Origin of the sequence: Pseudomonas agarici, assembly GCF_001543125.1 — a bacterium.
Classification (GTDB): domain Bacteria; phylum Pseudomonadota; class Gammaproteobacteria; order Pseudomonadales; family Pseudomonadaceae; genus Aquipseudomonas; species Aquipseudomonas agarici.
This window is the reverse complement of record NZ_CP014135.1, coordinates 3512497-3623817: the sequence shown is the minus strand read 5'-3', so window position 1 is coordinate 3623817 and position 111321 is coordinate 3512497. Positions and strand designations below refer to the sequence as shown.

Sequence of the window (111321 nt, the reverse complement as noted above, 5' to 3'; positions counted from 1 at the left end):
ATCATCCTCACGTCGGTGGAGGGCGACAGGCCCAATACGCTCTGTAGCAGTTGTGGCACCACCAGGAAAAACCACAGCAGCACCATCACCAGTGGCACCGAGCGGAACAGGTTGATATACAACGTGGCGAAACCAGAGATCAGGCGCGAGCTCGACAGGCGCATCAGCGCCAGTACGGTGCCCCAGACCAAACCAGCCAGTAAGGCTACTATGGTGATCTGCAACGACACCCAGAGGCCTTGTGCCAGGTAGTTCAGGTTGTTGCCGACAAGAAACGAAAAATCGAACTGATAGCTCATCAGCTGCGCTCCTGCGAGCGAACGTGGGAGGGAATACGCGTGCGCTTCTCGACCGCGCGCATCACCAGCATCGCCGAGCCGCTGACCATGATGTAAAGCACGGTGACCATGGTGAAGGTCTCATAGGGCTGGGAGGTGTAATCCACCAACTGCCGGCCCTGGGCGGTGAGGTCCAGCAGGCCGATCATCGAGGCCACGGCCGAGTTCTTGAACACCGTCATACACTCGGAGGTCAGCGGCGGCACAATCACCCGCAACGACACCGGCAACAGCACATAGCGATAGGTTTGTGGCAGCGTCATGCCCAGGGCCAGGCCGGCATTACGCTGGCCGGGAGGCAGGGACTCGATGCCGGCGCGCACCTGCTCACAGATACGCGCCGAGGTGTACATACCCAGGCACAATACCGCAGCAAAAAACTGCTGCAGGAAGGGGTCGATGCTCTTGATCTGCGTTCCCCAACTCAGGGGCAACAGCTCCGGCACCACGAAGTACCAGATAAACAGCTGCACCAGCAGTGGAATGTTGCGAAACAGCTCCACATAGGCAGCCGCTACGGCAGATACCCAGCGATTGGGCACGGTGCGTAACACACCCATTACAATCCCCAGCAGCAGGCCGATGCACCAGGCTAGCAAGCCTACGGATACGGTCACCGCCAGACCGGAAAGCACCCAATCGAGATAGGTTTGGCCGGGCCAGGCCTCATTGAAAAAAACGCCCCAGTGCCAGTTATAATTCATCGCTGTTCTCTGCGCGCCCGGGTACTACACAGGACTCGGACGTATCTGTCGCTAATGAGCTTTGGGCGGGATCAACACAGGCCCAAGTGGATATCAGGCGAAGCGGCTCTGCCCCTCAATATATAAGTCGCGAACAAGCCTTCTCCAAGCGATCGCAGCCTTCGCGCAGGGCCTCCATGGAGGTGGCGAAGGAGATGCGAAAGTGCTCGTCAACACCATAGGCCGAGCCCTGCAACACCGCCAACCCAACTTCTTCGAGCAGGTAGATAACGAAGTCATCGCTATTGTTAATGACCTTGCCCGCTGGGGTTTTAGAGCCGAACAAGGCGCTGCAACGAGGGAACACATAGAAGGCCCCTTCCGGACTGTGGCAACGGATGCCGGGGATCGCATTGAGCCGCGCGACCACATAGTCACGCCGCGCCTGGAACTCAATACGCGATGCGCGGGGGAAGTCCTGTGGGCCTGTCAGGGCTTCGAGGGCGCCGGCTTGGGCGCCGGTGGACGGGTTGGAGGTGCTCTGCGACTGCAGCTTGACCATGGCCTTGATCAGGGCCGCGGGGCCGCCGGCATAGCCGATTCGCCAACCGGTCATGGCATAGGCCTTGGAAACCCCGTTGATGGTCAGGGTGCGATCCTTGAGCCGGGGTTCGACCTGGGCCGGGGTAACGAAGCGGCGCTGGTCATAGACGAGATGCTCGTATATATCGTCAGTCATCACCCATACGTGGGGATGACGCAGCAACACATCGGTCAGTTCACGCATCTCCTCTTCGGTGTACAGGGCGCCACTGGGGTTGTTCGGTGCATTGAGGATCAACCACCGGGTACGCTCCGTGATGCTTGCCTCCAGGTCTTTGGCGCGCAGCTTGAAGGCATTCTCCGCGTGGCAGGCAACGAACTTCGGCGTGCCCTCTGCCAATAGCGTCATATCCGGGTAGGACACCCAATAAGGCGACGGGATCAGTACTTCATCACCAGCCTGCACCGTGCACATCAGCGCGTTGAAAATGACCTGCTTGCCGCCGGTGCTGACGATGATTTCGTTGGCAGTGTACTCAAGCTGGTTCTCGCGCTTGAACTTGCTGGCGATGGCCGCACGCAGCTCGGGGGTGCCAGCCACGTCGGTGTACTTGGTCTTGCCCTCGGCCAGGGCGCGGGAGGCAGCTTGCTTGATATTGTCCGGGGTGTCGAAGTCCGGCTCGCCGGAAAGCAGCCCGAGAATGTCCCTACCGGCAGCCTTCAGCTCGCGGGCGTACTGGCCAGCCATGGAGCTGGGCGAGGGTTTGATTCGATTAATGCGGTCGGCAATTTTCAACATAATGCATGCTCCAGGGACAGCCCATTGGCTTTTACAGACCGAGCGAAGCCATGGCGCGCGACAAAGGCAGGGCGCCGGGCAAGGCTCGGATGGAATCGATGGCTAACGCGGTCGCTAGCCAGGGCAAAGCGTGGTGTTACTCGTCTTCGAAGGTCTTGTCGCTGGGGTGAGCGAACAGCGCTTTCATCGCGTCGCTCTCCGGCGTGTTGAGCACTATGCCGTCCGGCGCGATGGGTTCGAGGAACCATTTGTGGTACAGGCGCTGCGTCTCGCCACTGAGGTGCAATTGCGTGATGGTGGCATCGACCAGCGCCTTAAACTGCGGATCGTCCTTGCGCATCATGCAGGCCAGGGTTTCCTTGGTCGGCATCTCACCTGTCAGGGCGTATTGATCGGAGTCCTTGGCCTTGCTCAACAGCGCCGCGAGCACGTCACGGTCCATAAAGAAGGCCGCTGCACGGTTGGTTTGCAGCATGACGAACGACTGCGAATGGTCCCGGGCGCTGATCACGTTGGTCTTCATGTTGTGCTCTTGCACATAGAGGCGCATGAAACGCTCCGAGGTGCTGCCCGCAGTAACCACCACGGACTTGCCATCGAGGTCTTTAAGGGATTTGATCCCCGAGTCCTTGCGCGTCAGCAACTGGGTTTCGGTGATTGCAATGGTGGTGGAGAACGCTACCTGGCGGCGTCGCTCGGCATTGTTGGTGGTGGCGTTACACTCCAAGTCCAGAGTGCCATTCTGCATCAAGGAAATACGATTTTGCGCGTTAATCGGGATCGAGCGTAATTGCAACTCCGGCAAGTTGAGCTTCTTCTTGATTGCCTCCACCACCTGCAGGCTGATGTCTCGGGCGTAGCCCACTACCTGATTGCTGTTACTGTCGATATAGGACCAGGGTACCGACGATTCACGATAGCCCAACACCATCACGCCATCGGTCTTGATCTTGCTCAGGGTACTGCCAATTTCCTCGGCCGCGACGCCGAAGCTACAGAGCATGGCGAGGGAAACGGCTATTGCATTGCGCATCATCTTGATCACCTTTGTTTTAATTATTGGTCATGCACCACAATCTATCCCTTTACGAAGCTAGCAAACTCCCTTGGTCTTTCAGGTAGGCCACCAGCCCACCGGCCTGGAGCATGCTCAGCACGAAGGCGGGCAACGGCTCACAAACAATCGGTTCAGCCTGGCCATGCTCCAGCAGCAAACGGCCCTGCTCATCCAGTCTTAAACTCAGCGGCGCACCTTCGACAATCGTCCGGGTGTCAGCCACTACCGGCATCAGTCCATTGTTCAGGGCATTACGCAGATAGGTACGGGAAAAGCTCTGGGCCACCACTGCGCGAATACCCGCCGCCAGCACCACCGTGACCGCCACCTCCATGGCCGAGCCACAACCGAAGTTCTTGCCTGCCACCAAAATGTCGCTTTTACCCAGGGTCCGGGCGAAACCTGGCTGGGCGTCCTCAAGCAGGTACTGTTTAAGCACCTGAGGATCGATGGTCTCCTTCTTACGATGGGAGGAGATGATGTAGTCGGTGTTGATGTCGTCGGCGAAGACTCGGGCTCGGCCATTGATGGGTAACAAACTCATACAGGGACTCCCTCGGCATTCAGCTCACCCGTGGCCGCAGCGATGGCACAGACCCGTGGTGACGCCAGATAGATAGCGGCCTCGGCGTTGCCCATGCGGCCCTTGAAATTACGGTTGGCGGTGGACAGCACCGTGCTTTGCGAGGCCGGAATGACCCCGCAGGTACCGCAACAGGAACCACAACCGGGCGGCTGTATGGTCGCGCCCATTTGCTCGAAGGCCGCCAACAGGCCCTCGCTGGCCAATTGCGCACGCACCGCCTCGGAGGCCGGGGTGACCACCAGTTGCACACCTTTAGCGATACCACCCCTGGCCTGCAATTCGACCAGCGCCTCGCGGTAGTCCTTCACCCGGCCACCGGTGCAGGTGCCCAGGTAGACCATATCCACCTTGGTGGCGCTGACATCGCGCACATCGATTACATTATCGACCCTATGCGGCAGCGCGACCTGTGCTCGCACCTGGCCCAGATCGACCTCCAGACTGCTCAGGTAGCGAGCATCGGCGTCGGCCTCGACGGGTTGGTAATCGGTCACACCCAGGGCAGCCAGCCACTGGTGAGTCAACTGATCACAGGGGAACAGGCCGACCTTGGCGCCCATCTCCACCGCCATGTTGGCGAGCACAATGCGGTCGTCCATATCCAGGCTGCCGACCCCGACCCCGGCAAACTCCAGAGCACAATAGTTGGCGCCGTCGGCGCGCAAGTGACGAGCAAGATGCAGAGCCAGATCCTTGGCCGCAACCCCTGGTGTGAGCCGCCCGTGCAGCACCACACGAATGCTCGCCGGCACTTTGAACCAAACCTGGCCACAGAGCAGGATGCCCGCCAGGTCGGAGGAGCCTATGCCGGTGGCGAAGGCGTTAAAGGCACCATAGGAAGTACTGTGAGAGTCGGCACCGACCATTATCCGCCCTGGCCGGGCGTGGCCCAACTCCATGACCAGTTGATGCCCAATGCCCTGTCCAACATCGGCCACCGCCACACAATGGGCCTTGGCATAGTCCCGGGCCAGCTCCTGCAAGCCCAAAGCCTTGGTGCCCGAGGCTGCGCCGTAATGATCCAGGGCAAACAGCAGGCGCTCGGGGTAACGGGGCTTGCGCAGTAGCCCGCCAGTCATTTGCTTGAGGTAATCCAGGGCCATGGGAATCGACCCATCGGTGCCCATGGCAAAGTCGGGCTGGCAGATCACTAATTCGCCCGCCTCGACCGTTCGGCCCAGAGAGCGTGAGAGAATTTTTTCGGCGATAGTCAATCCGTTCAAGGACCAGCCCCTTCAAGCGATAGCAGTAATACAAGGAGCGCCTAAGGCCACTCACTGACTCAATACACCCTTGGCCGAGACCAAACGGTGAGTACGAGGTGGAGTATGGATTTTACTGGCAAAGAGTAAAAGTGATTAAATATCAGCATGAATGACTACTTTTATTCATGTTAGAGTCATCCCTTCTCATGCTTCAGGACGCTCTGCCATGCTCAGTTTCAAACAACTGGAAGCGGTATTCTGGGGCGCGCGCCTGGGGACCTTCGCCGCCGCGGCAGAGCGCCTGCACACCAGCGAGTCGGCCATTTCCAAACGGGTTTCGGAGCTGGAAATCTTCCTCGGCAAGGCCTTGTTCGACCGCTCCAAACGACGGGTGAAGCTGACCCACGACGGCCTCGAATTCGTCGAGCAAGCAGAGGAAATGTTGCGCAACCGCGACCGCCTGCTCGCGCGCATGGGCAAGGAATCGGCCCAGGTCAAACGCTTCCGAGTCGGCGTCACCGAGCTGATCGCACTGACCTGGCTACCACAACTGGTACAGGCGTTTCGTGAGCGCTACCCGGATATCTCTTTCGAACCGGAGATCGACCTGAGCATCAACCTGGTCGAAAAACTCCAGGCTGGCCAAGTCGACCTGGTGATAGTGCCCAAGGTGTTCTCGGCAGATCGAGTGGTGGCGGTGCCGCTTCAGGAAATGCGGTTGTCGTGGATGTGCCGTCCCGACCTGATCGACAACCAGGGCGAGCGCCTGAGTTTCGATGAGTTGGCGCAGTACCCGATCCTGACGCAGACCGGTCGTTCCGGTGTGGACGTGGTCTACGACGCCTGGTTTAAGGAGAAAACCGCCCGAATTCGCAAGGTGTACGCCGGTAACAGCCTGATCTCCCTGGCGACCCTGACCATACTCGGCTTCGGTGTCAGCTACTTGCCATCGCTGTATTTCAGCGATTTAGCGCGCAAGAACCTACTGCGTGAGATCACCCTGGACGAACCCAGCCCACTGATTCAGTACAACGCGGTGTACCTGGGCGAAGACAGCATTGCCGGCTTTAGCGCGCAGATCGCCCAACTCTGCATCCTGCACTGCGACTTTTCCAAGCCCAGCTTCGACCCCATGGGGCTCAGCCAGTGAAGCCGGGATCCAACGACAATATCGATGGGTGTATCAAGTCACTGGCCAAGTACGTTCCTTTCTTCGCAGCTCAAATTTCAGGCATTGTTGTGTGTATTGGAGGCTTGCAGGAGAGGTATGTTGTTGTGCCATAGACACGAAAGGCACAGGGGAGGTCGGGTTGTTGCAGCCTTTGTACGCTTCACGCGTTAGTAACATCTGTTTTAGAGGCAATAGCCTATGAAATTTCCAGTCGTAATACATAAAGACAGCGATTCCGATCATAGCGTGACTGTGCCAGACGTCGCAGGTTGCCTCTCTGCCGGCAGCATCTTTTCAGAAGCGCTGGAGAATGTGCATGAGGCATTGGCACTGCATTTGGAAGGAATGGTTGCAGATGGCGATGCCTTGCCTCAGGCGAAAGAAGTAGACGTGCATATGGGCAACCCAGATTACGAGGGTGGTGTATGGGTAATGGTTGATTTTGATCTGACGCCTTATCTCGGAAAGTCCGTGCGGTTTAACGCTTCGTTATTGTCGGTATCCGGACTCTGCTGTGTTTGCGGCACTATACAAATAGCGTCTTCATACCTTAAAGGGAATATTTCGCATAGTGACCAGAGCGGTGGCGCAGAGGGTTTCCTTGCCTTGTTTCACGGCAAACAAATCGGCAGCCGCAACCGTGGTAGTGTTTGATGCACTGATGACTCTCCCCCTGGCTAGTAGCTTTTCACCATCCGCCGGGGCAACGAGTTTGACAGTGAAATCCGTAGTCATATTTATCCAGCCTGGAGGCAATAGGGTTCCGGCGGCCGAACCTCCGGCAAAATCTGCTAATGTTCCCACGATACCCCCTTGAAAGTAGCCATTATGCTGAGTGAGTTCTTTGCGCGCTGGCTGCTCGATTTCACAATGACCCGGTTTCAGGTAGTTGTAATGAAATCCCAGCAATTTTGCCGCTGGCATACTGAGCACTGCGTCTTGGACGTGCTTGTCAAAGTCGGGATTGCTTGCTGCGAAATCTTCCATATGCATCCTTAGAACCTGTATTTGTGAGCGGTATCAACCAAGCCATCGCTCGAGTTTATTTTCGATGTATTGAGTGCGTATTGCATTGCGCATGACCTTGCCACTACTGGTTTTCAGTAGTTTTCCAGGCATTAATAAAACGATATCGTGGGGAGTAATCTCATTATTTAAAACCACTGCCTGCCGAATGCTCGAGATAATTTCGTCTCGCTTGATTTTCTTTCTCCACTCTCTGCGCACTTCTTGAACGACAATCAGTTTATCTTCAGCATCTGAGACTGAAAACACCGCACATGCTGATTCTTCGAGACTATGATGAGCGGCCGAAACATTGTGCTCGATATCGTGTGGATAATAATTTCTACCGCGAATAATGACCATGTCTTTTATTCTGCCCGTTACGTATAACTCTCCCTGGTGAACAAATCCGAGGTCTCCGGTACGTAAGTAAGGCGGCTGCAGGTTCCCCGATAAACGGTTTGCGAAGGTGCTAGCTGTAAGAAGTTTCTGGTTCCAGTAACCCTGTGCAATGTGGGGGCCCGCTATCCAGATCTCGCCAATTTCCAATGGCGCATTGGCTTTCCGAGTGACTGGATCAACAATTTCTATACGTGTTCCCGGCAACGCCTTACCCGAACCCACTAGCGTTTTGCAGGATGTTGCATCCGTCGGCAGAATCTTTCCATCACGCAACGCCTGGCCGTCAACGTTTAGTGTAATCGGACCTGTTCCCTTGACGCCTCCTGAGGCTTGTAACGTGCATTCGGCCAAACCATAACAGGGATAAACAGCCTTCGCGCTGAACCCGAATCGCTGGAAAGCGGCCTGAAATTCACTCAGTGTATCGTTACGAATTGGCTCAGCACCATTGAATGCGATTTGCCAAGTGCTCAGATCCAATTCGATATCCGGTTTTCGCTCGAGGGCTTTAACACAGCTACCAAAAGCAAAGTTTGGTCCGCCGCTTGTATGTGCTCGATAAATAGATATTGCTTGAAGCCAGCGTAATGGCCAGCGCATAAATGTCACAGGCGACATCAGAACACTGGTTGCGCCGACAAACATCGGTTGAAAAATATTACCGATCAGACCCTGGTCGTGATAATGCGGAACCCACCCTATAACGGTAGAAAATTCATCATGGCTGAACGCATCGCGAATCATTGTTTGATTCTCAACAATATTTGCATGCGTCACCATGACGCCTTTAGGGGCGGAGGTGGAACCTGACGTATATTGGATAAACGCCAAGTCCTCAGCATCGACTGTCGAGTAGTCAAGGGGGAACACGGACTGTTGGCGCTCCCCCAAATCGTCCATCTCAAGCCATGGCAACGACTCCTGATCGTCCTGGTCCCGAAGAGAGCTACCTAGGGCTTTGAGTGTAATAACCAGACGTGGAGAGCAGTCGTCGATGATGCCTTGTAGCGTGCGTTGTGAGCGTTTTTTATTGGGTGGGCAGAGCGGTACAGCGACCACTCCCGCGTACAGGCAGCCAAAAAAAGCGATGATGAAATCCAATCCAGCCGGGAATATTAATAACGCTCTATCGCCACGTTGGGTTGTCTCCAACAGACGACCAGAAAACTGCCGCGCTGCAATTCTCAACTGTACAAAGGTCAGCTCTCTCTCCACCAATAATTTTTCAGAAAGAAAAATATAGGCCGATTTTTCCGGGTAACGTTCGCTATGGCTATCCAGGCAGTCGGTCATCAAACGGAATTTTTGCATTCAACCCTCCTGGTGCTTTGTGCGCTCAATGAGTGATGAATTATGTCGATCAACTCTTGTTGCCGTGAGGAATGAAAAAAGTGGTCACCGCTCAACTCATGGAAACCGAAGGCCCCGGTTGTTCTCTCCTGCCACGCCATTAGCTCCTCAGTTTCAACCACAGGGTCATCAGTGGCATAGATGGCACTAATGGGGCATTTCAATGTGTGCATGGGGTGGAATTGATAAGTTTCTACCAAAGCCAAATCACTGCGGATGATCGGTATCAATGTATTCAACAGTCGGCGGTGAGTACTGATGGCGTCCGGAACACCGCCATAAGCCATCAATTCGTCCAGAAATTTTTGCTCCGATAGGTCGTGGATTGGCGCCAGTCGTGCGGCCAACTGTGGTGCGCGTCTACCCGAAACGAATAAATGCTCCACCTGAACACTATTGCGAATTGAAAGCTTGCGGGCGACTTCATAAGCCAATATCGCACCCAAGCTATGACCATACAGAGCGAGTGGCTGGCTCTCATGCTCGAGCTGTTCAGCGATATGAGTAGACAGGCTGTCGATATCGATAAACATGGCCCTTTGGGCAGGTCCGTCGAAACATCGTGGTTTGATTCTTCGAATGGTTTCCGGGAGACGCGATCCCCAACCGTTATAAGTCGCATTGCTGCCACCTGCGTGAGGAAAGCAGATCAGGGAGAGGTTTTGTGTGTGCATTTCACCTTGTCCCGAGAGAGTCAGACAAACTGGACATCGAGAGAAGACAAACCTCGAACGATGAAGCTGCCCGACTGCCAAGTCGGTTTGTCATGACGGCGTATCAGGCCAGGGCCCTCCAACAATCTGGAAAGTACCGCCTGCATCTGACGCTCGGCCAGCAAGCCGCCTAAGCAACCATGCATACCGTAGCCGAATGCTAAATGTCCCTTTGTCTTGCGTTCGATATCAAAGCGGTCGGCGGCAGAAAAAACGCCCTCATCCCTATTGGCCGAACCCAGACACAGCAAAATCTGATCCCCTGCCGGAATAACATGCCCATCCAGGACCAGCTCTTTTGTGGTGAAGCGTTTGGTATGTTGAAGAGGGGTCTCGAAACGCAAAACCTCTTGTACACAGCAGGGGATTAGCTGTGGTTGCTCCTGGAGTAAGCGGTATTGCTCAGGATGTTCCAGCAAGGCATTTATGCCGTTACCAATCAGGCTCTTGGTGGTCTCGTTTCCGGCAACAAAGCACATGATGCAGACGAAGATCAGCTCTTCATGAGTCAAGCGATCACCATCGATTTGCAGATCAAGCAACTGACTGATCAAGTCCTGCCTCGGATTACTCTTACGCTCGGCAATGACACTGAGGAGATATTCCATATAGTCATCAAGCACAGTACTAACTTTTTCAAAATCGTCCTTGACCATCAATCCTGGCTCTAGCAGAAAGCGGATGGCATGGGTCCAGGCATCGATGGTCGAGTGCATTTCGGTGGGTAGCCCGATCCATTCGCACATGAGTCGTAGCGGCAAGGGTTGGGCCAGGCCAGATATGATGTCCATACCTCCTTGCCGATAGGCGTCCCGCAGCAAGCCTTGGATCAGATCTTCTATAGAGCGCTGCAACTGATCTATCGCCGATTGCGAAAACGCGATATTCATCAGCTTTCTCAAACGATGATGGTCGGGATTCTCAGTGAAGACGATTGACTTGTAGGCAAGCCGCTGAAACGGTGCGTTATTGCGACCAAACTTAGCGGCTTGATTATCAACCAGTTTCGGAATAATGCTGGCGTTGCAACTGCGCTCACGCAGAACACCCATAACATCGGCATGTCGGGTGACGACCCACATACCCAACACTTTGTGCAGAGGGTTCAGCTCACGCAGTTGGCGGTAAACACTGTATGGCGTGTCACGAAATTCAGCAGAAAAAGGGTTGAAACGAGGCAAATTCATTAATTTACCGGGTGCCAACAGGTGGCTCTGAGCACCATCAGACATCGTGAGGTTCCTTCCATCAGATTGCTTATCGGATAGCTTGAAGTTGGAGTCTGAATAATTGGATTTTTCCGAACTGAAAACCGTAAGCCGACATTTTCAAGTAGCGTAGATAACGGCTAACAACTGCATCACCAACACGTTCCGCAGCAACGGCCTTATTGGCAGACAACCGGCGATACCACTCTTCACAGGTTTTCGCATAATCCAGTCGACCATTGTCGACACGTTGAATCTCGAAGATCCCATCCGCCGCCTGAGCTATTTCCACCAATGTAGGCAGGTCCGCGTTGGGAAATATTTCCTCGTTGAAAAAAGTGCTTGCTTGTTCTCTTGACATAGAGCCATAAGCAATTGTTTGCAACGAAAGTCGCCCTCCGGGCTTCAACCAGTCTCGGCAGGAAATGAAGAACCTCCGGTAGATTGCTATTTTCTCTTCAACACTATCCGAAGGAGAGGCGAAATGTTCAAAGGCTCCAATGGAAATGATTCCATCAAATGGTGTGGTGGGGGCGAACTCCTGCCAGTTCTTTACTGCTATGGTAACCTTCGAATATAGCTGTTTTTGTATATAATCCGCTTGTTGATCACTCAGCGTCAGACCCACGGCCCGTTTGATGTTAGGCATATTCTCCAACGCATCAAGGACGCCGCCCCAACCGCAGCCGATATCAAGCACCGATTGTAGGTTTTGCGCATCAACGGCTTGAAGGTGCTGGGCTATTTTGTTTGTTTGCGCACTCTCCAAGGTGTCGTTGTCGGCCCATACAGCGCAAGAATAGGAAAGTGTCGGGTCCAGCCACAACTCATAAAAATCGTTACCCACATCATAATGCCGGCGGATCGCTTTTGACTCTTCTGCCAATCGATGCTCGGTTGTTAGATCGTTCATTTTTTCGCCTTCCTGTCCCCATCTATAATCAAACCAGTCACGGCGGCGATGTTGGGGTTGTCAAACAATTCTTCCGCTGATATCTCGATGCCAAATTTTTGCTCGATTTCAATTAACAAAGATACTGCCAAGGAAGAATCCAATCCCAATTCACTGAAATCTTTATTTTCATCGATGTTGATTCCGGGAGCATTGAGAAGCTCACCTATCTGGTTCTTGCACCATTGGACGATAGTGTCTTTTTCTATCGAGATAGATTCATATACGGCCATGCTTAAAATTTCCTTATTGGTGAGGTTGTACGTTTCTTTTTTTGCGACTGGTTCTTCGTTGCAAGGTGGGAACTCGTAAATCCGATGCCACTCCTATCAGGCTCAAGCTACGAATAAACCAATAACCGGGATCGAATACTGACCATTGCAATCCGAATGAAGGCGACTCTGGAAAGGCATGGTGATTATTGTGCCATGACTCCCCGAAGGTGATTAAGCCAAATAAACCACCATTACAACTGTAATCTTTTGATTGGTACGGTCGGGTGCCGAACCGGTGAAGTATAGAGTTGATAGACCAAATGATGTGACCCACGACAAACATGCGGATAGCCCCGCCCCACAGAAAGCCGCTCAACGCGCCCCATAAAGATTGACTAAGCAGCCCGCCCAACACTGTCGGAGCTAGCAGGCCAAGAACGACCCACGTGTAGTAATGACGCGCCGTTTTGGCGATGAGTGGATCTCGAACCAAATCTGCGGCGTAATAGGTAACGTCAGGGTAATCGTGCTCCTTCATCCACATGAAATGTGAGTGCACTAACCCCTTTATGAGACCTGTTAATCGAGGGCCATGCAGATTGGGCGAATGCGGGTCGCCTGGCTGATCGCTCAACTCGTGGTGACGCCGATGCATGGCCACCCAGGATACTAGGGCTCCCTGCCCGGCCATGGAGCCCAGTATTGTCAAGACAACACCAACTGCCGGCTTGGCCTTGAACGCGCGGTGAGTAAAGTATCGATGATACCCCACACTGACGCCGATCCCCGTCAGAGCCCAAAAGGTGATGAATAAGCCAATATCCAGCGCGCTCACGGGCCTGTAAACTGCCAACAATCCCGCAAGCACAACGCCAAACACAGGAAGAATATCGAACAGCAAGAAATGCTTACGTTGAAGCCGATGAAAGTATGGACTACTTATTGCTTTGCGTTTTACATTTTTACATTCGATTTTATCTTGGGAAGCGTGATCTGCAGCAGTACCATTCATGGTCAATCACTCCGTGATATATTGCTAATTTGGCTTAGTATAGTGATTACTATGTTTCATAATAATTACTGCCCGCGTTTCAACTCGCCACAAGGAAAGAAGCGCTGGCGCGGACCACCCGCTCATCTCCAACGCTGATATAACTGTTGGCAAAAACCAATCGGCTTCCGGATTTTTGAACGTCCACCACAGCCTCCAACCAATCGCCGATCTTAGCGGAACCGGCAAAATCAGTTGTCAGTGCAGTTGTCACGAGTTTGAGAGGTGGGTCTTTCGAGAAGGCTGCACTGTAGCCTAGGGCGACATCAGCCAGTGCCATGAATAAGCCTCCATGGGCGAGCCCACGCGCGTTGGTATGTTTTTCCTCTACACGAATCCCAATAGTAAAGTTTTCAGTGTTTTCTCGATAATAGAAAGGGCCTAGGAGATCAAGAAAGGGGCTGCTTCTAAATAACGGCTTGAAATCTCGCGGAACATCCATTTTACGTTCCTTTTTAACCCTAATGAATACATAAAAACCTATAGTTCAATGAAAAAATGATTCACGGCAGCGCTTCAGTTAAAAGCGCCTGGATTTTCGTATCAACTATATTTTCCTGAAGCATGTTGGCCGAATGTATGGCACCCGAGACTTCCATAAATGGGCTATGAACATTTTTTGTCTCGGGCTGCCTGGCCTGTTCAATAGTGATTGCGCTGTCTTCATCGCGCCATACGACCAGTGCCAGTATATTAGGATTACTCAATGCAGGAGCAAGATCATCGCGATTTGCCAATGCCATCAGATTAGAACTTGGTGCGCGGGTATCAATGGCTTGTCTTTTTTTGATCCAAAGCCCAGCCAGCTCTTGATCAGCATCCAAGATAAACCCATGCAGATTTTGTAAAATTTCGTTAGTCAGTGAGCTTTCAAACCATTCACTAAGATGCCGTAAGTATACGGTTTCCTGGTTTTGTTCCTCCACGCCAGCGTGTGTAGCGATCAACACTATTTTGGGGGAACACCGTGCGGTTCGCAGACTAACGTAGCCACCTTGCGACATACCTGATGAAATTGCTTTATCCAATAGACTGAAAGGCTCAGTAACCGAGACATCCAGTCCATGCCCTCGTTGGTCTGTGGTGGTAATTTGATAGTGCTCACGTAATACGCAAACCTGAGCATCGAACATGCGTTGGTCCATGACTAGTGGCCTGTGTGGTTAGTTCTATTAGCCAATTTCGGCGCCACAAGTCCCTGACCGGCGTTGCTGTTGCTCGCCATAGCCCGGCTATGACTCGTCACAGCGCCTTGGTCATGGATGTGTGGCATCCGAACTTGAGCTAACGAACTAACCGTACAGGCCACTAGGCCGTGAAAAGGTACTAGTGCTACATCGCCATCCTGGGTTTCTATAAAGCTAATTGGCCTTCCGTTGATCAACGAGACGGTCATCTTATCTTCCATGATATAGGCGGTCGACTGAAGATAGCCTAGAAATAGCCCCTGTCAAATTTTCTGACATTTTTTTTCTTGACATGGCTAATGATGATTTTTTGCCTCCACAACGGGGCTGCGGTGAAGCGGTTCGAGAGCGTGAGGTGTCGGTCAAAACGTTTGGCTGAAGATTGAGTGCTTGTGGCAATCGTCCCGTGCGTTGGCCAGAGCACCAGCCAAGTGTTCACCTCTCTACCTATCGGGTGCAGCGATCAATCACAGAAAAATCAGGGGACGAGAAGTGAGGTCCCGTAAGCGCGACTGCATGGCCTTCCCCGCAGGCAGGTTCGCGCAATTGGCAAGATGAGTGTCTAACTCACCACACCAGGGTCTCGCATGCGTGATGCGTGCCAATACGATTAAAGCGATTTTCAAAATCTCGGAGCGAACCGCCTCTCATGCCATCAAGATGAAAATCATAGCCGCAATACATGAGAGGGCCGCTTCAGCATAGAGATAAGTTACATGAATCGTTGGCAGGCATCGGAAAACGCCGGCGGGATGCGGCATGTCTTTCTGTCTTTATTTTTAAATACAACTACTTGCCAGCCGCTGGCATGAATTTCATCTCGACCTTTAAGAAAAAATTGGAAATTCAGTTTTACAGACAATCTTCGTAGCTCCGAAAAATGCAAACGAACGATTATGTCGTCATATAGAAAAAATGGAATGGAGAAGTCACAATGGGCGGACTTAGTACTGAAAATATAGTTTGCCCCGTGATTTACTAAGAAGTCATTAGCCTGTACTTTCAACCAAAGCTCACGTGCGACCCCTTGAAGTTTGAAATAATTCAAAAAATAGAAATTCCCCATCGCATTGGTGTCACCCATAGTAATAGTGTACTCATAATCAAAATAATTCATAGTTGCTCCTCTGTTAGCGGCCGAAGCCCCTGGCATACAATATCTTCATTCTCGCTAACCCTGGAAAGAATAGCATCTACATCAATCGAGGACATTGCTCTGCGGTAAGAGTGAGTGCCAATGATAGGGTACGGTTTTACTTTTATCGATGTTCTCAGCATAGACTCAATAGTTCCCAACTGCTTTCTAACGTCGCTATACAAGGCAAACCATCCCTTTCTAAATTCGCTAAATTCCATATCGTTGACTTGCGGGATAAATTCTTTTAAAACTCGCCGACAATGCTCAATAGATAGAACCTTTCGCTTTGTTCTTAAAGTAATATCCTCAGCGGACATTGTGTTAAAAGTTTCTGGGTTGTCTGGATCTTTTAAATGGGTCACATCCAACGCCAGACTAAAGAAGCAGTGTTCAAAATCTATAACTCTTAAGCTCTGAATGCCCGCCTTCTCCTCTATAATTATATTCCTTGGTCGAAAGTCGGCATTGGCAAAAATATAAGCCATGGCAAAATGCCAGCCAAGCTCGGGCAGAAATTTTCTGGCATGCTGTTTTTCCCACTTGGCGCCAGATACTGCAGACGTTATCAGTAGCGGTTCGCGCTCTTTTATTATGTGGGCCTTGCAGCTCGACAATCCGACTAAGCCATGTATGTCATACGCGAGCTTTTCAGTACTTGCCGATCCTTTTTGTGAAAATCGCTTCACATAATGAACGGTTAAATCACCGGTAGGGCTGGAACTTCTCAGCTCTAGCTTTCCGACGATGTTATATCGACCAAGGCAGTTGTCCTGAAGCGTAAAAAGGCTTTGAATATAGTGATGGGTGTTATCTAGGGTTAATCGCTTGCCTTTGTGTAGCAGAAGACGCCCGCTGTCGATATCAAGCCAGGCCAAGTCCGATATATTCGAAATACTTGGATGCGTAGATGAATTATTTCCATCGATTAACAATGCTTTCATTCCAACGCTGATAGGGGCAAGACAGTCATTTACTGCTGAATCGCCAATAAAAGTACATTTTTCTGGTTTGACTTTTAGTGCCTTGCAAGTCATCTCGTAGATTGCAGGGTTTGGTTTTGCAATAGCGCAGTCACATGAGAACATCATGACGTCAAAAAACTTATTTAAGGAGAATTTATAGACAGGCTCCTTAAAGGGACTGGCCAAGTTTGACACTAATCCTAAACGATATCCACGAGCTTTTAAAAATGATAATATTCCGAGGGCACTATCAAAAACACTAATTGACTCCAAATGCTTGTCAAGTATGTGCGCGCAGGCTAGCTGATAGTTGTTTTTCTTTTGTATAGGGATGTTCAGTAAATTTAGAAGATCGTAAAAAATTTCTTTTTTGTCAACACTCAAGCAATAGAGCTCGCGCCGAAGAATGTTTGCAGCAACGATTCCTCTTGGTGCTTCCAGTAATTCACTTACCTCTCTTACTAAAGATGAACTGCTGAATTTTAATAAAGTCCCATACAGATCAAACAGCAACACCTTTGCTTTCTTCATATACCAACCTCCATGTTGTCGTGAAAGCTTGCCGGCCTGTTTTTGCACGATAGTTCAGATAGCAAATTTGCAAATATTGTTTCGCGATAAACTCAGAGGTGGCTATATCGGAAATGCTCTTAACACTCACGGGTGTGTTCAAAACACCCTGAAGTATCAATGTACTATCTGGCGATTAGGTCTGTGTGACACGGTCCGGGTGTTTGAGTAATCACTCTGAGCAGTGCAGTGATATTTTCGCAAATCCACGTTGAGGTGTTGTGGTCAACTGATTCCGGACACCTCGATCGGTAATTTTGCTGCCATCGTCTGTTCGTAAACGGTCGGTGGCAGACGGCGAGCGTGCCTTCCTTGCCGCTGAGCTTGGTGTACTTCAAGCGGCCAGGTCTTTACGCCATTGGATTTGACGAAAAGGTACTTGCCGCTGCCGTCGAATAGTTTTTAGGCGCGCTCGCGGGTTTTGGTTGTGCGGCATTGCAGGCCGCTGAGGGGGATCGCAAGACGTGGCTTTGGGGGACGCGCTCCTGACCGGGAAAATACCTTCGGAGAAGAGGAATTTTGTTGGATCTCGACGGAGGGGTCTGGAATGAAAAGGCCAGAAGGCGGATTTTTCGGGGGACCAGAGATTTTGCAAGCCTTCTCTGGAGCCTTGTATGGTGCGGCACCAAGAGTCGAATCAAATCTTAAGATATTGATAATATTGAAATTTCCAAAAATAAAAATAAGTTCTATCCCTAAGGCTACCCTTTATCCGCTTAAGCTTATGTTATGAAGCTTTTTCCTTGCGCGATCCTGATAAAAAAAGAGAGTTTAGCAAAGTCTTATTTTTATGTTGTATTTGCAGAAACGCTGCTGATCGTTAGGTTTAAATTTTTGCCTATGTTCATGTTGGTTGATGTGCGCCAGATGTACTAAATTTAGAAGGGTGTTATTGTTCGGTAATTAGTATTTGTTCGAGTTGGCGTATTAAACGCTCTGATAAACTTCCGCTAGCCTTGCAAAGACCAGTTACGCTTATAGAGATTTTTCCTTTGTGAGATCCTTGAAAAATTTCATAACTGGCGGAGTCAACAGTGTATTTAATTCCTTTTAATACTTCTAGGTAGTCTAAAGAAATTCCTTCTTTCGACATGAACTCCATACGTGTCAGGAGCTTAAGCTCCGGCATGGATCCAGAAATTTTCGAGTTGGTTAGCCTATGGGAGTCTACAGAATCAAGAATCCTATCAATATGACGTGGCGTTAGCGAAATAAGTTCGCAAGTGAAACCATAGCCCATAATCTTCTCTAACGCGTTAAAAAGTGGCCTTGTACTCCTCAGTGGCTCTTTGAGGCGCAGGATTGTTCTATGTCCCCTAAGTATTGCCACATCCTGACGATTAATAGTTCGTACAACCTGAGAGTTTAACTCTCCATTTTCATCGATGAATGGAACCGCGATCGACGACTGCCACAAGAAGCTAAATTCGCTTGCTTGTCTATCTATCTGCTGAAAACCTGAGTCCATCCCGTCTGAATAATAGCTTTCCGACATCTTTGTATAAAGCTGATCCAAATTTATGGGTAAGGTTATGGCGTACCATTTGTATCGTTCTATCACGCTAGATGCTCCCGTTGATAAAGTCATTTTTTAGTGAAGCGCTTAATTCCCGGGCTCTTTCCTCAATGACTACTGAGATTTCTTCTAGTTCTTTCATGACGGGAGGACGCCTTTTTCCAAGACGACCATTCTGATATGGATACACACCCTTTAATAGAAAGGAAAATCCAGTACAATCTCGTGGGTCAGAAAAAACTGCCTCGATATCGTACACATCACCGTTACCTACTGTTTTTGTCGCGGTCCAACCTGCTTTTATTATGTAGTATTCATTTTCATCTGTGAGGGAAAGAAGAAATTTTGATCTTGTGACGCCATTACCTCTTAAGAAAACACGTTCAACATGTGTTTCGTCGGCATCGCTAGATAGCTCTTCCTCAGAATCTGACTTGTTTGGTTTTGGTTTGAAAGCATAGATGTCAGATACGTCTCTCCGGGAAAAGCCTTGAAGCCCATTTATAAGTTCATAAAAGAATTTTGTTCGAAGTCCAGGCGTTAAAACGTCAAAAAGTGAAATATTAACTTTTTCTATGCCTCCTTCGACTGTAGAATCCAATTTGTGTACGAGTTTCTCACGAAGATTATTCATGAACTCGCTATCAGTATTCCGAATTCGGTATCCAGTAGCGGTTTTCAGTAGTTCGATTTCTCCCGTTCTATGTTGTAGTTGAGAGAACTCGGATTTTTTATAATCTATTGTAGTGTAGGAAGCATGAATTATAAAATTTTGCTCATTTCGGGTAGCGGAAATCGTGTCGCTTCCTAGGCGTGCAGCATGTTTGATTTCATCTAAAATGCTTTGGACATCATCAGTTTTTATGTCGCCGCAGACGTCCATGGAGGCGGTTCTTTCCCTCCACGCTCTTACTCCTAAACGCTGTGCGATTGTTCTATGATCGTAATAGTCATGAGGAAGTCTGGAGAAGTACTCTGCGAGCTTCTCTCGCGAAGTCTTTCGCGACACAATAGTGTTACGTTTTTCAAAAAGTGCTGAAAGAGTAGTGTTGTCGACCTTGTGTTGGATAAGGGCTTCGAAAATATTTTTGTCTGATGCGAATTGTAACGATGGACCGTGACGCATATTTATTCTCTCCAACCCATGTCGCCTGGATTATATGTGTCTGTCACCGTTGTAATGGTGTCGATTGATATTTCATCTAGGATGGCCTCACGTATGGGATCAAATCCCCAAGCCTGTACGTAGCGTTTTTTAGCCAATTCGAAATTGCTTTTCATGAGCTTGTTGGGTGAGAGCGTAGTGGTTCGTACTCTAATTGAATTATCGGCATCCAGGATTTGATATCTAGATAGTGTATCTAGTAAATAGGTGAATTCCTCAACGCTATCACCTTGGCGATTGTAATAAATTACGTAGCCAGCTTTGGTTTTTTGCGTTTCTCTGTGGCGGATTATTAGGTATGGGCTTGTCAGCGCTTCGATAGTAGCCGGCTGACCCCATACGTCTCCAATTCGGTGAGACATTACTAAATCTGGATAATAGAACGTATAGTCATCGGATATGAGCTTTGACATGCGCTGTCGAATAATATCATTTCCAATGCTATATAACCTTTGGATGTCGTCAGGCCCAAGGTAATGCATGTATACGTTTGCGGCGATTGGCATGCTCTCGAAATTAATGATGTCAATGACTTCGGAGAATTTTTTCTGATAGCCGTGATCGTGGTTGTGTATAAATAGTAGACCGCGCACCTCATAAGAGGAGCTGGTGTCGACGGAGAAAATACTTCTCCATACATCCGAATTTCTAGCGCAGTCAGTAGCCATTGCCAGTGACTTAAAGGCTTCTCTAAGCTTACTTTGGTTTATAGCGTCTTTCGAATAGCTTTTAAGGTCTGTGTGTAAATAAATAGTGTTTCCCAGATATGGATCGTCGTATGAAAAAACGACATCACCTGGGTGTGTTAGTTTTGGCTTTCCTCCGCTCCCTACATGTTCGCTATTATGGCAATCAAAGTTTTCGTCACGCTTTGGGTGCCATTCCCAAAAAAAATGTTCAAAAATATCTTCGGAAAGTTTTTGCGAAATCTCTCCTATGTTTACAGTTTCAGCCATAATCATCTCCAAGATGAAAATATTCACCACGAGTGGCGCTACAACGATATAGCGCTTGTTGCGTCACAAAGGAAAATCAGTTTGTTAGCAGTTATAGTGTGTGCTGTCTGTGCTTCATGACATTTCACAGTCCGAAAAATTAGTCACTTTTCTAGCTTTTTTCCTCTTTTTTGAAATAGCTCAGAAATCACAAGTATTCCATATTTTCCTCTCATTCTAGAAACAAAAAGAGGCTCAGCATCTTCTGCAAAGCCAAGCAGGCCTTGAAGTCGCATAGTTTCTTCGTCGGATAAGCGTCCGCAGGAGTAATGATGAATCATTGTGCTGATTAATCGCTTTCGATCACGCCCCAATGACACTCTTCCGTCATTGTCCAATACGAGACCGGTAATCCGGCGCTGGTTTTTTTTGGAGACGTGAATGGTTTTTTTGGAATTAAGAGAAAGTACGGGATAAGGTAGCTTTTTTAATACTTGAGATAGAAATGGTTCGATTTCAGAAAAAAGTCCCTTGGTATTGCTAGAAAAGGTTAAATCATCTGCGTATCTGGTAAAGGTTATACCTCGCTCCACGGACCATTCATGTACGATCTGATCAAATAGATACATTATAGTATTTGATAGCACTGGAGAACTGGGCGCGCCAATACTTAAACAAAGACCTGGCAAGTCTTTATGCTTTATGCAGCTAATTCTGGATATGTCTTTAATCGTCTCATCAGATAGCTCATCGCCGAATACGCTTGCGAGATGAGCAGAAATATCTGGTTCTTTAATTGAGCCGAAAAAATTTGTAAAATCGAATTTTGATATGTACTGATTGTTTTTGTGAAGTTCGGCATTCTTTTTGATGCTGGCGCCATCTTTATAGGCGACGGCGCAAGAATGCACTGGTAGCCGGGAGAAAAGCTGAGTCATCAATAAGCGTTGAATATATTTTGTTTCTTTTGCTGGCTGTGCAATTGATCTCTTTCCTCCGTTTTTTTTGTCGATTTCGTATGTCTTGTATGTGTGGGGCGCGCGAATAATAAGCCTGGAGACATCGTTACTTGACACCACCAAAGCGTTAGAAATATTTCCCCTGAAATCATAGACGCTCATTTGTCAGCCCCTAGTTTTGCTTGTTGGATAGCTCGCATACGATTCCTTTCGGTTTTCGTAGAGCTATAATACGCAATGGACTCAGCTCTTATTCGGAGGTGATCTAGTGCGCCATCTGGCTTTAGGGCAAATCTAATTTTATGAAAAGAATCATCCCTAGAAGAAAAGTAGGTTGCGTCGCTGTACCCTATAACTTCTACAAGCCTGAAATGCTTGAGCAAGAATATTTTTCTTCTTAAAGCATCGCGATGAATCACGCGACCGAAGCCGGAAATAGCCTCGATTAACTCACTTTCTTTTAGAGCTACAAACATTTTAATTAGTTCGTAGATTAAAACAACCAAGTGGATTTCGCTGTTAATGTTGAATTTTTGTGTTTTGTTTAGATTAGTCAGTTCGATGTTGATGTCATCAACGACGTCTTCTACCATTTGCTCAGAAATATCGAAGGGTCTAGTTATTTCCCATGGATAACGCTTTACGCCTTTTTCATGATCCCTGGCTATGAATTTCAAAATTCCGAGATTAATGAAGGAATTTTCATCGGCGAATTTTTCAGCAACAATAACGACTAATTTTTTGCTAGAGTCAGGCAGTTGAGAAAAGGCTCCGAGTTCTGCTATAGCGCCGGCGCTCTCAAGAATTATTACTATTAGAGAGCAGATACTCGCTAGATCAGATTCATAGTCCATTAAATTTTTAAATACACCGTCCTCCTGCCAAGATTTGATTTCTTCAGGCCGAAAAATTTCGTAAGGAGGGTATCTGCGAGTAACCGCATGCCGGAGGGATGCAAGCTCAGGATCAGGCGCTTCGGCATGCGCCTTCTCAGGGACAGATCCACCGCAGAGGAGGACAATTGGATTTTTTGAGAACAAAATCTTGCTTTCGACCAAATCGATGTCAGCAAGAATTTTTTGTCGCGGATCCATGCGAAATAGGACTCTTTACCAAGAATCAGCCGCAGAGAAAATTCGCGGACTGGAGGGAGCTTGCGACTGTAGGTCCGCGGATTTTCTCTGCGGAATAAATCCAAGCAATGCATATGAGTCTGGCGAAACGCCCGACTAAGCCTCAGACAAAACGGTCTTTCGACTTTGTTCGCGTAAAGAGGAGCTTTTTTAACCTACCGTGAGCACGTCGTCAAGCGATGAAAGCCCGATGCTTCAGCTGCGAGCATGCTAGAGGCTGAAATCTACGTCACGTCGTTATCTGGCTATCGAAATGGCAACGTTCGAAGCACCTGCCATCTTTTTACGGAAGCGCCGCCAATGAACTTCTCCACCCGTACCGTCGGCTATGGGGTGTTTCTGCCTGGCGCATAGTCAACCCTATGTTTAATGTGGACGCTTGCCTTCGCCTGGACTTTGAGCAGCCAGGATTTACCTAGTCGAAGGGTGAGCAGCTCCATGGTCAGCAGATAATAATAGCGTGTCGACCTAGAGTGCTTGTTCAAGTGTTGATTAACAAACCAGATGAAATGCTTTTGCTGCCAGGTCCATGGATTGTCTCGATGCCAGCGTTCAGAAATCGCCACTTGAATGGCTTGTGCCTGGCGTACATGACGAGCGCGAGTGGTCTTTGACCCGCTCAGAATCCCAGCTAGAAATAGGTCCATATCGAATGGCTTGGTCATGTCCGCCCCCCGATATAGGCGGATACCACGTCGGTACGGCCGTGTCCCAACTCATAACTGATTTGCACGCGCACCTTCTGATCGAGGTGTCGGTCAATCTGGTAGTACTTGCCTCCGTTGATTGGCGCTTGGTGATGAGTGATTTGCTCATATCGTTCACAAGCATAGGCCGCCCGTAATTCGTGGAGACCTTTGAGATTGTGCGTATGGAGGATGTCCCGTACAGGGCGAACGATTCGCTTTTGGAAATCGAGGTAGCTTTCGTAAGGAGCAAGCAAGTTGCGGCTACCCGGTGGGAGAGACCTGCTCAGCGAACCTGAGCGCCTCGCGAATATGTTCATCCACGCTGATCCAGCGAGGCGCTGTTGCACCGCTTCGGCCACCTTTGGTGCCGTCCTGGATGTTGATCTTGTCGTAACGTTTCGCTTCGCGCTGGAGACGTGGCAGATCGGCCAAGATGGCCTCGCGCAAACGCATGCCGGTGGCGCGTGCCAACTGCACGATGGCGGCGGCACGGGGATACTGTTCGCGGAGTGCATCGACGATGCGCATCACGTGTTCGCGATCCTGGCCTTGTGGAACTGTCATGCGGATGGTGGTGCGCTGCATTTCCAACGCCTTGCTCGGACTCGGCACTTTCACGTACTGATCACCGCGAAGCGCCGCCATGGTTCGGTTGACGCTGGACAATCGATTTTGTGCGGTGGCGATGGAGAGGTCGCCGCGATCGACCAAGTGACGCAGATGCGCCGCGTAATCCGCCAAGATCTGGCGATCTACCTGTCGTGCATCGTTGAGTCCTGGTCCATCGTCTGAGCGGCACCAGCGCACGAATGCCTGCCAGCGATCACTGTGCGCTTTAACGGTCCCGTAGTGCCCGCCGCCGAACATGTCTTTCAGTGCTTGCGGCCCGGCATAGCTCAGTTGCCGACCATAGCCAAAATTCCGCCCGTCCCGTTTACCGACCAGCGCCATGATCAAACTCCTCTCGAAGCCAAACCTTTGAAACTTTCCCCACGTCATCCCGCCAAGGATGTTGAGTGTTATCAGGGATCAAGGCCCCTGCGACCTGTGAGGGCTGTCCACTAACGCGGGACTTGCGGCTCCTTACGACCGGGAGCTTGGGCATCTCATGATCTGACCTCCTGAGCACTTCCGAAGAAGTGGGCGGGTGGAGGCTGCACTGGCTGACGAGACCGGCGCCGCGAGATCCTGAGTCGGGTGAAGGCAGTGATGCGATGACCGGGGCATACCTGACTGTCAGTCAGGTGCAGTCCATTCCGTGGGCTGCGGCACCATCATCTGCATTGCTGTTGCTAGTGGCTTCGGTGTTTGTCACGCCGATTGTCACGAGGGGGAATGCCGCAAAGCCTTTTACGAGTTGAGCTGTAGCAGCGTTAGGAGCGCCCGTCTCTTTCCGGGAGAAAGAGACGGGCGCAGGTTGGCGCAAGGAAATGGCCAAGCGGATAGGTTGCTGCAGGGCAGCTATGACAGGGGATAAGTTGCCGCAGTGGGCAAACTGGTAAAAGTAGGCATCCATCACATCGCTGTGACCGTGCGAGCCGCCGGACGCTAATCGCACTTTGGGAGAACCACCACGGTGTGGCGTAGCCTTAAAGGTTCTAGCTACCTGGGTTGCTGTCAACGACAGCGCTTTGCCCGATCTTTTCTACGCCTGTGGATAATTCGGGTCAAGGCTCGAATTATCCGGAGTTCTGCGGCTGTGGATGAAATTATCCACCGGTGGAAATCTGTGGTTTTCCACAGACAGTTGCATAGGCTTTAGATTTTTTAAGTGAGGTCCATCCAAGCAGGGCGGCTTTGCAGCCCTGCTTGGATGGACCCGCGTGGACAAGCGGATCACTGAGATGTGAAGACCGAGCGCTTACTCGGTCTCGCCACGTTTTGCTTTTAGGCGAGTGATGTTCGCTCCGGTCTGGTTCGCGAATTCGTGTGGAGTGACATGCTCCTGCCGGTTGGCCTCCAGATACCGGCTCCACCAGTTCATGATCAGCCTGCGCTCCTCAATGAACTCGGCCTTGTGGATGTAAGCGGCGCGGACGTTGTTGCGCTCCTTGTGGCTCATCTGCCGTTCAATGGCTGTCTCCGACCACAATCCTGACTCGATCAGTGCGCTGCAGGCCATCGAACGAAATCCATGCCCGCAGATATCGGTTTTGGTGTCGTATCCCATCGTCCGTAGTGCGTTGTTCACGGTATTTTCGGACATGGGTTTCCAGGGCTTGGCATCGCCTGCAAACACCAGGTCGAATTTGCCGGTGAGGGAGTAGATCTGTTCAAGCAGGGTCACGGCTTGCGGCGATAAGGGTACAAGGTGGATGTCCCCTGCCATCTTCGTACCCCTTGTGGAAAAGGGTACTCCCTCCAACGCTGGCCGAGTGTCTGGGATTTCCCAGGCGCCGCGCTTGAGGTCGAACTCATTCCAGCGTGCGAAACGCAGCTCGCTGGATCGTACAAACACATGCAGCGACAGCATCACCGTCAGACGGGTAAGTGCCCGGCCTTTATAGGTGTCGATCCGCTCCTGCAGTTCCGGCAGTCGCGATAAGGGTAGAGCAGGGCGATGTACCACCCGCGGAGCTTTGATTGAGCCTTCGAGGTCGTAAGCAGGGTTTACGGTGATAAGCCGGAGGCGTTTTGCCTCGCGCATGATGCTCTGCAGGTAGTTTTGTACCCTTAAAGCTACGTCTATCGTTCCGCGCTTCTTGATCGCTTCCAAGGGCTGCATAAGGTCATGAGTGTCGAGATCAACAATGGCGCTTGCGCCGATCAGCGGGAATACGTGGGTTTTGAGGCGGCTCATCACTGTCTTGGAATGGCCTGGTGCCCACTTGGCCGACATTTCCGTATGCCAGTCGAGCGCAACGCTTTCAAAGGTTCTGCCTTTGATTACGGCTTTCGCCTTGGCTTGGTGCTTGGTCTCTATAGGGTCAACGCCATCCGCCAGCATTCGCTTAACTTCCAAGCGCTTGCGGCGCGCATCGGCGAGGCCAATGACGGGGTAGTTGCCGAACGAGGTCAGTCCTTCGCGTCCGTCAGGTTTGACGTAACGGAGCCGCCAGCCTTTGCGGCCATTGGGCTGGACTAGGAGGTAGAGGCCATCGCCGTCGAAAAGCTTGTAGGCGCGGTCTGTAGGTTTTGCCAAGCGGCAAGCTGCGTCGGAGAGCGGAGCTGTGGTGCGCGACATAAGGGTACTCCCTTTTATCGAAGTGACCTGTATCCCAAACTCTACCCTTAAAACGGTTGGAATCCACCAGTTTCTGACGGAAACCGATGGAACGCCAAAACGAAAAAACCCGCCAGAAGGCGGGTTTTTTCGGGGGTTCCAGAGATTTTGAAAGCCTTCTCTGGAACCTTGTATGGTGCCGGCACCAGGAGTCGAACCCGGGACCTACTGATTACAAGTCAGTTGCTCTACCAACTGAGCTATACCGGCGTGTTAGGGCGACGATTATAGCGATTGGCAAGGTTCTGTAAACCCCTGATATCTGACTATTTTTGCGAGACTGACATTCTCCCGTCCGCTCCTTGTCGACAACCCTGGGCTGGGTTCTCCTGGGTCGAGCGCACCGCGTCGATCACCGTCAGCAAGCGCCGCGCCATTTGAGTCGCCTGTTCCGCCGACACTACGTTGGTAAAACCCATCAACAATCCACCTTCTTTCCCGGCGCTCAATTGCCAGCGCGACAGGGGTTCGACGGCCAGGCCCTGCGCCCGCGCCTGCTCGGCTATGCGGGTGTCGGACACGTCGATCAGGACTCGCACCACCAAGTTGATGCCACCGGCCTGTGGATCAACCCTCAGGATGCCGCCGCAGATTTCTTCCAGCGCCTTGACCAGTAACGGCCGGCGCACGCTGTACAGTTGTCGCATTTTCTTTAAATGGCGGGTGAAGTGGCCCTGGCTCAGGAAGTCGCTGACCGTCGCCTGCAACAACTCCGGACAGCGGTTGCGCAGCCCTCGGCACACGTGTTCAACATGCTCGACCTGTCCTCGGGGAACTACCAGGTACGCCAGTCGCAATCCGGGAAACAGCATCTTGCTGAAGGTCCCGGCGTACAGCACGCGGTCGTGCCGGTCCTGGCTCTTCAATGCTGGCAGGGGGCAACCGCGATAGCGGAACTCGCTGTCGTAGTCGTCTTCGAGGATCCAACTGGAGTGTTGTTGCGCCCAGGCGAGTAGCGTTTGTCGCCGCTCCGGGCTCAGGGCCACGCCCAGCGGGCTCTGGTGGGCCGGGGTGACCACCGCCAGGCGGGCCAGCGGGTTCTGCTGGATGGCCCGTTCGACCTGCAAGCCATCGCCATCCACCGGTACCGGGGTCAGGCTTACGCCGCGATTGAGCAGCATCTTGCGCGCATGCAGGTAGCCGGGGTCCTCGAACCAGCAGTCCTGGCCAGTCATGTCCAGGCTTTCGCAGACGAGTTCGAGCACGGCGTTGTAGCCGGCACAGATAAACACCTGGTCCGGTGTGCACTGTAGGCCCCGGTACAACCCCAGGTACGTGGCGATAGCCGAGCGCAGGGGCGCATAGCCGCGTGGATCGCTGAAGCTCAGGCTGGCGGTATCGGTTTGTCGGGCGCGCTGGGTAATGAGTCGGGCCCAGAGTTTGCGCGGAAAGGCATCCAGTGCCGGCATACCCAGTTGCAGGGGCAGCAATGGGTCTTGTGCGCTCGGCGTGGGGGTGGAGTTGCCACGAGCCGCAGTGGTTGCCAGGTCAAGGGCGATGATGGTCCCGGCCTGTCCGCGTGCGGTCAGGTAGCCTTCGCTGATGAGCATTTCATAGGCCGCTTCGACGGTGCCTCGGGCCAGGTTCAGCTCGGTTGCCAGGGCGCGCAGCGAGGGCACGCGGTCGCCCGGCTTCAGTTGGCCGTCGTCGATAGCACCGCGAATGCGTCGATAGACCAGCAGGTACTTGGGCAGGCCCGGTGCGGCGGTGGGGTGGGCAATGGGCATAGCGTTTCCCGTGGTCATGCGCGGCGCTCGAGTTTAAGCTGATGGGGTGGTGGATTCAGCAGGGGTCATGTCCCAAGCGGCTTGCTCGATCTTGGCCCTGTCGTGCGGTTTCAGCGCAAAGCACACTGCGGGCCGTTACTTTACCCACTTCATAGGGGAGCCGACCATGACTCAACGTCTCAATTATTTCGACGCCGCGCCTCGGGGCTACATAGCGCTGGGCGGGGTAAAGACCTACGTGCAGGGCTGCGGCCTGCCGCCGGGTGCGCGCGGGCATGAGGAGGCGTCCAATGGACAATAATCTCGAGTATGCCTTGATCGAAAGCGAAGCCAGTTGCCGTGAGTGTTTTGCGGTCATGCGCGAGTTACGCCCACATCTGACGGATGAACGGTCCTTTGTCGAACAGGTCCTTCGTCAGGCCGCGCAGGGGTATCGATTGCTGGCGGTGCGCGAGCACGGCCAGGTCATCGGCCTGGCGGGCTTTCGGGTGACGGAGAACTTTCTCTATGGACGCTTCGTCTATGTCGATGATCTGGTAGTGATGGCCTCGCAGCAACGTCGCAAGTTAGGGGCTGAATTGCTGGGGTGGGTCCGCCAGTACACCCGAGAACTGGGATATCGCCATCTGGTGCTCGACACCGGCCTGCATATGCAATTGGCGCAGCGCTTCTATTTCCGTCAAGGGATGTTGGCCAAGGGCATGCATTTCTTCCAGGATTTGGGTACGGGGCCGACGGAGTGAATGGCACCCTGGTGCTGAACCTCGAGCCGAATGGCAAGGCTTCTAGGGTTATCAGTTAGCTGTCGAGGCGCTACCGGCCCCCACGCGCAGGAAAAGCAGCGCATTATGCCTATTGGCTAGAATGCTTATGCACAAGTGGTTGGTCGTGGGTGGACGGAGGGCGCCAATTTGCGGACTCATTCTCATCACTGTGTAACTACATGTTTCTTCGGTGTTTTATTTTATGAACAAAAAATGACCAGGTAGGCTTTTGCACTGTAGCCTTTGTTTTTAGCGGTTGTCTATTAAAAATATCAACAGAGTTATCCACAGATTGCGCGATGTGATGTGACAGTTAGTCGCGCTCTGCCAACAGCATCAGGTTGCGGGGTGTCAGCGGGCTTTCGCAGAACTGGCCGAGACGAACGCGGTAGCCCTGTTCTTCGAGGAACAGCGCGTGGTCGAGCACCAGCCAGAGTTCCAATGGACGGCGGAACAGGTTGCGCGGCAGTTCCAGGTTGCGAACCTCAGCCAGACGTTGCCAGCCTGCTGCTTCCAGCTCAGCCCAGTCCTGTTCCCCCACGGCGGGAAGCTCCTTGAGCGCGGCCAGGTCTCGGCAATAGTCGGCGAAGGGTTTGTCGAGCCAGGCGCTGGGCAGCGACGGGCTGGGCAGGTAGTGGTCACTCTGGAGGAGCTGGCGTTGCAATAGATCGAAGGCCAGACGCCGAGCCATGGAGGTGTCGCGCTGACGCCGTATCCGGGCGCCGGCGGTCACGGTTTCGCTCAGCGGCAGGGCGAGGTCGGCCAGTGACAGGCGCAGCTCGGAAGCCCGTGCAGCGGCGGACAAGGGGCGGTAGTGGTCGCCGCCGGTACGATTGTAGCAGCACGGCGCGATTGCCAGTTGCTGGCAGCCAGCCTCGCTCGCGAGTTGCAGCAGGCGCACGTGCAGGTCGCCGCAGGCGTGGAGGGCGACCGGTGTATGGTCGGCGTTCAGGCGTGAACCGGTATCAGCCGCCATGACGTCTAGCAGAACGTGGTGGGCGGGCAGGTGATGGTGGCGGCTCAGTTGTTCGCCGCTGGCAACCAGGGCCGGATCGTACTCCAGGCAGGTCAGTCGCTGGCCGGGTTGCATCAGGCGGCGGCCAAGATGACCCTTGCCTGAGCACCAGTCGAGCCAGTGGGTGGGTGAGCGGGCAAAGTCCAGGCAACTGGCGAAGGCTTCGATCTGCTGCCATTTGCGTCCGGGGACCTCGACGTTCAGGCGCTGATTGGCGGGCGCCAGCGGGGTTTTGCCGAGGGTTCCGATGGCGACCAGTGTCCCGGATGCGCTCGCCAGGGTGGGAAATGGCCCCGGCGCCGCGAGCTGTTGCGGGTGGTTATGGCTGGTTTCGGCGTCGTCGAGATTGCGTTGGCGTAGCCAGGCGGCGAGTTCCGGGTGTTGGGTTTCCCACGGTAGCTGCAGGTGGGTGAAGGGGCGTGGACGCCAGAGATACTGGTGGGCAGTCAGGAACGCATCCAGGGCCTTGAAGCGGGTTTGGAGTGCGGGGCCTTGAAGGATGGCGGGCATGCTGGGTTCCGGGATGGCGGGCGCAAGGGAGTTTAAGTCGCCTGCGCCCACCAAGTCACCGTCCCTGGCAGGCGTCGACCCGCATCAGGCGTTCTAACTGCTTGAACGCCTGCACCAGCAGGAATGAGATCACCAGGTAGAACAGCCCGGCGGTGAAGAACATATCCACCGTCAGGTAGTTGCGTGCAATGATGGTTCGGGTCATGCCGGTCAGCTCCAGCAGGGTCACGGTACTCGCCAGCGAACTGGCCTTGAGCATCAGGATCACTTCATTACTGTAGGCCGGTAAACCGATCCGCGCCGCGCGCGGCAGGATGATGTAGAACAATGCCTTGGGCCGCGACATGCCCAGCGCCCGAGCGGCTTCGATTTCGCCCGGCGGGATGGCCTGGATGGCTCCACGGAGGATTTCGGCGATGTACGCGGTAGTGTGCAGGGTCATGGTCGCTGTGGCGCACCAGAACGGATCGCGCAGGTAGGGCCACATGAAACTCTCGCGAATCGAGTCGAACTGCGCCAGGCCGTAATACACCAGGAACAACTGGACCAGCAGCGGGGTGCCGCGAAAGAAGAAAATGTAGCCGTAGGGCAACGCCCGCACGAACCACAGCTTGGAGGCCCGGGCGATACCCAGCGGCACGGCCAGGATCAGCCCCAGCACGACGGCGATGCCTACCAGCTCCAGGGTCAACAGCGCACCCTGGAGGAACTTCGGCAGCCACTTGATGATGACTTCCCATTCCATTATGTGGTCCTCACAAAACCGCGCGCGGCGCGTTTTTCCAGGAAGTGCATACCGATCATGGCCAAGATGGTCAGGCCCAGGTACATGAAGGCTGCTGTCAGGTAGAAGGTGAAGGGCAATCGAGTAAACTGCACGGCGTTTTGCGCCTGACGCATGATTTCTTCCAGGCTGATGACCGAGACCAGCGCAGTGTCCTTCATCAAGATCATGAACAGGTTGCCCAGTCCCGGCAGGGCGATGCGCCACATCTGCGGCAGGATCAGCCGGCTGAAGATCCGCGCTTTGGACATGCCCAGCGCGACGCCGGCTTCGCGGTGGCCCTTGGGGATCGCCAGGATCGCGCCACGAAATACCTCCGTGGCGTAGGCGCCGAAGCACAGCCCCAGGGCGATGACCCCGGCGGCGAATGGGCCCAAGGCCAGTTCGGGATAACCGAAGGTGTCGCCCAGGGCGCTCATCAGGTTGACGGTGCCGTAGTACATCAGCAGCACCCAGAGCAGTTCCGGCACGCCACGGACCAGGGTCGAATAGGTGCCTCCCAGCCATTGCAGGGGTTTGTACGGTGAAGTTTTGGCCAATGCACCGAGCAGCCCGAGCGCCAATCCCAGGCACAGGGCCGAGAGCGCAAGCTTGACGGTCATCAGCGCGCCGGCGGCAAGTGCCGGGCCGAATCCGAAGAGATCAATATTCATGGGCAAGGCGGGCTTGGCTTGGGGACGACCGGCACCTTGCGTCGAGGGCCGGTCGTCGGGTAGGTCAGAGGATGCTGAACGGGAAGTACTTGTCGTTGATCTTCTTGTAAGTACCGTCGGCGATGATTTCCTTCAACGCCTGGTTCAGCCGTTGGCGCAGTGGGTCTTTCTTGCGCACGGCAATCCCGATCTTGTCGCTTTCTTCCACCGGATCGCCCTTGAATTCGTAGTTTTTGCCGGCGGCGCTTTTCAGCCATTCATAGTTGACGTATTTGTCGGCGAGGATGCCGTCCAGGCGACCGGCTTGCAGGTCGAGGTAGGCATTTTCCTGAGTGTCGTACAGTTTGATGGTGATGTCGTCACCGAAGTGGTCCTCCAAGAAGGAGCCGGCCAGGGTCGCGCGCTGGGCGCCGATCACTTTGCCCTTCAGCGAAGCCTTGTCGGTTTTGAAGTCGACGCTTTTCGGCGCGATGAATTGCAGTTTGTTGGAGTAGTACGGATCGGTGAAGTCCACTGCTTGTTTGCGTTCGGCAGTGATCGACATTGAAGAAATCAGGAAGTCGAACTTCTTGGTGTTCAGGGCCGGAATGATGCCGTCCCAGTCGGAGGTCACGACCGTGCATTCGACCTTCATCTTGGCGCACAGGGCCTCGCCGATATCCTTGTCGAAGCCAACGACCTGGCCGCTGGCATCTTTGTTGTTGAACGGCGGGTAGGCGGCCTCGATGCCCATTTTCAGGGGCTCGGCGAAGGCACTGGCGCTGAAGGCCATGGAGACGGCAGCGGCCAGGAGGATTTTCTTGTAGGTCTGCATGCGTATTGCTCCGTTAGCGGTTGCTGGACATGAATTGTTTGCAGCGTGCCGAAAGCGGGTTCTCGAAAACCTGCTGTGGCGTTCCTTGCTCTTCGACCAGGCCCTGGTGCAGGAACACCACTTCGCTGGAAACCTGGCGGGCGAAGCCCATTTCGTGGGTGACCAGCAGCATGGTGCGGCCTTCTTCGGCCAGGGCGCGGATCACATTGAGAACTTCCTGGACCATTTCGGGGTCGAGGGCCGAGGTCGGCTCGTCGAACAGGATGACCTTGGGCTGCATGGCCAGTGTGCGGGCGATGGCCGCGCGCTGTTGCTGGCCGCCGGAAAGCTGGGCGGGGTAGGCATGGCGTTTATCGGCGATACCGACCTTGGCCAACAGGGCCTCGGCGACCTCGATAGCCTCGCGCTTGCTCTGGCCGAGTACCCGGCGCGGCGCTTCGATAATGTTGTCGAGGATGCTCATGTGCGGCCAGAGGTTGAAGTTCTGGAACACAAAGCCGATTTCGCTGCGCAGGCGATTGATCTGCCGACCGTCGGCGGCTATCAGTTCGCCATTTTTTGCGGCTTTGAGCTTGAGTTCTTCACCGTTGATCAGAATCTGGCCCTGGTGTGGGTTTTCCAGCAGGTTAATGCAACGAAGGAACGTGGACTTGCCGGAACCGGAGGAACCGAGGATCGAGATCACATCACCGTCGCGCGCGGTCAGCGAGATCCCTTTGAGGACTTCCAGCTCACCGTAGCGTTTGTGCAAGTTGCGGATTTCAAGGGCGGGCGCGGCCTCAGCCATGTGCGTTCCTCATTGTTCTGTTGCGCTCCTGCTGTTGGCGGCCTTCCTGGTGAGCGCCGGGCTAGTGGCCTGTGTGGTGAGTTCTATGAGTCAATTTCGGCGCCACAAACCCCTGACCGGTGTTGCTGTTCCTCGCCATAGCCCGGCTAGACGGGTCACAGCGCCTTGACCATGGGGGTGTGACATCCGAACTTGAGCTAACGAACTCACCGTACAGGCCACTAGGGTTGGAGGACGGTACCGTGGCAGGTTATCGCATCGACACGGTTGATTGTCGCTCTTATCAACCCCCCAATTCCCGCTTGATCCGTCTTCAGCGCGGCAGTCGCGTCAAAAAAGGCGCGATGTTGCCAGCTTTGGCCGAGTGTTGGAAGGGTAAACCGACTGAGCGGGCATTGGCTCGCCCTAAAATGGGGCGTGACGATGTTTTTTTGCCTGTTTCCGGTGCGGACCGACGAGTCTAAATATGAGTGGCTCGGTAACGTTCTGGCGAATTGCCATTAATCTCAACAACTTGCGGTTTTCCTTCGGCGGGATGTGTAGGCCCCGTGAACCGGGAGCTTGTAACATTTTGGCGCAAATTTTGCGTAAAAAATAAAATACGCCCCCGTTGAGTGCCTTCTACAAGGTTGCCAGTGACGAGGGGTGGAATAAATAGCTCTTCATTGCATAGGTATTCCTCAATGAGCGGTACGCATACTTCCAACGAGCTGGAGCAAGGGCTCAAGCCCCGGCATGTGACGATGTTGTCGATTGCCGGGGTGATCGGTGCTGGGTTGTTCGTCGGCTCCGGACGCGCTATTGCCGAGGCCGGTCCCGCCGTACTGCTGGCATACGCCGCAGCCGGTATGCTGGTGGTACTGGTGATGCGCATGCTGGCCGAAATGGCCGTGGCGTCGCCGGACACCGGTTCCTTCTCGACTTACGCCGACCGCGCCATCGGGCACTGGGCCGGTTTCACCATCGGCTGGCTGTACTGGTGGTTCTGGGTTCTGGTGATCCCGCTGGAGGCCAATGCCGCCGCGACGATTCTGCATGCCTGGTTCCCCAGTGTGGCGATCTGGGCTTTTACCCTGATCATCACCTTGCTGTTGACCGCGACCAATCTGTTCAGCGTGAAGAACTACGGCGAGTTCGAGTTCTGGTTCGCGCTGATCAAGGTGATCGCAATTATCGGCTTCGTGGTGCTCGGTCTGCTGGCGATCTTCGGTCTGTTGCCGACCAGCCAAGTCAGCGGCGTGTCGCATCTGGTGGACACCGTGGGCTTTATGCCCAATGGCCTGGGCGCGGTGCTGGCGGCGATGTTGACCACCATGTTCTCGTTCATGGGTACCGAGATCGTGACTATCGCCGCCGCCGAGTCGAAAGACCCCGGTAAGCAGATCTCCAAGGCCACCAACTCGGTGATCTGGCGGATCGGCCTGTTCTACCTGGTATCGATCTTTATTGTGGTATCGCTGGTGCCGTGGAATGACCCGGCCCTGGCGGCGGTCGGCTCCTACCAGACCGTGCTGGACCGCCTGGGCATTCCCAATGCCAAGCTGATCGTTGACCTGGTGGTGCTGGTGGCGGTGACCAGTTGCCTGAACTCGGCGCTATACACCGCCTCGCGGATGCTCTTCTCTCTGGGACGGCGCGGTGATGCCCCGGCCGTATCCAAGCGCACCAATGCCAGCGGCACACCTTACTGGGCGGTGTTACTGTCAACGGCGGCGGCGTTCCTGGCGGTATTCGCCAACTACGTCGCGCCGGCGGCGGTGTTCGACTTCCTGCTGGCCAGCTCTGGCGCGATTGCCTTGCTGGTGTACTTGGTAATTGCGGTGTCGCAACTGCGCATGCGCCGTCAGCGCATGGCCAAAGGCGAGAAAATCGACTTCAAGATGTGGCTGTTCCCAGGCCTGACCTGGGTGGTGATTGTGTTTATCGTCGCGGTGCTGACGGTGATGCTGGTCCAGCAAGCCCATCGCCTCGAGGTTCTCGCCACCGGTTTGCTCAGTGTACTGGTCGTCGTGGCTGGTCTGCTGGTGGCGCGTCGCCGGCGAATCGAGAACGCCGGGAAGGTGGTATTGAACTAACGGTTGATCGACGGCTTGTGTTTGGCTGAAAAAAGACGGCCGCTGTCAGTGATGATAGTGGCCGTTTTTTTTCAGGACTTCTGCAGGGCGTGCGAAGCGGCGACATAGTCGGCCTGGAATGCCGGGCTCTCGATCCAGGCGAGCGCGGCTTCTTCGCTGGCCTCGGTGGCCCATTGGCGGTATTCGATCAGGGCGGACAGGATAAAGTCCGTCGCCTCCTCCTCGCCCTCCTGCTCCAGTACCAGTTCCAGCAACGGGTCTTCCAGGAAGACAGCGCACATGGCTTGTTGGCTGATAGCTTCGGCGCTGCGCATTCTCTTGAAGAGGTCGGTCAAATCGACCGATGCGAAATCGATCCGATCGTCATCCACTGGCAGCGACTCGGCTGGCTCGCTGGCGCGTCGGGTACGGTTCTGCTTGGCCTTGGCTTTCGCCCGTTGCGCGCGTTTGTGTTGTTTGTCTGGGGATGCCATGGGCTCTGGTGCTTTCGGGAAGAAGTAAGTGGCGGGAATTATCCCTGTGAACTGGCGCAATGCCAAAGCGCATTTTGCTGGACCGCGCAGCTGGCTGGGCCGGTATCAATGGGGAATGCAGTAGCTCATGCCTCAACGTTGGATGATCTGCCCCGGCGTCTGTGCCTTCAGTTCCCCTTTTCTTAGCCAGTGCAACGCAATCGGCCAAAGCTTTTCCTGATACTGGCTACGGAAGAATGCGAAATGCCCCACTTCGGTTTCGGCGATATCTTCAGGGGCGATGCGCAGATGGGTGCGTTCGCTGCCTGTGAAGTAACCCAGGAGCCGCTCTATGGCCGTCACCGTGCCGAAAGGATCGTCTGTCAGGCTGATAGCGAGGATTTTGGCCTGTACCAGAGAAAACGGCAGGGCGGCGACCTTTCGTGCGCTGGGGCGCTTCTCGTAACCTGCTGTCGAGGTGCTCCAGTCCATCACCACGCCAACGGGAGTGTCTTCCAGCCAGCCCAGTCGCTTACCTGGGAAATAGCCGTAGAAGCGGGTCAGCAGCGGCATTAGCAGATGCCATTTGAGGAACATCTTCCAGCGGGAGGCGGGCGCATAATCGCGCCAGTAGGCGAATTGCGCGCCGACGGTCACCAGACGGCGGATCAGGTGCCCCGACGCCGCCAGCCCCACGCCGCAGCCGCCAAAGCTGTGGGCGACGACATCGATTGGCTGGCTGGGGAATTCGCGACTGGCCCGCCGCAGCATGGCTTCGAAATCCAGCGCGCCCCAATCGGTCCACGACGCCTCAAACCCGCGTATCGACGCTGGCCGCGATTCGCCGATGCCGCGATAGTCATAGGTGATCACGTCGAAGTCGTGGGCGAACAGATAGTCGGCAAAACGCGAGTAATAGCGACAGCGCAGCGACGTGGCGGCGCTGATGATGACCACCGGGCGCCCGACTTTGACCTCGCCGTGACGCCAGTTGAAGCCACCCAGTACAAAGCCATCGAGCGCGGACTCGACGAAGGGCACGGCAATACAGTCGGCGGGCGAAAGGACGAGCGGGGACTCGGAGGTGGTCATTGAGCAGGCTCCTTGCGTTTGCAGCGAGACTTGCGAGAGCGCCCCGCTGCCGCTTTTTGTCAGAACCTGACGCTAGCAAATTCCGGACAATAAAGCCCTGTGCCGGGTGGGTTTTTCAGGTTCAGATGACTTTGAGGCCGTGTATTAGTACAAATATTCTGATCGACATAGCATGCGCATCCACGGCCAAACACATCTTGCGTTTTATCGTCGTGAGTTGCGGCTATAGGGATAGGCAAGCAGACCTCTCTTCAGGCACGACAAAATGGCTTAAGATCATCGAAGACTGTAATGGAACACTTCGACTAAAAGGACGCGACATCTTATGGAAATCCCCCTTGCTCAAATCAGGGAGCGTTTGAACAATCGCCGATTTACGGTAGCGGGTAACGCCCACGGGCTATCCGGTGCCGGCACAGTATTTCACTACCATGTCGAAGAAGATTCCGTTTGGGGTACTTACCAAGGTGGCCGGATCCGCCTAGGTCATCAAGTCGGACGCGTGACTGGTCCCGATACTCTTGAGCTTCTTTATCATTGCTTAACTACGGATGGTGAGATTCTTGCTGGCTGGTCTCGTGGCACGGTAGGCGTTGATCACGCAGGACGTACCACTCTGATGTTCATATGGGGTTGGTTGTCGGGCGCGACTGGAGGTGGGGAGTCTAGCTACGTTGAGCTTGCCGCATAGCGGTTAAGCTTTTTGATTACACTCGCGTCCATCTGTGCGGTAGCAACTCGGAGCGATCAATGGGTTGGTGAAAGGCGGTGCGTTCAGCCTCGACGCGAGAGACAAAAATGCCTCGGTCGATTTCGCTTTCGATCATGCGTGCCCAGGCTTGGGCATCGGCTTCGGTTTCGAAGGTTTTTCTTTGAGCTGGATAGCTCTTACGACGGATTTGCGCTTCCCACTGTCCTTTATTAACGGCTGGGCCGCGATTCCTGATTGTTGCCATTTCGACCATTCCCGCCACGTTCAAGTGTGGCAAATTTGTGGCAAAAACGACTTTCAGGACTAGGACAGGTTTCTATTAGGAACGCTATCCCTTGTGTACAAGGGAAAGAAGACCAGGCGGGATTCGAACCCACGACCCCTGCCTTCGGAGGGCAAAATCAAATCCAGCGGGTACTGCCTTTCTCCGCCGCACATGGGCTTTTCCGTCCGGTTGTGTACGATGAATCATGCCCGTATAGTTGTTTTTGCTGTCACCTTGCTGTCACGGGCCGAACATGAAGACCAAAATCACTGGCAAAACGATAACCCGCATTGTCCCAGCGGCGAAGTCCTATCGCATCCACGATACACTGCAGCCCGGACTATCGATCCGTGTTTTGCCCAGTGGTCACGCCAGTTATATGGTCACCTGGGCACGTAACAAGGCGGCTACTCTCGGCCGAGTCGGCGTCATTACGCTCGAGCAAGCCAGGACGGAGGCCTCAAAGTATCTGGCGGACGCCCACGCTACTGGCGAGCCTTTGGCTATCACAGAAAAGCGGGCCGGCGCCGCTATGCCTACGCTCGACCAGTTCCTCACCGATACCTTCGAACCCTGGGCCGTCGAGCATCACCGGGATGCCAAGAATGGTAATCGGGCTATCCGGCACAGCTTTGATGAGCTGCTGGGCCTTCCCCTTGCCAGCATCGATACCCGGCGCGTGGAACAGATCAGAACAGCCTGGCTGCGCGCCGGTCGATCCCCTGCAACGGCAAACCGTAACGTCACTCGACTAAGGGGCGTGCTCAGCCGCGCCGTTGAGTGGGGAGTACTGCAAGATAATCCACTGAAAGTGCGGAAACTCAAGGTCGACGATCGCAGCCGGGTGCGCTACCTCAGTACGGAGGAAGAGACGGCCCTGCGTGAGGCCCTGGAGGCCCGCAGCGGCGTAATCCGCGATGCCCGAGACAGTGCGAATAGGTGGCGGATAGAGCGCCAGAAAGAGCCCCTGGCAGACCTTCGGGCCGTTCACTTCGCTGATCACCTTGAACCGCTGGTGATGTTGTCGATCAACACTGGCGTGCGGCGCGGGGAGGCCTTCAATTTGACCTGGACGGATGTCGACCTCAAGAACAAGCTGATCACCGTAGAGGGTGATACGTCGAAGTCGGGACAGACTCGGCATATCCCGCTCAATCGTGAAGCGCTGGAAACGCTGACCAAGTGGAAAGAGCAGGGCGGCGGTAAAGGTTTCGTCTTTCCAGGCCAAAGCGGGAGCCGTCTTGATAACGTCAAGAAGTCTTGGTCTGGCCTGCTCACGCTAGCCAAGGTGGAGCGGTTCCGGTGGCACGATCTGCGCCACACGTTCGCATCCAAACTGGTGATGGCCGGCGTACCGCTCAACACGGTACGGGATCTGCTGGGTCACGCTGATATCAAAATGACGCTGCGTTACGCGCACTTGGCGCCTGGGACCAAGGCGGCGGCGGTGGAGTTGATTTAGAACGGAGGCTCGAAAGGCACGACCGTCCTGCTTTCTCGGTTTTCCACAACGTGCTCCGCAAGCTGGCTCCAGAAGTTTCGAATCATCCACTTATCCAGGCGACCAACCCCTTCAACCTCCCAATCCGTCAGCAAAGTGGCGGATGGCTTTTCTCGAAATGCCGGGGACGCCTTGATGGTCTCCCAAAGGCGCTGCTCTTCGTAGGTCATTAGCGATGGCAGCCGAAAGCACATATTGATGAACAATTCGCTTTCATCAGTTGACCATATCTCGGAAAAGATCGATCCCAACGCTGAGTTCTGGACGGCTCCATCGTCGACAAACGGAACATCTAAATCAAAGGCAATGTCTTCGATAGCCGCCTCCACGACGCCCGTAATCGACTGCCTGCGCACTCGCGAAATCAACTCAATCAAAAGCCGCACCTTTGGGTCAAGCCTCAGCGTGAGCGTTTCCGTTTTCCGCGCGCCCTGATTGGGCTTGTTCTTGGCCATCGGTTCAGTTCCTAAGGATTTGCAAGATGGCGGATCGTATCTCGTATGTCCGGTATTGTCCACGCACTCACACAAAGTCAATGATTGCAGTTGACGTGCAGTACATACTGCAAATAGGATTGCAGCATCTGGCCCCCGCTAACCCATAACCTGGCCAGGGAGAAATCATATGAATCAGGCACAACAGATCGCCCCGCTCTCTGTGAGCGTTGAGGATGCTGCAAAAATCGTTGGGTACTCGCGCTCCGGTGTTTATGAGCTGATTGCATCGGGTGATTTGAAGGCTTTCAAGCTTGGGCGCCGCCGTTTGATTCTGATGGCCGAGCTGAAGGCTTGGATCGAACGCGCGGCGCAGGCCGGTGCACGATGACTCCTGCGCAAATCATTTCCAGCCTCACCGCCAAAATTGCCACAGCAGGGAACGTGGCGATGATTGACTGCGCCCATGACTTTGCGCGCGGTGCGATCTACACGTTGCACAACCTTGGATTGATCACCATAGATACTTGGAGGCTTGCCACAGACGAGTGCGAGCTATTGGCAGAGCGCCAGTTAACCGAAGTGGGCGGTAGCGCATGAGCAGAATAGAGAGCGCTAAGGCGGTGTTCGAGCACCGCCTTGGCGAAAACACACTGGATAGCACCAACGTGAGGGGCAAACTATGACACGCCATTCTTCAACTGAGCAAGACCGCAAGATGATGGAGGCTCTGCGAAACGGGCCTGTATCGACCATCGAAGCCGCCAAGGAACTGGATATAGTCCAGCCACCCAACACCATCCGACGACTGAGGAAAAAGGGGCACGAAATCCGCACCTTATGGACGTACCAGTCCACCGAGCCAGGCCGCCCGCCTCACCGCGTCGCCAAGTACATCCTTATGCGTGAAGCGTCGTAAACCAGAGAAGCGGGGTGTGTCCTCAAAACTGAGGACACACCCCCCCGCGCCTGCCTGTGAGCTGCCGGTGGGCTTCGCCCCGCTGGTTATCCAGCCGAATTACGCTGAGGTCGATTCAGTGGAATGCCTAGCCACAAAACTACTTAGCCGTGGCGACGCGGTGAGCATTGAGCGTGGGCAGCTCGTCATTCAACCGGCGAGCGGCAAGCCCGTGCCGCCTGAATGGCTGGATCAAAAAGCACTGGAGATTTGCCGATCGGTACTGGTGGCAATTGGAGTCGATGCATTCAGGTATGAAGGCTACAGCGCTGGAAGGTACGGACAGCACAAATCGGCCGGCGTGACTCTGCGCTTCACATCGGTACTGACTGGCGAAACCGCCTACGCCATTTTCAATGTGGAGCTGACCCGCAAACGCACAACGATAGGTGGCAAAGCTGGCGCACCTCTTCCGGCCGGTGAGTTCCGTGTCGGCGAGCGAAGCCAGTTCTACAAGTTCTGGCGGGGCACTGGTCTACCACTTCCTGAGCGGATGCAGAGGTTCCACAAGTGCATGGGAAAGCTGTCCAGCATCTTGTTGGCCGGGGAGGTGAGGAAGGATCGGATTAATGTGCAGTCGCTCCACCCTGTGACCATCACCGAAGACCAGGCGCGTCTCGCAGTTCTAGGGCACAACTTGGGCACAACTGAGGCACAACTAGGGCACAAGGAAGACACAAGGCCAGGGCACAAGGAAACAGCTACAGACCAGGCAGTACGTGGGCTACAGCCGATTCCAACTACGTGCGCTTCAAACCACGAAAACAAGTTAACAAGAAAGGACGATAACAAGGTAATCCCTTACTCCCCTATACACACCACTAAGCCACCACAGGACCAGAGCGTGGATGAGTGGTTGGAGGCATACGTATCCACCTGATCCACTCTGCCGAGATGGCGCCACACGCCCACCAATGAAAAAGGCACCACCCCGTTGCAGGGTAGTGCCTTGGTTACTACGATGCTTTCGTAGTTTGTCAGTCAGCGTCTGTAGGAGCGAACGGCTCGGCGCCTTCACGTAGAGCGCGAAGCCCAATCACCGCCGCCTTGGTCACGCGATCAATGAATCCGATCTCCAGCATTGTCGATCGACCACCCATCCCCATGAGTGCAAATTGAATCGCGTAGAACGCTTCGGTTTCATCGTGCGCAGCCAGCGTTGCGACCTCCACGTCAAAGAAACCGATTCCCTTCTGCCAGTCCGCCTCGACACCTGGATTGTTCCGAGGCCAGTTGATCCGTCTGCCTTCTGGGTCGCACTGCGTGAAACTCAGATCGTCGCGTGTCTCGATAGAGGTTTTCATTTGGCGCCCCTCGCTTCAATCGCCGCCATGAGCGCCGCGTCAGTCCTGGCAGGGTGTTCGTTTGCGTCCTTGACGAAAGAACGCTCAGGAATAGCATCCAGATACGATCCGCGTTTGAGAACGGCATCCTCAAGCCAGCGATATACCTCGGACATGAACCCCACTCGCTGCCCACTGAGCGATGCCTTTTCCTCCTCTGTAACTGGGACTTTGGCGTCCAGCGAGGTCAGCAGCAGTTGAAGATGAAGCGCGCCAAGCTTGAGTGGGTTGGATTCCTCGTCGCGGAGGTACTTGAAGTACATTCGGGCTACGATCTTGCCGACTTCGATCCCACCGAAGTAGCCGCCGGTCATCGGGACATCCCAGCTTGAGAAATGGCGGCTATGGTCTTTCCCGGCGAAAGGCAGACGGTCCCAGGCGGATTTCGCCTGTGGCTTTGAGCGCAGGCCGACTTGCTTACCCTTGCGCGCTGAGCCTTTGGGTTTGGAGGGCGCTTTGATTGGCGGTTTTTCAGCTACGGGGCTCATTGGTCACCCCCAACACTTACAGCATCGTGCGCAGCGCCAGAGTAACGATGTGGATAGAGGAAGTTACGGCTGGCGAGAGCGATAACTTCAAGACGGCACTCGATCTCAGTGGCGACCGGGTTATCGAAACCGCCAAGTGCCGGGATCACATGACCCATGAGTATTGCGCGCAGCTCTTTGAAAGTGGCGCGAGCCTCATTCATGCGCGCCATTTCTTCGGAGCTGATGAACACGTCGCGCACGACCTCGCCTTCAAGCACCAAAACAGCCGGGAGGTTGCTCATACGACACCCCCTAAGCAGATCCCGCGTGATGGGGCGGCGCCCGGCAGAACCTTGAAGCTGATGTCGCCCAGGATCTTCAACGGGGCCAGCTCAGTGAGCTTGATGTTGGCCGGCAGCTCCATGGTGGCGATGATCTGGCCGCGCGCATCCAGAATTTGGATGGTATTCTGTTTAAATTGCATGACGTGTACCTCTAAGTTTCGTCGTGTGATAGCCGGCCCGGTGGTTGCACACCGGGTTGGCACCTCTTCTGAGATGATCCAAATCTGGACCATCGATCCAATCGGCTAAGGTTTAAGCTGATTGAACGGGCGGAAACTTCCGCCGATCTAAATACCCTGAATCCGGGGTATTTACTGCTTACCCTTCTCTGCGATCCAGCCTGACGCCCAACTCAAGGGGTCTTTCGACTCCATCGGCTTGAGCGGCTTCCCGTCGCGTGCCGCCTGCTTTCCTGCCTCCTCCGTCTCCGTGTGAATCCACAGCGTGTGCTGCTTGAAACCTGCCTCGCGCTGACGTTCCTTGAATGCACGCTGGCGCAGGGTGTTTGGGTGCTCGGCCTTCTCTGCCATCTGAATTCCTCATTACTGGTAACGTGAAATCATACTGACATAGCATTACCAGTAACGCAATGGATGGATGCAAAATAATTGCAGGCCCCAAATTTGGGGGGAGTGATGCGCGCAAATCCGCTCACATCTGGAAGGGTGAACGATTCGTTCAGGTGAGTTGAACTGCCAAAGCAGGGGATAGGTTCACTCCGCCGGAGGAAACCTCCGAGCCCCAGGTGGTTTCACGAGAAGGTCGTAAAAGGGGTGTCGTTGCTGGAAACGACTCCCCCCACTGGGGGAAGTTACAACCGCATCTGCCGAATGACCTGGCGCGGATCAGCACCGGCGGATATTGCTGAGATAGCGTCCTTGGTCAGTTGGTCCAGGGCCTGCTGTTCGAACGCCTCGGCCATGGATGCAGCCTTGCGCACGATCAGCAGCGCAAGTTCGGGCGGGAATGTGGTCTTGGATGGGTCGGGCAGGTAATCGCAATCGATGACTGACATAGGGGCTCCTGAGATGTCCTGACTTCTCAGGGTATCTCGACGCAGTGCCAGGTGAAAACTCTACATACACGCGAAAAGGCAGTGAATTATCGCGCTGTGTGCCGATTTGGTCTCACTGAGACGGTTTGGTCTATCTGGCAGATCAGGAGTGGTTCCGATTTTCTCGGTACTCAGCCGGAGCGTTGCGAGACAGACCATACGAGCCGAATCGGACCGTATCGCCTGACTGGCCGGTAACGGTCTCAGCGTTACCTGATCGTTACCATGTGCTGGTGGTGCGTACGTGGGGCATTGCCATTGCGCGCCACCTGGGCAACCATGAGGATTCTTGACAGACCCTAGACAGATTCCAGCCCATGGCCGCGCTCAGCAACGAAATCAAAGCCTTTATCGTCCAGTCTCTGGCGTGCTTCGACTCACCCTCACAGGTCGCTACCGCCGTTAAGGATGGCTTCGGCGTGGCGGTGTCGCGCCAGCAGGTCGAGACCCACGACCCGACACGCAAGAGCAGTAAGGGCCTGGCAAAGCGCTGGGTGACGCTGTTCGAAGACACCAGGGCCGGATTCCGGTCTGAGGTGGTCAAGGAGCCGATCGCCAACCGATCCATGAGGCTGCGCGCGCTTGGGCGGATGCTTGAAGAGGCCGAGGCGCGCGGACATATCGTGATGGCGATGAAACTGATGGAGCAGGCTGCCAAGGAGTGTGGCGACATCTACACTAGTCGCAGGGCCAGGACTGACGCGGAAAAATCCGAGCCAGCCGGCCGCGTTGAGGTTGAATTCGTCCTGGCTCCGCACAAGGACGCCTGACAGCAGGTCGGAGCAGGTAATCCCCCGTTGGGGAAACACCCCATGAAAGCCCGCCCCCCCCCGCTGTGGACTGAACACAAATCGACGACCATTCGGCGACTGCTCGACGACCGATCAGCGAATACCGAGATGCGTCCAAAGCTGGACACATCAAATCCGCGCCACGTTTTCAAATCTCGCAAAACGTGGCGCGTAAACCTGACATCCCAAAACGGTAGGTCAGTCCTCCCCGCTCCATCCTCAATCTGAGGTCGGACTGAGCCGAAATCCCGGCCCTGTATCATTTTGGCTAACGTCTACTTACTGCAACAAAAAGACCCTCTCCAGAACGGCCAAAACCAACTATTTCAGTCCGGTTACGTCCACTTACGTGTAACACCTGAGGTGCACCCTAAAAACACTGTACGAATACACAAAAAAGCGTAAATCTGTCCCTCGGAGACACACTTTCAACGCTTGAGAGGGCGAACCAATGACTTTTTCTGCAACAGCACAACCAGCAAAGGGACGCGGCCCGAGCCGTAGTCCGACCAAGGCCGAACTAAAGCTTGCATGGGATCGACTCCGTTCGGCAGCCGCTGGAGGCGATCTTCAGGCCAGTGCGCTACTGATTGCCCTGGCCGAGCAGCGCCCAATCATCGCGCCCACCGCAATCCTTTACGCATAAAGGGCTCGACTCGATGAAAAGCAGTGTCGAGGAAATCCGCCAAATCGTGCGCCAACGTGCCGATTCTCTCGGCGTCAGCATTGATCCACTCCCCACTGGCGGTTACCGCATCCACGGACGTAACGGCTACGTCGACTTTCGTGTGATGGACCTGGCAGACGTGGACGTTAAAGACCTTGCGCCGAAGCGCTGGGACTGACCTTACAAAATTGGAGAAACGAACTCAGATGAAAACACTACGCGCTGAATCTGGTGGTAAAAGCCGCCTGGTGGGGATGTGGAAATTCCCCGAAACCGGCCCATTTGCAGACCTCTACGCCGTCGCTCGCGAGGCTCGGAATCACGTCGAGGGCCTGCAGATCGCGGCAACAGGCATCATCAATGACGCCCGCCGCTCGGATAGCGCGAAGCAGGAAGACATCCGCGCAACCGCGAAAGATCGGCTGTACTTCCTGGGTCAACTGCAGCGTGATTTTGAAAGGTACAAAGAGAAGGTGAAGGAGCGCGCCGAGAAGCTAACCGCTGTGAAGCCTTATCGGGACAATGACCCGATTGCAGTTCAGATCGACCTTGCGCTTGCCGCTCAGTTGCGCGGTATGGAGCCGGCCAAGCGCAACGCTACGCTGTTGGCGGGAGTCGACAAGGCATATCTGGACGCTGCACTTCGCCTCCCTCGCGAACTGAGCGGTGTCAGTAGCGAGTGGTACGCCCGAATCACCAAAGAGGCCCTGGTGCGCGCCAATCCCCGCGAAGCGCAAGAGATCGCAGAACTGACCGAAGCAGCAGACGCCGCACAGGACACGCTCCGAAGAGCCTTTGGCCTGATCAGCGCTGACGCCGGCATCAGTCTCGACGACCGAGTTGGTGCGGCTGGCGAGGCTGCAAAAGAGCTTGTGAAAGGCCCAGCAGAATCGACCATTGAGCGCATCCAAGACCGCCTGGAACGGGTCAAGCAAGAAGAGGAAGCGGCCGACGAGGCGCTCAAGAAGAAAATCCAAGGCGAAGAGGCTTAAGCATTGGCCAATCCGTTGCCACCAGCAGAGGCGGCGCCGGGCCGAGTTGCCGGGGGGAGATTCGCTCCCGGCCATTCCGGCAACCCTGGGGGGCGCTCAGGCCAAACCCAGGCCATCCGGGAGAAGCTCGCGGCAGGCGCTGACGCGGTAACGCGCAAGATCCTGGCCGCCGCCAAGAAGGGCGATATGCAGGCGTGCCGCCTGATCCTTGAGCGACTGGTGCCACCAGTTAAGGCCACCGCCGAGGTGGTCAGCTTCGACTTTGACGACACCGACCTGCCCAGCGCCGCCAAGTCGATATTGCGTGCAGTGGCGGCCGGCAACCTTCCTCCCGATCAAGGCCGCTCTCTCATTGATGGCCTAGGGGCCGTCGCGCGAGTGATCGAGGTAGCAGAGCTACAGAAGGCCGTCGAAGAGCTACGCCAGCAGATGGAGGGTATGCAGCGATGAGCGTCAAGACATTGCGAGCAGAGATCAAACGCATCGCCGAGAAGGTAGGCGCCAATGAGGAAATGATCCTGCTGATCGTCCTTGTCGTGGCGAATTGCAGCAAGACCCCGATGAATTTGCCAGAGAAGGTCGGGCACGTCGTCGACTACCGCATAGCAGGGGTGAGCGTGCCGCTGTACTTCCCGTTCTGTGAAATGAATAGCGCCGAGGCCGAGGAGATGGCCAAGGCGATGATCGCCCACGTTATCAACGCAGAGCGCACCGGGTATCGGCCACAGGTCGGAGTCATGGATATGCGCACATTCGCTCCCCCTGGGGCTTGGGTGCTTCGGAAGCCAGCGGACGGAATGAGTCTCCCTGCCTACGTTGCTGAGCAGTACCTGATGATCCTGGGGAGCCGCGAATGAACATCCGCAACGAGCTTGCGAAGCTGCGCCAGCGCGCCAATGCGGCCGCGTCTGAAGACGTTGTAAGGGAAATCAGCGACATCATGGACGAGTTGAGCGCCAACGCGGAACCCGGCGGGGCAACCCGTCAGCAACTATCGCTCGAAGAGATTTTTGACGAATTCACAGACCACCAGGAGCCGTAAATGAAAACCTATCAGGAGCGCTTCGCCGAGGCGTGCAGAGTCACTGAGCTTGAGCGCCATGAGTCTCCAGCAAGGCATTCAGCCTACGAGGTCAGGATCACGAACAACGGGCAAAAGCATTACGTCGACGGCCCGTTCTTCACTTACGAAGAGGCCGCCATCTCGGCAGAGATCCTGCGCAAATCCTGCAGAAATGCCAGGACGGACAGCAAATTCTGCCAGGACCACCCGGCCATCACCCCGCATCTGATCAGGGATTGCCGCTCAGCTCGGGCAAAGCTCGCCGATCTGCTAAAAAACCACCCCTAGGAGGCGCCCATGGCAACCACTACTCAGAAAAAACAGACGGTTGTTGTATCCGGATCACTTGTCCGAATCACAGGAAGACGGGAGCATCCGATCTATACCGAATCAGGCTCCTCATTCCGCAGCTTGATGGGATATTTCAGGCAATTTCCTGGTTTCGAAAAACACATGGCCGAAGGTGCTTCACGGGGCATTAGGTACGCGGTATTCGTTGGAAAACAGAACATCAAGGAGGATGACCTCGACAAGCCAACGGGCCGTGAAGTAATCCGAATAGTCCCGATACTCGCTGGCTCAAAGCGCGCAGGCCTGATCCAAACAGTTATTGGGATTGTGCTGATTGCCGCATCACCATTCACGAATGGCGCAACGCTCGCGCCCGGCATCGCATTGGCTGCCGGTGGCGCAATTCAAATGCTCAGCCCTCAACCCAAGGGGCTTGGGACGCAGGACGGCCCCAACAACCGGGCAAGCTATTCGTTCAATGGTGCAGTGAACACTAGCGTTCAAGGAAATCCGGTGCCGTTGCTATACGGACGCATGATCGTCGGTAGCGCAGTAATCAGCGCCGGCATCTACTCAGAAGACCAGATGTAGCCGACCTGGTGTAAAGTCCTCGCATCCAATACTGAGGACGCATCATGCACAGGAATTTGCTAACGGCCGCCATTGTCTTGCTCGCTGGCTGCTCCAGCACTCCGGTGGAGACAAGCTCCGCAAAACAGGTGCCCGCAGAGCGTATTTACGCCTACCAAGCAGAAGTGCCTGGTGGCGCGATTCTCGTAATCAGTCGCGACAAAGGGTTTTGGGCTTCGGGTGGCTGCTTCGCAACCCTGCTCATCGACGGGAAAAAGGCTGCCCGCATCAACACTGGCGAAGTGGTGAAATTCCAGGTCAAGCCGGGCCGTCATATTGTCGGCATCGCTGGAGATGATGAGGGCAGCGGCCTTTGCGCGATGCAGATCGGCCAGCCAGTCAAGGAGACGGCCTCAGAGGTGGCTGCGGGCGAGGTTCAGAAGTACCGAATCTCTGGCACCCAGAACGGCACGGACATCCGCCCAAGCTCCCTTTGACCTGCCACCGTGTCGAAAGCAACACAGTGTGTTGAAACCTACACACTGTGGCGTTTTCACCACTCGCCCGGCGATGGCTCGGATTTGAGCCATCCGAGATGCGCTCAGTTTTGAACACATATAATGCGCGCAAAGCTGCTCACATCTACCCCGTCTTTTTGAGTATGCCCGAGCTGATACGCGCATATTTACGTATATCCTCGCTTTTCGCTTGATAAGTAACACCCAAAGTGCAACAGTATTAGTAGAACGCCCTAACTGATACAGGCACCCATCATGTTCATCCGCGCATACCTCCGAGCCTCCACCGAAGAGCAAGACGCCGGCCGCGCCCGCGCCTCGCTCGAGCAGTTCGCCAGCGACCATAACAAGGTCATCGCCAGCGTGTACTTGGAGAACGCCAGCGGCGCCACCGCCGACCGGCCTGAGCTGCTGCGCCTGCTGAAAGATGCGCGCAAGGGTGACGTGCTGCTGGTGGAATCCATCGACCGGCTATCCCGTCTCCCGGTGGAGGATTGGCAAAAGCTCAAGACCGCTATCGACTCCAAGGGCCTGCGTGTCGTCGCGCTCGATCTGCCGACCAGCCACCAGGGAATGCAGGACACGAAGGGGGATGAGTTCACCGGGCGGATGCTTGGGGCCATCAACTCCATGCTGGTGGAAATGATGGCGGCGATCGCGCGCAAGGATTACGAGCAGCGCCGCGACCGGCAGGCCCAGGGCATCGAAAAGGCCAAGGCCGAAGGCAAGTACCAGGGGCGCCCGGTGGACGCCGATCTGCACAAGCGCGTGACTGAGCTGCTCGGCGCCGGCCTGGGCATTCGCGCGACGGCCCGGCACGCCAACTGCTCCACCACCACCGTGCTGAGAATCAGAGACCTGGCCGCCGCCTGACCTGCAGAACCCAGCCGGTTACTTCTGGGTTATCGAATCGAACCCAGCCGCAAACAAAAAAGCCCCGCCAGAGCATCGCCCGGCGGGGCTTTTTATTCGCCCGCTGCTGTCACCCTGCTGTCACGGGGTTTTCTGCTGCTGGTCGTAATAGGCTGTAAGCCTTGAATTTAGTGGTGCACCAGGCGGGATTCGAACCCACGACCCCTGCCTTCGGAGGGCAGTACTCTATCCAGCTGAGCTACTGGTGCTTATGCGGGCGACATCATACCTATGTCGGCTCGGGGCGTCCATTCGGGTTTTGTCGGGAAATTCTCTTTGTGGGGCTCCACTTGCGCATACCCCGGCCCACCTTGCCCCTGCGCAGTCCGTCCGGGAAGCTGGAACGTTTCTCTGACCCCAGGATCATCCTCGGGCACCGCTGGGTGCCCCTGCCGGTTCGTTGGTTTTACGTTGAACCCGGCAGCTATTCGTGCTGACAAAGGAAGTTAATGCAGGCCCGCGTCAATCAGTCAAGCACCAGTCGGTCGACGGTATTGAAGGCATTCAAGTCCTGAGCCACGCTGTCTACTGCGCAATGTCGAACGGCTTCGCCGAGTCTCCGGGTTTACGTTGATCAGAAAAATCTCTCAAATTCGGTATTTTCGTTCTTTTTTTTGAACAGACTATTGTCCTTTACCCCCATTGATCCTAGGATTCGTTTGAGATTTCAAACGCTCCTGTCTGGGCGCTGAACCGCACATTCATCTCATGTGCGCTATTTAGGTGCTTCGGCCCGGTGAATGAATTTCCTGACGGCAGCCCCCAAGGCGCCTTTCTACACTCAATAAAACGCTGCGCGCGAGCGCGGTGCTGTTAAGGAAAGCCTACATGCAGCTCAAAGACAGTCAGTTGTTCCGCCAACAAGCTTTTATCGATGGTGCCTGGGTCGATGCGGACAGCGGTCAGACGATCAAGGTCAACAATCCGGCCACGGGCGAAATTCTCGGCACCGTGCCTAAAATGGGCGCCGCCGAAACCCGCCGCGCGATCGAAGCCGCTGACAAGGCCCTACCCGCCTGGCGTGCACTGACCGCCAAGGAGCGGGCCAATAAGCTGCGCCGCTGGTTCGAGCTGATCATCGAGAACCAGGACGATCTGGCCCGCCTGATGACCCTGGAACAAGGCAAGCCACTGGCCGAGGCCAAGGGCGAAATCGTCTATGCCGCCTCCTTTATCGAGTGGTTCGCCGAAGAAGCCAAGCGCATCTATGGCGATGTGATTCCGGGTCACCAGCCGGACAAGCGTCTGATCGTGATCAAGCAACCCATCGGCGTGACAGCCGCCATCACGCCGTGGAACTTTCCGGCCGCAATGATCACCCGTAAAGCCGGCCCGGCCCTGGCCGCCGGTTGCACCATGGTGCTCAAGCCCGCTTCGCAGACCCCGTTCTCGGCCTTCGCCCTGGCGGAACTGGCCCAGCGCGCCGGTATTCCGAAAGGTGTGTTCAGCGTGGTATCCGGCAGCGCCGGCGATATCGGCGCCGAGCTGACCGGTAACCCGATTGTGCGCAAGCTGTCCTTCACTGGTTCGACCGAGATTGGTCGCCAATTGATGGCCGAGTGTGCCAAGGACATCAAGAAGGTTTCCCTGGAACTGGGCGGCAACGCTCCGTTTATCGTGTTCGACGACGCGGACCTGGACAAGGCCGTCGAAGGCGCGATCATCTCCAAATACCGCAACAACGGCCAGACCTGCGTCTGTGCCAATCGCCTGTACATCCAGGACGGGGTCTACGATGCCTTCGCCGAGAAACTGAAGACGGCAGTCGCCAAACTCAAGATCGGCAACGGTCTGGACGAGGGCACTACCACCGGCCCGCTGATCGACGAGAAAGCAGTGGTCAAGATCAAGGAGCACATCGCCGACGCCCTGGGCAAAGGGGCGACCCTGTTGGCCGGCGGCAAGTCCATCGAAGGCAATTTCTTCGAACCGACTATCCTGGTCAACGTCTCCAAGGACGCCGCCGTGGCCAAGGAAGAAACCTTCGGTCCCTTGGCGCCGCTGTTCCGCTTCAAGGACGAAGCCGAGGTCATCGCGATGGCCAACGACACCGAATTCGGCCTGGCCTCGTACTTCTACGCCCGTGACCTGAGCCGTGTGTTCCGTGTGGCCGAGGCTCTGGAGTACGGTATGGTCGGTGTCAACACCGGGCTGATCTCCAACGAAGTCGCGCCGTTCGGCGGTATCAAGGCTTCGGGGCTGGGCCGCGAAGGTTCCAAGTACGGCATCGAAGATTATGTGGAAATCAAATACCTCTGCCTGGGCATCTGAGTCCGGTTGGAGATTGCTGCAAACACAAGGGGCACGAGAGCGCTGTCCCTTGCTGTGCTTCGAACGCAATTTTCTCTGTGGCCGGGAAAGCTGTGACAGTCGATCATCGTATGCTGCCGCAGTTGCTTCCCCGCCATGCATTCCTTGAGTCGTGCCGCCCGATGAGCGGTGAATGAGGACACCATGAGCAAGACCAACGAATCCTTGATGCAACGCCGCCAGGCCGCTGTCCCTCGCGGTGTCGGCCAGATCCACCCGATCTTCGCCGACCACGCGAAAAATGCCACCGTGACCGACGTCGAAGGTCGTGAGTTCATCGACTTCGCCGGCGGTATCGCTGTTCTGAACACCGGCCACGTGCATCCGAAAATCATCGCTGCCGTGACTGAGCAGTTGAACAAGCTGACCCACACCTGCTTCCAGGTCCTGGCCTACGAACCCTACGTAGAGCTGTGCGAGAAAGTGAACGCCAAGGTTCCAGGTGATTTCGCGAAAAAAACCTTGCTGGTCACCACCGGTTCCGAAGCGGTCGAGAACGCCGTGAAGATCGCCCGTGCCGCCACGGGGCGCGCCGGCGTGATTGCTTTCACCGGCGCCTATCACGGTCGTACCATGATGACCCTGGGCCTGACCGGCAAAGTCGCGCCTTACTCGGCTGGCATGGGCCTGATGCCGGGCGGCATCTTCCGTGCGCTGTATCCAAACGAGCTGCATGGCGTGAGCATCGACGACGCCATTGCCAGCATCGAGCGCATCTTCAAGAACGACGCCGAGCCCCGTGATATCGCCGCGATCATCATCGAGCCGGTACAGGGCGAAGGCGGCTTCTATGTCGCGCCCAAAGCGTTTATGCAGCGCTTGCGCGCCTTGTGCGACCAGCACGGTATCCTGCTGATTGCCGACGAGGTGCAGACGGGTGCCGGTCGTACCGGGACTTTCTTTGCCATGGAACAGATGGGCGTCGCCGCCGACCTGACCACCTTCGCCAAGTCCATTGCTGGCGGTTTCCCGCTGGCGGGTGTCTGCGGCAAAGCCGAGTACATGGACGCCATTGCTCCCGGTGGCTTGGGTGGCACCTACGCCGGCAGCCCGATCGCTTGCGCCGCGGCCCTGGCGGTGATGGACGTGTTCGAGGAAGAGCACCTGCTGGAACGTTGCAAGGCGGTCGGCGAGCGCTTGGTGACCGGTTTGAAAGCGATTCAGGCCAAGTACCCGGTGATCGGTGAAGTGCGCGCCCTGGGTGCGATGATCGCAATCGAGCTATTCGAAGGTGGCGACAGCCACAAGCCGAACGCAGCCGCCGTGGCCCAGGTAGTGGCCAAGGCCCGTGACAAAGGTTTGATCCTGTTGTCCTGCGGCACCTACGGCAACGTCCTGCGCGTGTTGGTCCCATTGACCTCGCCGGACGAGCAACTGGACAAAGGCCTGGCGATCATCGAGGAGTGCTTCGCCGAACTCGCTTGAGTTGCGATGCGTGAGAAAAAAGACCCGCTTCGGCGGGTAATCAGACCATCACCCCAACACCCTGCGAGCGCTACGCTTTCGCAGGGTGTTTTGTTTTCGCAGGCCTCTTCAGGCCAGGACGATCTGATTCTTGCCCAAGCGCTTGGCTTGGTACATCGCGCTATCTGCTCGGGCGAAGAGCCCGTCGAACAGCTCATCCTCGGGAGTCAGGCTGGTCAGGCCCTGGCTAATGGTGATGCCGAAGTATTCGCCGTCATGGCTGAACGCCAGGCGTTGGATCTCTCGTTGCAGGCGTTCGGCAATCTGCTGCGCCATGTCCGGTGCGCAGCCAGGCAGCAGCGCGGCGAACTCCTCTCCGCCGATACGTCCGAACAGATCGCCGCTGCGCAACGCCGAACGCCCTGTCTCGGCAATTTTCTGGAGGACCGTGTCACCTTCCGGATGCCCGTAGGTGTCATTGATCCGCTTGAAGTCATCGATATCCAGCAAGAGGAAAGCCAGCGGCGAGTCTTGCAGGCGGGCTTGCTCGAACTCACGGTGGGCGCATTCGAAGAAGTGCCGACGATTGCTGCTGCTGGTCAGCACATCGGTGGTCGCCAGGCGTTGCAGCTCATCTTCCAGGACTTTCTTTTCGGTGATGTCCTCGGCGATACCGACCACGATCACCCGCTGCCCCGGTTCGGCATGACGACCGATGAAGCACTTGTCGCTGAGCCAGCGGATCTCGCTGTTGGCACCGATAATGCGGTATTCGCGGTCTTCCACCGCGCCCTTTTCCAGCACTTGGGCGAGGCTGCGCTCGGCGTAGTCGAGGTCATCGGGGTAGATGCTGTCGCGCCATTCGTTGTAATCGGCCAGCAGCAGGCCCGCGGAACGACCGAAGATGCGTTCGTAGGCGGGGCTGACATAGAGCATCTGTCGGGCCTCCCAGTCGAAAGCCCATAACACGGCGTTGACGCTCACCAGCAAGGAACTGAAAAGTTGTTCGCGTTCGCTCAAGCGCGCGACTTCACCTTGTGCGTGCATCAGGGCAAGTAGGGTTTCAGCAGCTTCAGGCCACTGTTGGAGGGAAGGCGGTCTCGGCTTTTTATTGACCATCGGCGCATCTCACAGGGTGTGCCACGTTCGTATCAGCCGTGGCGACACCGAAAACCCGCCGGGATGGCGAAGTGCATTTGAGATAAGAGAATGGTCGCTAAGTTCCGAACGGCGCGTCTCGAAGCCAAGCGCGCCGATCAACGGTGTCAGGCGAGGGACGGACGCAACGAGTAAGTCTTCAATTGGTTGGCGAAGTCACGCAGCGACTGGATACCGCTGGCCTCGGCTTCGTGGACCCAATCTTTGATCGCCGCCAGCATGTCGTGGCCATTCGAGCTGGTCTTGACCCAGATTTGTTGCAGGGCCAGGCGCTTCTCGTAAATGACCTTGAGTGCCTGGCTGTGTGCCAGCATGGTTTCGATGCGTACCTGGTGGTTATCGCTGAGCAGGCTGGTTTCCCGCGACAGCAGACGTTTGGCCCGATGGAATTGGTGGCGGACCGAGTGATCGACTTTGGTCAGCTCCTGTTTTACCAGCGGCGCGATCACCAGCTTGCGGTATTGGGCCATGATCTGGAAGCGGTTGTTGAGGATCGCCATGGCGGTGTCCATGTCCAGGTGCCCTTTGCCCTCGACTCGGTGGGCGATGGGCGCGGTCCGTTGCACCTTGGCCAGACGCAGGAAGCTGAAGAGCTTGATCCATGCCCAACCCAGGTCGAACTCCCATTTTTTGACCGAGAGCTTGGCCGAGTTGGGGTAGGTGTGGTGGTTGTTGTGCAGCTCTTCGCCGCCGATCAGGATGCCCCAAGGCATCAAGTTGGTGGCCGCGTCACGGCATTCGAAGTTGCGATAGCCGACCGCGTGGCCCAGGCCGTTGATCACGCCGGCGGCCCAGAACGGGATCCACATCATCTGGATCGCCCAGATGGTGATGCCGATGGCGCCGAACAGTAGCAGGTCGATTACCGCCATCAGGCTGATACCGAGCAGCTTGTAGCGCGAGTAGAGGTTGCGCTCGATCCAGTCTTGCGGGCAGTTCTTGCCGTAGATGCGCAGGGTCTCGGCGTTGTCGGCTTCGGCCCGGTACAGCTCGGCGCCGGTGCGCAGGACGGTGGAGAGGCCGAGGATCACCGGGCTGTGGGGATCATCGACGGTTTCGCATTTTGCATGATGCTTACGGTGGATGGCGGTCCACTCGCGGGTGTTCTGAGCCGTGGTCAGCCACAGCCAGAAACGAAAGAAGTGCTTGAGACCGGCATTGAGCTCCAGGGAGCGATGGGCCGAATAGCGGTGCAGATAGACCGTGACACCGACAATGGTCACGTGGGTCATCAACAGAGTGACCGCCACCAGTTGCCAGGCTGACAAGTCAAGAAAACCGTTGTACCACATAGGCTGTATTGCCCTCGATAAAGTAAAGAACAGCCCGCGCATTATCACCGAGCCACCAGAGAAAACCAGTCGCTGTTGCAGATAAGAGTGCCTGGATATTTCCTACTTTATGATTTCAGCCGATTTGTAAGGCCATCAGGCATTTCTAGAGTTAGCGCTTGGCGCAACAGCCGAAGCTATTTAACGGCGACCGATACTGGCGAAGCTGCGGGATGGGTGGCGAGTACTGGCCGACAGTTGTGAAGATTTGGTTATATTAAAATTCTTAAATAGTATTTTTAAGAATAACTTCGCCTGTCTAAAATTGCCTCAACACCATGAGCAGTTCCGCCACTGCCGGGGTAACTCATATTTCAGGAGCACGACCATGAGCGCATCTCTGCGTAGCGTTGACGGCCAGGACGAAGCAACCGTTCTGCGTGAGATCCAGAACGCCTTGCGCGACCTGCGTTTTGGCGCGGTGGAAATCACCGTCCACAACGCTCAGGTGGTACAGATTGAGCGCAAGGAAAAGTTTCGTCTGCAACCCCCCGGCAACAAACCTAGCTGAACCCCGCATCACCCTCTGAAGTTGTCAGAGGCCCGACTGGTCAACCGGAGGGCGTCATTCATGCCCCCCCAGAAAAATTGCAGCGGCCAAGCACGAGTCCGGGCTTGAAGCGCCATGAGAACAAAGCCAACACACCAAAAATTTTCGGGAGCTTCACCATGTCGTCGATTCGCCGTTATGCCCTGGCCGCACTTACTAGTGCCGTATTTGCCGGCGCTGCTGTTGCCAAGGATTATGAACTGCTCAACGTTTCCTACGACCCGACTCGTGAGCTGTACCAGGATTACAACGCCGAATTCAGCAGCTTCTGGAAACAGGCTCACCCAGGCGACACTGTGAAGATCCAGCAATCCCACGGCGGTTCCGGCAAGCAAGGTCGCGCTGTGATCGACGGCCTGCGTGCCGACGTGGTGACCCTGGCGCTGGCCGGCGATATCGACGAAATCGCCAAGCTCGGCAAGAGCTTGCCCGAGGATTGGCAGAAACGCCTACCGGACGCCAGCACACCTTACACCTCGACCATCGTGTTCCTGGTGCGCAAGGGTAATCCCAAGGGCATCAAGGACTGGAACGACCTGATCAAGAAAGATGTCTCGGTCATCACCCCGAATCCGAAAACTTCCGGCGGCGCGCGCTGGAATTTCCTCGCGGCCTGGGCCTACGGCCTGAAAGCCGGCGGCAGCGAAGCCAAAGCCCAGGAGTACGTGAAAGAGCTGTTCAAGCACGTGCCGATCCTTGACACCGGCGCTCGCGGCTCGACCATCACTTTCGTTAACAATGGGCAGGGCGATGTGTTGCTGGCCTGGGAAAACGAAGCGTTCCTGGCCCTCAAGGAAGACGGTGGCGCCGACAAGTTCGATATCGTCGTGCCTTCCCTGTCGATCCTTGCCGAGCCACCGGTGGCGGTAATCGACAAGAATGCCGAGAAAAAGGGCAACAGCGAGATCGCCGAGGCCTACCTCAAGCACCTGTACAGCCCCGCCGGCCAGGAAATCGCCGCGAAGAACTTCTACCGGCCACGTGACGAGAAAGTCGCCGCCAAGTACGAGCAGCAGTTCCCGAAACTGGACCTGGCGACTATCGACAAGGACTTCGGCGGCTGGAAATCGGCGCAACCGAAATTCTTCAATGACGGTGGTGTGTTCGACCAGATCTACCAGGCCCAGTAACTGAAACGTCACCTACCGTCAGCCGAGCTCGGAGCCCCGGATTTCATTCGGGGCTTTTGTGCGTCACAACCAAGGACTTCTATGTCACGTCGTATCTCCCCCGTCATACCCGGCTTCGGGCTGACGCTGGGCTACACCTTGGTGTACCTCAGCCTGATTGTGCTTATACCGCTGGCGGCGATGTTCGTGCATGCCGCCCAACTCACTTGGGAGCAGTTTTGGGCGATCATTTCGGCGCCTCGGGTGCTCGCGGCGCTGAAACTGAGCTTCGGCACGGCGCTGTATGCGGCGATTATCAATGGCATGATCGGTACACTGCTGGCCTGGGTGCTGGTGCGCTACACCTTCCCGGGGCGCAAGATCATCGATGCGATGATCGACCTGCCGTTCGCCCTGCCCACCGCCGTCGCCGGTATCGCCCTGACCGCGCTGTACACGCCGACTGGCCTGGTCGGGCAGTTCGCCGCCGACCTGGGCTTCAAGATCGCCTACACGCCGCTGGGCATTACCCTGGCGCTGACCTTCGTGACCCTGCCGTTCGTGGTCCGCACGGTGCAACCGGTGCTCGCCGATATTCCTCGGGAAGTCGAGGAAGCGGCGGCCTGCCTGGGCGCCAGGCCCTTGCAGGTGTTCCGGCATATCCTCGTGCCCGCGCTGCTGCCCGCCTGGCTGACTGGCTTCGCCCTGGCCTTTGCCCGTGGCGTCGGTGAGTACGGTTCGGTGATCTTCATTGCCGGCAACATGCCGATGAAGACCGAAATCCTGCCGCTGCTGATCATGGTCAAACTCGACCAGTACGACTACACCGGCGCGACGTCCATCGGCGTGATGATGCTGGTGGTTTCCTTTGTCCTGTTGCTGCTGATCAACTTGCTGCAGCGGCGTATCGAAACCCCATAAGGAGGCGCGAACATGTCCCAATCGTCCATAAGCGCCGCCTCCGCGGCCAACGCCGCCCGGCGTGGCAGTGCCGTTTCGCGGCGGATTCTGATCGGTCTCGGCTGGCTGGTCTTTGCGCTGTTTCTGCTGTTGCCGCTGTTTATCGTGGTGTCTCAGGGCTTGAAGCTTGGGCTCGGTGCGTTCTTCACGGCGATCTTCGAGCCGGACGCGCTGTCGGCGCTGAAACTGACGGTGATCGCCGTGCTGATCTCAGTGCCGCTCAACCTGGTGTTCGGCGTCAGCGCCGCCTGGTGTGTGAGCAAGTACAGCTTTCGCGGCAAGAGCATGCTGGTCACGCTGATCGACCTGCCGTTCTCGGTCTCGCCGGTGATCGCCGGTCTCGTCTATGTGCTGATGTTCGGCGCCCAGGGCTTCTTCGGTTCGTGGCTGGCGAATCACGATATCCAGATCGTTTTTGCCTTGCCGGGCATCATCCTGGCGACCGTCTTTGTCACCGTGCCCTTCGTCGCCCGTGAACTGATCCCGCTGATGCAGGAGCAGGGCACCCAGGAAGAAGAAGCGGCGCGGCTGTTGGGCGCCAACGGTTGGCAGATGTTCTGGCATGTCACCGTGCCAAATATCAAGTGGGGCCTGATCTATGGCGTGGTGCTGTGTACGGCGCGGGCAATGGGCGAGTTTGGCGCGGTGTCGGTGGTTTCCGGGCATATTCGCGGGGTGACCAACACCCTGCCGCTGCACGTCGAGATCCTCTACAACGAATACAACCACGTGGCCGCGTTCGCCGTGGCGAGCCTGTTGCTGATCCTGGCGCTCTTCATCCTGCTGCTCAAGCAGTGGAGCGAAAACCGAATCAACCGCCTGCGCGCCAGCGCCGCGGAGGAATAAGTCATGTCGATTGAAGTCCGTAATGTCAGCAAGAACTTCAATGCCTTCAAGGCACTGAACAGCATCAACCTGGACATCCAGAGCGGCGAGCTGGTGGCCTTGCTTGGCCCGTCCGGCTGCGGCAAGACCACTTTGCTGCGGATCATTGCCGGGCTGGAAACCCCGGATGACGGCAGCATCGTGTTCCACGGCGAAGACGTTTCCGGTCACGATGTGCGTGATCGCAACGTCGGGTTCGTGTTCCAGCATTACGCGTTGTTCCGTCATATGACCGTGTTCGATAACGTCGCCTTTGGCCTGCGCATGAAGCCGAAGAGCCTGCGCCCGAACGAAAGCCAGATCGCCACCAAGGTCCATGAACTGCTGAACATGGTGCAGTTGGACTGGCTGTCCGACCGTTACCCGGAACAGTTGTCCGGCGGCCAGCGCCAGCGGATCGCCCTGGCCCGGGCCCTGGCGGTGGAGCCCAAGGTACTGCTGCTGGACGAGCCGTTCGGTGCGCTGGATGCCAAGGTGCGCAAGGAGCTGCGCCGCTGGCTGGCGCGCCTGCATGAAGATATCAATCTGACTTCGGTGTTCGTCACCCACGACCAGGAAGAAGCGATGGAAGTCGCCGATCGTATTGTGGTGATGAACAAAGGCGTGATCGAGCAGATCGGCTCACCCGGCGAGGTGTACGAGAACCCCGCCAGTGATTTCGTCTACCACTTCCTCGGCGACTCCAATCGCTTGCACCTGGGGGAGAACAACCCGGTGTTGTTCCGCCCCCACGAGGTGTCGTTGTCGCGTCACGAACTGGAAGATCACCACGCGGCCGAAGTTCGCGATATCCGGCCGTTGGGCGCGACCACCCGGGTGACGCTGAAGGTCGAGGGCCAGAGTGAACTGATCGAGGCTGAAGTGGTGAAGGACCACGACAGCCTGATCGGCCTGGCGCGGGGCGAGACGCTATTCTTCAAGCCCAAGGTCTGAGAGAAACGGGTCAGTATCCGGTTGTTCTGAAGGGGCGTTGCGACAAGCCGGATTGCCCAACTGAGCACAAACAGGCCGACGCCATTGCTCAATCAGACCATCGTGCTCGATGGCCGATATTTGTCCTAGCCAAACGGATAGGTCGAGCGGCCCGTTATCGGCAGTCCCAAGGTCACTTCGGGACGCAGATAGAGCCCGCCAACGCCGCCGCCAAAAAAGCCAAAGGGATCAGCCGGGGCCCGGCCACTGGCCATCCTGGCCCTGACGGCAGCACCGCGACGGCGCCCACGACCTGCGCGGTATCGACGAAGTGACTGGTGATAGTGCGCCAATCGCGGCGGTACGCCGCGTATTGACTGAGAGGCTCCAGGAGGTTTCTCATTACTATTCCTCCTGTAGGGTGATGGGATCATCCCCGGCCGGAAATTTTGCGCTGTCGGCTAAACGACAATCGTTTTGGAGTTCTCATGGACGTATCTGCCTGGCGCTCGCGCCTGCTGACGGGGCACTGGTTCAGCAACCTGCCTGCTTACCTGCAGGATAGCTTGTTGGTCACGGCCAAGGGGCGGCGCCTGACGCCGGGGCAGTGTCTGTTCAAGCGCGGTGACCCGCCGTGCGGCCTGTATGCGGTCCTCGAAGGCTCGGTACGAGTCGGTGCCGTCAGCGCAAAAAACAAGGTGGCGCCGCCGAGCCGGATCGAATTGCCGTACTGGTTCGGCGAGATTTCCCTGTTCGATGGGTTGCCGCGCACCCATGATGCCTACGCGGTAGGCCACACCATCCTGCTACACGTGCGCCAGAGTGTCTTGTTGGAGCTGCTCCAGGAGCACCCGGAATATTGGCGGCATTTTGCTTTGCTGATGAGCCAGAAGCTGTGCCTGACCTTTATCGGCCTGGAACAGTTGAGCCGGTTGCCGGCTACCGTGCGCCTGGCGCATTGGTTGCTGCTGATCGCCGAAGGTTATGGTGAGCTCAATCAGTCGCGGCAACTGATCCCGCTGGCCCAGGACCAACTGGCGGCGATGCTGTCGCTGTCGCGCCAGAGCAGCCGGCAGATTTTCCAGGGCCTGCAGGACGAGGGCATCATCGAGCTGAACCGGGGTGAAATCGAGATTCTCGACCTGGAGCGCCTGCGGGCGGCGGCGAGTGCCTGAAAGGCGTCGACATTGAACTGATCGTACAGGCCGCTAGAGCGCGGCATAATCTTCCTGACGGTCCAGCGCCACTAACGTCTGGATCATCGCCTGCGCTGCTGGCGACAGCCGGAACCCGGTGCGGCTGACAATCGCGCAACGGGCCTGCAGGCTCTCGATGTTCGGCGCCAGGTTGCGCCAATGCAGCAGCACCAGCGAATCCTGTGCCGCATCCTCGACAAACGCCTCATGAGTACCGACGCCAATCGCATTGGACTGGCGCACGATTTTCACCAGCGCGGGAAAATGTTCGGTCTCGATATGCGGCGAAAAATCGGTGCGCCCGCTGAGGTTTGCCAGCAGCTTGCGAATGCCTGGCGCGATCAGCGCGGTCGCCAGTGGATAGTCGAACATATCGTTGGTCGACAAGCTGTTCTTGGCCAGCAACGGGTGTTCGAGACGGCAGAAAAATACGCCACGCCTGGGCGTCAGTGCCTGGGTCTGGAAATTCGGGTCGGCTTCGAAATGACGGATGTCGGCGATAAAAAACTCTATTTCTTCGCGGCTCAGGCTGCGGCTGAGTTGCTCCCAATTATCCACCTGGAATCGAGTGCGCACTTTCGGGTGGGCGTGGATAAACCGTGCTACCGCTTCCGGCACCAGTTTCACCGCCGGCGCTGGGCCGCAACCGAAGCGCAGTTCGCCGGCGTCGAACTTGCTCATCTGGGTCACTTCGGCGCTCAGCCGCGCCGCGCCCTGGACCAGAGGCAGGGCGTGTTGCAATACCATCTGACCTTCGGGCGTCGGGTGGAGGTCTTTACTGCCACGGTTCACCAACACACAGCCGAACTCTTGTTCCAACCCCTGGATACTGCGGCTGAAGGCCGGTTGGGTGATACCCATGGCGTCCGCTGCGCGGACAAAACTGCGATGTTCGTTGAGGGCGATAAAATAACGCAGTTGGCGAAGATCCATAGGTTTCCGGCATCCAAAAGTAGCTCGAAGGCATTTGCGACGAGTGAGGCCTGAGGTTTTAAATGCAAGCTATTATTTGGTCAATGAAGAATTTTAGCGTCTATTAGATCGAAATTGAATATAAAGGACCGACGAGGAACTTCAACCATGGTCAGTGGAGTGTCTCGCCGTGGCTGGAGGATGCCTTCGGGGAATATTTTCAATGCTTGAAAAGCATGGTTTTTCAAGGGCATCGCTGCAACCCTTGAAACACGCGGCCTTGAGCGGGAGGTTTGGATTTTATATTCATTTTTGTAATATTTATAACTTCAAATATTACTTTATGACCTAAGTAATCTCCAGGGATCATCGGCTCTCTCGATGCGTGCCAGACATGCTTCGAGGATTTTTTGCTGAAGAACGCGGGAGTTATTTCATGGGCAATGTCCAGATCGCAGCCAGTGCATATGAGGTGCGCAGACCTCAAGCGCCGAGTGGCGAGTTGCTCGATCTCGGTCGACCCCATCACGCGCCGCTGGAGCAACTGCGTCTGCAGAAAGTGCCCAAGGGCATCCTCAGTCGACGCGAGGCAATCTTGCTCGGTGTATTCGCGCTGGCGCTGCATGGCGCGGTGGTCTACTGGCTGAGCCAGAAACAGCTCCCGGTGCTGGTGGTGCCGCCGCAAATCCCGCCGATGACCATTGAGTTTTCCCAGCCGTCACCGCCCGTGGTTCAACCGCCGCCGCCCGTGTCGCCACCTCCATCGGTGGTCGAGCCGCCACCGCCGGTAGTTGACGAACTGGCGGCAAAGCCACCGCCTAAACCCATCGCCAAGCCCATATCGACGCCCAAACCGGTACCCAAGCCTGAGCCTAAGCCAGTGCCAAAGCCGGTCGAACAGCCGCCGGTATCGCCACAACCGACGGCGCCACCCGCGCCACCGGCTCCGCCCAGCCCGGCCCCGGTGACCCCGGCTTCGGCCAGCGCCGCCTACCTGAAGAACCCGGCGCCGGAGTATCCGGCGCTGGCCCAGCGGCGCGGCTGGGAAGGCACGGTGTTGCTACGGGTCCAGGTGCTGGCCAGCGGTACACCGGGCGAGATCCAGATTCAGCAGAGCAGTGGTCGCGAGCAACTCGACCAGGCCGCCCTGGCGGCGGTGAGGCGTTGGCGCTTTGTCCCGGCCAAACAGGGCGATGTCGCTCAGGTCGGCTGGGTCAGCGTACCCATCGATTTCAAGATCCACTGATCGGCAGCCAACGCGCTGAACGTTTTTACAGAGGGAACCTATTATGACGTTACTGGCATCTCCACTCCAATCCATCGAAAGCGCGGTGATCTGGCTGCTGATGGTCTTTTCCGTCGCCACTTGGGGCCTGGCCCTGCTCAAGGCCGTGCAGTTCGCTCGCTTGAAGGGCCAGGATCGCACGTTCCACAAACAGTTCTGGGCGGCCTCCAGCCTCGACTCGGCGGTCGAGCTGAGCGATACCCTGCCTGGTGCCGCCGCCCGCGTGGCCCAGGCCGGCTATGCCGCGATCCAGGTCGGCGAGGCGCCACAGGTCGCTGGCCTGAGCCAGGCGATCAATCACCAGGACCGCCTGGAACGTGCCCTGCGCCAGCAGATCGTGCGTGAGCGTCGTGCCCTGGAAACCGGTCTGGCGGTGGTTGCCAGTATCGGCAGTACTTCGCCGTTCATTGGCCTGTTCGGCACCGTGTGGGGGATCATGGAGGCCCTCAAAGGCATCAGCGCCGCCGGTTCCGCGAGCCTGGAAACCGTGGCCGGGCCGATCGGTGCCGCGCTGGTGGCGACCGGGGTGGGGATTGCTGTCGCGGTGCCTGCGGTGTTGGTCTACAACTACTTCCTGCGTCGCCTGAAACTCACTGCCGCCGACCTCGACGACTTCGCCCACGATTTCTATAGCCTTGCGCAGAAGAGTTCGTTTCGGCTACTGGTCCACCCGACGGCCAACAAGAGTGCTGGCCTGAGCATTACGCAGAAAGTGAAGGAGGCGTCCTGATATGGCCTTTTCCATCCAAGACAGTGATGAGGTGCTCAGCGAAATCAACGTCACGCCGCTGGTGGATGTCATGCTGGTGCTACTGGTGGTGTTTATCGTTACCGCGCCGCTGCTGACTAACGCCATTGCGATCAACCTGCCCAAGACCGAAGCCGTAGCGCCGGTGGCGCAGAAGGACGCGTTGGTGGTGAGTATCGACGGGGCCGGCAAGTGGTTTATCGACAAGGACGAAATCAAGCCACAGCTGCTGGAGCTCAGTCTCCAGGCAGCCAAGGCCAAGGACCCGGACCTACGGGTGCAACTGCAGGCCGACAACGCGGTGAACTACGGCGAAGTGGCGCGGGCCATGGCGTCCATCGAGCGGGCCGGAATCAGCAAATTGTCGGTGATCACCGCGCGCTGAACGCAACCGCTACTTGAGTTTTTTGGGCCGTCTCCTGGGCAGGGTACGGCTCTTTTTTATTGCCGGATAAGCTGATGGAATGGCCATGATGGTAACGGAGTGGAGGTTTTTTTTATATTTCTTTATGATCTTAATAAATAGCTTATTATTCCTTAACGAATGCAATCTTTCTCCTTCATACTTGATCCGGAACGCAAACGCTGGAGCAGGTGTACCCCATGCGCAACGAGTCGATTCGTTATCTGATCGTGCCGGGCTGGCAAGGATCGCCAGAAGATCATTGGCAAACCCACTGGCAGAACAGCCTGCCCAACAGTGCGCGAGTGGAGCAGGCCGACTGGCTGACGCCGCGTCGCGAGGATTGGGTCGCAGCGCTCGCCGAGGCTGTTGCCGCCGACCACACGGCGGTGATCTTGATCGCCCACAGCCTGGGTTGCATCGCCGTCGCCCATTGGGCGCGATCCGCGCCGTTGCACCTGTTGCGGCGGGTTCGCGGAGCCTTATTGGTGGCGCCGGCCGATGTCGAACGGCATGCCTGCGCCGCGGCGTTGCGTAATTTTGCCCCGATTCCCGGCGACCGGCTGCCGTTCCCGAGCCAGATCGTGGCCTCCGACAACGACGACGCCGTCAGCGCCGCGCGCGCCCTCGAACTAGCGCATTGCTGGGGCGGCGAAGTCGACATCCTCAGTGGCGCCGGGCATATCAATGTGAACTCCGGCCATCAACGCTGGGAGCAGGGGTTTGCCTACCTGTACCGTCTGCAAACCCGTATGGAAGCGCCTTCGCTGCGCCGCGCCTGATTTTTTCCTCTGCTTGAACGTCCCCGCTGCGAGGCGGTCGGCGCGGGAGTCTGTCATGAGTCTGCATGAAATCTTCGGCCAGCCTTTGCTGACCTTTCCCGATGCGGAAAAAAGCCCGCTGAGTATCCGTGCCAAGGCGCTGGTATTCGTCGATCCGCGTTCGCGCCAGTTGCGCGAAGAGCTCGAACAACTGGCGCCCAAGGCGCTGCCGGTGCTGATCCGCGGCGAAACCGGCAGCGGTAAGGAGCTGTTGGCCCGACATATCCATCGCGCCAGCGACCGTACCGGGCTATTTGTCTCGGTCAACTGCGGCGCCATCAGCCTTACTTACGCCGACGCCGAGTTGTTCGGTTACGCGGTGGGGACCCACAGCAGTTCAGTCAGCAGTCGGGCCGGCTGGTTCGGCTCGGCCAATGGCGGAACCCTGTACCTGGATGAGATCGGCGACCTGCCGCTGCCGATCCAGATCAAGCTGCTGGCGGCCCTGGAAAACCATGAGGTGACGCGGGTGGGCGCGAAGCAGCCCAGCCCGGTGGATGTGCGTTTGGTGGCGGCGACCAGCATCGATCTGGGCCAGGCGGTGGCGGTGGGGAAATTCCACCCACGGCTCTATCACTACCTCTGCGAAGGCCGGCTGGAATTGCCGGCGTTGCGTGAGCGGGTCGGCGATATCTTGCCCCTGGCCGAGTATTTCCTCGGCATCTACAGTCAGCGCCTGAACCTGTCGGTACCGCTGATCAGTGACGGCGCCCAGCGGGCGTTGGAGCGTCACAGTTGGCCGGGCAATACTCGTGAGCTGGAAAACGTCATTCACTTCGCCTTGCTGGTGAGCAGCGGCGATGAGATCCTGGCGGAGCATCTGAACCTGCCAACGCCGTTGGCCCTGGTCGAGCAATTGATCGGTAGCCGTTGCGTCGAGGAACTGGCGGCGCTCAAACGGTTGTTGGAGCATGCAGGCGCCTGATCTTTTGGAGAGCCGACTTGCCGATGAAGAAGTCGGCCAGAACGCTAAGCTTGATGGCAAGCTCGCTCACACATAAACATCGCGCCTGCCGGGCATTAATAAAATGGAATATGCAGACAAATAGAAGATATTGTTCTGGAATAAAAGCATCGGTATCTTCTACTCCATACCAACGATATCATTTTGCTAGCGCTTCTTTTCCCTGGGCTGTCGTCAATGACGACCAAGATTTTCGATAAGGACACTGCATGAAAAAGGTTTTGTTGTTTACCGCATTGGCGGCTGCTCTGACCGCGGGCCTGGCTCAGGCCGGTGAGAAACTGGTGGTAGCGGCAACGCCGGTGCCTCACGCCGAGATCCTCGAGCTGATCAAGCCGACCCTCGCCAAAGAGGGCGTCGATCTGGAAATCAAGATCTTCACCGACTACGTACAACCGAACACCCAGGTTGCCGAGAAACGCCTGGACGCCAACTACTTTCAGACCAAGCCGTACCTGGATGGTTTCAACAAGGGCAAGGGCACCAACCTGATCACCGTAGTCGGTGTCCATGTCGAGCCTTTCGGCGGTTACTCGAGAAAGGTCAAGAGCCTGGACGAATTGAAGGACGGCGCGACCATCGCCATTCCGAACGAAGGCAGTAATGCCGGTCGTGCCCTGTTGCTGCTGCAAAGCAAAGGCCTGATCGAACTCAAGGACCCAAACAACGCCCTATCGACACCGAAAGACATCGCCAGCAACCCGCACAAATTCAAGTTCAAGGAACTGGAATCGGCCCTGCTTCCGCGAGTTTTGGATCAAGTCGACCTGGATATGATCAACACCAACTATGCACTGGAAGCGGGTCTGAATCCGGCTAAGGACGCCTTGCTGATCGAAGGCGCCGACTCGCCTTACGTGAACTTCCTGGTCGCCCGTCCGGACAATAAGGACAGCGCCGCGATCCAGAAGCTGGCCAAGGCCCTGACCAGCCCGGAAGTGAAAGCGTTCATCGATAAGAAGTACAAGGGTGCGGTACTGCCGGCATTCTGATTGACGAATAATCCGGTCAAGGTTTGAACGCCGACGAGCAAGCAGCGTCGGCGTTGTTTATTTCACCATCTGTAATAAGCCGACCTTTGCGTACCCGTCCGCTCTGCCCCTACCGAGCTTGCTCGTCACGGAAATATTCGTAGAGTCTTGTCCACGCACGCAAGGAACCCCATTTCGCGCTAAACAGTCGTAACGACATGGTGTGTCAACATTACACGAAGGAGTGTGTGTGAAAGGGTATCGAGTGAAGCGGGAAATAGCCTTGGTGCTGGTGGCGCTGCTGAGTGGTTGCGGCCATGAACAACCTCCAGAGCCCGAGCGACCACGGGTCTTTGTCGAGCAGGTACAGCGCAAGGACTTCGGCGCCGCCGTGACCCTGACCGGCGACATCCAGGCCCGGGTCCAGACCGATCTGTCATTTCGCGTTGGCGGCAAGATCATCCAGCGCGGTGTCGATGTCGGGGCGCGGATTGCGGCCCACCAAGTGCTCGCCAAGCTCGATCCCAAGGATCTGCAAACCAATGTCGACAGCGCCCAAGCCGAGGTCAACGCTGAGCAGGCGCGGGTGCAGCAGACCAGCGCGGCGTTTGCCCGGCAGCAGAAGCTGCTGCCCAAAGGCTACACCAGCCACAGCGAATATGACGCCGCCCGCGCTGGCATGCTCAGCGCCAGGAGCGCCCTGACGGCGGCCCAGGCCCAGCTCGCCAATGCCCGCGAGCAGTTGGGCTACACCTCGCTGATCGCCGAGGTCCCCGGCGTAATTACCGCCCGCCAGGCCGAGGTTGGACAGGTGGTACAGGCGACTATGCCGATCTTCACCCTGGCCCGCGATGGCGAACGCGACGCGGTGTTCAATGTCTACGAGTCGCTGTTGGAGGAGCCACCGGGTGACCGCTCGATCACCGTGACCCTGCTCGACAACCCGACGATCAAGGCCGGGGGCAAGGTTCGCGAAGTGACTCCGGCGGTCTCGGCCCGGAGCGGGACGGTACAGGTCAAGGTGGCCCTGGGCGAGCTGCCGGCGGGCATGGACCTGGGCTCGGTGGTCAGCGCCACCGCCACGGCGCCGGCCAGGTCGAGTATCGAGTTGCCCTGGTCGGCCCTGACCAAGGAGGGCAGCGAACCGGCTGTGTGGCTGGTAGATGCCGATGGCCAGGCCAGCCTGCATCGGGTCAAGGTCGGGCGTTACCTGACCGGTCATGTGATGATCAGCGAGGGCCTGGAGGGTGGCGAGAATGTCGTGGTCGCCGGCGGGCAATTGCTGCATCCGGGCATGCTGGTGGAAATCGCCAGGCCGACCCCGGCAACCGCTTCGGGAGCCCGGCCATGATGCGTCTGTCGCTGGTCCTGCTGGGCGGCCTGTGGATCGCCGCGTGTTCGAAGCAGGAGCCGCCACCCGAGCCGGTACGGCCAGTGTTGTTTATCGAGGTCAAGCCGGAGTCGGTGCAGCACCTCGGGCGTTTCGCCGGCAGCATCCAGGCCCGTTATGAAAGCACCCTCGGGTTCCGGGTGGCCGGGCGGATCTCCCGGCGCTATGTGGATGTCGGCAGCGAAGTGGCCCGAGATGCCTTGTTGGCGAGCCTCGATCCCACCGATCAGCAGAATCGCGTGCTTGCGGCCCAGAGCGATTTATCGCGGATCCAGGCGCAGTGGATCAACGTCCAGGCCAATGCTCGCCGCCAGCAGGAATTGTTCGACCGTGGCGTCGGCGCTCAGGCCCAACTGGATGTGGCCCAGACCGATTTGAAGACCACCGGCGCCTCCCTCGAACAGGCCCGTGCCTCGCTCAGCCAGGCTAAGGATCAATTAGCTTATACCGAGCTGCACAGCGACCACGCCGCCGTGGTGACCGACTGGAAAGTCGAGGCCGGCCAGGTAGTCAATGCCGGCCAGGAAGTGGTCACTCTGGCACGCCCGGATATCAAGGAAGCGGTGATCGACCTGCCGGCGGCACTGGCCGAGCGACTCGGCGAAGACGTCGAGCTGCGTGTCGCCAGTCAGCTCGATCCGAGCGTCAATACCACCGCGCGGCTGCGGGAAATCGAACCCCAAGCCGACAGCGCCACGCGGACCCGGCGGGCTCGCCTGACCCTGGCCGAGACTCCGGCGGCGTTCCGCCTGGGCAGCTCCATCAGTGTTACCTTGAGTTCAGCCATCGAGCCGCGCACTCGGTTGCCAGTGTCGGCCCTGCGCAAAGACCAGGACAAGGCGCAGATCTGGATCATCGACCCGCAAACCCACACCGTCTCGCTCCGCGATGTCCAAGTGCTTAGCCGCGAAGGCGAGACGACGTTGCTGGTGTCGGGGATCAGGACCGGCGAGAAAGTGGTGAGTGCCGGGGTGAACAGTCTCAAGCCTGGACAGAAAGTCAAAATCGACGAGGAACACCCACAATGAAAGGGAGCTTCAACTTGTCCGAGTGGGCTCTCAAGCACTCGTCGTTCGTTTGGTACCTGATGTTCGTCGCGTTGCTGATGGGGGTGTTTTCCTACATCAACTTGGGGCGCGAGGAAGACCCGTCCTTCACCATCAAGACGATGATCATCCAAACCAGATGGCCGGGCGCCACGGTGGATGAAACCTTGCAGCAGGTCACCGACCGCATCGAGAAAAAACTCGAGGAGCTGGACTCCCTCGACTATGTGAAAAGCTACACCCGACCCGGTGAATCGACAGTGTTCGTGTTTCTGCGCGACACCACCAGCGGCAAGGACATCCCGCAGATCTGGTATCAGGTGCGCAAGAAGATCGAGGATATTCGCGGCGACTTCCCCCAGGGTATCCAGGGGCCGGGGTTCAACGATGAGTTCGGCGATGTGTTCGGTTCGATTTATGCCTTTACCGGCGACGGCCTGAGCATGCGCCAGCTACGCGACTACGTGGAGCAAGTGCGGGCGCAGATCCGCGACGTGCCGGGATTGGGCAAGATCGAGATGATCGGTGAGCAGAACGAAGTGCTCTATCTGCACTTCTCCACCCGCAAGCTGGCCGCCCTGGGCATCGACCAGCGCCAGGTGGTGCAGAGCCTGCAAATGCAGAACGCGGTGACGCCGGCTGGGGTGATCGAGGCCGGGCCCGAGCGGATCTCGGTGCGGGCCTCCGGGCAATACGCTTCGGAAAAGGACCTGGAAGCGGTCAATCTCAAGCTCAACGATCGTTTTTACCGTCTGGCGGATATCGCCGAGATCAGCCGCGGCTACGTCGACCCGCCGACCCCGCTGTTCCGCTACAACGGCCAGTCGGCCATCGGCCTGGCCATCGCCATGAAGAAGGGTGGCAACATCCAGGACTTTGGCAGGCGCCTGCACGAACGCATGGACAGGCTGACCACTGAATTGCCGGTGGGCGTCGGCGTACACAGGGTCTCCGACCAGGCCGAGGTGGTGGAAAAGGCCGTCGGCGGCTTTACCAGCGCCTTGTTCGAAGCGGTGATCATCGTGCTGGTGGTGAGCTTTATCGCCCTTGGCCTGCGTGCCGGCCTGGTGGTGGCTTGCTCGATCCCGCTGGTGTTGGCGATGGTCTTCGTGTTTATGGAGTACAGCGGCATCACCATGCAGCGGATTTCCCTCGGTGCGCTGATCATTGCCCTCGGCCTGTTGGTGGACGATGCAATGATCACCGTGGAAATGATGGTCACGCGACTGGAGAAGGGCGATAGCAAGGAACAGGCGGCGACCTTCGCCTACACTTCCACGGCCTTCCCGATGCTCACTGGCACCCTGGTCACGGTGGCTGGTTTCGTGCCCATTGGCCTCAATGCCAGCTCGGCGGGGGAATATACTTTCAGCCTGTTTGCGGTGATCGCGGTGGCGATGCTGGCGTCGTGGGTCGTCGCGGTGTTGTTCGCGCCGGTGATCGGCGTACATATCCTCAGTGACAAAGTGAACGGGCACAACCCGCAGACCGGGCGTGTTGCTCAGGCCTTTAATGCCGGGCTGCTCTGGTCGCTGCGTAACCGCTGGTGGGCTATCGGTCTCACGGTGCTGATCTTCGCGCTGTCGGTGTTCTGCATGCGCTTCGTGCAGAACCAGTTCTTTCCGTCTTCGGATCGCCCGGAAATCCTCGTCGATCTCAACCTGCCCCAAAACGCCTCGATCCACGAAACACGCAAGGCGGTGGACAGGCTTGAGGCCGGTCTCAAGGACGATCCGGATATCCTGCGCTGGAGCAGCTATATCGGCGAGGGCGCGATCCGTTTCTATCTGCCCCTCGACCAGCAATTGCAGAACCCCTACTACGCCCAGTTGATCATCGTCAGCAAGGGGTTGGAGCAACGGGCGGCGCTGATGGACCGCTTGAACAAGCGCTTGCGGGAGGACTTCGTCGGCATCGGCAGCTTTGTCCAGACCCTGGAAATGGGGCCGCCGGTGGGGCGGCCATTGCAGTATCGGATCAGCGGCAAGGACATCGATCAGGTGCGCAAACATGCCATCGAATTGGCGACCATCCTCAACAAAAACCGCTACGTCGGCGAGACCATCTACGATTGGAACGAGCCGGGCAAGGTGCTGCGCATCGATATCGCCCAGGACAAGGCGCGTCAGTTCGGCTTGTCCTCCGAGGATGTGGCGAAGCTGATGAACAGCATCGTCAGCGGTTCGCCGATCACTCAGGTCAAGGACGATATCTACCTGATCAACGTGGTCGGGCGTGCGCTGGACAGCGAGCGGAGCACCCCGGAAACCCTGCAGAACCTGCAGATCGTCACCCCCGGTGGCACCTCGATTCCGTTGCTGGCATTCGCCACGGTGCGTTATGAGCTGGAGCAGCCGCTGGTCTGGCGGCGTGACCGGCTGCCGACCATCACCCTCAAGTCCGGTGTCCGGGGGGGTATCCAGCCGACCGATCTGGTCCGGCAACTGCAGCCCGAGATCGACAAGTTCTCGGCTGGCTTGCCGGTGGGCTACAAGGTGGTCACCGGCGGCACGGTGGAAGAGAGCGGCAAGGCCCAGGGTCCGATTGCCAAAGTAGTGCCGCTGATGCTGTTCCTGATGGCGACTTTCCTGATGATCCAGCTGCACAGTGTGCAGAAGATGTTCCTAGTGGCCAGTGTCGCGCCGCTGGGGCTGATCGGCGTGGTCCTGGCGCTGGTGCCGACAGGCACGCCAATGGGCTTTGTGGCGATTCTCGGGATCCTCGCGCTGATCGGCATCATCATCCGCAACTCGGTGATCCTGGTGACCCAGATCGACGAATACGAACGCAACGGCTACGAACCCTGGGAGGCGGTGGTGCAGGCAACGGAACATCGGCGTCGGCCGATCCTGCTGACAGCGGCGGCGGCGAGTCTGGGGATGATCCCGATTGCTCGGGAGGTGTTCTGGGGGCCGATGGCCTACGCGATGATCGGTGGGATCGTGGTGGCGACGGTGCTGACGCTGATGTTCCTGCCGGCGCTGTATGTGGCGTGGTATCGGATTCGCGAGCCGCAGCGGGAAGATTGATCGTGAGGGAGAGTCTTTGGTGAGGATGGGAATTGCCAGGGCAAAGGTGCTTGCTCCCAGTGGATCGAGAGGTCTGCAAGAGAGGTGGACTTTTGCTGTTACCGATGACATCTACCGTCTTGCCTTCATTGGCGCCTACGAGTCCAAACGTCAGATGCTCGTAAGCGTCACGTTGAAAGACGGCCAGATGCTGTGGAGTTTCATGCACAGCGACGACGCTGCCTGGGCTGAGGTTTCGCCAGCACGAGAGTGTCGGCAAACGCCGAAATCACTCCGCCGTCGACGGTTTCTCCCACAAGTTGATTCCGCCTTCCTGGGCAAACCGGTCGATTTCCGCCAGTTCTTCCTGAGTGAAACTCAGGTTTTTCAGTGCGCCGACATTCTCGATGATCTGTTCCGGCCGGCTGGCACCGATCAGTGCCGAGGTCACCCGAGGATCACGCAAGGTCCAGGCCAGGGCCAGTTGCGCCAGACTCTGGCCGCGACGCCGGGCGATCTCGTTGAGTGCCCGCACGTGGCCGATATTCGCTTCGCTCAGGTGCGAGGCTTGCAACGAACCGCCGCCCGGACGATTGACCCGCGCATCGTTCGGCACGCCGTTGAGGTACTTGTCGGTGAGCAAGCCCTGGGCCAGCGGGGTAAAGGCGATCACGCCAGCGCCCAGCTCTTCGACGGCGTCTAGCAGATCCTTTTCCACCCAGCGGTTGAGCAGGTTGTAGGCTGGCTGATGAATCAGTAGCGGTACTTTCCATTCTTTCAGCAGTGCAGCGATCTCGCGGGTCTTGACGCCGGAATACGACGAGATACCGATATACAACGCCTTGCCCTGCTGCACGGCGGTAGCCAGGGCGCTGGCGGTTTCCTCCAGCGGGGTGTCGGGGTCGAAGCGGTGCGAATAGAAGATATCCACATAGTCCAGGCCCAGCCGTTGCAGGCTCTGGTCGAGGCTGGCGAGCACGTATTTGCGCGAGCCGCCGCCCTGGCCATAAGGGCCTGGCCACATATCCCAGCCAGCCTTGCTGGAGATGATCAGTTCGTCGCGGTATTGCTTGAAGTCTTCGCGCAACAGGCGGCCGAAGTTGATCTCCGCGCTGCCGTAGGGCGGACCGTAGTTGTTCGCCAGGTCGAAATGATTGATGCCCAGGTCGAAAGCGGTACGCAGCAGGGCGCGCTGGGTGTCGATCGGCGTGCTATCGCCGAAGTTGTGCCATAGCCCCAGGGACAGGGCCGGCAGCACCAGGCCGCTGCGGCCGACGCGGCGGTAGGGAATGGAGTCGTAGCGGTTTTCGGCAGCTTGGTAAGTCATCGAGTCCTCTCTCATTGCGCAGTGACATCTCGCGGGCTGTCCCGCTTCCCTCGGGCACGACATCGCTCTTGTGGGGGCGAAGCTGCTCAGCATACGCCGAAGAAAGATCAAGCCAACCCAGTTCGAGCGTTGGCTGAAACGTTTCATCGTCCTCGACGTGTCGTGCCGGCTTTTCCTCGGCCCGTGAAGACGTCCGGATTGAATGAGCAGCGACTCTCCTGACGATAAGCGACCGATGTGCGATGAGGCCGGTGTTCCATAATTTTTTGTCAGTACGATTTAGTACATATCTACTTACTTTCTTCACGAGGTAGGTAGCTGACTTTAGGCAAGTAAAACCTGAAATTTCATACATTCACGAGTGTATACATGTGCTACATGGTATGAATTTGTACGAATTGAATGTTCCAATAACGACAATTTCCCCGGTGGAAGCACAGTTGATCAGTGCGCTTTTGCAAAAAATTTCGTTTATCCGGTCCACAAACATCCACGCCCTCGGCGACATATGTCGGTGCCGTGGGTAAGGTGCTGGCTGAGATATTTCTGTGCATTGGCCTGGAGGAGCGGTGGCGCATCGGCGACTGTTGAGGGGCGGGTTTCGATCTACAGTGTTAATCAGGGGGGTGAGGCGGTACGCCCGGTTTTGAATAACTCATGGTCGTTCCCGTGCGAAGTATGGGAACGACCGGATGTAGCTTGCGGAGGATATCCCCATGCACAGCGTCATCATCCTCACCGTCGGTCTGGTCCTGCTGGGCTGTACGCTGTTCTTCGGCCAGCGTCTGGGCATCAGCCGGCAGACCCTGGGGTTCGGCTTCCTCGGCATGTGGTTGCTGGCGACGATCCTCAATGGTGTCATTGGCGTGATCATCGCTCATCAGCCGGTGATTTCCGAACTGGTGATTGCCCTGGTCATTTTCGGCTTGCCAGCCATCGCTATGGCCCTGTTCATGCTGCTGGACAAGGTTTAGTGGCCGGTGTGGTGAGTTCTGTGAGTCAATTTCGGTGCCACACGTCCCTGGCCCGCGTTGCCGTTCCTTGCCATGGCGGGCTATGACTGGTCACGGCGCCCTGGCCAGGGACGTGTGGCAGACGAACTTGAGCTCACCCTAACCGTACAGGCCACCAGGCGAGCGCCGTGTCAGCGCACCAGGTGCAGGAACTGCATGTGCCGTTCGTACTGGTCGAGGATGTCGTTGATGATCTGGTCCTTGCTGTAGCCCATCAAGTCGTAGTCCTGGCTGCCCTCGCTCAGGTGGACCTCGGCACGGTAGTAGCGCCGGTTGCGCAATTCCTTGGGACCCATGCCACCACGGGCGAAGGAGGGCGTGAAGTAGCCGCGCATCTGCACCTGGTAGACGAACGGATGCTGGTCGCCATGACCGATTTCCAGGCTGACGCTATCGTTGGCCGGGTCGGGTTGGGTGATCACGTTCAGGCCCTTTTCGACAAACACCGCGCTGACCTCTTCGATGGCCGGACGCACGGTCTGGTCGAGAAACCGATAGACCTCGTCCCGCGACGGGAAATGCACCGCCTGGCTCAAGCGCTGGCGCCAGCCGCCCTTGCCGCGTGGCGAGCCGGAGACCGGTGCCAGCGAATGCAGTTGGGCAATGCGTTTCTGCGACTCCAGATAGAAGGCCTTATGCAGTCCCCACATCATCAACAGCAGGATCAGCGAGAACGGCAACGATGTCAGCACTACTGCCGATTTCAGCGCGTCGATACTGCCGGAAAACAGCAGCGCACTGGTGACTAGCGCGATCATCGCGCCCCAGAATACCCGCAGCCATTTCGGCCCGTCCTCATCGGCGCTGGCGCCACGTGCCGAGAGGGTCGAGAGCACCACGGTGCCGGAGTCGGCCGAGGTGACGAAGAACACGAAGCTGATAAACACCGTGACGGCGATCACCGTCTTGCTCCAGGGGTAGGTTTCCAGCAGCAGGTACAGGGTTCGCGACGGATCATCGATGGCGGACTGGCCGAGGGCGCTCATGCCGTGGTTGAGCACCTGATCGATGGCGCTATTGCCGAAGATCGACATCCACGCCAAGGTGAAGCCCAACGGGATCAGCAGCACGCCGAAGACGAATTCGCGAATCGTCCGACCACGGGAAATCCGCGCAATGAACAGACCCACGAACGGCGACCAGGCAATCCACCAGGCCCAATAGAACACCGTCCAGCCGCCCAGCCAATCGCTGGGCTTGTCGTAGGCGTAGAGGTCGAAGCTCTTGGTCGGCAGGGCCCCGAGGTAGTCGCCCAGGTTTTGGATCAGGGTGTTGAGCAGATGCTGGGTGGGCCCGGCGAACAGCACGAACAGCAGCAGCGCGCAGGCCAGCAGCATGTTGATGTCGGACATCACCCGCACACCCTTGTCGACACCGGCTACGGCCACCAGGATCGCCGCGCCCATCATCAGCGTGATCAGCCCGACCTGGATCCACTGGCTATGGGGCACGTTGAACAGGTAGTCCAGGCCTGAGTTGAGGTGCAGTACGCCGAAGCCCATGTCGGCGCCGAGGCCGAATACCGTGGCGATGATGCCGAAGCCGTCCACGGCGTAGCCGATAGGCCCGTTGATGCGTTTGCCGATCAGCGGGTAGAGCGCCGAACGCAGCGCCAGCGGCAGGTTGTACCGATAGGCGAAGTAGGCCAGGGCCATGCCGACGAAGGCGAACACTCCCCAGCCGTGCAAACCCCAGTGCAGGAATAGGATCTGCATCGCCTGGCGCGCCGCGGCGCTTGTACCGGCGAGGTCGCCGGCTTCGCCCTGGGGCGGTACGAGCATGTGGGTCAGGGGTTCGGAGACGCAAAAGAAGAACAGCGTGATGCTGATCCCGGCGGCGAACAGCATGCCGGCCCAAGACAGGTAGCTGAACTCGGGTTCGTCGTGGTCGGCACCGAGCTTGATCTTGCCGTAGCCGGACAAGGCGGTGACCACCACGAAGACCAGGTACAGGGTCATCGCCAGCAGGTAATACCAGCCGACCGTATCGGCCGCCCAGTTCTGTGCCGCCAGCAGCCATTGCCCTGCGGCTTGGGGTAGGCAGATGACCACCAGGCCGAACAGCAGGATAAAGGTCGCGGCGAAGTAGAACACCGGCGGATTCATGCGGATCAGGCCGCTTGGCGGGGTCGCGGAGGTACTCATGCGGCGAGCACCTCAAGGGGATGGAGCATGGCTGGATATCTCGGACTCAGCAAAGGCAAGCCTCCTGTTGTGAGCGGGCAGCGAACTGCCGGTTTAACTTGAACGAACGGTCAAGTTAAACACGGATAGGGCCTTGAGGACTAATCGTGGCGCTGGGTTGTAGTGTTCCGATAGGCGCATCAGGTAGGGGTATGACGCCGGTTCGGTGTGAATCGTTCCGGGTCTCAGCGCTGGCTATCTTGCCCGTGCTGCTGCAGATTGGCCTGGGTCAGGTTGCAGCCCGCCGGCACGCTACGGGTCAGCCAGACGTTGCCGCCGATGGTCGCGCCCTTGCCGATGGTGATTCGCCCCAGGATGGTGGCCCCGGCATAGATCACCACATCGTCCTCGACGATTGGATGACGCGGATGGCCCTTCTGCAACTGACCGTCCTCGTCCGCCGGGAAACGCTTGGCACCGAGGGTCACCGCCTGGTAGATCCTGACTCGCTCGCCGATGATCGCGGTTTCGCCGATCACTACGCCGGTCCCATGGTCGATAAAGAAACTGCGACCGATCTGCGCGCCGGGGTGAATGTCGATCCCGGTGGCCGAGTGGGCGATTTCCGCGCTGATCCGTGCCAGCAGCGGCAAGCCGGCGCGGTACAGGTGATGGGCCAGGCGATGATGGATCACCGCGAGAATCCCTGGGTAGCACAGCAACACCTCATCGACGCTGCGTGCCGCCGGATCGCCGTGATAAGCCGCGAGGACGTCGGTGTCGAGCAGCCGACGCAGTTCCGGCAGGGCCATGGCGAATGCCTGGATCAACCGCACCGCCTTGGCCTGAACCTCGGCGTCCGATTCGCCGCCGTGTCGCGCCACGTAGCGCAGTTCCAGGCGAGCCTGGCCCAGCAGGGCATTGAGGGCTGTATCGAGCGTGTGGCCAACGTAGAAATCCTCGCTTTCCTCGCGCAGGTCCACCGGCCCCAGGCGCATGGGAAACAGTGCGCCGCACAACGCTTCGAGAATCTCGGCCATGGCCTGGCGCGACGGCAGTTCACGCCCGCCCTGTTCGTCGCTGACTCGGCCGTTGTGACGGCGCCATTCATCCCGGGCGCTGCGCAACTGGCTGACGATGGTCTGTAGTTGCCAATGGCTGGAACGCTCGTTCACGGTCAAATCTCCGCTCTGGCGACCGGACAGTCGAGTCGCCTGAATGGCTTTCACTTTACGGCACCGCCCCGATGGGGAATTAAGAACGAATAGTGTTGTTCTCAGAACTTTCCGACATAAGTGCAAGGCGGTTGCCTGTGAGGAAGTGCCTGCCTATAGTCGAGGCATTTCCCACAGTCAGTTCGGACCCATGATCAAACAGCAGCTCGCCCGCTTTAATCGCCTGGAACTCCTGACCCAGGCCACGCCTTTGGAAAAGCTCGAACGCCTGTCGACCTGGGTAGGGCGCGATATCTACATCAAGCGCGATGACCTGACACCTCTGGCCCTGGGTGGCAACAAGCTGCGTAAGCTCGAATACCTCGCCGCCGACGCGCTGGCCAGTGGCGCCGACACGCTGGTCACCGCTGGGGCGATCCAGTCCAATCATGTGCGCCAGACCGCTGCGCTGGCCGCCCGTCTGGGCCTGGGCTGCGTGGCGCTGGTGGAAAACCCCATCGGCACCGAGGACAGCAATTACCTGCGCAACGGCAACCGACTGCTACTCGACTTGTTCGATGCCAAGGTCGAGCGGGTGGACAACCTGGATAATGTCGATGAGCAATTGCAGGCCCTGGCCGAGCGATTGCGCAACAATGGCAGGAAACCCTATCTGGTACCGATCGGCGGCTCCAATGCCCTCGGGGCTTTGGGCTATGTGCGTGGCGGGTTGGAGCTGGCGGCGCAGATCGAAGCGACGGGACTGGCGTTCGCCGCGGTGGTGCTGGCTTCCGGCAGCGCCGGTACCCACAGTGGCCTCGGACTGGCGTTGAGCGAGGCGCTGCCGAAGTTGCCAGTGGTGGGGGTGACGGTATCGCGTAGCGATGAGGCGCAACGACCGAAAGTACAAGACCTGGCCGAACGTACCGCCGAGCTGTTGGGCGTGGATTTGCCGGCCAGCTTCAGGGTCGAGCTTTGGGACGAATATTTTGCCCCGCGTTATGGCGAACCGAGTGCCGGGACCCTGGCGGCGATCAAGCTGCTGGCGAGCCAGGAAGGCATCCTGCTCGACCCGGTGTACACCGGCAAGGCGATGGCCGGGCTGCTCGACGGGATCGGCCTGCAGCGTTTCGACGAAGGACCTATTATCTTTTTGCACACTGGCGGAGCACCAGCGTTGTTTGCCTACAACGCGGCGTTTGACTAGGGTCTGTACGAAATGTTTTCGAACGAAGGCCAGGCTGGGCGAGCTGGCTTGCAACCCCGCATGGGCGAGCGCAGATACCTTGCGTACAGAGCCTCAGGAGAGAGCCATACCTGCTGGCGTGGGAGAACAATCAGTTGATCAATTTAATTGGAATAAAATAAGTATTTTATATTGTTTAAAACTATAAAAAAGTCGTTTTATAGTTTCACCGCAGTGAATTTGCTGCGAGACGCCCATCTTGCTTTGAGGCAGGATTGGCGCTTGTCATCAAAGTGTCAGGTTTGCCTGCCTTTCCCATAAGAAAACACACGGGGCTTTTCATGAATATTGGTGCATTTCGCAAGCGTCTGTTGGTCGCCGGCCTGGGTCTGGCGTTCGGCGCCGGTCTGCTGGGTCAGGCCTTTGCCGGTGAACAACTGAACACGATCAAGAAGGCGGGCGAGATCAAGATCGGCCTGGAAGGCACCTACCCGCCGTTCAGCTTTGTCGATGAAAGCGGCAAGCTCAGCGGTTTTGAGGTCGAGTTGTCCGAGGCGTTGGCCCACGAGCTGGGCGTCAAGGTCAAGCTTCAAGCCACGCCGTGGGATGGCATCCTCGCGGCCTTGGAATCCAAGCGCCTGGACGCGGTGGTCAACCAGGTAACCATCTCCGAGGAGCGCAGGAAGAAATACGACTTCTCCGCGCCTTACACCGTCTCCGGTATTCAGGCGCTGACCCTGAAGAAGAACCTCGACGCGATCAAGACGGTCGACGACCTGGCCGGCAAGAAAGTCGGTGTGGGCTTGGGCACCAATTACGAACAATGGCTCAAGGACAACGCGCCTAAAGCCATTATCAAGACCTACAACGACGACCCCACCAAGTTCCAGGATCTGCGCATCGGTCGTATCGACGCCATTCTGATCGACCGCCTGGCTGCCCTGGAATACGCCAAGAAAGCCCCGGATACCGCTGCTGCCGGCGACGCCTTCTCCCGTCAGGAAGCCGGTATTGCCCTGCGCAAAGGTGAGCCTGAATTGCTCGACGCGGTGAACAAGGCTCTCGACAAGCTGCGTGCCGATGGCACCTTGAAGCAGCTGTCCGAGAAATACTTCAACGCTGACGTCACTCAATAATGGAAGCAGGCTTGCAACTTGCGCTGGACTCCGCGCCCTTTCTGCTCAAGGGCGCGTACTACACAGTGATTCTTAGCCTTGGCGGGATGTTTTTCGGTTTGCTGCTGGGTTTCGGCCTAGCCTTGATGCGCCTGTCGCGCTTCAAGCTGCCGAGCTGGATCGCCCGGATCTACGTGTCGTTCTTTCGTGGCACGCCGCTGTTGGTGCAGCTGTTTTTGATCTACTACGGCTTGCCGCAAGTGGGTATCGAGCTGGATCCGATTCCGGCGGCCATGATCGGCTTTTCACTGAACATGGCTGCCTATGCGTGTGAAATTCTGCGTGCCGCCATCGCGTCCATTGAGCGTGGCCAGTGGGAAGCCGCCGCCAGTATTGGCATGACCCGTGCGCAAACCTTGCGCCGGGCCATCCTGCCGCAGGCGATGCGCACCGCCCTGCCACCCTTGGGCAACAGCTTTATTTCGCTGGTCAAGGACACGGCGCTGGCGGCGACGATCCAGGTGCCCGAGCTGTTTCGCCAAGCGCAATTGGTGTCGGCGCGCACCTTTGAAATTTTCACCATGTATCTGTCCGCGGCCCTGATCTACTGGGTGCTGGCGAGCATCCTGGCGCATTTTCAAAATCGCCTGGAAGACCGGGTCAACCGGCATGACCTGGAGCCTTGAAGCATGATTGTGGTTGAAAAACTCACCAAACAATTCAAGGGGCAGGTGGTGCTCAACGGTATCGACCTTGAGGTCAAGGAAGGCGAGGTCGTTGCCATCATCGGCCCCAGCGGTTCCGGCAAGACGACCTTCCTGCGTTGCCTGAACTTCCTCGAAGAACCCTCCAGTGGGCGGATCCAGGTCGGCGATATCGAGATCGATGGCAGCCGTCCGCTGAGCCAACAGCAGAGCCTGGTGCGCCAACTGCGCCAGCAGGTGGGCTTCGTGTTCCAGAACTTCAACCTGTTTCCCCATCGCACCGCGCTGGAGAACGTCATCGAAGGCCCGCTGGTGGTCAAGAAGACTCCGCGCGACCAGGCGCTGGCGCTGGGGCGCAAGCTGCTGGCCAAGGTCGGCCTGGCGGGCAAGGAAGACGCTTATCCGCGCCGGTTGTCCGGTGGGCAGCAGCAACGGGTGGCGATTGCCCGGGCCCTGGCGATGGAGCCGCAGGTAATCTTGTTCGATGAGCCGACCTCGGCCCTCGACCCGGAGCTGGTGGGTGAAGTATTGGCGACCATTCGTGGTCTGGCGCAAGAAAAACGCACCATGGTCATCGTGACCCATGAAATGAGTTTTGCCCGCGATGTAGCCAACCGGGTGATCTTCTTCGACAAGGGTGTGATCGTTGAACAAGGTGAAGCCAAGGCGCTGTTTGCCGAGCCGAAAGAAGAACGTACTCGTCAATTTCTCAGTAAGTTTCTGGGTAATACGTAGGAATGTTCTTGAGTTGATATAGCGTACTCATGGAGAGAGTAGGCTATTCAAGGCATGACAGTTTTAACCGACCTTGGGTCATCTTATTATATGACCTGTCTGATCTTTGGAACGCTCCATTCTTAAGTTATAAGCCAGCCTTATCGGGACAGCGTGCGACGGTTGTCCAGGGTGTTCGAGCGCCGATTGCCGCGTGCGCGAGATGCCGCGCCTCTCGGCACGGCACCTACCTTGAAGTCATGCTTTTCGTGCGTCGTGACCGGCTCGCCGACTCCTGTACCGAGGCGATGCCTGGTGGAAACTCGACGATATCCATAGGGACTTGCGACGTATCCCGGCGGCGGCTGATGTATATAGGCAACAGAAGTAGGACGTGTCCGAATAACAGCGCGATAATAATAATTATCGATTAACGCCTTGACACTCGCACCGCAAAACTTTTAGCTGCCTTTAACAACTTGCGCGGCGTTATCCGGATGGCGCTCAAGTTTTGGTGGGGTGTCCCGGTGTTCTGGTGACACATTCTTTCGGCTGTAAGGAAACGGCGAAAGCGCCAGTGGGGGTATGTGTCTGGAAGGATCAGGCCACCTCTCGCAAGTTTAACTTTCGGCAACTATCAAAAGGACGATTTCATGAACTATCCCCTGGAGCATTCCCGGCTCGCACCGCCCGTCGTTCCGCAAGCCAACAGGCGCGGTATCGGTCGCGTGGCCGCTGAGCAATTGTCGATCACGATCCCGGTCTATCCCGGTATGGACGAAGGGGATCTGGTCGAGTTGTTCTGGGACGGTTGTTATGTGACGTCCAGGCAGCTCCTGGCCGGTGAGGCCGGCCAGCCGATCAGCCTGCGAGTGCCGGAAAGTTTTATTCTTGAAGGAGTGGCGCGGATTCACTACCACCTGATGCGCGTCGGTCGCGCCGCCCTGGTGTCGCCGATGCTCAAGCTGCCGGTCAAGCTGGCCTGCCCCGGCGGGCTGCCGATCGACGAGGAGAACCAGGGCCTGGCGCCACTGATCATTCCTGGGCCTATCGGTCGCTATGGGGTCAATCCACGCCAGATGAAGCGCGGGGTGCCGCTGACCTTGGCACCTTATCTCAACATGGCCGCCGAGGATGAAATCACGTTGCTCTGGGGCGATGTCCGGCTCGACCTGCCGAAGCTGGCCCCGGCGGATATCGGTAAGCCGGTCACGGTATTCGTTCCCGCCGGGGTGATCCAGGAAGCGGGGGAGGATCGCGGGTTGGACATCACCTACTGCGTGATCGACCGGGTCGGTAACAACTCCCGCTGGGCGCCAGTACGAAGGTTGCGGGTGGGCACCTCGCGGCATTTCATCAGGACTTGCAAAGCTCCCTTCAAACTCGCCTGCCAACGCCGTCGAGAGTGAAGGCGGAACTGTTATGTCTGTTTAGGGTATATGAACCGGACCACCAGCTCCGCTTGATTTCGCTTGCGTCGCCCTGGCGATAGCCCCTCGGTCGGCGAGGCTGTGGAACAAGCGCTGAGAGAACCGAGCAGAGTGATATATTCGGAACACTCACGGCAACCCGCGCAGACCTCGATGAAAACCCTCGACCCCGACGATCTCGAACAGATTGCTTCCACCACCCTCGGTCACTACAACCGCAGCGCCGAGGGTTTTCGCGAAGGTACCCGCGACCATGATGTGAGTCAGAACATCGATGCGCTGCTACGGCATCTCCAGGGTGCGGCGCCGTTTACCGTGCTGGACTTCGGTTGCGGCCCTGGACGGGATTTACCGGCCTTCACTCGCATGGGCCATATCGCGGTTGGCCTCGACGGTTCCGAGCGCTTTGCGCAAATGGCCCGCGAAGACAGCGGTTGCGAAGTGCTGCAACAGAACTTCCTCGACCTTGACTTGGCGCCTGAACGCTTCGACGGCATCTTCGCCAACGCTGTGCTGTTCCATATCCCGCGCCAGGAACTGCCACGGGTACTGCGGCAATTGCATGCCACGCTCAAGCCGGGCGGAGTACTGTTCAGCTCCAATCCGCGCGGGGAAAACCAGGAGGGCTGGAATGGCGAACGGTATGGTTCGTACCACGACCTGAACGCCTGGCGCGCACTGCTGACGGCGGCGGGCTTTGTCGAACTGGAACACTACTATCGCCCCGCCGGACTGCCGCGTGAGCAACAGCCGTGGTTGGCGAGTGTGTGGCGCAGGATCTGAAGTCAGACCCCGATGTGCAGATGAACACCGTTGCGACAAGCCCACTCGCCATAAGCGGGCAGGCTGGTAGGTGCTCGACGTTTATAGCTTGGCGATGGACACTTCGGTGGATTTCACAAAGGCGATCACTTCACTGCCGACCCGCAAGTCCAACTCTTTCACCGAGCGGGTGGTGATCACCGAAGTGACGATCCCGGAGGCGGTCTGTACGTCGATTTCCGACAGCACGTCACCGGTGACGATTTCCTTGATGGTGCCTTTGAACTGGTTGCGAACGTTGATGGCTTTGATGGTCATGACGTTGATTCCTGTTATTGACTGAATAGGCAAGGCGTTGATTTACAGCGCCCAACGCAATTGCGTGGGCAAGGGCGAAACAGGTTCCGGCGCGGGCGGTACGCCTGGCAGCGCCAGCACTCGATGCAATACCTCGGTCTCCAACGCCGCCAGGCGATGGGAGCCACGCACCCGAGGGCGCGGCAGTTCGACCTGGAGGTCGAGGCCGATTTGGCCCTCTTCGATCAGGATCACCCGATCGGCGATGGCCACGGCCTCGCTGACGTCATGAGTCACCAGCAGCACGGTGAAACCGTGCTGCTGCCAGAGACGCTCGATCAGGTGTTGCATTTCGATCCGGGTCAGGGCGTCCAGTGCCCCCAGCGGTTCGTCGAGCAACAGCAGTCGCGGTTGGTGAATCAGGGCACGGGCCAGGGCCACGCGCTGTTTCTGGCCGCCGGACAAGGCCGCCGGCCAGTCATTGGCGCGGTCCGCCAGGCCGACCGCTTCCAGGGCTTGCAGGGCCTGTGGTCGCCAGTGACCCGTGAGGCCGAGACCGACGTTGTCGATGATCTTTTTCCAGGGCAGCAACCGCGCTTCCTGGAACATCAGCCGGGTGTCTTCGTGGGCTTCGCTCAGGGCTGCGGAACCGGCCAACAAATCGCCACCGGTCGGTTGTTCAAGGCCGGCCAACAAGCGCAGTAGCGTGCTTTTGCCGCAGCCGCTGCGACCGACCACGGCGACAAACTGGCCGGCCGGAATATGCAGGTCGATCTCGCGCAGTACCTGGCGTTCGCCGAAGGTCTTTTGCAGCTTGCGCACCGCCAGGGGAATACCGCGTAGCAGGCGTGGAGGTTGTTGGGCTGTCATGCGTCACCGCCTTTGGTCACTTGATACGCCGGATGCCAGCGCAGCCAGACACGTTCCAGACCGCGCGCGGCCAGGTCGGCGAGCTTGCCGAGCGCGGCGTAGAGCACGATGGACAGGACCACCACGTCGGTCTGCAAGAACTCCCGGGCGTTCATTGCCAGGTAGCCGATACCGGCGTTGGCCGAGATGGTTTCCGCGACGATCAGCGTCAACCACATAAAGCCCAGGGCGAAGCGCACGCCCACCAGAATCGACGGCAGCGCGCCCGGCAGGATCACCTGACGGAACAGGCCAAAGCCGGACAGCCCATAGCTGCGGGCCATTTCCACCAGGGCCGGATCGACGTTGCGGATGCCGTGGTAGGTGTTGAGATAGATCGGGAACAAGGTGCCCAGGGCCACCAGGAAAATCTTCGCTGACTCGTCGATGCCGAACCACAGGATCACCAGCGGGATCAGGGCCAGGTGCGGCACGTTGCGGATCATCTGCAGCGAGCTGTCGAGCAGGCGCTCACCCCATTTCGACAGACCGGTGATAAAGCCCAGGACCAGGCCGATACTGCCACCGATGGCAAAGCCGATACCGGCGCGCCAGCCGCTGATGGCCAGGTGTTTCCAGATATCGCCGCTCTGCACCAGCGCAACGCCAACTTCAATCACGGCGCTCGGCGCGGGAAGTATCCGGGTCGACAGCCAGCCGGCCGAGACCGACAACTGCCACACCACCAGTAACAGCAGCGGTAGGGCCCAAGGTGCGAACCTGTGGGTGATTTTGCTCAGGGTCGTCATAGCGCGGTCTCAACGCTGGGACGCGGCTTTGGGCAAGATGTCGTTGGCGACCATCTCACCGAAAGGGCTGGCGTAACCGGCGCTTTTCGGCAGTTCCGGGCGTTCGATATCCAAGTGTGGGAACAGCAACTCGGCCACCCGGTAGGACTCTTCCAGGTGGGGATAACCGGAGAAGATAAAGGTGTCGATGCCCAGGTCCGCGTATTCCTTGACCCGCGCCGCGACCGTCGGGCCGTCGCCCACCAGCGCTGTGCCGGCACCGCCACGTACCAGGCCGACCCCGGCCCAGAGGTTCGGGCTGACTTCCAGGTTATCGCGGCTGCCACCGTGCAGGGCCGCCATGCGCTGCTGACCAACGGAGTCGAAGCGCGCCAGGGACTTCTGCGCGCGGGCGATAGTCTCGTCGTCCAGGTGGGAGATGAGGCTGTCAGCGGCTTGCCAGGCTTGGGCATTGGTGGGGCGAACGATCACGTGTAGGCGGATGCCGAAGCGCACGGTGCGCCCAAGCTTGGCGGCCTTGGCGCGGACCTGTTCGATCTTCTCGGCGACGGCGGCCGGTGGTTCGCCCCAAGTCAGGACCATGTCCACCTGTTCGGCGGCGAGGTCCTGGGCGGCTTCCGAGGAGCCGCCGAAGTACAGCGGTGGACGCGGTTGCTGGATCGGCGGATAGAGCAGCTTGGCGCCTTTGACGCTGATGTGCTGGCCATCGTAATCGACGGTTTCGCCTTCCAGCACGCGGCGCCAGATACGGGTGAATTCCACCGAGGCCTGGTAACGCTCTTCGTGGCTGAGGAACAGGCCGTCACCGGCCAACTCGTCCGGGTCGCCGCCTGTCACCAGATTGAACAGCGCACGGCCACCGGACAGCCGGTCAAGGGTCGCGGCCTGGCGTGCCGCCACTGTTGGAGAAATAATTCCAGGGCGCAGGGCAACGAGGAATTTCAGGCGTTGGGTCACCGGGATAAGCGAGGCGGCGACCAGCCAGGAGTCCTCGCAGGACCGTCCGGTGGGGATCAGCACACCGCCGAAACCGAGGCGGTCGGCGGCCTGGGCCACTTGCTGCAGATAGCCGTGATCGACGGCGCGAGCGCCTTCGGCGGTGCCCAGGTAATGGCCGTCGCCGTGGGTAGGCAGGAACCAGAAAATATTGAGGCTCATGGAGTGGTTTCCTAAGGAATAGGGTTCAAGGTGCAGTGGTAACGGCGGCTGAGGGGGACCAGATCACGTCCTTGATACTCAGCGGTTTGGGAATCAATTTGAGTCGGTAGAAGCTGTCGGCGATTTTCTGTTGACCCGCGATCACCTCGGGAGTGAGGAACTGCGCGCCATAACCTTGGCGTTTCACCGAGATCAGCGTGATATCGGCGGGCACGCCGAGCAGCGGCGCGAGTTGGGCGGTGACTTCCTGGGGATTGGCTTTGGACCAGTCACCGACGGCGCGGATTTCTTCCACCAGGGTCTTGATCACCTGCGGATGTTTTTCGGCGTAGGGCTTGGTCGCCAGATAGAACTGGTGGTTGTCCACCAGGCCGCTACCGTCACGCAGCGTGCGGGCCTGGAGTTGTTGTTCGGCGGCGGCCTGGTACGGATCCCAGATCACCCAGGCATCGACGCTGCCCCGCTCGAAGGCGGCGCGGGCATCGGCGGGCGGCAGGTAGACGGCCTCGATATCGCTGTACCCGAGGCCGGCGTCTTCCAGGGCGCGGACCAACAGGTAATGGACATTGGAGCCTTTGTTGAGGACGACTTTCTTGCCTTTGAGTTCGCGCACCGACTGGATCGGCGAGTCCTTGGGCACCAGGATCGCCTCACTGGTCGGTGCCGGCGGTTCGGAGGCGACATACAACAGGTCGGCACCGGCGGCCTGGGCGAAGACCGGAGGGGTTTCGCCGGTAACGCCGAAGTCGATGGAGCCGACGTTCAATCCTTCGAGCAGTTGCGGGCCACCGGGAAATTCGGTCCATTGCACCTGGATGCCCTGGGCGGCGAGGCGTTTTTCCAGGGTGCCCTTGGCCTTGAGCATCACCAGGGTGCCGTATTTCTGATAGCCGATGCGGATTGAGTCGGCTTGAGCTTGGGAAATGACGCCGAAGGTGACAGCCGCGGCAAACAGAGCGACCAGACCGCGACGCAAAATGACAGTGCGCATGGCGCTCTCCTTTTTGCAGTGAAGGTTTTGGCTGCACCTGCTTGCCCGTTGGCGGGCGAGTAAGGCCAGTACATCGATGTCGGTATCAGTGCAGCGGCTTAGATGCTCCAGCGAGCACTCAGCAGACGATCATTCAACAGTGCCGGGTCAAGGGGTTTGGGGCGGCGCGCCAAGGCGCTGTGGAACTGCTCCAGGGCCTCGATCAGACGCTGTTCCAGGATCGGCAGCAGTTGCGCTTGGGCGCTGCCTTCGCCATAGGCGATCTGACTGTCCTCGGCAAAAATGCCGTGGAGCATCTCCTGTGCCTTCAACGCGGCCAGGACCGGCTTGAGCGCATAGTCCACGGCGAGCATGTGAGCGATGCTGCCGCCAGTGGCCATGGGCAGTACCACTTTGTGACTCAAGGCGCGCTCGGGTAGTAGGTCGAGCAGGGATTTCAAGGCCCCGGAGAACGAGGCCTTGTACACCGGGGTGGCGATGACCAGGCCGTCGGCGTTTTCAATTTGTTGCAGCAGGTCGACAATCTGCGGGCTGCCAAAGCGTGCATGGAGCAGGTCTTCGGCGTTGAAGTCGCGGATTTGGTAGCTCACGACTTCGATGCCTTGCTGGTTAAGCCAGCGTTTGGCGTGGTCCAGCAATACCCCGGAGCGTGATCGCTGGCTGGGGCTTCCTCCGAGTGTCACGACCAGCATGAAGGTCTTTCCTCAAACGTGTGTCGGCGATTCGCGGTCTGCGATCTCGCTGGTTTGGGCAGACCTTACCAGTCAATTTATATGTCTATAAATCTTATTTTTTCATTTATTTATTCTTTAAAGGAATATAAAACAAAAGTTTCGGACACAATTCAAGGCCGTCGAAACGGCCTCGAATTGTGGTTTTGTGAATGGCGCCGGTTGCGCTCGCCACAGGCCCCGGCGGGTCTTTCAGCGATTAGGCTGCGGCGTCAGGCGCAGGTAGGGTTTTACCGTGCGATAGCCTTTCGGGAAACGTCTGTTGATTTCCTCTTCGTCCTTGAGCGACGGTACGATCACCACGTCGTCACCGTCCTGCCAGTTGGCGGGCGTGGCGACCTTGTGGTTGTCGGTCAACTGCAGCGAGTCGATCACCCGCAGAATCTCGTGGAAATTGCGCCCGGTGCTCGCCGGGTAGGTGATGGTCAGCCGGATTTTCTTGCTCGGATCGATCACAAACAACGAGCGTACAGTGAGGGTGTCGCTGGCATTGGGGTGGATCAGGTCATACAGGTCCGAGACCTTGCGATCGGCATCGGCCAGGATCGGGAAGTTGACGATGGTGTTCTGGGTCTCGTTGATGTCCTCGATCCACTTGTGATGCGAGTCCACCGGGTCCACGGACAAGGCGATAGCCTTGACGCCGCGCTGGGCGAATTGCTCCTGGAGCTTGGCGGTAAAGCCCAGCTCGGTGGTGCATACTGGGGTGAAGTCCGCCGGATGGGAAAACAGCACGCCCCAGCTGTCGCCGAGCCACTGGTGGAAACGAATCCTGCCGGCGCTGGAGTCCTGTTCGAAATCGGGGGCGATGTCGCCGAGTCTGAGGCTCACGGGTTGCTCCTAGAGGGAAAAGTTGAAGGTCTTACTGTGCCCGTTGCCGGATTGACTTTAAAAGAAAAAATGTCGATTTATTTAGACGATAAAGAAATATTAAAAACTTGTTCATTGGACGCCGGGCACGACCGGGGGCACTCTTGTCCACAGCCTGTGAGAGGGCTAAGGAGAGGTAATGAGCGGCACGCCGTGAAATAGGACGTTGGCGTGGAAGTTGAAGCTGTAATAAGTAGTGCTGTGCAAAACGTGAAGCACCCAGCCCGGCATAGCGCCGGGCTGGGTGTGGATCTTGAACCCGGAAGGCTGCGCGCTTACAGCAGTGGGATCGAATAGTTGACGATCAGGCGGTTTTCGTCCTGGTCGCGTTGACCCGGAATATCGTTACGCCACATGGCGTTTCTCCAAACGAAACCCAGGTTCTTGAAGGTGCCTTGCGGTATCACATAAGCCAGAGTCAGGTCGCGCTCCCATTCGGTGCCACCCGTACCCAAGGTACGGACCTGGGCGGCACCGACGTTACCGGCGGTGTCGATGTTGTTGCCGCGCAGGTAGATGATACCGGCGGTCAGACCCGGTACCCCGACCTTGGCGAAATCATAGCCGTAGCGGGCCTGCCAGGTGCGCTCGCCGGCGCGGCCGAACTTCTGGATCTGCATTTCGGTGATGGTAGTGTTCGACGAGCCGTCACCCTGGTTCAGCCAAGGGAAGTCGCTGTTGCCCTTGCTGTACTGGTAGCCGCCGCCGAAGGTGTGACCTTCAACCGAGTACAGGGCCAGGTAGCTGTATAGATCGTTGTCGACTTTGCCCTTGGTGTTGCTGGCGAAGGGCTTGTTGTCATAGTAACCATTGGTGAAGTAGGCGGAGGTATCGCCATTGGCACCGTCGTCGCGGCTGCGGTAGTAACGCAGGTCGCTTTTCAGGACGCCGGGTCCGATGGACCAGTTGTGTACCAGGCCCAGGAAGTTCTGCGAGTAGAAGTCTTTCAGCTCACCGTAGTAGTACGAAGCGGTCAGGTCCTTGGTGATCTTATAGTCGGCACCACCGTAATAGAACTTGTTGCTGCGCCGACCGGCCGCGGTCGGGCTGTTCGCGCCGGCAATGGACAGTCCTTCGGTGTTGCTGGAGTTACGGCCCTTGGCGTGTTCGATCTGGCCGGCGGTCAAGGTCAGGTCTTTGATTTCGTTCGAGGTGATCTGGCCGCCCTGGAAGGTTTGCGGTAGCAGACGACCATCGTTGGACTTGATGACCGGGTTGTTTGGCTGCAGGGTACCGATCTTCAGTTCGGTCTGAGAAACCTTGACCTTGCCGGTCAAACCCAGGCTGGCGAAGTCGTTGACGGCTTTGCCATTGGAGTCGCTCGGGAACACGGTGCCGCCGTAGGACGTCGAGGTCGCGCCGTTGGTACCACCCCCTGAATCCAGGCGCACACCCAACAGGCCAATGGCATCGATACCGAAGCCGACGGTACCTTGGGTGTAGCCGGAGATGAAGCGCAGATCGAAACCTTGGCCCCATTCTTCGTTCTTGCTCTGAACGCCACTCGCCCTGGCCTTGGTGCTGCCGGCATCGGAGTCGCGGTTATCGGTATTGATGTAGAAGTTGCGCACACCCAGAGTGGCCTTGCTGTCTTCGATAAAACCTGCGGCATTTGCCTGCTGCGCCAAAACCCCTACGGCCACAGCCACGGCCAAAGTGGATTTGTTCATGGATCTTGCTCCTCTTACTGCTAATTTTTTAAATCTTGATTCGATATTTAAGTCATTTTTGCTACAAATTTATCAGCCATAACCAAACTGTGACTGCATAGTCAATTTCAATCATCCATACTGACCACCTGGGTTTAACCGGCACCGTTGGGCCGGCGCAGGGTAATGATTTTCATATACAGCTAAAAATACTTATTTTTTTGTTTTTTATATTTTTATGGAATATTGCGCGCCGCCGTGCATCGCAACCACGGGCTTTTTGTGATCACGAGACTAATTCATTAAAAGTATTTGTTACTGATTTTTTATAACAAAATTCGAAATTTATAGGCTGTATGTGCCGTTTTTTAGGATGAAAGCGACAAAATCACGACTAAATGAGGTGCCTCTTATTATTTCAACGCAGAAATTTTCACATAAAATTGACATGTATTTGTCATATTCAAGCGTTCGATTTCGCTCGTTAACTCTAAGATGAATCGTGGATTGCAGATTATGAGGGGCATTTTTTCTATTCGATTGAATATAAAAATTTACCTTGTCGTTTTTTTGAGTGTTTTTCGAGGCGTGTTTCCGCTCATAAGCTAATGCAAATAAGTTATTTATTTTTAATTTATTAGATCAATTAGTCTTCTCGACACGCCGACTCCTGGCCACCTGTTGAGGGGCTTCTCCCATGAAAATGCATTTTTCACTCCGCTTGCTGGCGGTGTTTTCCCTGGTCGGAGCGAGCTGGTTTGTACAGGCTGCCGACGTCACGATTGCCTACCAGACCACCGTTGATCCGGCGAAAGTAGCCCAGGCCGACGGATCTTATGAAAACGCCACCCACGCCAAGATCGATTGGCGCAAATTCGATAATGGCGCCGACATCATTGCCGCCATCGCTTCGGGCGACGTGCAGATCGGTTACCTTGGTTCCAGCCCGCTGACAGCAGCCATTACCCGCCGGGTGCCAGTCGAGACCTTCTTGATCGCGACCCAGATCGGTGCTGCCGAAGCCCTGGTGGCCCGCGATGGCTCCGGGATCAATTCGCCCCAGGATCTGATCGGCAAGAAAGTTGCCGTGCCTTTTGTCTCCACCGCGCACTACAGTCTGCTGGCCGCGCTGAAGCATTGGAATATCGACCCTTCGAAGGTGCAGATTCTCAACGTCGCACCACCGGCCATCATGGCTGCCTGGAAGCGTGGTGATATCGACGCTAGCTATGTATGGGACCCAGCCTTGGGTGTCGCCAAGGAAAACGGCAAGGTGCTGATCACTTCCGGTGATCTGGCCAAATTCGGTGCGCCGACCTTCGACGCCTGGATCGTGCGCAAGGACTTTGCCGAGCAGCACCCGGAGATCGTCAAGGCGTTCGCCAAAGTTACCCTTGATGCCTATGCGCACTACCAAAAGGACCCACAGGCCTGGCTGGCTGACAAAGACAACGTCGACAAGCTGGTGAAACTCTCTGGTGCCAAGGCCGCGGATATTCCATCGCTGCTGCAAGGCAACGTCTACCCGCTGGCGGCTGACCAGGTCACCGTGCTCGGCCAATCGACCGTCCAGGCCATTACCGACACGGCAGCCTTCCTGAAAGAGCAGGGCAAGGTCGAAGCGATACTGGCGGACTATGCCCCGTATGTCAGCGCCAAGTTTATTACCCGCTGATTGACCGACTAGCCCGCGACTGAGGAGCCCATCGCCATGGCCTTGTTACAGCTGGAGCGCATCGGCGCACAGTATCCCGGTGCGGCCCAACCGGTGCTGTCGGATATTTCCCTCCGCCTGGGGCCGCGGCAACTCTGTGTGGCCCTCGGTCCGTCAGGTAGTGGCAAGACGTCTCTGTTGAATCTGATCGCCGGGTTCGTCGAACCCAGCGCGGGGCGCATTACCCTTGACGGTGTGACCGTCAAGGGCCCGAGCGCCGAGCGTGGCGTGGTGTTTCAGGACGACGCGTTGCTGCCCTGGCAGGATGTGCTGGCCAACGTCGGTTTCGGCCTGGAACTGGCGGGTGTGCCTCGGGAGCGGCGCGAAACTCGCGCCCGGGAAATGCTCGCCCTGGTCGACCTGACAGGTTTCGACAGCCGGCGAATCTGGCAGTTGTCCGGCGGCCAGAGGCAGCGTGTCGGCCTCGCTCGCGCCTTGGCGGCTGATCCCCGGGTATTGCTGATGGACGAGCCGTTCGGCGCCCTTGATGCCTTTACTCGCGAACAGATGCAGGAGCTGTTGCTGCAAGTGTGCAAGCGCACCGCCAAGCCAGTGTTCCTGATTACCCACGATATTGAAGAAGCGGTTTTTCTCGCCACCGACCTGATTCTGCTGGCGCCCAATCCGGGACAGATCGTCGAGCGCCTCAGCCTGGATTTCGGCCAGCGCTACAGTGCCGGCGAGTCCGCGCGGGCAATCAAGTCCGACCCGCGTTTTATCGAGACCCGCGAGCATGTGCTGGCCCGTGTGTTCTCTCAACGCAACGCCGCGTCGCGGCAGGAGTTCATATGAGCAGTTATGAATTGCCGGTGGCCGTGACCGTCAAGCCCACCGCGCCCGTGGTGCGCCGCAGCCTGAGCACCCGCTGGATCAGTGTGTTGACGCTGCTGACCCTGGTGCTGCTGTGGTGGGCCGTTACGGCGTTCGGTGTGATCGAGCCACTGTTTCTGCCGCCGCCTTCGGCGGTTCTGGAAAAAGGCCGGTTGCTGGTGACCAAGGGTTATATGGATGCGACCTTGTGGCAGCACCTCGGTGCGAGCCTCGGACGGATCGGCGTGGCCCTGGGTGTTGCCGTGCTGACGGCTATCCCGGTGGGTATCGCCATCGGCTACAACCGAGTTGCGCGGGGCATTCTCGATCCGTTGATCGAGTTCTACCGGCCGATTCCACCGCTGGCCTACCTGCCGCTGATTGTGATTTGGTGCGGTATCGGCGAGCTGTCGAAAGTGCTGTTGATTTACTTGGCAATCTTTGCCCCGATTGCCATTGCGACCGCAACCGGTGTGCGTACCGTCGATCCGGTCAAGCTCCGGGCGGCCTTGTCCTTGGGGGCGACCAAGACTCAACTGATCCGCCATGTGATCCTGCCCAGCGCCTTGGCGGACATTCTCACCGGTGTGCGCATCGGCCTGGGCGTCGGTTGGTCGACGCTGGTCGCGGCGGAGCTGATTGCTGCGACCAGCGGCTTGGGCTTCATGGTCCAGTCGGCGGCGCAGTTCCTAGTGACCGATGTGGTGGTGTTGGGAATCTTGGTGATCGCCTTTATCGCCTTCGCCATGGAGATGGGCCTGCGCGCCCTGCAACGCAAGCTGGTGCCGTGGCACGGCCAGGCTCACTGACGATCCTTGACGTCCTGAGCCCTGTAGTGAAACAAGCCGACTGCCGTCACGTATTTGAAGAGAACGACCATGAGCCTGACTATTACTCCCCTGAGCGCTGCCCTGGGGGCCCAGATCGACGGTATCGAGCTGAACCGGCCATTGGGCATCGAGCGGCGTGACGCCATCGAACAGGCGTTGCTCAAGTACCAAGTGCTGTTCTTTCGCAACCAAGCGCTGAGCCCGCGACAGCAGGCGGCGTTCGCGGCGAATTTCGGTGATCTGCATATTCACCCGATCTACCCCAATGTGCCGGAGCAACCACAGGTGATGGTCCTCGATACGGCGATCACGGATGTGCGGGACAACGCGATCTGGCACACCGACGTGACCTTCCTGCCGACCCCGGCGCTCGGCGCGGTGCTCAGTGCCAGGCAGGTGCCGGCTTATGGCGGCGATACGTTGTGGGCCAGCGGGATTGCCGCGTGGGAGGCCTTGTCGGTGCCCTTGCAGCGGTTGTTAGACGGATTGACGGCCACCCATGATTTTACTCAATCGTTCCCCTTAGAGCGTTTTGGCAGTACCCCCCAAGACCTGGCGCGTTGGGAAGAAACCCGCAAGAAGCACCCACCGCTGTCTCATCCGGTGATTCGCCGGCACCCGGTGAATGGACGCAAGGCGTTGTTCGTCAACCAAGGATTCACCACCCGCATCAACGAGTTGGAGGCAGCGGAAAGTGCGGCGATTCTCAAGCTGTTGTTCGCCCACGCCACCCGCCCGGAGTTCACTATCCGTTGGCGCTGGCAGCAAAACGATGTGGCGTTCTGGGACAACCGGGTGACCCAGCATTACGCCGTGGACGATTATCGACCGAACCGGCGAGTGATGCATCGGGCGACGATTCTCGGCGATGTGCCGTTCTGACCGGTGTGTCCGTCAGAGCGGCGTTTCACGCTTGGGCAAATACGGTGGCAGGTATAGCCCCAGATACGCATCGAATACCCGCATGCCTTCCTCGGCCATGCGTGGGGTGATCTGGTCGTGCACTTGCACCGACCGTGCATAGACCCGATCTCCCAACTCCATTGCCAGCGCAAACACGTCGACATCGGTGGGCAATGTCGGCAGCTCGAAGTGGCGAATAAACAGCTTGTGCATCAGGTCTCCCAGTTCGACATCGTGTTGGCGGTCGGCCTGGCTAACTTCGGTCAACCCGTGCTGGGTGAGGATCAACTGGCGCGCAGCGGCATCTTCGCTGTAGATGTTCAACATCCGTTGTTCCACCAACCGTGACAGATCGTGCCAGGTGTCCAGGCTGACATGGTCGATCGGTTCCTCCAGGCTGGCGCGGAACGCCGCGTGGACATCGGCGGTGAGGGCTTCGAGCAGCGCTGGCACACTGGCGAAGAAGTGATAGACCGAAGAGGGCGGAATTTGCGCGTGCTCGGCCACGCTATAGATCGACAGACTGGCCACGCCTTCGTCGGCCAGCAGAGTACGAGCGGCGTCGAGGATCGAATCGATCCGCCCCTGGCTGCGTGCGCGGGGTTTGCGAGCGGTGGCGAGGCGAGTCATGGGGTTCTCCGGCAAAGATGGCGGGCATTGTGCGCGAGGACGGTTTGGTGGTGCCTTGTGGCGTTTCGATAAGCCCGCTTGCCACAAGGGCATGGAAAAGCCATGGGCCGAGGCCCACGGCGTTTTTCTTTATTAGCGCAACCGCTTACACGGTGTGCAGGTACCAGTTGTATTCGAGGTCGGAGATGGAGTGTTCGAATTCCTCCAGCTCGCTCTCTTTACAGGCCACGAAGATATCGATGTACTTCGGATCGATGTACTTGGCCATGATCTCGCTGTCGTCCAGCTCGCGTAGGGCATCACGCAGGTTGTTCGGCAGGCTCTGCTCGTTCTGCTCATAGCTGTTGCCTTCGACCGGGGCGCCTGGCTCGATCTTGTTGGTCAGACCGTGGTGCACGCCTGCCAGGACCGAAGCCATCAGCAAGTACGGGTTGGCATCGGCGCCGGCGACACGGTGTTCGATACGCACGGCATCGGCAGAGCCGGTCGGCACGCGAATTGCCACGGTACGGTTGTCCAGGCCCCAGCACGGCGAATTCGGTACATAGAACTGTGCGCCGAAACGACGGTAGGAGTTGACGTTCGGGCAGAGGAAGGCCATCTGGGCCGGTAGGGTCTCGAGCACACCGCCGATTGCGTGACGCAGCGCGGCGTTCTGCTCGGGATCCTCACTGGCGAAGATGTTCTTGCCTTCCTTGTCGAGTACCGAAATATGGACGTGTAGCCCGTTGCCCGCCTGCCCAGGGTAAGGCTTGGCCATGAAGGTCGTGTCCATCTCATGGTCGTAGGCGATGTTCTTGATCAGGCGTTTGAGCAGCACCGCGTAATCGCAGGCCTTGATCGGATCAGCCACGTGGTGCAGGTTCACTTCGAACTGTGCCGGGGCACTTTCCTTGACGATGGCGTCAGCCGGGATGCCTTGCTCTTTGGCACCTTCCAGGATGTCCTGGAGGCAGTCGACGTATTCGTCGAGGTCGTCGATCAGGTAGACCTGTGTCGAGTGCGGGCGTTTGCCGGAGATCGGCGAACGGGGTGGTTGTGGGCGACCGTTCACGTTCTCCTGGTCGATCAGGTAGAACTCGAGTTCGAAGGCGGCGCAGATAGTCAGGCCCAGGTCGTCAAATTTGCTGACAACTTGGCGGAGCACTTCGCGGGGGTCGGCGAAGAAAGGTGCACCTTCGAGTTCGTGCATGGTCATCAGCAGTTGCGCGGTGGGGCGCTTTTGCCAGGGTTCATTGCACAGGGTGTCAGGGATTGGATAACAGATTCGGTCGGCATCACCGATGTCCAGGCCCAGGCCGGTGCTTTCTACCGTCGAGCCATTGATATCCAGGGCAAAAAGAGAGGCCGGCAGGTTGATGCCTTTCTCGTAAACCTTATGGAGGCTGGTGCGTTCGATGCGCTTGCCGCGCACCACACCATTCATATCCGCAATAAGAAGGTCTACGTACAGAACCTCAGGATGATCCTTAAGGAACGCGTTCGCTTCGTTAAGCTGAACGGCACGCGGGGGTACCGACATGATGCAACACCTTTGTTGTTAAAAATATCAATCATTGATCTTTTCTGGTTTCAGTCAACCCGAACGGCTTGCCGAAGTCAAGCAAGGCATTTTTTGTGCTGAGAAAGCACCGCAGAGCCTTTTTTCAGGCGTTTTTGGGCGTTTTTTGCCTCTGCGTCTCTTTGGGTCCTGCAGGCTTGAGCGGGCCGTGTAGGATCTTTTATGGGGTGTTGTGTAAAAAAATGAACAAGGCTAAGCTCGATTAAAACCCATGACAGCAATAATACCGGGGTGCTTCATGTCTCGCCTGCCGTTAATCGGCATCACCGCCTGCTCCAGACAGGAAGGTTTGCATGCTTATCACATCAGCGGCGATAAGTACGCCCGTGCGGTCGCTATCGCGGCCAAGGGCTTGCCGCTGACCCTCCCGTCCCTGGCGGATCTGTTCGCACCGTCGGATATTTTGGACGGTATCGATGGTCTTCTTTTTACCGGCTCTGCCTCCAACGTAGCCCCTCATTTGTACGACGGACCGGCCAGCGCGCCGGGCACTGTTCATGATTTTGCGCGGGACCGCGCCACCCTGCCGCTGATTCGCGCCGCCGTGGCTGCGGGTATCCCGGTGTTCGGCATCTGCCGCGGCTTCCAGGAAATGAATGTGGCGTTCGATGGCAGCCTGCATCAGAAGGTTCATGAAGTGGGAACCTTCATGGATCATCGTGAGGATGAGAGCCAGCCGCTGGAGGTCCAGTACGGTCTCGCGCACGCGGTGCAGGTCGAACCCGGCGGTGTCCTGGCGGGCCTGGGCCTGCCAGCCGAGTTCCAGGTCAATTCGCTCCACAGCCAGGGCGTCGACCGCCTGGGGCCTGCCCTGCGGGTGGAGGCACGGGCTCCGGACGGCCTGATCGAGGCCGTCTCGGTGACAGCCAGCGCAGCTTTTGCTTTGGGTGTGCAATGGCATCCGGAATGGCAGGTCCAGTCCAACCCCGTCTACCTGGCGATTTTCCAGGCATTTGGCGATGCCTGTCGAAAGCGGGCAAGACAACGCGACGCAGATGCGTCAATGAAGGCCTGACTTCTATTATGTAGGTCAGGAAACCTAGCCCAGAGGCACTTATGAGCAACAACCTCGACCAGCTCACCGATTGGTTGAAAGACCACAAGATCACAGAAGTCGAATGCATGATTGGCGATCTCACCGGGATCACCCGGGGCAAGATCTCGCCGACCAATAAGTTCATTGCCGAAAAAGGCATGCGCTTGCCCGAGAGCGTGCTGCTGCAGACCGTGACCGGCGATTATGTCGAAGACGACATCTATTACCAATTGCTCGATCCGGCGGACATCGACATGATCTGCCGCCCCGACAGCAACGCGGTGTACCTGGTGCCCTGGGCCATCGAGCCCACCGCCCAGGTGATCCACGACACCTACGACAAGCAGGGCAACCCCATCGAGCTGTCGCCGCGCAACGTGCTCAAAAAAGTCCTGAAACTCTATGCCGACAAGGGCTGGCAGCCGATCGTGGCGCCGGAAATGGAGTTCTACCTGACCAAACGTTGCGAAGACCCGGACTTTCCGTTGCAGCCGCCCATTGGTCGCTCCGGTCGCCCGGAAACCGGCCGCCAGTCATTCTCCATCGAGGCGGCCAACGAATTCGACCCGCTGTTCGAAGACGTCTACGACTGGTGCGAGTTGCAGGAACTAGACCTTGACACGCTGATCCACGAAGACGGCACGGCGCAGATGGAAATCAACTTCCGTCACGGCGATGCCCTGTCCCTGGCCGACCAGATCCTGGTGTTCAAGCGCACCATGCGCGAGGCAGCGCTCAAACACAACGTGGCCGCGACCTTCATGGCCAAGCCGATGACCGGCGAACCCGGTAGTGCGATGCACCTGCACCAGAGCATCGTCGATATCGAGACCGGCAGGAACATCTTCTCCAATGAGGACGGGACCAAGAGCGAGCTGTTCCTCAACCATATCGGCGGTCTGCAAAAGCTGATCCCTGAGCTGTTGCCGCTGTTCGCGCCGAACGTCAACTCGTTCCGCCGCTTCCTGCCGGACACTTCGGCGCCGGTGAACGTGGAGTGGGGTGAAGAGAACCGTACCGTGGGCCTGCGGGTTCCCGATGCCGTGCCGCAGAATCGTCGGGTGGAAAATCGCCTGCCGGGAGCCGATGCCAACCCGTATCTGGCGATTGCCGCCAGCCTGCTGTGTGGCTACATCGGCATGGTCGAGGGCATGACGCCCAGCGCGCCGGTAGTCGGTCGCGGTTACGAGCGCCGCAACCTGCGCCTGCCGCTGACCATCGAAGACGCCCTGGAGCGGATGGAAAACAGCAAGACCATCGAGAAGTACCTGGGCCGTAAATTCATCACGGGCTACGTCGCGCTCAAGCGGGCCGAGCATGAAAACTTCAAGCGCGTCATCAGTTCGTGGGAGCGGGAATTCCTGCTCTTCGCCGTCTGATGCGTCGGGCGCGGCGGTTCATAGTCGCGTCCGCACTGTTATCCAGGAGAACCGTATGACCAGCAACAACCCGCAAACCCTTGCGTGGCAAGCCCTCAGCAGCGATCACCACCTGGCCCCCTTCAGTGACTTCAAGCAGTTGAAAGAGAAAGGCCCGCGCATCATCACTAACGCCAAGGGCGTTTACCTCTGGGACAGTGAAGGCAACAAGATCCTCGACGGCATGGCCGGCCTGTGGTGCGTGGCCATCGGTTACGGGCGCGACGAATTGGCCGACGCCGCCAGCAAGCAAATGCGCGAGCTGCCTTACTACAACCTGTTCTTCCAGACCGCCCATCCGCCGGTACTGGAACTGGCCAAGGCCATCGCCGATATCGCCCCCGAAGGCATGAACCACGTGTTCTTCACCGGCTCCGGCTCCGAAGGCAATGACACCATGTTGCGCATGGTTCGCCATTACTGGGCGATCAAGGGCCAGGCGAAAAAGAAAACCATCATCAGCCGCAAGAACGGTTATCACGGTTCCACCGTGGCCGGCGCGAGCCTGGGTGGCATGACCTACATGCACGAACAGGGCGATCTGCCGATCCCCGGCATCGTCCATATTGCGCAGCCTTACTGGTTCGGTGAGGGCGGTGACATGAGCCCCGAAGCGTTCGGCATCTGGGCGGCCAACCAACTGGAAGAAAAAATTCTCGAGCTTGGCGTGGACACCGTGGGGGCCTTTATCGCCGAGCCGATCCAGGGGGCTGGCGGTGTGATCGTACCGCCAGACAGCTACTGGCCACGGATCAAGGAAATCCTCGCCAAATACGACATCCTGTTTGTCGCCGACGAGGTGATTTGTGGCTTCGGGCGCACCGGTGAGTGGTTCGGTAGCGATTTCTACGGCCTCAAGCCGCACATGATGACCATCGCCAAGGGCCTGACCTCCGGCTACATCCCCATGGGTGGCCTGATCGTGCGTGACGACGTGGTCGCGGTCCTCAACGAAGGCGGCGATTTCAACCACGGGTTCACCTACTCCGGGCATCCGGTGGCGGCGGCGGTGGCGTTGGAAAATATCCGTATCCTGCGCGATGAGAAAATTATCGAGAACGTCCACGCCGAAACGGCACCCTATTTGCAAAAACGCCTGCGGGAACTGAACGATCACCCGCTGGTGGGTGAAGTTCGCGGTGTGGGTCTGTTGGGGGCTATCGAGCTGGTCAAGGACAAGGCCACCCGTGCGCGGTACGCCGGCAAGGGGGTCGGTATGATCTGCCGGCAGTTCTGCTTCAACAATGGCCTGATCATGCGTGCCGTCGGCGACACCATGATCATTGCCCCGCCGCTGGTGATCGGCAAGGCCGAGATCGACGAGTTGGTGACCAAGGCGCGTCGATGCCTGGACCTGACCCTCAGTGCGTTGCAGGGCTAGGTGCTAGGCTTTTAACGCAAGTGCGGTGTAGATACTTTTGCTCGAAACGATCAGAAAAGCGGGTCTTTCCTTGAAAGCCCACCTGTGATCTTGCCAGACTACCCACTGTTTCGAGTTGCCTGGGAATCGGTCGCCGAACAGCGGGTTTAAAAAAAGAAAAATTGGAGCATGACGCATGAAGGCATTAGGTTTTAATAACACCGGCAAGGCTCTCCTTGCCTTGTCTTTGCTGGGCGCGATGGGTGCCGCTCAGGCCGATGACAAGGTGCTGCACATCTATAACTGGTCCGACTACATTGCCCCGGACACCATCGCGAACTTTGAAAAAGAGTCCGGGATCAAGGTGGTCTACGATGTATTCGACAGCAACGAAACCCTGGAAGCCAAGTTGCTGGCCGGCAAGTCCGGTTATGACATCGTGGTGCCGTCCAATAACTTCCTGGCCAAGCAGATCAAAGCGGGCGTCTATCAGGCGCTGGACAAGTCCAAGCTGTCCAACTACGACAACCTCAACAAGTCGCTGTTAAAGGCGGTGTCGATCAGCGACCCGGACAATAAGCATGCGTTCCCGTATATGTGGGGCTCGATCGGCATCGGCTACAACCCGCAGAAGGTCAAGGCGGTGTTGGGCGTGGACAAGATCGATTCATGGGACATCCTGCTCAAGCCGGAAAACATTGCCAAGCTCAAGAGCTGTGGCGTGAGCTTCCTCGATTCGCCGACCGAGATGTTGCCGGTAGCCCTGCACTACCTGGGCCTGCCGACCGACAGCCAGAAGAAGGAGGACATCAAGAAAGCCGAGGATCTGTTCCTGAAGATTCGTCCTTCGATCACCTACTTCCACTCCTCCAAATACATTTCCGATCTGGCCAACGGCAATATCTGCGTCGCCGTCGGTTACTCGGGCGACGTCCAGCAGGCCAAGTCCCGTGCCGCCGAAGCCGGTGACAAGGTTAAGGTCGCCTACGACATTCCGAAGGAAGGCGCCGGCAGCTTCTACGACATGGTCGCCATTCCCAAGGACGCGGAAAACGTCGAGGGTGCCTACAAGTTCATGAACTACTTGCTCAAACCGCAAGTCATGGCCTCGATCACCGACAGCGTGCGTTTCCCGAACGGCAACGAGAAGGCAACCGCCCTGGTCGACAAGAGCATCACCAGCGATCCTGGCATCTATCCGCCCGCCGACGTACAGGCCAAGCTTTATGCCATCGCCGACCTGCCGGCGGCGACCCAGCGTGAGCTGACCCGCAGTTGGACCAAGATCAAGTCGGGTAAATAATCCGCTCCACTTGTGGGGCCCGGGCAAGCCCGGCCCCCCCACAAGGTACACGCCTATCGACAGAAAACTTTGCTGGATCGGTTTATCGAGGGTAAGTTGCGCGCCGGTTTTGTCACCGGGTGGTTTGACGCCATGTGACCGGGGCAACTCAGGCCCAACTAATGAGAGGACCTGCGAGTGTCTATTTCTTTGTTTCGCAAAGCCATGCTGGTCGGTGCCGGCCTGACGTTGACCGTCAGTATCCAGGCCGCGCCCACCGTGCATATTTATAACTGGTCCGATTATATCGGCGAGAGCACTTTGGCTGACTTCGAGAAGGCGACCGGCATCAAGCCGGTCTATGACGTCTTCGATTCCAATGAAACCCTGGAAGGCAAGTTGCTGGCCGGGCATACCGGCTATGACGTAGTCGTGCCGTCCAACCACTTCCTCGGCAAGCAGATCAAGGCCGGCGCCTTCCAGAAGCTCGACAAGTCGCAATTGCCCAACTACGCCAACCTCGATCCGCTGTTGCTCAAGCGCCTGGAGAAGAACGATCCGGGTAACCAGTACGCCGTGCCGTACCTCTGGGGCACCAATGGCATTGGCTATAACGTCGAGAAGGTCAAGGCGGCGCTGGGTGTCGACAAGATCGACTCCTGGGCGGTGCTGTTCGAGCCGCAGAACATCGAGAAGCTTTCCGGTTGTGGCGTGGCCTTCCTCGATTCGGCCGATGAAATGCTCCCGGCGGTGCTGAACTATATGGGCCTGAGCCCCAACAGCACCGATGAAAAGGATTACCGGCGGGCTGAAGAGAAGTTGCTCAAGGTACGGCCATACATCACCTATTTCAACTCGTCCAAGTACATTTCGGATCTGGCCAACGGTGAGATTTGCATAGCGGCTGGCTTCTCCGGCGACATCTTCCAGGCCAGGAAACGCGCCCAAGAGGCGAAGAAAGGCGTGGATATCGCCTACGTGATTCCCAAGGAAGGCGCTAACCTCTGGTTCGATATGCTGGCGATTCCCAAGGACGCCGGTAATGCCAAAGAGGCTCATGCTTTCATCAATTATCTGCTGCAACCTGAAGCCATCGCCCAGGTCAGTGATTATGTCGGCTATGCCAACCCGAACCCGAAGGCTGGTGAATTGATGGATCAATCCGTGCGCACCGACGAAGCGGTTTACCCACCGCAAACGGTGGTGGACAAGCTGTATGTCAATTCTGAGCTACCCCCGAAAATCCAACGTTTGATGACCCGTAGCTGGACCAAGGTGAAGTCGGGCAAGTAGTCCGCCGGGGCCTTCGGGTCAAACTATCCAATGCCGGGCTGTCTTGGCCTCGCGGTTAAATTTTGTTGGGAGTTTTGCAAATGGCTGTTGCCTCCGGCGCCTATAAGAAAGCCCTCGAGGGCGATCAATCACCCAAGCAGGTGTTGGTCAAGATCGACCGGGTCACAAAGAAGTTCGACGAAACGATTGCCGTGGACGATGTGTCCCTGGACATCAAGAAGGGCGAGATCTTCGCCCTGCTCGGGGGCTCGGGTTCGGGTAAATCCACCTTGCTGCGCATGCTCGCAGGTTTTGAGCGGCCGACCGAAGGTCGGATCTACCTCGATGGCGTGGACATCACCGAGATGCCACCCTACGAGCGGCCAATCAACATGATGTTTCAGTCCTATGCGTTATTCCCGCACATGACCGTGGCGCAGAACATCGCTTTCGGTCTGCAACAAGACAAGATCCCGAAAGCCGAGGTCGATGCCCGCGTGGCCGAAATGCTCAAGTTGGTGCAAATGAGCCAGTATGCCAAGCGCAAGCCGCACCAGCTCTCCGGCGGCCAGCGCCAGCGCGTGGCCCTGGCCCGTTCCCTGGCCAAGCGACCGAAGCTGTTGCTGCTCGACGAGCCCATGGGGGCTCTGGACAAGAAGTTGCGTTCGCAGATGCAGCTTGAGCTTGTCGAGATCATCGAACGCGTCGGCGTGACCTGCGTCATGGTGACCCACGATCAGGAAGAGGCCATGACCATGGCCGAGCGGATCGCGATCATGCACCTGGGCTGGATCGCCCAGATCGGTAGCCCGATTGATATCTATGAAACCCCGACCAGCCGGCTGGTCTGCGAGTTTATCGGCAACGTCAATATCTTCGAAGGCTCGGTGGTCGATGACGCCGAAGGTTATGCGCGGATCACCAGTCCCGAACTGGAGCGCAATATCTACGTCGGTCACGGCGTAAGCACGTCGGTCCAGGACAAGAGTGTGACCTACGCGATTCGTCCGGAGAAGCTGCTGGTCACCACGACGCCGCCGCAGTGTGAGTACAACTGGTCACGCGGCAAGGTACACGATATCGCCTACCTGGGCGGTCACTCGGTGTTCTACGTCGAGCTGCCAAGTGGCAAGCTGGTACAGTCCTTTGTCGCCAACGCTGAACGCCAGGGCGCGCGGCCGACCTGGGGCGACGAAGTATACGTCTGGTGGGAAGACGACAGCGGCGTGGTACTGCGTTCATGAACCTGCGAAAGCTCAAGCGCCGTCTGCATCGAATAACCCCCTCTGGCCGTCATGCGGTCATCGGGATCCCTTTCCTCTGGTTGTTCCTGTTCTTCATGTTGCCGTTCTTCATCGTCCTGAAGATCAGCTTTGCTGAAGCGGATGTGGCGATTCCGCCGTATACCGAGATCTACACCTTCGTCGAACAGAAGATGCAACTGGTCCTCAACCTCGGCAACTATTCGATGCTGGGCGACGATGGCCTGTACCTCGCGGCGTACCTCGGCTCGCTGAAGATGGCCTTGTTCAGCACGCTGCTGTGCCTGCTGATCGGCTACCCGATGGCCTACGCCATCGCTAGCGCCCGCAAGGAATTGCAGACCGTGTTGGTGCTGCTGATTATGATGCCGACCTGGACCGCGATTCTGATCCGCGTCTATGCCTGGATGGGCATTCTCAGCAACAACGGGTTGCTCAACGCGTTCCTGATGTGGACCGGGCTGATCGATGAGCCGCTGCAGATCCTCAATACCAACCTGGCGGTGTATATCGGCGTGGTGTATTCCTATCTGCCGTTCATGATCCTGCCGCTGTACGCCAACCTCGTGAAGCACGACTACAGTCTGCTGGAGGCCGCGTCCGACCTGGGTTCGAGCCGCTTCAACAGCTTCTGGAAGATCACCGTGCCACTGTCGAAGAATGGCATCATCGCCGGCTGCATGCTGGTGTTCATTCCGGTGGTGGGTGAGTTCGTGATTCCCGAGCTGCTTGGCGGTCCGGAAACCCTGATGATCGGTAAAGTGCTTTGGCAAGAATTCTTCAATAACCGTGACTGGCCGGTGGCGTCCGCGCTCGCGGTGGTGATGCTGGCGATCCTGATCGTGCCGATCATTCTGTTCAACCGCAGTCAGGCTAAAGAAATGGAGGGCAAGGAATGAGGCGCTTCAGTTTTTCCAACCTGATGCTGGTACTGGGCCTGGTGTTCATCTACCTGCCGATGCTGATTCTGGTGATCTACTCGTTCAACGCCTCCAAACTGGTGACGGTCTGGGGCGGCTGGTCGGTGAAGTGGTACGTCGGCCTGCTGGATAACAGCCAACTGATGGGCTCGGTTGCCCGCTCGCTGGAAATCGCCTGCTACACCGCGATTGCGGCGGTGGCGCTGGGCACCCTGGCGGCGTTCGTCCTGACCCGTATCACCCGCTTCAAAGGCCGCACCCTGTTCGGTGGCCTGGTCACGGCGCCGTTGGTGATGCCGGAGGTGATTACCGGTCTGTCGCTGTTGCTGCTGTTCGTGGCCATGGCGCAGATGATCGGCTGGCCCCAGGAGCGTGGCATCGTCACCATCTGGATCGCCCATACCACGTTCTGCGCGGCCTATGTGGCGGTGGTGGTATCGGCGCGGCTGCGCGAGCTTGACCTGTCCATCGAGGAAGCGGCCATGGACCTCGGCGCACGCCCGTGGAAGGTGTTCTTCCTGATCACCATCCCGATGATCGCGCCCTCGCTGGCGGCGGGCGGCATGATGTCTTTCGCCTTGTCCCTGGATGACCTGGTACTGGCCAGCTTCGTTTCGGGTCCAGGTTCCACCACCTTGCCGATGGAAGTGTTCTCGGCGGTGCGCCTGGGCGTGAAGCCGGAAATCAACGCGGTGGCCAGCCTGATCCTGCTGGCGGTGTCGCTGGTGACTTTTCTGGTCTGGTACTTCAGTCGCCAGGCCGAGGAGCGCCGCAAGAAGGCTATCCAGCAAGCCATCGAGGAAGGGGCGGCCAACTCCTGGAAACAGCCGGACGTGCGTCGCGCGCCTGCCACCGAGGCCGTGTAGCCCTCAAAAGCCTCGCGGGCCAGCGGGAATGCCAATCGCCTGCACCCACGGGGCTCTGGGTCTTACCCCGCAATCAGGTAAGCCTCGGAGCTGGGAGGGTGGCGCCGCGGCAGTTGCGCCGGCATTTTGTCGGTTTGGCGGGTTAAAACGTATTTCGTCTGGAATGATTCCGATAGGACTGAATTAAGACTAAACTTAGTCCTGTCAATTCGAGGCGAAGACTCCTTATGAAATATTCCTCACAGATCCGACCGATCAGCTACTTGAAAAGCCATACGGCAGAAATCGTCAAGTCCATCACCGAAAGTCGTGAGCCGTTGTTGATCACCCAGAATGGCGAAGCCAAGCTCGTTGTCATGGATGTGCGAAGCTATGAAGAGCATGAAGAGACAATGGCGCTCTTGAAGCTATTGGCGCTGGGTAACAAAGAAATAGAGCAAGGCCACTTCCGTAGCGCGCAAGAGCTCTTCGCAGAGCTGGATGAGATTGAAGAATAATGAAGGTGGATGTCGTCATTCTTCGATCGGCGGAAATCGATTTGAAGGAACTCAGGAGTTACCTGCTGAGAAATTTCTCCGCACAAGCCTGGAATGATAGCTACGGCAAGCTCAAGGACACGATTGGTCATTTGGCGATGTCGCCCTATGCAGGTTCTGTCCCGACGGAAATCGAAAAGCTCCACCTGAACCAATACGGCCAGGCTGTATCGGGCTTGAATCGCATCATCTATGAGCTGCGTGGTGAGAAAATCTACATTCATATTATTGCTGATACACGCAAGAACTTGCCTGATTTATTGGTCAAGCGGTTGATGCGCGTTGATCGGTAAACAGCGGCGATCAGGGATTATTTGGCCGGTATCAGCTTGAGTACGCCGTGGGTATTGGCCGAGACCTCGACTTCGTTTATATGCGCCTGCTCGTACCCGCCTTCGATATAGGTTTGGGCCTGGTCGCTGTAATGCTTGTCGAACAGCACCCCGCTCTGTCCCACCGGGTTGATGGTCAGGCCGTGACCTGGGTCGGCGAAGTCGATCAAGCGTCGGGTCGACGGACCATAGGTCACCCGCCAGGGCGCCGGGCCGATTTTCGCCGAGAGGTTGTTCGGTACTTCGTGGCTGCCCGGCGCCTCGAATGGGCCGACATTGAACAACCGGTCCAGCGGCTTCTGCCGTCCCAGTGGATGGCCGTGGGTCAGGGTATGGGCCTTGCCCCACGTCCAGGCGGCCGAGTCGTCGCCATAGGTGGTCCTGAGATGGGCCAGTGTCGCCTGCCAGGCGCGTTTCACCGTGTCGGCGCGGTTGCCGTTCCACCAGGGCGAATGTTCATCGGCTGCCAGGCGCGGCAACGCGGCGTCCACCACCCGGGTGTTGAGCAGCGTGTTGAAGTAGTCGTCGCCGAGCTTGTCATGCATGGCCGCGTGGGCCAGTTCGTAGAGAAACTGGTTGAACAGCGTGGCGCTGGTGGAGCTGATCGGGTAATCGCCCTTCCACATCGCCAACTGTTCTACCAGCTTCAGCTCGGTCGGGTTCTTCGCCGCTTCGCGTAGCGTCGGCAGTAATGGCCTGAGCAGTCGTGGGCCATAGTCGGTGGTGGTGCCCAGTTGCAGTTTCTGGCTGTTCTCCAGACTCCAGCGCACGCTGGTATCGGCCAGTTGTCGGTTCAGTTGCTGGCCGCGATCGGCGAGGTTGTAATAACCGGGAATGACCATGCCGGTGGGTGATACCGGCTGGGTGTTGGCCGAAACGATATAGCCGCGTGCCGGGTTCTCTTCCTGGGGATTGGCGCTGAAGGGATAGAAGCCGTCCTGGTCGGCGTCGCGGGTGCTGCCATCGAGGATAAAGGCCGGGTTGACCCCTGCCGGGCGCCTGGGCAGCAACGCCGCGCTCCACCCGCCGATATCGCCCTTGGCGTTGGCCCATATCAGGTTCAGGCCGGGCGCCTGGATCTTGCTGGCGGCGTCGCGCGCCTTGTCCAGCGTATCGGCGCGGTTGAGTTCGTAGAAACCCTGGAGAATCGGGTTCGGGGTTTCGAGAAAGGCCCACCACATGGCGATTGGCCTGGCCCCGGCGTTGGCCCCGATCACGTCGTTGACGATCGGTCCGTGGGGCGACTGGAGCAGGGTAATCGTCACTGGCGACTGACCCTTGACTGCGATCTGCTGTTCGCTGCGAGTCATCTCGACCCACTGGCCGTGGTACCAGACCTGGTTGGGGTTGTCGGGATTGGTCTTCTCGGCGATCAGGTCCAGGTCATCGTTCTGGAACATGGTCAGGCTCCAGCCGAAGGCCGGATTGTTGCCAAGAAAGGCGAACGGCACCAATGCCTGGTGGTAACCGTACAACTCAAAATTGGGCGCCGACAGTTGTGCCTCGTACCACACCGCCGGGGTCGAGAAACCGATATGCGGGTCGCCCGCCAGCAACGGCTTGCCGCTTTTGGTCCGGCTGCCCGATACCGCCCAGGCGTTGCTGCCTTCGAACTGCGCCACTCCGGCATCGCGCAGGGCTTGATCGCTCAGCCGGGCCAGCGCGCCGAGGCCTTTCCAGTCGGCATCGGCCAACGGCGTCGGGGAGCCGAGCGCGCCCTGGGGACGCCACTCCAGATCGAACACCTTCAGGTAGTCGGCGCCCAGTTTGTCCCGCACATAGGTCAGCAGCGGTTCGGTGCGCAATGCAGTGGCGAAACTGTAGGCCATGTAGCCGGCGACGCTGATGGTATCTTCGGCGGTAAAGGGCCTGCGCTCGATGCCCAGCACGTCGAACTCCAGCGGCCTGGCATGACTGGCCTGGTACTGGTTGATACCGTCCAGATAGGCTTGCAGTGCGTTCCAGGCCGGGGATTGTTTGTCCAGTTCGGCGACATAACGGTCGGCGCGATCACGGATGCGCAGGCTGCGC

The 111321-nt window shown here is 57.4% G+C and carries 117 protein-coding genes, 3 tRNA genes and 2 pseudogenes (2 of these 122 cut by a window edge); 60 read left to right on the top strand and 62 right to left on the bottom strand.

What is annotated here, in order from left to right:
* The 6 genes from gltK to AWM79_RS15890 form a co-directional block, all read right to left on the bottom strand.
* Positions 1-299: the 5' end (the start) of a glutamate/aspartate ABC transporter permease GltK gene (gene gltK, locus AWM79_RS15915; RefSeq protein ID WP_060783251.1), read on the bottom strand. 385 nt of this gene lie to the left of the window's left edge; the window shows 299 of its 684 coding nt (coding positions 1-299); the start codon lies at positions 297-299; the stop codon falls past the left edge of the window.
* On the bottom strand, positions 299-1042 hold the full coding sequence (locus AWM79_RS15910) for an amino acid ABC transporter permease (RefSeq protein WP_017130402.1): 744 nt from the start codon (positions 1040-1042) through the stop codon (positions 299-301). Before AWM79_RS15910 ends, gltK begins: the two co-directional genes overlap by 1 nt.
* Positions 1043-1157: 115 nt before the next feature.
* Positions 1158-2363 carry a pyridoxal phosphate-dependent aminotransferase gene (locus AWM79_RS15905; protein WP_060783250.1) on the bottom strand — a complete coding sequence of 402 codons (1206 nt, stop codon included), beginning with the start codon at positions 2361-2363 and terminating at the stop codon, positions 1158-1160.
* A gap of 136 nt (positions 2364-2499) precedes the next feature.
* Positions 2500-3399, bottom strand: coding sequence for a transporter substrate-binding domain-containing protein (locus AWM79_RS15900; RefSeq protein WP_060783249.1), 900 nt, complete (start codon positions 3397-3399; stop codon positions 2500-2502).
* Positions 3400-3448: 49 nt separating this feature from the next.
* Positions 3449-3964 carry a LeuD/DmdB family oxidoreductase small subunit gene (locus AWM79_RS15895; protein WP_060783248.1) on the bottom strand — a complete coding sequence of 172 codons (516 nt, stop codon included), beginning with the start codon at positions 3962-3964 and terminating at the stop codon, positions 3449-3451.
* On the bottom strand, positions 3961-5229 hold the full coding sequence (locus AWM79_RS15890) for a 3-isopropylmalate dehydratase large subunit (protein ID WP_026013010.1): 1269 nt from the start codon (positions 5227-5229) through the stop codon (positions 3961-3963). The genes AWM79_RS15895 and AWM79_RS15890 overlap by 4 nt, the downstream gene beginning before the upstream one ends.
* Before the next feature lie 208 nt (positions 5230-5437).
* On the opposite strand from AWM79_RS15890, the gene AWM79_RS15885 reads away from it, so the two are divergent.
* Positions 5438-6361, top strand: a complete 924-nt coding sequence (locus tag AWM79_RS15885; protein ID WP_017130397.1) for a LysR family transcriptional regulator — start codon at positions 5438-5440, stop codon at positions 6359-6361.
* 219 nt (positions 6362-6580) lie between these two features.
* Positions 6581-6874: pseudogene (locus AWM79_RS25655) on the top strand (type II toxin-antitoxin system HicB family antitoxin); the annotation flags it as partial.
* A gap of 51 nt (positions 6875-6925) precedes the next feature.
* Here the strand turns inward: AWM79_RS25655 and AWM79_RS15880 are convergent.
* The 11 genes from AWM79_RS15880 to AWM79_RS15830 all read right to left on the bottom strand — a co-directional run bounded on the left by AWM79_RS15880 (position 6926) and on the right by AWM79_RS15830 (position 17096).
* The gene (locus AWM79_RS15880) at positions 6926-7369 is read right to left on the bottom strand and encodes a PaaI family thioesterase (protein ID WP_060783247.1); all 444 of its coding nucleotides are present in this window, start codon (positions 7367-7369) and stop codon (positions 6926-6928) included.
* Between the two features lie 33 nt (positions 7370-7402).
* Entirely contained in the window at positions 7403-9100 is a 1698-nt protein-coding gene (locus AWM79_RS15875) for a fatty acyl-AMP ligase (protein ID WP_060783246.1), read from the bottom strand.
* The gene (locus AWM79_RS15870) at positions 9082-9813 is read right to left on the bottom strand and encodes a thioesterase II family protein (RefSeq protein ID WP_082712633.1); all 732 of its coding nucleotides are present in this window, start codon (positions 9811-9813) and stop codon (positions 9082-9084) included. Before AWM79_RS15870 ends, AWM79_RS15875 begins: the two co-directional genes overlap by 19 nt.
* A gap of 20 nt (positions 9814-9833) precedes the next feature.
* Positions 9834-11084 carry a cytochrome P450 gene (locus AWM79_RS15865; protein ID WP_060783244.1) on the bottom strand — a complete coding sequence of 417 codons (1251 nt, stop codon included), beginning with the start codon at positions 11082-11084 and terminating at the stop codon, positions 9834-9836.
* A gap of 25 nt (positions 11085-11109) precedes the next feature.
* Positions 11110-11973: a class I SAM-dependent methyltransferase gene (locus tag AWM79_RS15860; protein ID WP_060783243.1), complete on the bottom strand. Its 864-nt coding sequence runs from the start codon at positions 11971-11973 to the stop codon at positions 11110-11112.
* Positions 11970-12245, bottom strand: a complete 276-nt coding sequence (locus AWM79_RS15855) for an acyl carrier protein (RefSeq protein ID WP_060783242.1) — start codon at positions 12243-12245, stop codon at positions 11970-11972. Before AWM79_RS15855 ends, AWM79_RS15860 begins: the two co-directional genes overlap by 4 nt.
* 13 nt (positions 12246-12258) lie before the next feature.
* Positions 12259-13239, bottom strand: a complete 981-nt coding sequence (locus AWM79_RS15850) for an acyl-CoA desaturase (protein WP_060783241.1) — start codon at positions 13237-13239, stop codon at positions 12259-12261.
* A gap of 79 nt (positions 13240-13318) precedes the next feature.
* Entirely contained in the window at positions 13319-13720 is a 402-nt protein-coding gene (locus tag AWM79_RS15845) for a PaaI family thioesterase (protein ID WP_060783240.1), read from the bottom strand.
* Positions 13721-13781: 61 nt separating this feature from the next.
* The gene (locus AWM79_RS15840) at positions 13782-14411 is read right to left on the bottom strand and encodes an alpha/beta fold hydrolase (RefSeq protein WP_060783239.1); all 630 of its coding nucleotides are present in this window, start codon (positions 14409-14411) and stop codon (positions 13782-13784) included.
* A gap of 766 nt (positions 14412-15177) precedes the next feature.
* Positions 15178-15582 carry an acyl-CoA thioesterase gene (locus AWM79_RS15835; RefSeq protein WP_060783238.1) on the bottom strand — a complete coding sequence of 135 codons (405 nt, stop codon included), beginning with the start codon at positions 15580-15582 and terminating at the stop codon, positions 15178-15180.
* On the bottom strand, positions 15579-17096 hold the full coding sequence (locus AWM79_RS15830) for an HAD family hydrolase (protein ID WP_060783237.1): 1518 nt from the start codon (positions 17094-17096) through the stop codon (positions 15579-15581). Before AWM79_RS15830 ends, AWM79_RS15835 begins: the two co-directional genes overlap by 4 nt.
* A 586-nt stretch (positions 17097-17682) precedes the next feature.
* Here AWM79_RS15830 and AWM79_RS25030 point away from each other — a divergent pair.
* Positions 17683-17868 (top strand): hypothetical protein, encoded by a 186-nt coding sequence (locus AWM79_RS25030; protein ID WP_156430115.1) that lies wholly within the window; start codon positions 17683-17685, stop codon positions 17866-17868.
* 156 nt (positions 17869-18024) lie between these two features.
* Here the strand turns inward: AWM79_RS25030 and AWM79_RS15825 are convergent, their stop codons facing one another.
* From AWM79_RS15825 to pdxR, 10 genes and pseudogenes are all read right to left on the bottom strand, one after another.
* The gene (locus AWM79_RS15825) at positions 18025-18696 is read right to left on the bottom strand and encodes a hypothetical protein (protein WP_060783236.1); all 672 of its coding nucleotides are present in this window, start codon (positions 18694-18696) and stop codon (positions 18025-18027) included.
* 1 nt (position 18697) lies between these two features.
* Complete coding sequence (locus AWM79_RS15820; protein WP_060783235.1) at positions 18698-19777, bottom strand: hypothetical protein; 1080 nt, start codon at positions 19775-19777, stop codon at positions 18698-18700.
* Between the two features lie 2 nt (positions 19778-19779).
* Positions 19780-20772, bottom strand: coding sequence for a PD-(D/E)XK nuclease domain-containing protein (locus AWM79_RS15815; RefSeq protein ID WP_060783234.1), 993 nt, complete (start codon positions 20770-20772; stop codon positions 19780-19782).
* Positions 20773-20915: 143 nt separating this feature from the next.
* A complete protein-coding gene (locus AWM79_RS24500; RefSeq protein WP_082712632.1) occupies positions 20916-21872 on the bottom strand; it encodes a retron St85 family RNA-directed DNA polymerase in 957 nt (318 codons plus the stop codon).
* Entirely contained in the window at positions 21869-22804 is a 936-nt protein-coding gene (locus AWM79_RS15810; RefSeq protein WP_060783233.1) for a retron St85 family effector protein, read from the bottom strand. The genes AWM79_RS24500 and AWM79_RS15810 overlap by 4 nt, the downstream gene beginning before the upstream one ends.
* A 365-nt stretch (positions 22805-23169) precedes the next feature.
* Entirely contained in the window at positions 23170-23508 is a 339-nt protein-coding gene (locus tag AWM79_RS24495; RefSeq protein WP_082712631.1) for a hypothetical protein, read from the bottom strand.
* Positions 23505-24483: pseudogene (locus AWM79_RS15805) on the bottom strand (integrase domain-containing protein). Before AWM79_RS15805 ends, AWM79_RS24495 begins: the two are co-directional and overlap by 4 nt.
* A 910-nt stretch (positions 24484-25393) precedes the next feature.
* Positions 25394-26716 (bottom strand): tyrosine-type recombinase/integrase, encoded by a 1323-nt coding sequence (locus tag AWM79_RS15795; RefSeq protein ID WP_060783231.1) that lies wholly within the window; start codon positions 26714-26716, stop codon positions 25394-25396.
* A gap of 173 nt (positions 26717-26889) precedes the next feature.
* Positions 26890-26965, bottom strand: a tRNA-Thr gene (locus AWM79_RS15790).
* Between the two features lie 56 nt (positions 26966-27021).
* Positions 27022-28482 (bottom strand): MocR-like pyridoxine biosynthesis transcription factor PdxR, encoded by a 1461-nt coding sequence (gene pdxR, locus AWM79_RS15785; RefSeq protein ID WP_017132618.1) that lies wholly within the window; start codon positions 28480-28482, stop codon positions 27022-27024.
* A gap of 166 nt (positions 28483-28648) precedes the next feature.
* Between pdxR and AWM79_RS25945 the strand changes: the two genes are divergently transcribed.
* Complete coding sequence (locus tag AWM79_RS25945) at positions 28649-28783, top strand: hypothetical protein (protein WP_256218811.1); 135 nt, start codon at positions 28649-28651, stop codon at positions 28781-28783.
* On the top strand, positions 28773-29225 hold the full coding sequence (locus tag AWM79_RS15775; protein WP_017132616.1) for a GNAT family N-acetyltransferase: 453 nt from the start codon (positions 28773-28775) through the stop codon (positions 29223-29225). The genes AWM79_RS25945 and AWM79_RS15775 overlap by 11 nt, the downstream gene beginning before the upstream one ends.
* 334 nt (positions 29226-29559) lie before the next feature.
* Here the strand turns inward: AWM79_RS15775 and AWM79_RS15770 are convergent, their stop codons facing one another.
* The 5 genes from AWM79_RS15770 to AWM79_RS15750 all read right to left on the bottom strand — a co-directional run bounded on the left by AWM79_RS15770 (position 29560) and on the right by AWM79_RS15750 (position 33809).
* Complete coding sequence (locus AWM79_RS15770) at positions 29560-30771, bottom strand: methyltransferase (RefSeq protein WP_060783230.1); 1212 nt, start codon at positions 30769-30771, stop codon at positions 29560-29562.
* Between the two features lie 55 nt (positions 30772-30826).
* Positions 30827-31516, bottom strand: coding sequence for an ABC transporter permease (locus AWM79_RS15765; RefSeq protein WP_017132614.1), 690 nt, complete (start codon positions 31514-31516; stop codon positions 30827-30829).
* Positions 31516-32208, bottom strand: a complete 693-nt coding sequence (locus AWM79_RS15760; protein WP_017132613.1) for an ABC transporter permease — start codon at positions 32206-32208, stop codon at positions 31516-31518. Before AWM79_RS15760 ends, AWM79_RS15765 begins: the two co-directional genes overlap by 1 nt.
* Positions 32209-32272: 64 nt before the next feature.
* Complete coding sequence (locus tag AWM79_RS15755) at positions 32273-33022, bottom strand: ABC transporter substrate-binding protein (protein ID WP_060783229.1); 750 nt, start codon at positions 33020-33022, stop codon at positions 32273-32275.
* Positions 33023-33035: 13 nt separating this feature from the next.
* Positions 33036-33809 (bottom strand): ABC transporter ATP-binding protein, encoded by a 774-nt coding sequence (locus AWM79_RS15750; RefSeq protein WP_017132611.1) that lies wholly within the window; start codon positions 33807-33809, stop codon positions 33036-33038.
* A gap of 683 nt (positions 33810-34492) precedes the next feature.
* Here AWM79_RS15750 and gabP point away from each other — a divergent pair.
* Complete coding sequence (gene gabP, locus AWM79_RS15745; RefSeq protein ID WP_017132610.1) at positions 34493-35884, top strand: GABA permease; 1392 nt, start codon at positions 34493-34495, stop codon at positions 35882-35884.
* A gap of 71 nt (positions 35885-35955) precedes the next feature.
* Here the strand turns inward: gabP and AWM79_RS15740 are convergent, their stop codons facing one another.
* Both AWM79_RS15740 and AWM79_RS15735 read right to left on the bottom strand, forming a co-directional pair.
* Complete coding sequence (locus AWM79_RS15740) at positions 35956-36357, bottom strand: hypothetical protein (protein ID WP_017132609.1); 402 nt, start codon at positions 36355-36357, stop codon at positions 35956-35958.
* A 132-nt stretch (positions 36358-36489) separates the two neighbouring features.
* Positions 36490-37428 (bottom strand): alpha/beta hydrolase family protein, encoded by a 939-nt coding sequence (locus AWM79_RS15735; protein WP_017132608.1) that lies wholly within the window; start codon positions 37426-37428, stop codon positions 36490-36492.
* 325 nt (positions 37429-37753) lie between these two features.
* Here AWM79_RS15735 and AWM79_RS25650 point away from each other — a divergent pair, with 325 nt between their 5' ends.
* The gene (locus tag AWM79_RS25650) at positions 37754-38119 is read left to right on the top strand and encodes an avidin-fold protein (RefSeq protein ID WP_082712630.1); all 366 of its coding nucleotides are present in this window, start codon (positions 37754-37756) and stop codon (positions 38117-38119) included.
* A gap of 16 nt (positions 38120-38135) precedes the next feature.
* Here the strand turns inward: AWM79_RS25650 and AWM79_RS15730 are convergent, their stop codons facing one another.
* Entirely contained in the window at positions 38136-38393 is a 258-nt protein-coding gene (locus AWM79_RS15730; RefSeq protein WP_017132607.1) for a hypothetical protein, read from the bottom strand.
* Between the two features lie 99 nt (positions 38394-38492).
* Positions 38493-38563: transfer RNA gene (locus tag AWM79_RS25025), tRNA-Ser, on the bottom strand.
* A gap of 95 nt (positions 38564-38658) precedes the next feature.
* Between AWM79_RS25025 and AWM79_RS15725 the strand changes: the two genes are divergently transcribed.
* Entirely contained in the window at positions 38659-39867 is a 1209-nt protein-coding gene (locus AWM79_RS15725; RefSeq protein ID WP_060783228.1) for a site-specific integrase, read from the top strand.
* Here the strand turns inward: AWM79_RS15725 and AWM79_RS15720 are convergent.
* On the bottom strand, positions 39864-40361 hold the full coding sequence (locus tag AWM79_RS15720) for a hypothetical protein (RefSeq protein ID WP_060783227.1): 498 nt from the start codon (positions 40359-40361) through the stop codon (positions 39864-39866). The two genes, AWM79_RS15725 and AWM79_RS15720, sit on opposite strands and share 4 nt — an antisense overlap.
* Before the next feature lie 169 nt (positions 40362-40530).
* Between AWM79_RS15720 and AWM79_RS15715 the strand changes: the two genes are divergently transcribed.
* The 4 genes from AWM79_RS15715 to AWM79_RS15700 all read left to right on the top strand — a co-directional run bounded on the left by AWM79_RS15715 (position 40531) and on the right by AWM79_RS15700 (position 42178).
* The gene (locus AWM79_RS15715) at positions 40531-40731 is read left to right on the top strand and encodes a helix-turn-helix domain-containing protein (protein WP_060783226.1); all 201 of its coding nucleotides are present in this window, start codon (positions 40531-40533) and stop codon (positions 40729-40731) included.
* Complete coding sequence (locus tag AWM79_RS15710; protein WP_060783225.1) at positions 40728-40940, top strand: hypothetical protein; 213 nt, start codon at positions 40728-40730, stop codon at positions 40938-40940. Before AWM79_RS15715 ends, AWM79_RS15710 begins: the two co-directional genes overlap by 4 nt.
* Positions 40941-41022: 82 nt before the next feature.
* A complete protein-coding gene (locus AWM79_RS15705; protein WP_156430114.1) occupies positions 41023-41259 on the top strand; it encodes a helix-turn-helix domain-containing protein in 237 nt (78 codons plus the stop codon).
* A 16-nt stretch (positions 41260-41275) separates the two neighbouring features.
* Entirely contained in the window at positions 41276-42178 is a 903-nt protein-coding gene (locus AWM79_RS15700; protein ID WP_244159566.1) for a hypothetical protein, read from the top strand.
* 97 nt (positions 42179-42275) lie between these two features.
* Here AWM79_RS15700 and AWM79_RS15695 read toward each other — a convergent pair whose 3' ends face one another.
* The 6 genes from AWM79_RS15695 to AWM79_RS15670 form a co-directional block, all read right to left on the bottom strand.
* On the bottom strand, positions 42276-42602 hold the full coding sequence (locus AWM79_RS15695) for a hypothetical protein (RefSeq protein ID WP_060783223.1): 327 nt from the start codon (positions 42600-42602) through the stop codon (positions 42276-42278).
* Complete coding sequence (locus AWM79_RS15690) at positions 42599-43129, bottom strand: hypothetical protein (RefSeq protein ID WP_060783222.1); 531 nt, start codon at positions 43127-43129, stop codon at positions 42599-42601. Before AWM79_RS15690 ends, AWM79_RS15695 begins: the two co-directional genes overlap by 4 nt.
* Positions 43126-43413 carry a hypothetical protein gene (locus AWM79_RS15685; RefSeq protein ID WP_060783221.1) on the bottom strand — a complete coding sequence of 96 codons (288 nt, stop codon included), beginning with the start codon at positions 43411-43413 and terminating at the stop codon, positions 43126-43128. The genes AWM79_RS15690 and AWM79_RS15685 overlap by 4 nt, the downstream gene beginning before the upstream one ends.
* The gene (locus AWM79_RS15680) at positions 43410-43595 is read right to left on the bottom strand and encodes a hypothetical protein (protein ID WP_060783220.1); all 186 of its coding nucleotides are present in this window, start codon (positions 43593-43595) and stop codon (positions 43410-43412) included. The genes AWM79_RS15685 and AWM79_RS15680 overlap by 4 nt, the downstream gene beginning before the upstream one ends.
* A 171-nt stretch (positions 43596-43766) precedes the next feature.
* On the bottom strand, positions 43767-43985 hold the full coding sequence (locus AWM79_RS15675) for a hypothetical protein (protein WP_060783219.1): 219 nt from the start codon (positions 43983-43985) through the stop codon (positions 43767-43769).
* A gap of 281 nt (positions 43986-44266) precedes the next feature.
* Entirely contained in the window at positions 44267-44470 is a 204-nt protein-coding gene (locus AWM79_RS15670; RefSeq protein WP_044267637.1) for a hypothetical protein, read from the bottom strand.
* Positions 44471-44826: 356 nt separating this feature from the next.
* Here AWM79_RS15670 and AWM79_RS15665 point away from each other — a divergent pair, with 356 nt between their 5' ends.
* The 10 genes from AWM79_RS15665 (at position 44827) to AWM79_RS15620 (ending at position 50274) form a co-directional block, all read left to right on the top strand.
* Positions 44827-45279 (top strand): DUF2280 domain-containing protein, encoded by a 453-nt coding sequence (locus AWM79_RS15665; protein WP_060783218.1) that lies wholly within the window; start codon positions 44827-44829, stop codon positions 45277-45279.
* Positions 45280-45959: 680 nt separating this feature from the next.
* Positions 45960-46145 carry a hypothetical protein gene (locus AWM79_RS15660; RefSeq protein WP_060783217.1) on the top strand — a complete coding sequence of 62 codons (186 nt, stop codon included), beginning with the start codon at positions 45960-45962 and terminating at the stop codon, positions 46143-46145.
* 28 nt (positions 46146-46173) lie between these two features.
* The gene (locus AWM79_RS15655; protein ID WP_060783216.1) at positions 46174-46959 is read left to right on the top strand and encodes a hypothetical protein; all 786 of its coding nucleotides are present in this window, start codon (positions 46174-46176) and stop codon (positions 46957-46959) included.
* A gap of 3 nt (positions 46960-46962) precedes the next feature.
* Positions 46963-47409 carry a DUF5681 domain-containing protein gene (locus tag AWM79_RS15650; RefSeq protein ID WP_244159565.1) on the top strand — a complete coding sequence of 149 codons (447 nt, stop codon included), beginning with the start codon at positions 46963-46965 and terminating at the stop codon, positions 47407-47409.
* Complete coding sequence (locus AWM79_RS15645; protein WP_060783215.1) at positions 47406-47816, top strand: hypothetical protein; 411 nt, start codon at positions 47406-47408, stop codon at positions 47814-47816. The genes AWM79_RS15650 and AWM79_RS15645 overlap by 4 nt, the downstream gene beginning before the upstream one ends.
* Positions 47813-48001, top strand: coding sequence for a hypothetical protein (locus tag AWM79_RS15640; RefSeq protein ID WP_060783214.1), 189 nt, complete (start codon positions 47813-47815; stop codon positions 47999-48001). The genes AWM79_RS15645 and AWM79_RS15640 overlap by 4 nt, the downstream gene beginning before the upstream one ends.
* Positions 48002-48310 (top strand): hypothetical protein, encoded by a 309-nt coding sequence (locus tag AWM79_RS15635; RefSeq protein ID WP_060783213.1) that lies wholly within the window; start codon positions 48002-48004, stop codon positions 48308-48310.
* Between the two features lie 9 nt (positions 48311-48319).
* Positions 48320-48904, top strand: coding sequence for a tail assembly protein (locus tag AWM79_RS15630; RefSeq protein WP_060783212.1), 585 nt, complete (start codon positions 48320-48322; stop codon positions 48902-48904).
* 44 nt (positions 48905-48948) lie between these two features.
* On the top strand, positions 48949-49380 hold the full coding sequence (locus AWM79_RS15625) for a hypothetical protein (RefSeq protein ID WP_060783211.1): 432 nt from the start codon (positions 48949-48951) through the stop codon (positions 49378-49380).
* Between the two features lie 276 nt (positions 49381-49656).
* Positions 49657-50274 (top strand): recombinase family protein, encoded by a 618-nt coding sequence (locus AWM79_RS15620; RefSeq protein WP_060783210.1) that lies wholly within the window; start codon positions 49657-49659, stop codon positions 50272-50274.
* Between the two features lie 171 nt (positions 50275-50445).
* On the opposite strand, the gene AWM79_RS15615 is transcribed toward AWM79_RS15620, so the two are convergent.
* A tRNA-Arg gene (locus AWM79_RS15615) sits at positions 50446-50522 on the bottom strand.
* Positions 50523-51141: 619 nt separating this feature from the next.
* Here AWM79_RS15615 and gabD point away from each other — a divergent pair.
* Positions 51142-52584, top strand: coding sequence for an NADP-dependent succinate-semialdehyde dehydrogenase (gene gabD / locus AWM79_RS15610; RefSeq protein ID WP_060783209.1), 1443 nt, complete (start codon positions 51142-51144; stop codon positions 52582-52584).
* Positions 52585-52767: 183 nt separating this feature from the next.
* Positions 52768-54048: a 4-aminobutyrate--2-oxoglutarate transaminase gene (gabT, locus tag AWM79_RS15605; protein ID WP_060783208.1), complete on the top strand. Its 1281-nt coding sequence runs from the start codon at positions 52768-52770 to the stop codon at positions 54046-54048.
* 108 nt (positions 54049-54156) lie between these two features.
* On the opposite strand, the gene AWM79_RS15600 is transcribed toward gabT, so the two are convergent.
* Together AWM79_RS15600 and desA are read right to left on the bottom strand one after the other, a co-directional pair.
* Entirely contained in the window at positions 54157-55146 is a 990-nt protein-coding gene (locus tag AWM79_RS15600; protein ID WP_060783207.1) for a GGDEF domain-containing protein, read from the bottom strand.
* A gap of 146 nt (positions 55147-55292) precedes the next feature.
* Positions 55293-56477 (bottom strand): delta-9 fatty acid desaturase DesA, encoded by a 1185-nt coding sequence (desA, locus tag AWM79_RS15595; protein WP_060783206.1) that lies wholly within the window; start codon positions 56475-56477, stop codon positions 55293-55295.
* Between the two features lie 367 nt (positions 56478-56844).
* Here desA and oscA point away from each other — a divergent pair, with 367 nt between their 5' ends.
* The 5 genes from oscA (at position 56845) to AWM79_RS15570 (ending at position 60953) form a co-directional block, all read left to right on the top strand.
* Positions 56845-57027, top strand: a complete 183-nt coding sequence (gene oscA, locus AWM79_RS15590; RefSeq protein WP_017132602.1) for a sulfur starvation response protein OscA — start codon at positions 56845-56847, stop codon at positions 57025-57027.
* 158 nt (positions 57028-57185) lie between these two features.
* A complete protein-coding gene (locus AWM79_RS15585) occupies positions 57186-58196 on the top strand; it encodes a sulfate ABC transporter substrate-binding protein (RefSeq protein ID WP_060783997.1) in 1011 nt (336 codons plus the stop codon).
* A gap of 81 nt (positions 58197-58277) precedes the next feature.
* On the top strand, positions 58278-59096 hold the full coding sequence (gene cysT / locus AWM79_RS15580) for a sulfate ABC transporter permease subunit CysT (protein WP_017132600.1): 819 nt from the start codon (positions 58278-58280) through the stop codon (positions 59094-59096).
* A 12-nt stretch (positions 59097-59108) separates the two neighbouring features.
* Complete coding sequence (cysW, locus tag AWM79_RS15575) at positions 59109-59981, top strand: sulfate ABC transporter permease subunit CysW (protein ID WP_060783205.1); 873 nt, start codon at positions 59109-59111, stop codon at positions 59979-59981.
* A 3-nt stretch (positions 59982-59984) separates the two neighbouring features.
* A complete protein-coding gene (locus AWM79_RS15570) occupies positions 59985-60953 on the top strand; it encodes a sulfate/molybdate ABC transporter ATP-binding protein (RefSeq protein ID WP_060783204.1) in 969 nt (322 codons plus the stop codon).
* A 172-nt stretch (positions 60954-61125) separates the two neighbouring features.
* Here the strand turns inward: AWM79_RS15570 and AWM79_RS15565 are convergent, their stop codons facing one another.
* Complete coding sequence (locus tag AWM79_RS15565) at positions 61126-61335, bottom strand: DUF962 domain-containing protein (RefSeq protein ID WP_060783203.1); 210 nt, start codon at positions 61333-61335, stop codon at positions 61126-61128.
* An 85-nt stretch (positions 61336-61420) separates the two neighbouring features.
* Between AWM79_RS15565 and AWM79_RS15560 the strand changes: the two genes are divergently transcribed.
* On the top strand, positions 61421-62107 hold the full coding sequence (locus AWM79_RS15560; RefSeq protein WP_060783202.1) for a Crp/Fnr family transcriptional regulator: 687 nt from the start codon (positions 61421-61423) through the stop codon (positions 62105-62107).
* 33 nt (positions 62108-62140) lie between these two features.
* On the opposite strand, the gene AWM79_RS15555 is transcribed toward AWM79_RS15560, so the two are convergent.
* A complete protein-coding gene (locus tag AWM79_RS15555; protein ID WP_060783201.1) occupies positions 62141-63061 on the bottom strand; it encodes a LysR family transcriptional regulator in 921 nt (306 codons plus the stop codon).
* 415 nt (positions 63062-63476) lie between these two features.
* Here AWM79_RS15555 and AWM79_RS15550 point away from each other — a divergent pair, with 415 nt between their 5' ends.
* The 9 genes from AWM79_RS15550 to AWM79_RS15510 all read left to right on the top strand — a co-directional run bounded on the left by AWM79_RS15550 (position 63477) and on the right by AWM79_RS15510 (position 73697).
* Positions 63477-64286: an energy transducer TonB gene (locus tag AWM79_RS15550; RefSeq protein ID WP_060783200.1), complete on the top strand. Its 810-nt coding sequence runs from the start codon at positions 63477-63479 to the stop codon at positions 64284-64286.
* Positions 64287-64329: 43 nt separating this feature from the next.
* Entirely contained in the window at positions 64330-65055 is a 726-nt protein-coding gene (locus tag AWM79_RS15545) for a MotA/TolQ/ExbB proton channel family protein (protein WP_060783199.1), read from the top strand.
* A gap of 1 nt (position 65056) precedes the next feature.
* Complete coding sequence (locus AWM79_RS15540) at positions 65057-65458, top strand: ExbD/TolR family protein (protein WP_060783198.1); 402 nt, start codon at positions 65057-65059, stop codon at positions 65456-65458.
* A gap of 218 nt (positions 65459-65676) precedes the next feature.
* Positions 65677-66258: an alpha/beta hydrolase gene (locus tag AWM79_RS15535; RefSeq protein ID WP_060783197.1), complete on the top strand. Its 582-nt coding sequence runs from the start codon at positions 65677-65679 to the stop codon at positions 66256-66258.
* Between the two features lie 55 nt (positions 66259-66313).
* The gene (locus AWM79_RS15530) at positions 66314-67222 is read left to right on the top strand and encodes a sigma 54-interacting transcriptional regulator (RefSeq protein ID WP_060783196.1); all 909 of its coding nucleotides are present in this window, start codon (positions 66314-66316) and stop codon (positions 67220-67222) included.
* Between the two features lie 248 nt (positions 67223-67470).
* Positions 67471-68253 (top strand): MetQ/NlpA family ABC transporter substrate-binding protein, encoded by a 783-nt coding sequence (locus AWM79_RS15525; RefSeq protein WP_017132591.1) that lies wholly within the window; start codon positions 67471-67473, stop codon positions 68251-68253.
* 229 nt (positions 68254-68482) lie between these two features.
* Positions 68483-69583 carry an efflux RND transporter periplasmic adaptor subunit gene (locus tag AWM79_RS15520; protein ID WP_244159564.1) on the top strand — a complete coding sequence of 367 codons (1101 nt, stop codon included), beginning with the start codon at positions 68483-68485 and terminating at the stop codon, positions 69581-69583.
* Entirely contained in the window at positions 69580-70650 is a 1071-nt protein-coding gene (locus AWM79_RS15515) for an efflux RND transporter periplasmic adaptor subunit (protein ID WP_060783194.1), read from the top strand. Before AWM79_RS15520 ends, AWM79_RS15515 begins: the two co-directional genes overlap by 4 nt.
* Positions 70647-73697, top strand: a complete 3051-nt coding sequence (locus tag AWM79_RS15510; protein ID WP_060783193.1) for an efflux RND transporter permease subunit — start codon at positions 70647-70649, stop codon at positions 73695-73697. Before AWM79_RS15515 ends, AWM79_RS15510 begins: the two co-directional genes overlap by 4 nt.
* Before the next feature lie 268 nt (positions 73698-73965).
* Here AWM79_RS15510 and mgrA read toward each other — a convergent pair whose 3' ends face one another.
* On the bottom strand, positions 73966-75003 hold the full coding sequence (mgrA, locus tag AWM79_RS15505; protein ID WP_017132587.1) for an L-glyceraldehyde 3-phosphate reductase: 1038 nt from the start codon (positions 75001-75003) through the stop codon (positions 73966-73968).
* A gap of 716 nt (positions 75004-75719) precedes the next feature.
* Here mgrA and AWM79_RS15500 point away from each other — a divergent pair.
* Positions 75720-75977 carry a hypothetical protein gene (locus tag AWM79_RS15500; RefSeq protein WP_017132586.1) on the top strand — a complete coding sequence of 86 codons (258 nt, stop codon included), beginning with the start codon at positions 75720-75722 and terminating at the stop codon, positions 75975-75977.
* Between the two features lie 170 nt (positions 75978-76147).
* Here the strand turns inward: AWM79_RS15500 and betT are convergent, their stop codons facing one another.
* On the bottom strand, positions 76148-78121 hold the full coding sequence (gene betT, locus AWM79_RS15495; RefSeq protein ID WP_167375463.1) for a choline transporter BetT: 1974 nt from the start codon (positions 78119-78121) through the stop codon (positions 76148-76150).
* A 263-nt stretch (positions 78122-78384) separates the two neighbouring features.
* On the bottom strand, positions 78385-79314 hold the full coding sequence (gene epsC, locus AWM79_RS15490) for a serine O-acetyltransferase EpsC (protein WP_026013238.1): 930 nt from the start codon (positions 79312-79314) through the stop codon (positions 78385-78387).
* Between the two features lie 190 nt (positions 79315-79504).
* Between epsC and AWM79_RS15485 the strand changes: the two genes are divergently transcribed.
* The 6 genes from AWM79_RS15485 to AWM79_RS15460 all read left to right on the top strand — a co-directional run bounded on the left by AWM79_RS15485 (position 79505) and on the right by AWM79_RS15460 (position 85225).
* Positions 79505-80500, top strand: a complete 996-nt coding sequence (locus AWM79_RS15485; protein ID WP_017132583.1) for a D-cysteine desulfhydrase — start codon at positions 79505-79507, stop codon at positions 80498-80500.
* A gap of 320 nt (positions 80501-80820) precedes the next feature.
* Positions 80821-81615, top strand: a complete 795-nt coding sequence (gene tcyJ, locus AWM79_RS15480; RefSeq protein ID WP_060783191.1) for a cystine ABC transporter substrate-binding protein — start codon at positions 80821-80823, stop codon at positions 81613-81615.
* Positions 81615-82280, top strand: coding sequence for a cystine ABC transporter permease (gene tcyL, locus AWM79_RS15475; protein ID WP_017132581.1), 666 nt, complete (start codon positions 81615-81617; stop codon positions 82278-82280). The genes tcyJ and tcyL overlap by 1 nt, the downstream gene beginning before the upstream one ends.
* A 3-nt stretch (positions 82281-82283) precedes the next feature.
* Positions 82284-83033, top strand: a complete 750-nt coding sequence (gene tcyN, locus AWM79_RS15470) for an L-cystine ABC transporter ATP-binding protein TcyN (protein WP_017132580.1) — start codon at positions 82284-82286, stop codon at positions 83031-83033.
* Between the two features lie 632 nt (positions 83034-83665).
* Entirely contained in the window at positions 83666-84421 is a 756-nt protein-coding gene (locus AWM79_RS15465) for a hypothetical protein (RefSeq protein ID WP_017132579.1), read from the top strand.
* A 174-nt stretch (positions 84422-84595) separates the two neighbouring features.
* Positions 84596-85225, top strand: a complete 630-nt coding sequence (locus AWM79_RS15460) for a class I SAM-dependent methyltransferase (protein ID WP_017132578.1) — start codon at positions 84596-84598, stop codon at positions 85223-85225.
* Positions 85226-85306: 81 nt separating this feature from the next.
* Here AWM79_RS15460 and AWM79_RS15455 read toward each other — a convergent pair whose 3' ends face one another.
* From AWM79_RS15455 to AWM79_RS15420, 8 genes are all read right to left on the bottom strand, one after another.
* On the bottom strand, positions 85307-85522 hold the full coding sequence (locus tag AWM79_RS15455) for a TOBE domain-containing protein (RefSeq protein ID WP_017132577.1): 216 nt from the start codon (positions 85520-85522) through the stop codon (positions 85307-85309).
* A gap of 42 nt (positions 85523-85564) precedes the next feature.
* Entirely contained in the window at positions 85565-86371 is an 807-nt protein-coding gene (gene ssuB, locus AWM79_RS15450) for an aliphatic sulfonates ABC transporter ATP-binding protein (RefSeq protein ID WP_017132576.1), read from the bottom strand.
* The gene (gene ssuC, locus AWM79_RS15445) at positions 86368-87159 is read right to left on the bottom strand and encodes an aliphatic sulfonate ABC transporter permease SsuC (protein WP_017132575.1); all 792 of its coding nucleotides are present in this window, start codon (positions 87157-87159) and stop codon (positions 86368-86370) included. The genes ssuB and ssuC overlap by 4 nt, the downstream gene beginning before the upstream one ends.
* Before the next feature lie 9 nt (positions 87160-87168).
* Complete coding sequence (gene ssuD / locus AWM79_RS15440; RefSeq protein ID WP_060783190.1) at positions 87169-88317, bottom strand: FMNH2-dependent alkanesulfonate monooxygenase; 1149 nt, start codon at positions 88315-88317, stop codon at positions 87169-87171.
* Positions 88318-88342: 25 nt separating this feature from the next.
* Positions 88343-89308, bottom strand: coding sequence for a sulfonate ABC transporter substrate-binding protein (locus tag AWM79_RS15435; RefSeq protein WP_017132574.1), 966 nt, complete (start codon positions 89306-89308; stop codon positions 88343-88345).
* 98 nt (positions 89309-89406) lie between these two features.
* The gene (gene ssuE / locus AWM79_RS15430) at positions 89407-90000 is read right to left on the bottom strand and encodes an NADPH-dependent FMN reductase (protein ID WP_017132573.1); all 594 of its coding nucleotides are present in this window, start codon (positions 89998-90000) and stop codon (positions 89407-89409) included.
* Between the two features lie 231 nt (positions 90001-90231).
* Positions 90232-90870 (bottom strand): peroxiredoxin, encoded by a 639-nt coding sequence (locus AWM79_RS15425; RefSeq protein WP_017132572.1) that lies wholly within the window; start codon positions 90868-90870, stop codon positions 90232-90234.
* A gap of 314 nt (positions 90871-91184) precedes the next feature.
* Positions 91185-92579, bottom strand: a complete 1395-nt coding sequence (locus AWM79_RS15420; protein WP_060783189.1) for an OprD family porin — start codon at positions 92577-92579, stop codon at positions 91185-91187.
* A 676-nt stretch (positions 92580-93255) separates the two neighbouring features.
* On the opposite strand from AWM79_RS15420, the gene tauA reads away from it, so the two are divergent.
* From tauA to tauD, 4 genes are all read left to right on the top strand, one after another.
* Entirely contained in the window at positions 93256-94233 is a 978-nt protein-coding gene (gene tauA, locus AWM79_RS15415) for a taurine ABC transporter substrate-binding protein (RefSeq protein ID WP_060783188.1), read from the top strand.
* Positions 94234-94269: 36 nt separating this feature from the next.
* Positions 94270-95064 carry a taurine ABC transporter ATP-binding subunit gene (tauB, locus tag AWM79_RS15410; protein WP_017132569.1) on the top strand — a complete coding sequence of 265 codons (795 nt, stop codon included), beginning with the start codon at positions 94270-94272 and terminating at the stop codon, positions 95062-95064.
* The gene (tauC, locus tag AWM79_RS15405) at positions 95061-95891 is read left to right on the top strand and encodes a taurine ABC transporter permease TauC (protein ID WP_017132568.1); all 831 of its coding nucleotides are present in this window, start codon (positions 95061-95063) and stop codon (positions 95889-95891) included. The genes tauB and tauC overlap by 4 nt, the downstream gene beginning before the upstream one ends.
* 69 nt (positions 95892-95960) lie before the next feature.
* Complete coding sequence (gene tauD, locus AWM79_RS15400; RefSeq protein WP_017132567.1) at positions 95961-96794, top strand: taurine dioxygenase; 834 nt, start codon at positions 95961-95963, stop codon at positions 96792-96794.
* Positions 96795-96806: 12 nt separating this feature from the next.
* Here tauD and AWM79_RS15395 read toward each other — a convergent pair whose 3' ends face one another.
* A complete protein-coding gene (locus AWM79_RS15395; protein ID WP_017132566.1) occupies positions 96807-97445 on the bottom strand; it encodes a TetR/AcrR family transcriptional regulator in 639 nt (212 codons plus the stop codon).
* Between the two features lie 145 nt (positions 97446-97590).
* Entirely contained in the window at positions 97591-98967 is a 1377-nt protein-coding gene (locus AWM79_RS15390) for a glutamine synthetase family protein (RefSeq protein WP_026013237.1), read from the bottom strand.
* 277 nt (positions 98968-99244) lie between these two features.
* Between AWM79_RS15390 and AWM79_RS15385 the strand changes: the two genes are divergently transcribed.
* The 10 genes from AWM79_RS15385 to AWM79_RS15340 all read left to right on the top strand — a co-directional run bounded on the left by AWM79_RS15385 (position 99245) and on the right by AWM79_RS15340 (position 109251).
* Entirely contained in the window at positions 99245-100021 is a 777-nt protein-coding gene (locus AWM79_RS15385; RefSeq protein ID WP_017132564.1) for a gamma-glutamyl-gamma-aminobutyrate hydrolase family protein, read from the top strand.
* Positions 100022-100062: 41 nt separating this feature from the next.
* The gene (locus AWM79_RS15380) at positions 100063-101421 is read left to right on the top strand and encodes a glutamine synthetase family protein (protein WP_017132563.1); all 1359 of its coding nucleotides are present in this window, start codon (positions 100063-100065) and stop codon (positions 101419-101421) included.
* Between the two features lie 55 nt (positions 101422-101476).
* Positions 101477-102841, top strand: a complete 1365-nt coding sequence (locus AWM79_RS15375) for an aspartate aminotransferase family protein (RefSeq protein WP_017132562.1) — start codon at positions 101477-101479, stop codon at positions 102839-102841.
* Between the two features lie 175 nt (positions 102842-103016).
* Entirely contained in the window at positions 103017-104123 is a 1107-nt protein-coding gene (locus AWM79_RS15370) for a polyamine ABC transporter substrate-binding protein (protein ID WP_017132560.1), read from the top strand.
* Between the two features lie 177 nt (positions 104124-104300).
* Positions 104301-105395 carry a polyamine ABC transporter substrate-binding protein gene (locus tag AWM79_RS15365; protein WP_060783187.1) on the top strand — a complete coding sequence of 365 codons (1095 nt, stop codon included), beginning with the start codon at positions 104301-104303 and terminating at the stop codon, positions 105393-105395.
* Between the two features lie 80 nt (positions 105396-105475).
* Complete coding sequence (locus tag AWM79_RS15360; RefSeq protein WP_017132558.1) at positions 105476-106618, top strand: ABC transporter ATP-binding protein; 1143 nt, start codon at positions 105476-105478, stop codon at positions 106616-106618.
* Positions 106615-107535, top strand: coding sequence for an ABC transporter permease subunit (locus AWM79_RS15355; protein WP_017132557.1), 921 nt, complete (start codon positions 106615-106617; stop codon positions 107533-107535). The genes AWM79_RS15360 and AWM79_RS15355 overlap by 4 nt, the downstream gene beginning before the upstream one ends.
* Positions 107532-108422, top strand: a complete 891-nt coding sequence (locus AWM79_RS15350; RefSeq protein WP_017132556.1) for an ABC transporter permease subunit — start codon at positions 107532-107534, stop codon at positions 108420-108422. The genes AWM79_RS15355 and AWM79_RS15350 overlap by 4 nt, the downstream gene beginning before the upstream one ends.
* A 227-nt stretch (positions 108423-108649) precedes the next feature.
* Entirely contained in the window at positions 108650-108919 is a 270-nt protein-coding gene (locus tag AWM79_RS15345) for a type II toxin-antitoxin system Phd/YefM family antitoxin (protein ID WP_017132555.1), read from the top strand.
* A complete protein-coding gene (locus AWM79_RS15340; protein WP_017132554.1) occupies positions 108919-109251 on the top strand; it encodes a type II toxin-antitoxin system RelE/ParE family toxin in 333 nt (110 codons plus the stop codon). Before AWM79_RS15345 ends, AWM79_RS15340 begins: the two co-directional genes overlap by 1 nt.
* A gap of 17 nt (positions 109252-109268) precedes the next feature.
* Here the strand turns inward: AWM79_RS15340 and AWM79_RS15335 are convergent, their stop codons facing one another.
* A protein-coding gene (locus tag AWM79_RS15335) for a penicillin acylase family protein (protein WP_060783186.1) crosses the window boundary here: on the bottom strand, positions 109269-111321 show its 3' portion. It continues 314 nt past the right edge of the window; the window shows 2053 of its 2367 coding nt (coding positions 315-2367); the start codon falls outside the window, past its right edge; the stop codon is at positions 109269-109271.

Bases quoted from the DNA above. Each gene is read 5' to 3' on its own strand.
- AWM79_RS15910 (WP_017130402.1), bottom strand. From the start codon at position 1,042: ATGAATTATAACTGGCACTGGGGCGTTTTTTTCAATGAGGCCTGGCCC.
- AWM79_RS15905 (WP_060783250.1), bottom strand. From the start codon at position 2,363: ATGTTGAAAATTGCCGACCGCATTAATCGAATCAAACCCTCGCCCAGC.
- AWM79_RS15900 (WP_060783249.1), bottom strand. From the start codon at position 3,399: ATGATGCGCAATGCAATAGCCGTTTCCCTCGCCATGCTCTGTAGCTTC.
- AWM79_RS15895 (WP_060783248.1), bottom strand. From the start codon at position 3,964: ATGAGTTTGTTACCCATCAATGGCCGAGCCCGAGTCTTCGCCGACGAC.
- AWM79_RS15885 (WP_017130397.1), top strand. From the start codon at position 5,438: ATGCTCAGTTTCAAACAACTGGAAGCGGTATTCTGGGGCGCGCGCCTG.
- AWM79_RS15880 (WP_060783247.1), bottom strand. From the start codon at position 7,369: ATGGAAGATTTCGCAGCAAGCAATCCCGACTTTGACAAGCACGTCCAA.
- AWM79_RS15875 (WP_060783246.1), bottom strand. From the start codon at position 9,100: ATGCAAAAATTCCGTTTGATGACCGACTGCCTGGATAGCCATAGCGAA.
- AWM79_RS15870 (WP_082712633.1), bottom strand. From the start codon at position 9,813: ATGCACACACAAAACCTCTCCCTGATCTGCTTTCCTCACGCAGGTGGC.
- AWM79_RS15865 (WP_060783244.1), bottom strand. From the start codon at position 11,084: ATGTCTGATGGTGCTCAGAGCCACCTGTTGGCACCCGGTAAATTAATG.
- AWM79_RS15860 (WP_060783243.1), bottom strand. From the start codon at position 11,973: ATGAACGATCTAACAACCGAGCATCGATTGGCAGAAGAGTCAAAAGCG.
- AWM79_RS15855 (WP_060783242.1), bottom strand. From the start codon at position 12,245: ATGGCCGTATATGAATCTATCTCGATAGAAAAAGACACTATCGTCCAA.
- AWM79_RS15850 (WP_060783241.1), bottom strand. From the start codon at position 13,239: ATGAATGGTACTGCTGCAGATCACGCTTCCCAAGATAAAATCGAATGT.
- AWM79_RS15845 (WP_060783240.1), bottom strand. From the start codon at position 13,720: ATGGATGTTCCGCGAGATTTCAAGCCGTTATTTAGAAGCAGCCCCTTT.
- AWM79_RS15840 (WP_060783239.1), bottom strand. From the start codon at position 14,411: ATGTTCGATGCTCAGGTTTGCGTATTACGTGAGCACTATCAAATTACC.
- AWM79_RS15835 (WP_060783238.1), bottom strand. From the start codon at position 15,582: ATGAATTATTTTGATTATGAGTACACTATTACTATGGGTGACACCAAT.
- AWM79_RS15830 (WP_060783237.1), bottom strand. From the start codon at position 17,096: ATGAAGAAAGCAAAGGTGTTGCTGTTTGATCTGTATGGGACTTTATTA.
- AWM79_RS25030 (WP_156430115.1), top strand. From the start codon at position 17,683: ATGAAAAGGCCAGAAGGCGGATTTTTCGGGGGACCAGAGATTTTGCAA.
- AWM79_RS15820 (WP_060783235.1), bottom strand. From the start codon at position 19,777: ATGCGTCACGGTCCATCGTTACAATTCGCATCAGACAAAAATATTTTC.
- AWM79_RS15815 (WP_060783234.1), bottom strand. From the start codon at position 20,772: ATGGCTGAAACTGTAAACATAGGAGAGATTTCGCAAAAACTTTCCGAA.
- AWM79_RS24500 (WP_082712632.1), bottom strand. From the start codon at position 21,872: ATGAGCGTCTATGATTTCAGGGGAAATATTTCTAACGCTTTGGTGGTG.
- AWM79_RS15810 (WP_060783233.1), bottom strand. From the start codon at position 22,804: ATGGATCCGCGACAAAAAATTCTTGCTGACATCGATTTGGTCGAAAGC.
- AWM79_RS24495 (WP_082712631.1), bottom strand. From the start codon at position 23,508: ATGACCAAGCCATTCGATATGGACCTATTTCTAGCTGGGATTCTGAGC.
- AWM79_RS15795 (WP_060783231.1), bottom strand. From the start codon at position 26,716: ATGTCGCGCACCACAGCTCCGCTCTCCGACGCAGCTTGCCGCTTGGCA.
- pdxR (WP_017132618.1), bottom strand. From the start codon at position 28,482: ATGCCCATTGCCCACCCCACCGCCGCACCGGGCCTGCCCAAGTACCTG.
- AWM79_RS25945 (WP_256218811.1), top strand. From the start codon at position 28,649: ATGACTCAACGTCTCAATTATTTCGACGCCGCGCCTCGGGGCTACATA.
- AWM79_RS15775 (WP_017132616.1), top strand. From the start codon at position 28,773: ATGGACAATAATCTCGAGTATGCCTTGATCGAAAGCGAAGCCAGTTGC.
- AWM79_RS15770 (WP_060783230.1), bottom strand. From the start codon at position 30,771: ATGCCCGCCATCCTTCAAGGCCCCGCACTCCAAACCCGCTTCAAGGCC.
- AWM79_RS15765 (WP_017132614.1), bottom strand. From the start codon at position 31,516: ATGGAATGGGAAGTCATCATCAAGTGGCTGCCGAAGTTCCTCCAGGGT.
- AWM79_RS15760 (WP_017132613.1), bottom strand. From the start codon at position 32,208: ATGAATATTGATCTCTTCGGATTCGGCCCGGCACTTGCCGCCGGCGCG.
- AWM79_RS15755 (WP_060783229.1), bottom strand. From the start codon at position 33,022: ATGCAGACCTACAAGAAAATCCTCCTGGCCGCTGCCGTCTCCATGGCC.
- AWM79_RS15750 (WP_017132611.1), bottom strand. From the start codon at position 33,809: ATGGCTGAGGCCGCGCCCGCCCTTGAAATCCGCAACTTGCACAAACGC.
- gabP (WP_017132610.1), top strand. From the start codon at position 34,493: ATGAGCGGTACGCATACTTCCAACGAGCTGGAGCAAGGGCTCAAGCCC.
- AWM79_RS15740 (WP_017132609.1), bottom strand. From the start codon at position 36,357: ATGGCATCCCCAGACAAACAACACAAACGCGCGCAACGGGCGAAAGCC.
- AWM79_RS15735 (WP_017132608.1), bottom strand. From the start codon at position 37,428: ATGACCACCTCCGAGTCCCCGCTCGTCCTTTCGCCCGCCGACTGTATT.
- AWM79_RS25650 (WP_082712630.1), top strand. From the start codon at position 37,754: ATGGAAATCCCCCTTGCTCAAATCAGGGAGCGTTTGAACAATCGCCGA.
- AWM79_RS15730 (WP_017132607.1), bottom strand. From the start codon at position 38,393: ATGGTCGAAATGGCAACAATCAGGAATCGCGGCCCAGCCGTTAATAAA.
- AWM79_RS15725 (WP_060783228.1), top strand. From the start codon at position 38,659: ATGAAGACCAAAATCACTGGCAAAACGATAACCCGCATTGTCCCAGCG.
- AWM79_RS15720 (WP_060783227.1), bottom strand. From the start codon at position 40,361: ATGGCCAAGAACAAGCCCAATCAGGGCGCGCGGAAAACGGAAACGCTC.
- AWM79_RS15715 (WP_060783226.1), top strand. From the start codon at position 40,531: ATGAATCAGGCACAACAGATCGCCCCGCTCTCTGTGAGCGTTGAGGAT.
- AWM79_RS15710 (WP_060783225.1), top strand. From the start codon at position 40,728: ATGACTCCTGCGCAAATCATTTCCAGCCTCACCGCCAAAATTGCCACA.
- AWM79_RS15705 (WP_156430114.1), top strand. From the start codon at position 41,023: ATGACACGCCATTCTTCAACTGAGCAAGACCGCAAGATGATGGAGGCT.
- AWM79_RS15695 (WP_060783223.1), bottom strand. From the start codon at position 42,602: ATGAAAACCTCTATCGAGACACGCGACGATCTGAGTTTCACGCAGTGC.
- AWM79_RS15690 (WP_060783222.1), bottom strand. From the start codon at position 43,129: ATGAGCCCCGTAGCTGAAAAACCGCCAATCAAAGCGCCCTCCAAACCC.
- AWM79_RS15685 (WP_060783221.1), bottom strand. From the start codon at position 43,413: ATGAGCAACCTCCCGGCTGTTTTGGTGCTTGAAGGCGAGGTCGTGCGC.
- AWM79_RS15680 (WP_060783220.1), bottom strand. From the start codon at position 43,595: ATGCAATTTAAACAGAATACCATCCAAATTCTGGATGCGCGCGGCCAG.
- AWM79_RS15675 (WP_060783219.1), bottom strand. From the start codon at position 43,985: ATGGCAGAGAAGGCCGAGCACCCAAACACCCTGCGCCAGCGTGCATTC.
- AWM79_RS15670 (WP_044267637.1), bottom strand. From the start codon at position 44,470: ATGTCAGTCATCGATTGCGATTACCTGCCCGACCCATCCAAGACCACA.
- AWM79_RS15665 (WP_060783218.1), top strand. From the start codon at position 44,827: ATGGCCGCGCTCAGCAACGAAATCAAAGCCTTTATCGTCCAGTCTCTG.
- AWM79_RS15660 (WP_060783217.1), top strand. From the start codon at position 45,960: ATGAAAAGCAGTGTCGAGGAAATCCGCCAAATCGTGCGCCAACGTGCC.
- AWM79_RS15655 (WP_060783216.1), top strand. From the start codon at position 46,174: ATGAAAACACTACGCGCTGAATCTGGTGGTAAAAGCCGCCTGGTGGGG.
- AWM79_RS15645 (WP_060783215.1), top strand. From the start codon at position 47,406: ATGAGCGTCAAGACATTGCGAGCAGAGATCAAACGCATCGCCGAGAAG.
- AWM79_RS15640 (WP_060783214.1), top strand. From the start codon at position 47,813: ATGAACATCCGCAACGAGCTTGCGAAGCTGCGCCAGCGCGCCAATGCG.
- AWM79_RS15635 (WP_060783213.1), top strand. From the start codon at position 48,002: ATGAAAACCTATCAGGAGCGCTTCGCCGAGGCGTGCAGAGTCACTGAG.
- AWM79_RS15630 (WP_060783212.1), top strand. From the start codon at position 48,320: ATGGCAACCACTACTCAGAAAAAACAGACGGTTGTTGTATCCGGATCA.
- AWM79_RS15625 (WP_060783211.1), top strand. From the start codon at position 48,949: ATGCACAGGAATTTGCTAACGGCCGCCATTGTCTTGCTCGCTGGCTGC.
- AWM79_RS15620 (WP_060783210.1), top strand. From the start codon at position 49,657: ATGTTCATCCGCGCATACCTCCGAGCCTCCACCGAAGAGCAAGACGCC.
- gabD (WP_060783209.1), top strand. From the start codon at position 51,142: ATGCAGCTCAAAGACAGTCAGTTGTTCCGCCAACAAGCTTTTATCGAT.
- gabT (WP_060783208.1), top strand. From the start codon at position 52,768: ATGAGCAAGACCAACGAATCCTTGATGCAACGCCGCCAGGCCGCTGTC.
- AWM79_RS15600 (WP_060783207.1), bottom strand. From the start codon at position 55,146: ATGGTCAATAAAAAGCCGAGACCGCCTTCCCTCCAACAGTGGCCTGAA.
- desA (WP_060783206.1), bottom strand. From the start codon at position 56,477: ATGTGGTACAACGGTTTTCTTGACTTGTCAGCCTGGCAACTGGTGGCG.
- oscA (WP_017132602.1), top strand. From the start codon at position 56,845: ATGAGCGCATCTCTGCGTAGCGTTGACGGCCAGGACGAAGCAACCGTT.
- AWM79_RS15585 (WP_060783997.1), top strand. From the start codon at position 57,186: ATGTCGTCGATTCGCCGTTATGCCCTGGCCGCACTTACTAGTGCCGTA.
- cysT (WP_017132600.1), top strand. From the start codon at position 58,278: ATGTCACGTCGTATCTCCCCCGTCATACCCGGCTTCGGGCTGACGCTG.
- cysW (WP_060783205.1), top strand. From the start codon at position 59,109: ATGTCCCAATCGTCCATAAGCGCCGCCTCCGCGGCCAACGCCGCCCGG.
- AWM79_RS15570 (WP_060783204.1), top strand. From the start codon at position 59,985: ATGTCGATTGAAGTCCGTAATGTCAGCAAGAACTTCAATGCCTTCAAG.
- AWM79_RS15565 (WP_060783203.1), bottom strand. From the start codon at position 61,335: ATGAGAAACCTCCTGGAGCCTCTCAGTCAATACGCGGCGTACCGCCGC.
- AWM79_RS15560 (WP_060783202.1), top strand. From the start codon at position 61,421: ATGGACGTATCTGCCTGGCGCTCGCGCCTGCTGACGGGGCACTGGTTC.
- AWM79_RS15555 (WP_060783201.1), bottom strand. From the start codon at position 63,061: ATGGATCTTCGCCAACTGCGTTATTTTATCGCCCTCAACGAACATCGC.
- AWM79_RS15550 (WP_060783200.1), top strand. From the start codon at position 63,477: ATGGGCAATGTCCAGATCGCAGCCAGTGCATATGAGGTGCGCAGACCT.
- AWM79_RS15545 (WP_060783199.1), top strand. From the start codon at position 64,330: ATGACGTTACTGGCATCTCCACTCCAATCCATCGAAAGCGCGGTGATC.
- AWM79_RS15540 (WP_060783198.1), top strand. From the start codon at position 65,057: ATGGCCTTTTCCATCCAAGACAGTGATGAGGTGCTCAGCGAAATCAAC.
- AWM79_RS15535 (WP_060783197.1), top strand. From the start codon at position 65,677: ATGCGCAACGAGTCGATTCGTTATCTGATCGTGCCGGGCTGGCAAGGA.
- AWM79_RS15530 (WP_060783196.1), top strand. From the start codon at position 66,314: ATGAGTCTGCATGAAATCTTCGGCCAGCCTTTGCTGACCTTTCCCGAT.
- AWM79_RS15525 (WP_017132591.1), top strand. From the start codon at position 67,471: ATGAAAAAGGTTTTGTTGTTTACCGCATTGGCGGCTGCTCTGACCGCG.
- AWM79_RS15515 (WP_060783194.1), top strand. From the start codon at position 69,580: ATGATGCGTCTGTCGCTGGTCCTGCTGGGCGGCCTGTGGATCGCCGCG.
- AWM79_RS15510 (WP_060783193.1), top strand. From the start codon at position 70,647: ATGAAAGGGAGCTTCAACTTGTCCGAGTGGGCTCTCAAGCACTCGTCG.
- mgrA (WP_017132587.1), bottom strand. From the start codon at position 75,003: ATGACTTACCAAGCTGCCGAAAACCGCTACGACTCCATTCCCTACCGC.
- AWM79_RS15500 (WP_017132586.1), top strand. From the start codon at position 75,720: ATGCACAGCGTCATCATCCTCACCGTCGGTCTGGTCCTGCTGGGCTGT.
- betT (WP_167375463.1), bottom strand. From the start codon at position 78,121: ATGAATCCGCCGGTGTTCTACTTCGCCGCGACCTTTATCCTGCTGTTC.
- AWM79_RS15485 (WP_017132583.1), top strand. From the start codon at position 79,505: ATGATCAAACAGCAGCTCGCCCGCTTTAATCGCCTGGAACTCCTGACC.
- tcyJ (WP_060783191.1), top strand. From the start codon at position 80,821: ATGAATATTGGTGCATTTCGCAAGCGTCTGTTGGTCGCCGGCCTGGGT.
- tcyL (WP_017132581.1), top strand. From the start codon at position 81,615: ATGGAAGCAGGCTTGCAACTTGCGCTGGACTCCGCGCCCTTTCTGCTC.
- tcyN (WP_017132580.1), top strand. From the start codon at position 82,284: ATGATTGTGGTTGAAAAACTCACCAAACAATTCAAGGGGCAGGTGGTG.
- AWM79_RS15465 (WP_017132579.1), top strand. From the start codon at position 83,666: ATGAACTATCCCCTGGAGCATTCCCGGCTCGCACCGCCCGTCGTTCCG.
- AWM79_RS15460 (WP_017132578.1), top strand. From the start codon at position 84,596: ATGAAAACCCTCGACCCCGACGATCTCGAACAGATTGCTTCCACCACC.
- AWM79_RS15455 (WP_017132577.1), bottom strand. From the start codon at position 85,522: ATGACCATCAAAGCCATCAACGTTCGCAACCAGTTCAAAGGCACCATC.
- ssuB (WP_017132576.1), bottom strand. From the start codon at position 86,371: ATGACAGCCCAACAACCTCCACGCCTGCTACGCGGTATTCCCCTGGCG.
- ssuC (WP_017132575.1), bottom strand. From the start codon at position 87,159: ATGACGACCCTGAGCAAAATCACCCACAGGTTCGCACCTTGGGCCCTA.
- ssuD (WP_060783190.1), bottom strand. From the start codon at position 88,317: ATGAGCCTCAATATTTTCTGGTTCCTGCCTACCCACGGCGACGGCCAT.
- AWM79_RS15435 (WP_017132574.1), bottom strand. From the start codon at position 89,308: ATGCGCACTGTCATTTTGCGTCGCGGTCTGGTCGCTCTGTTTGCCGCG.
- ssuE (WP_017132573.1), bottom strand. From the start codon at position 90,000: ATGCTGGTCGTGACACTCGGAGGAAGCCCCAGCCAGCGATCACGCTCC.
- AWM79_RS15420 (WP_060783189.1), bottom strand. From the start codon at position 92,579: ATGAACAAATCCACTTTGGCCGTGGCTGTGGCCGTAGGGGTTTTGGCG.
- tauA (WP_060783188.1), top strand. From the start codon at position 93,256: ATGAAAATGCATTTTTCACTCCGCTTGCTGGCGGTGTTTTCCCTGGTC.
- tauB (WP_017132569.1), top strand. From the start codon at position 94,270: ATGGCCTTGTTACAGCTGGAGCGCATCGGCGCACAGTATCCCGGTGCG.
- tauC (WP_017132568.1), top strand. From the start codon at position 95,061: ATGAGCAGTTATGAATTGCCGGTGGCCGTGACCGTCAAGCCCACCGCG.
- tauD (WP_017132567.1), top strand. From the start codon at position 95,961: ATGAGCCTGACTATTACTCCCCTGAGCGCTGCCCTGGGGGCCCAGATC.
- AWM79_RS15395 (WP_017132566.1), bottom strand. From the start codon at position 97,445: ATGACTCGCCTCGCCACCGCTCGCAAACCCCGCGCACGCAGCCAGGGG.
- AWM79_RS15390 (WP_026013237.1), bottom strand. From the start codon at position 98,967: ATGTCGGTACCCCCGCGTGCCGTTCAGCTTAACGAAGCGAACGCGTTC.
- AWM79_RS15385 (WP_017132564.1), top strand. From the start codon at position 99,245: ATGTCTCGCCTGCCGTTAATCGGCATCACCGCCTGCTCCAGACAGGAA.
- AWM79_RS15380 (WP_017132563.1), top strand. From the start codon at position 100,063: ATGAGCAACAACCTCGACCAGCTCACCGATTGGTTGAAAGACCACAAG.
- AWM79_RS15375 (WP_017132562.1), top strand. From the start codon at position 101,477: ATGACCAGCAACAACCCGCAAACCCTTGCGTGGCAAGCCCTCAGCAGC.
- AWM79_RS15370 (WP_017132560.1), top strand. From the start codon at position 103,017: ATGAAGGCATTAGGTTTTAATAACACCGGCAAGGCTCTCCTTGCCTTG.
- AWM79_RS15360 (WP_017132558.1), top strand. From the start codon at position 105,476: ATGGCTGTTGCCTCCGGCGCCTATAAGAAAGCCCTCGAGGGCGATCAA.
- AWM79_RS15355 (WP_017132557.1), top strand. From the start codon at position 106,615: ATGAACCTGCGAAAGCTCAAGCGCCGTCTGCATCGAATAACCCCCTCT.
- AWM79_RS15350 (WP_017132556.1), top strand. From the start codon at position 107,532: ATGAGGCGCTTCAGTTTTTCCAACCTGATGCTGGTACTGGGCCTGGTG.
- AWM79_RS15345 (WP_017132555.1), top strand. From the start codon at position 108,650: ATGAAATATTCCTCACAGATCCGACCGATCAGCTACTTGAAAAGCCAT.
- AWM79_RS15340 (WP_017132554.1), top strand. From the start codon at position 108,919: ATGAAGGTGGATGTCGTCATTCTTCGATCGGCGGAAATCGATTTGAAG.